The sequence below is a fragment of the Chitinophaga pinensis DSM 2588 genome, from assembly GCF_000024005.1.
GTDB lineage: Bacteria > Bacteroidota > Bacteroidia > Chitinophagales > Chitinophagaceae > Chitinophaga > Chitinophaga pinensis.
In genome coordinates this window covers 1,612,939-1,700,000 of record NC_013132.1, presented here as the reverse complement: position 1 = coordinate 1,700,000, position 87,062 = coordinate 1,612,939, and the positions used below count along the sequence as shown (strand labels likewise).

The following is an 87,062-nucleotide window of genomic DNA, read 5'->3' as shown; positions in this document are numbered from 1 at the left end:
TTTTTCATTTCTACCAAATCTTTTTTGAAAATTTATTTTTAGCAATCGTTTTAGCAACGATTCTTTAAAACTCAACACCATCGCCACTTTGGGCGATCGGTATCTATTCAGAAAAGAGAGAAATTCAGTACTTGAGAAGAGCTTTTTCCGCGTCTCGTTCTATCGAAACGGGATGCAAAGGTAGGAGTTTTCTGTTCTCTACCAAATCTTTTTTAAAAGACAACTGTGACGATTATATTAATTATATAATTATCAATTGATTAGGTGCAATATTTTTTATTGCACCTTGTCCGCTAACATCCCCTCCGGATAAGCTACCTTCATCAAAAACAATCCCTGCGGCGGTACCGCGAAATCAGCATTCACACAATTACGGCTTTCTATCGCCTCTCTGAAACCATCCATCGTCAGCTTCCCCCGCCCTACTCTCAACATCGTACCTACCATTCCCCTCACCATACCTCTTAAAAAACGATTCGCCGTCACTCTATATACGATACGGTCCTCTCCCACTTCCCACTCCGACGACATGATATTACAGTTGTATGTCTTCACCTGTGTATTCCGCTTGGAAAACGTCATGAAGTTCTCGTACTCTCTCAACACACTAGCCGCTTCATGCAACAGCTCCGGATGCAACGTATACGGGAAGAAATAACCCCTGTCCCTCATAAACGGATCCTTCTCCATATATAAGGTATACTCATAAGAGCGACTCAATGCCGCAAACCTCGAATGCGCGTCATCCGCTACACGGTATATATTACGCATCACCACATCCGGTGGCAATATCGCATTCACCTTATAGAGAAACTGCGGATGCAATGGCTGCTCCATATCAAAATGCAGGAAGTTCTGCCTTGCATGTACACCCGCATCTGTACGACTGGAACCTGTCGTTACTATAGCTCCTCTCATTAATGTACTGATAGCATGATCAATAACCGACTGCACCGTCTCCACATTATCCTGAATCTGAAAACCACCAAAGCTGGTACCCTTGTATGCTACCTCTATAAAGTATCTCATATTTACTAATTGCGAACCGCGAAGGTAAGGCGCAAAAACAAAAAGGTCACAAAGTTGCTTTTATACAACCCTGTGACCTTCCTGTTGGTTAGTCAGTTTATTATCTGTGTAACATCGCTTTGAAACGTCCTCTGTAGTATTTATCAGACAGGAGATTTTCCATTCCGGGAAACTCGTCTGAATGATACGCTTTAGGGTAAGCCTGATCCAGTAAGCGATATTTAGAATCGTCATTGCTCATTAACTGTACCATAGTCCTGATCTGAGCCGACTCCAGGCAATAACCTTTTGTCTGCTTACGGAAAGATTCTATCATCGCGTCGTCATCCTTCGCGGCTGCAAATTTCTTCAGCACTTTCCTGAACGTCTCATCATCCATCACCTTCCCGCAATCAGAATTGATCATTTTCAGCCCAGCAGCAGATTTTGTGTCAGTCACCGGTTCTGTTACAGGAGCAGCTACAGCGGGTGTCACTTCTTCCACCTCTTTTTTCTTCTTTCTATCCTTTTTGCTTTCTTTAGGATGATCAATAGACAGATCACTTACTGCATAACCTGTCGGATCATTCACTACATTATTAGGACGCTCTGATGTATCTATTGTATCAATCTTCTCAGCAAGTTTACTACGCTTCTTCTTTTTAGTTCCTGCTGCCGGATCTTCTACCGGAATTGCCACAGGTGCTGGTGCAGGCGTTTCAGTCGTTGCTGCCGGCACCGGGGTTCCTGCTGGTGGCGCCTGATGACCACCTGTATCCATAAAGTCTATAAAAGCCGGATCATCTGCTTTCTTCTTACGCGACTTCTTATCTCTCTTTGATGATCCCTCTTCTTTAACGGGTTCAGCTGGCATTGTAGCACGGGCTGGTTCTGTTGCCGGAGCTACCGCCGGAGTATCCTGTACGGGCGCAGGCGCCGGTGTTGTCTCTGTCGTTGCCTGCGGAACACTTGCTGATTCAGTAACTGTTCCTTTATTCTCTTCAGCCAGTATTGCACTAGCCAGTTGCTGTTCTTCTTCTGTCAGCGGCTCACGTTCACGTCTTTTCCTCTTCTTCTTCGGCGCTTCAGTCGCCACTTCCGCTGGTACTACCTTCTTAGCACTGTCTACAGGCGCAGCTGCCGTTACCGGCGCTTTAGGCTGTTCCAGTTCTACCTCATCCGGACGATCATCACTCACTACTTTATCAAGCGCCTGAGAGAATTTATTCGTCTGTTTAGCCGGAGGTGGCGTGACCGGATTTACCGGACGGGTACCTGGTCCTACTGTTGCACCTGACTTTGCTGTGAAAGTAGAATCAAGGTCTTTCTTAAGAGAAGCCATCATCTGCTGGTTCTTCTGTTCATCAGAAACAACCGGTACTGGTGGTGCTGGTACCAATGTCGTATCCGCCGCTGTTGTCGCAGGCGACGTTGTCACCTCCGGTGCCGGCGTTGCTGCTGCCACTTCTGCCACCGGAACCGGGGCAGGTGTCTGTTCAGTAGCTACAGGCGCATCCTGGGCAGGTGCTTCCGCAGCTGCTACCGCTTCCTTAGACTTACCTGTTGATGGCCTGGTCACTGCAAACGTCTGCAGATTAAACAGGGCATATCCCCTGTCACCATCCTGCTTCAACAGAAATCCCTGATCGGCAGGACCGGTAATACGTAACTGGTACTCACGCTCAGGCGCATCACTCTTAGCCAGACCAATACGCAGAGAAGCTGTACCGGCAGGCATTTTGGAAAGTATGAGATACCCCTTGTCTGAAGACGGGAGCAACTTACCATCATATCTAACATAAAAAGGCTGGGATCTTTCACTTTGTATATACACAAAATACTGCTGATCCTGGGCCGACATATGTAATGCCATCCCAAGGAAGAACAAAGTGAAAAAAGATCTCTTTAAAAATTGCAGCATACACATTACTTAAATAACTACGAATGACGGACGAGTCCGTCATTCCTGATCGCTTTATATTGATTTAATAATTACAAAATCTATTCCAAGATAACCAGTACCTCTCCTTTCTCCACCGCCGTACGCTCTTTTACTTTTACCTCTTTTACTACTGCATCTGTCGCGGCCTTAAAGACATTCTCCATTTTCATCGCCTCCAGTATCAATACCGGATCACCTTTCTTTATCGATTGCCCTGGTTCTACCAGTACTTTCAGTACCAATCCCGGCATAGGCGCCTTCAGATCATTTACTTTCCGGCTCAACGCATCTTTCATCCCCATCTCCGCCAGCAACTGATCGATTGGTTCTTCTATGGCCACCTCGTATTCCTGCTGATCTATTATAATAGTGACCGTTTTTGTATCCCGGTCTATCTTGGCTACCTGCGCTATATAGCTCTTCCCATTCAATATAACACTATGATTACCACCTGGTAATGATATCCCCGACCAATTCACCGGCTGTTCATCACAGGAAACTGCATACTTATCTGTTGCGACTTTAAACGACAGATCGCCATTCACAATAGCTTTTATCATAACATGGTTTTAGCTGTATCGGAACAAAAATAACATTTTTAAACACTTACCGGGCGGGGGCTTTGCGAATGATCCCGAATAATAGCCAATTATCATGATTTGTTTAATATTAACAGCCCGAATAACAATTATTTGTGATAAATCCTGTTAATTCGTGGCAAAAAATAGTTAATAATCATGTTCAAACCTTTGAAGCACACGCTTAAAAGTGTACTGTTAGCAGGTCTTACCGGTATATTTTATTATACGCCAGCCGCTGCTCAACAGGCCCCTTCACAACAAGAAGATCCCGCCCTCAAAATCTACCGCGCCACCGCTACAAAAGTGCATGACCTGACGCACACTAAACTGGATGTTCGTTTCGATTATGCCAAAAGGTACTTATTCGGTAAAGCATGGCTCACGCTGAAGCCTCACTTTTATACCACCGACTCTCTTACCCTCGACGCTAAAGCAATGGATATCAAACAGGTAGCCATCGTAAAAGCAGGCAAGAACGTGCCGCTGAAATTCAGCTATGACAGCTTACAGCTGCATATTGCGCTGGATAAACCTTACCAGAGAACAGAATCATTTGTTATCTATATAGATTACGTAGCCCGTCCGGAAGAAGTAAAATCTGAAGGCAGCTCCGCTATCACCGACGCCAAAGGTCTGTATTTTATCAACCCTGACAGTGCTGTCGCCAACAAACCGGTACAGATCTGGACACAGGGTGAAACAGAATCCAGTTCTGCCTGGTTCCCTACGATAGATCGTACTTACCAGAAGACCACGGAAGAAATCAGTATCACCGTTGATAAGAAATATGCCACCCTTTCCAATGGTAAACTGGTTAATCAGAAAAATAACCCTGACGGCACCCGTACCGATAACTGGAAAATGGACCTCCCTCACTCTCCTTACCTGTTCATGATGGCTGTGGGCGACTTCGCCATCATCAAAGACCAGTGGAAAGGTAAAGAGGTGAACTACTATGTGGAAAAGGCATATGCACCTTATGCGAAAGCCATCTTCGGTAACACCCCTGAAATGATGACCTTCTACTCCAAGCTCCTGGGTTATGACTACCCATGGGTAAAATACTCTCAGGTTGTCGTAAGAGACTACGTTTCCGGCGCGATGGAAAATACCACCGCTACCATACATGGCGACTTCCTCCAGAAAACTGACAGGGAACTCCTGGATAACAACAACTATAACGAAGCGGTAGTGGCACACGAACTGTTCCACCACTGGTTTGGTGACCTGGTGACTGCTGAGTCCTGGAGCAACCTGACCCTGAACGAATCTTTTGCCGACTACAGCGAATACCTGTGGATGGCTTATAAATATGGTAAAGACGCTGCGGATGATCATGCCTACAAAGCCATGCAGAGCTATGAGAAATTTGCCCAGTACTCCGGCGACAGAGACCTGGTGCGTTTCCACTACCATGATAAAGAAGACATGTTCGACGCGATCAGCTACCAGAAAGGTGGCCGTATCCTGCACATGTTACGTAATGTAGTAGGTGACAGCGCCTTCTTTAAATCGCTGAACCTCTACCTGAAAACAAACGCTTTCAAATCTGCTGAAGCGCAGCAGCTCCGCCTGGCTTTTGAAGAAGTAAGCGGTCAGGACCTGAACTGGTTCTTCAACCAGTGGTATTATGGCCAGGGTTATCCTGTGCTGGATATCAAGTCCACCTTTAATGAGGCTAATAAAACTGTTACCGTTACCGTAGAACAGCAACAGGGAGGCAATAAGATCTTCCAGTTACCGGTAGCGATCGATATCTATGCTGGTGGTAAGAAGGTACGTCACCAGGTTACTATCTATGATAAAACAAGCACTTTCACCCTGCCTTGCGCTACCAAACCGGATCTGGTGAACTTTGACGGTGATAAAGTACTGCTGGCAGAAAGAAAAGAGCACAGAGATATCAACAGTTATATCTTCCAGTATGCACATGCTCCTGAATATCTGGACCGTCGCGAAGCGATCGAAGCTTGTCTGAAAGAGCAGAGCACAACCCCTGCTGCCCTGAAAGTAGTGGTGGCTGCCCTGAAAGATAAATTCTACGGTCTGCGTGCAATGGCAATCAGTGGGCTGAAACTGTCAGATCCAGTGGTGAAAGAAGCTTCTTTTGCTACCTTACAGGAACTGGCGAAGAAAGACGATAATTCAACAGTGCGTGCAGCGGCCCTGGGTCAACTGGGTTCCCTGAAAGATCCTGCACTGGCGCCTGTATTTGAAGCTGCAGTAAAAGATCGTTCTTATGCTGCTGCCGGCGCTGCCCTGGAAAGCCTGAGTGTATTGAACCTGGACAAGGCTTATACCCTGGCAAAACAGATGGAAGCTGATTCCAAAGGTGCACTGAGCAACGCGATCACTACCGTATATGCACAGAAAGGTAATGAAAGCGATGTAGCCTTCTTTGCGAAGACATTCAACGAAACCAGCGGACAGGATAAACTGGAAGCTGCGATCCAATACCTCTCTATCCTCAGCATTGTGGATAATACAGATCAGGTATTGCAGGGTGTGGAAGACATCAAAAAGATGGCCCTTATGTTCAACAACAAGATGGTCAATAACTACCTGGTTAATATGCTGCAACCTATCGCCAAAAACAAAGAAGAAAAAGCTGCGCTTGCTACGCCTGATAAAAAGACCGCTTTGCTGAAACAAAGTGAGTTTATGAAGAAAGTAGCCTCCGAGTTAAAGAACTAATTAATAAAAAAGCGTCTGCCATATAGCAGACGCTTTTTTATAATGCTTTCCGGAGATTATCCTAATCCCACCTCCGAATGCCGTTCCGGGATCTCAATATCCTGAAATCCTTTCTTCAGCAACCAGTTACGGAAAATAGTCTGTACCTCATATTCGCCATGTACCAGGAATAACTTCTTCACTTCTCTCGGATCCTGGCAGGACAACCACTGACTCAGATCTTCATAGTCACCGTGCGCACTCATGGAACGGATCACACCCACATCAGCTCTTACCTCGTAACGGGTACCATAGATAGATACCTCCTTCGCTCCCCGCATCAGACGGCCACCCAGTGATTGCGGCTCACAATAACCAACGATCAGGATCGTATTTCTGCTATCATTGATATTATTGGCAATATGGTGTTTCACCCTGCCCGCTTCCGCCATACCTGATGCGGAGATGATTACACAGGGCGCTTCCCGGAAGTTCAGCGCCTTGGATTCATCCACCGTACTGATATAATGCAGACCAGGGAAGTCAAACGGATCGTCGTCCCTTTCCAGTAATTTCTTTACCGTCTTGTTAAAGGTTTCCGGATGGTGTCTTACTACATCGGTTGCCTCCCTGGACAGCGGACTATCCACAAAGATGTCCACCTTTGGCAATTTACCATCCAGTTCTGCCCTGTTTAGGGCATATAATAGTTCCTGTGTACGGCCTACACTGAAAGCCGGTATGATCAGCTTTCCCTTTTTCACCTTACAGGTATCGTGTATATATTTTATCAGGAGATCGTCTGAAGGAGCCGCTTCTGCGTGCAGAGTACTGCCATAGGTCGATTCCATCAGGATATAATCCGCCTGTGGAAATACATCCGGAGAACGGAGTATGGCATCATTATAACGACCGATATCTCCACTGAAAGTAATCTGTGTGGTCTTGCCATTCTCTGTTATACGCAGGTGTACCGCTGCACTACCGATAATATGACCGGCGTCTGTAAAGTATACCTCCACATTATCATCCACCTGGAACCATGTATTGTAGTTCACCTTTTTCAGCGCATTGATACTTTTCTTTGCATCATCGATGGTATACAGAGGTGTTATCTCCGGTTTACCTTCCTTGCGTAATTTCTTATTGGTAAACTTTGTATCGTCTTCCTGGATCTTTGCAGAGTCTAGCAGCAGAATCTCCGTCAGATCTTTGGTAGCAGGTGTACAGTAAATAGTCCCTTTAAAGCCTCTTTTCACTAACAAAGGGATCAGTCCTGAGTGATCTATATGCGCATGAGAAAGAATCACATGAGTCACGCTGGCTGCGTCAAATCCGAATTCTTCATTCATCGCATCCGTCTCTCTTCCCATACCCTGGAACATACCGCAGTCCAGTAAGATCCTTTTACCATTTGTGAGAGAAATGAGGTGCTTTGATCCGGTAACCGTACGTGCGGCGCCGTGAAATGCAATTTTCATGTGGTGATATTGAAGAATGAACTGTAATGGTATATGTACTCAAGCCTTGCCCTTAAAGGACCAGGTAATAGCAAACGAGGCAATTACTGTGCCATCGTGGCTTCTGCCGATGCTGTTAACCGTAACTGTTTCCGGTTCGCCGCTGGCGGCCGTACGTGCGATTGCATCTCTGAGAATAGCTCCTTCCTCAAAGGTAAACCAGGTCTTAGCAGTCGCTTTTTTCATAAAGCTGGCCTGCATACCAGTCACCAGCATCGATACACGTTTGGGGGTTGCGCCTCTGACATACATCATGGCCGGTAAGCCGGTGCTCATTTCGGCGGCCATGCCCAGGCAGGCAAAATAGGTGGAGCGAAAGGGGTTCTGAGATAACCACCTGAAGGGTATAACTGTCACACACCCCGTTTCCGTCAGCTGTTTCAGGCGGACGCCTGATAGCCAGGCGATAGGCAGTTTCCAGAACAGATACAGGGAAAACCTGAAGGGCTGTCCGGCAAAACGCATAAACGCCAGGGCAGCTGGTGGAAAAGGGGTGTGCTCCATATCGGACTTATTGATTGGTATAAAAAGCAGGATTCAGTGCCTGTGGCGACCATTGTTTCAGCATATCTGCGACTTTCTTTTTATCATAACCATCTGCATCTTCCAGCAAGCCGGTATTCTGCGTATGCAGGCGATTGCCTTTTGCGTCCAGCACTAAAAGCACCGGAAAACCAAAACGCTGCGGATATCCCAGTTGCTGCAGGAGTCGCAGGTTTTTGTTTTCCTTGCTATAGTTCAGGTAGTAGATCACATAGTTATTTTCTGCCTGGGAGAGCAGGGTGGTATCTTCGTGCAACATCTTGTAAAAGCGTTTACACCAGATACACCAGTTACCGCCTACTTCAATCAGGATATGCTTATTCTGCGCCGCTGCCTGCTGTTGTGCCTTGGCCAGATCAGCCGCAGCATCGGCAGCAGGGTTATAAATATGTTCAAGGTCCAGGTGTTGCTTTTCCTGTGCATACGTCACGCCAGCACTCAACATTATCAGCAAAGCAGGGAGCCACAAATATTTTTTCATAAGCCGGATAGGATGTTTTACAGTGATTGTACATACTGGTAGATGGATGCCTGCGCATTAACGGGCGCGGCTCCTGCCACCGGTTCTATTTCAATATTATGGATGTTCGCATCAAGTCTGACCGCATTGGTATTATCAGCCAGCTGTAAACGGATAATTTCCTTCAGTTGCTGTTGTAATGCCGGATCATAGATCGGGAAGACCACTTCAATACGCCTGTGGAGGTTACGGTTCATCCAGTCGGCAGAACCCATATATACCTCTTCATTACCGTTATTATGGAAAATAAAGACCCTGGCATGTTCCAGGTAGCGGTCCACGATACGGCGTACCCTTATATTACTGCTTTCCGGCTGATCGGGCACCAGGCAGCAGATACTACGCACAATCATATCGATCTCCACTCCTTCCTGGCTGGCAGCATACAGGCTCGCAATCATTTCCTTTTCCTGGAGGTTATTCAGTTTGATGGTGATCTTAGCAGGCTTACCGGCACGGGCGTTTTCAATTTCCCGGTTGATCAGCTGTTTGAAACGGGCCATCATGTTAAACTGGGCTACCAGCAGGTGATTAAAGGTCAGGTAGCTGTATTTGACCGGTTGTTCCCTTGCCTGCAGGTACAGGAACAGCAGCTCCAGTTCCTGTGTCATACCCGGGTGAGCGGTCATGAGCACATGGTCAGTATAGAAACGGGCCGTACTTTCATTGAAGTTACCCGTAGCCATCAGACCTGCATAATCCCACTGGTATCCACGACGGCGTTTTACCAGGGCGATCTTCGCATGTACTTTCAGTCCGGGAATGCTGTAGATGATCTTTACGCCTGCCGCCTTCATCTTCTTTGCCCATCGGATATTGTTCGCCTCGTCAAAGCGGGCTTTCAACTCCACGAATACCGTTACCTGCTTCCCGTTATGCGCGGCACTGATCAGTGCATTGGCAATCTGGGAGCTGGAAGCGATACGATACAGTGTGATGTAAATTTCCTGTACCGAAGGATCTACTGCAGCTTCATTGAAGAAGCGCAGGATATAGTCATAACGCTGGTAGGGCGCGTGCAGGAGAATATCCCGCCTCATGACTTCTTCCAGCAAACGAGGTGTATTCTCCAGTGAGGATTCCGGCAGGGAAGACTGCTTAGGGTAAGCAAATGCGGGGGACTTTACCGGCATAGGCAGATCGGCCAGGTCCTTCAGGTTATGATACCTGCCGCCTTCTACCATCTCTTCCGGCAGTATATGGAAGTAAACGGCCAGCAGTTTCCGCAAGGCCAGTGGCATCGCGGCGTCAAACAGGAAACGGGTAGGGATACCCAGCTCACGTTTGACAATCATGGTTTCCACCTGCTCCAGGATATCGTTAGCCAGCTCATTCATATCCGTCTCTGCATCCCTGGTGATCTTGATACTATAACATCCGTTCACCGTATAACCCGGGAAAAGAAAGCCGATATTATCCCTGATCACGTCATCCAGCATCGCAATGTAATAGACATTGTCCAGGGCTGGCAGTTCTATAAAACGGGGCAGTACGGCACTCGGGATATTCACCAGTGCATACTGCTGCATATCAGGAGCGCTATCTTCCGTCACAGACACCACGAGGTATAACTGGTTATTCTCCAGGAATACTTCTTCCGGCTTCTTTCTACGCAACCAGAGTGGCTGCAGGAAGCTGAGCACACGGGTCAGGAAATATTCCCGCAGGTGCTCATGGTGTTGTGTATGGATAGGTTCGTTGTAGTAGAGATGTATGTTATAACTTCCAAGGGCTGGTAACAGCTGTCCGGTCAGGGTCTGTCCGAACACGCCCAGCTGCCGGTTGATCTCTTCCTGTATAGCGGGCAGGGTATCCGGAGAAATGATCTCCTCTCCGGCGGCAGCCGGATTATTATCCAGTACTTTATTCACAGCCAGCACTGCCGGCATACGTACTCTAAAGAATTCATCTAGGTTGGAGGAGAAGATAGAGAGGAACTTAATCCGTTCGTACAAAGGCACTTTCTCGTCTCTTGCCATACACAGTACGCGGTAGTTGAACGACAACCAGCTCAGGTCGCGGTCATATAACGGTACATTCATAGAAATCGTCTTGTTACTCATGCTTAGTTCTTCACCGGAAAAAATAATGCTGCTATCAGGAACGCTGCCACGGAGATGATCAGTCCGAACATAAAGATGTTATAAGCAATACGCAGCTGTTTATACTTCTTACCAAGCACCACACCCAGGTGATAGATATCCTGGATCATGCTGCCATATACATATTCGTTATCTTTCATCATCTCGGTCATCCCCCAGCTGTATTCTTCCAGGGACATCTTATGGAAGTTACCGAAGAACAGCAGGTTGGTCTTTTTACTGTCAATATCCGCTTTGGTGAATTTACCTACGTTGATATTAGGACGAGTAGCCAGTACGGAGAAGATGATGGTCAGTACACCGGTCATTAAAAAGATGAAGGCAGGTATAATCAGATTAGGGTAATCTTCCAGTCTTCTGAACAACACGCCTAATATCACGGAGATGATGATGGAATTCACCGATATCATGATATGTGCTTTGCTGTCGGCCATGGAGCTGAGGCGGATATGATTGGTGGACGTAGTACGGAACATGGTTTCCACTCCTCTTCCCGGCTTCGCTTCTTTCTCCTTATCCTTTTTCTTGTCTTTCTTCTTTTCTTCTGCGGTGGTCACGGTCGCATCAGGCACGACTACAGCTACTGCTGCTTCTACAGGCGCATCTTCAGCAGCATGTTTTGCTGCTTTTTCTTTTTTGTGTGCCTTTTCTTCCTGTTTTTCGAGTTTACTTTTCAATTTGGCGATGTTCTCGTCTTTCTGTTGTTGCAATAATGCCTTACAATAGGCGGTAAAGTAGTGATGTGATTCCTGGAGTCGCAGCGAGCCGGCATTCCATACGGCGCCCGGTATCTCTCTGCCGCTGTAGAGTTCCATTTCCTGTCTCAGCAGACGGGACCTGTCTCTGAACTCCTTGGTACCGAGGTGGAAAAGGTCTGCATCACATACAATTTCTTCCAGCAGGTTCTTCGGATGCTGTGGCATTTTGGTAGCCATGATACAGCCGGTCACCTGTTGTTGTACATCTTCTGGAATCTGTTGTACATTTAAGAACGCTCTTGCCATCTCTGCGCCCTTTTCCTCGTGCATTTTCGTTTCTCCCATCAGGTAGCCAAGGTCATGAAACCAGCAGGCCACACATACAATCAGCAGGTCGTTATCTGCGAGCCGGTAATGCGCTGCAATCTGCTGTGCTGCTGCAACTACCAGCTTTGTATGTTCTAAATTATGATAGACCAGGTTAGGGTGAGGATGTTCCTGGTATTGCTTTGCAACATATGTTTCTGCTGCTTCTATGATTAATCCTGTGTGCATAAGCCTTAGTTAAAAAAGCAAAACTGAGATCAGCAAGTTACTGCATTTTTAAGTTAATTTTATTCTGCAAATAAGCAATACGAAATACAGCGGATATCCAGTCCGTTGTGTTTTTGCATTGAATATTAACCACTCATCTATGCAAGTAAGATATATTGCGTTCTTTTTTCTGTTCTTGTCCTGTAATGCTTTCAATCAGGAAGATAAACAATATAGCTCTCCAAAGGGTTATAACCTTGCAGAACCTACCCGTTACCGTGTACGGCAGTCCATGCAGGAAATCTCCGGGATTGTACTGGCTCCGGACGAACACCATATCATGGCGATCAATGACGAGGAGGGCAAGATCTACTCTATCGACCTGGATACTGAAAAGCCCTACCCAACTTCCAAGTTTGACAAAAGCGGCGACTACGAAGATCTCGCGACTACAGGTAACGACTGGTTTGTATTAAAGAGTAACGGACACCTGTACCAGGTGCATGGCATGTTTACTGACACCGCCGACGCTACGCATTACAAACTATCTATCCCCGGCAAAAGGGAATTTGAAAGCCTCTATTTTGATGCAAGAAACAACAGCCTGGTAGCTATCTGCAAAGCCTGTGAAGAAGACAAGAGAGAGGGCTTTACTTCCGCTTACCGGTTCCAGCTGAACACCATGGAGTATGACACCGCACCTGCATTCCGTATCAATGTAGCTGAGATTGCAAGACTCACCGGTGGAGATGTAGGGCATTTCAAGCCTTCAGGAGCCGCCGTTCATCCCATTGAAAATCGCCTGTACATCGTATCTGCGGTCAATCGTATGCTGGTCATCACTGACCTCGACGGCAAAGTACAGGAGGCTTATAATCTACGACATCGCAGATTCGCGCAGCCTGAAGGGATCTCCTTCACTGCCAATGGCGACATGTACATATCTAACGAAGCGGTAGACGAGGCGCAGGCCAATATTCTGAAATTTAAGTACAACTCATCACGATGATTAGCATTTTACCAAAAGCAAGACACCTTTTACCCCTTCTATTCCTGCCATTGCTATCTCAGGCACAGATGACAGATGACAGTCTCGCACGCAGAATAATCCTGATCGGCGATGCCGGGGAACTGCATAAAGACGGTCATAACCCTGTTATCGATGCCGTGAAACAACGCATCAACCTCCAGGATGCCAGAAATACCGTATTGTTCCTGGGCGATAACGTATACCCGCTCGGCTTACCCGATGCAGGCGCCGCAAGATATGACGAGGCCAGACAAATACTTGACTACCAGGTAGGACTGGTGAAAAATACTGCCACACAAGCCATCTTTATCCCTGGTAACCATGACTGGAAACGGTCAAAACCAGATGGATGGCAGACGGTGATCAATCAGCAGCTGTATATAGATTCCTTACAACTGCCTAACGTCAACTTCCTGCCGAAGGATGGTTGTCCCGGACCGGAAGAAGTACATCTCGATAACAACACCACCCTCATCATTATGGATACTGAGTGGTGGCTGTTCCCTTACCAGAAACCCGGTTCCGAATCTTCCTGCGATACCAAAACCCGGGAAGAAGTACTGGCAGAAGTCAGCGACATCGTGAGCCGTAACAGAAATAAACTGATCATATTCGCGGCACACCATCCTTTCAGAAGTTATAGCGTACATGGTGGCTATTATACCATCAAGCAGCATATCTTCCCTTTCACTGATCTGAAAAAGAACCTGTACATCCCATTACCGCTGATCGGATCTATCTATCCGATCACGCGTGGCGTGTTCGGTACGCCGGAAGATATTCCCAATCCGGTCTATCAGTCAATGATCAGAGGTATTGAAGCAGCGATCAAACCACATGGACCGGCCATCTTCGTATCCGGCCATGATCATACCCTGCAGCTCATTAACGACGATCAGAACTTCTATGTCGTAAGTGGCTCAGGTGCGAAGGAAAACCGTGTAAAAAAAGGCAGCAAGTCTTTATACGCCAGCAATGAAAACGGTTATACGGTACTGGAGATCTCCAAAAGCGGTCATGTAGAAGTGAAGTACTACACTATCGATAAGACAGATGGTCCTTCCTACGCACAACAACTGTTTAGTTTACAGGACGTTCGTTCCAGCACCATTGCTAATACAAGTCCTTCCGCCAGTCAGTTACCGCCTACTGTCTCCATGGCAGCAGATTCACAGTATATCAACAAAACCGGTTTCCATTACTGGCTGATGGGCCGCAACTACCGGAATGTATGGGCAACGCCGATGGACTTACCGGTACTGGACCTGAATAAGGAACAAGGGGGTATGAAGATCCTGAAACGTGGCGGCGGGATGCAGACCATGTCCCTGCGACTGGAAGATAAAAAAGGGACTGAATGGGTACTCCGCTCCCTGAAGAAATATCCCGCGAAAGCGGTACCCGAAGCATTACGTGAAACGATCGCCAAAGATGTCGTACAGGACCAGATCTCAGCGGCCAATCCTTATGCTCCTATGGCTGTCGGTACATTAGCGGATGCGGCAGGTGTTCATCATACTAATCCTAGATTTGTATATCTGCCGAAAGATACCGTACTGGGTGTCTACGCTAACACATATGGAGATGACGTGTATCTCTTCGAGGAAAGAGAGCCGGATGTAAAAGGTAAAACCCTGAATACACCGAAGCTGCTTGAACAGATACAGGGCGACAATGATAACACCGTTAACCAGGCAGCCGTACTGAATGCACGTTTGCTGGACTGGCTGATGGCCGACTGGGACCGTCATGACGACCAGTGGAGATGGGGAGCGGAAAAGAGCAAAAAAGCAAAAACACAGGTATACTTCCCGATTCCACGTGACCGCGACCAGGCATTCTTTGTGAATGAAGGCTTTTTGCCGCGTGTCGCTTCCAGGAAATGGGCCTTGCCTAATATCCAGGGCTTCCGTCCGAAGATCAGATATATCGAAGGACAAAACCCTACGGCGCAACCATTTGACCGTTCTTTCATGAACGAACTGAGTGAGCAGGAATGGAAAGACATTTCCCATGCTTTCGTACTGCGTATGACAGATACTGTTATCAGGAATGCCGTTAACCAGTTCCCTGACAATATCAGATCACAGGTAGGTGAACGTGTATACACCACCCTGAAAGCACGTCGTGACATACTGGAAAAAGAAGCCCTTCAGTTCTACAGCTTCATTTCCAAACATGTAGAAATAGTAGGCACTAAAAAAGATGAGTTATTCACTATTGAGCGCCAGCCGGAAGGAAAAATAGACGTTGCTGTTACCAAGATCAATAAAAAAGGAGAACTGGAACAAACGATCTATCATCGCCTGTTTGATCCGAAAGACACCCGTGAGATCAGGATCTTTGGTCTGGGTGGCGAGGACAAATATGTTGTAAAAGGTGATAACGGCTCTCCTATCAGGATTCGCGTCATCGGTGGCAGGAATGTGGATACTTATGTGGACAGCACCGGCAGTCATGCAGGTAAACGTATCCGTATCTATGACCTGGCCAACAGGAAAGATAGTTTTGATATGCATGGCAATGACAGACGTATCCTGTCTTCCAATCCTGACAACATCCGTTACGAGCGCACCTTCTTCCGTTACCAGTATAATAAACTGATGCCATTGGCTTCTGCAGCCTTTAACCAGGATGATGGATTGTCACTGGGAGCAGGTTTCCAATATACCACACAGGGCTTCCGCAAACGTCCGTTTGCTACCAGACACACCTTACTGGCAGGACATTCCCTGGGTACCAATGCATGGCAATTCCGCTACTTTGGTGAATTCACCGATGCGATCGGCAACTCTGATCTTACCATTGCCGCGAATGTAAAAGCGCCTAACAATACAGTAAACTTCTTTGGTTTCGGCAACGAATCTGATTTTGATAAATCACTGGGTATCCGGTATTACCGTACCCGTTTCAGCCTGTATAATGTAGAGCCTTTACTGAATACCAAACTGTCGCAGAACGTAGAACTGTATTACGGTCCGTCCTTCACCTATTACACACTGGATAAGGATGAAACTGTAGGCCGTATCACTGCAGATTTCCCTAAAAACGGACTGGATTCTCTCTCTGTATTCCAGTCAAAAACATATGCTGGTTTACGTTTAGGTTTAAAGATTGATACCCGTGACAACAACCTGATCCCAACAAGGGGTATCAGCTGGAATACTTCTGTGTATGGTAGTCAGGGACTGAATGCACAGAACAAGAATTATCTGCAGTTACAGAGTGACCTGAGTATTTATACTAATTTCCATGTACCGACCAGCGTCGTATTGGTGACCCGTTTTGGTGCTAATAAGATCTGGGGAGATTATGAATATTTCCAGGCAACTACCCTGGGTGGTGTACAGAACCTGAGAGGTTACCGTAATGCCCGTTTCAGTGGTAATGCTTCCGTATACAATAACATCGAGTTACGTATCAAATTATTTGACTTCCGTTCTTATCTGTTCCCTGCCAGTGTGGGTCTGATCGCGTTCAATGACGTAGGTCGTGTATGGTACCAGAGCCAGAAATCAAGTGCATGGCACGATGGTTATGGCGGAGGTATCTATTTTACCCCTGCTAACCTGGTGGTATTGTCTGCGGTGGTAGGTCGTTCCGAAGAAGGTATATTACCTTATATTACTTTCGGATTCAGGTTCTGATATCCGGATTGATGTAAAGTCAGATGCCGTTTTGATATTTGTTATCCTTCGTTCATCTTTCGTTCACGCAACGAAGGATTAATGAAGGATAATAAATATCAAAACGGCATCTAAGCTTTATAGAAACTACATGCTCAATTAGTCCATATTCACTTTCACGCGTAATGCCCGCAGTCCGCTGACACCCTGTAAATCTTCCAGATCCAGCATTTCTACCTCAGGCGACAATACCCCTTTATTCTGGAGGAAGGTGATATACTTCAGGTATTCTTCCATTTCTTTCGCATAAGCATATACAATAGAAATAGTACCCGGTTGGGTCAGGCGTTTACCTGTCTGACGGATATGCACTTTATCTATCCGTTTCTTCATGATCTCGTAACGGATATTATAAGCGCCTTCCACATCAAAGCGGCGTTCGTCCTGACGGAAACTGATATCGATCGGATTACTGTGGGCCAATATCAGCTGAGTTGTCTGCAAAGGCACCTTCAGGGTATCTTTCAGTTTGTTCGTCATTTTCGCAATCTCTGCCATGGAAGAGATCTGCCAGAGGCGGAGGTTACGCAGATAGAGTAAGTCAAATTTACGGTTATGAGCGATAGACTGGCCAATATAGATATTGTATTCAACACCATCGGTACGATACTTTTCAAAGTAACATGGGAATGAGTGCTGAATATTTTCTTTCTCTTTATCCAGGTATTTATTGATCTCGGCGTTGATACCGGCAAGGCTGTCTTCATATTCCTGACGGTGGTGCAGGATATGCCCTTCTGTGGTATCTACGAGGGAGAAATAACGTTCCAGTACCGGCTGCAATTCAGCATGACTTTCATGCAGGTGACGGAATAATGGTCCGATCTCTTCGTCCAGGTAGTTGTTCGTCTTCAGTTCATCTTCTGAGAGCATGCCGCTGGTGATACCAGTGATCAGTTCATCGTTTTTGAATTTCAGTTCTTCCAGCAGTGGCAGATAGATGGCATTACCGATATGTTCCAGTGTTTCCTTGATCAGCAGCAGCTGTTCACGCAAGTCTTCATGAATCGCATTGCTACGTTCTGTAGAAGAGTTACGGATATCCACGGCGCCGTATAAAGGATAGACATTTTCAAAGGCGATGTTACCAATGTCTTTGCGTTCTTCTTTCGGTGTATGGAGATAGTGCCATGCCGCATCGGTGAACTTCCATTCTACCGCGGGTTGCAGGGCGGTGAACTGTTCTTTTATAACCTGTATGATGCGGTTGTTCAGTATATCGACACCTCTTGTCAGCAGCATGATCAGCAGCGGATAAGCAGGCATTGCTCTGCCCATTGTTTCGGCGGTGATCCTGTTTGGTTCTGAAGATGCTAATTCGACAATACCGAGCAACTGGCCTTCGTGCCATACGGGTGCCATTACATAACTTCTGATTCCTTTCAACGGCAGATAGCGCAGGAAAGGATAAGCCAGTAAGGTCGCTTCTGTCACATCAGGAATGAATAATGGTTCTTTCTGACGGGTAAGATGGTCCAGCAGTTGCTGAAATAACTGCTGCTGTTGTTTGCCGTTATTGATAACGCCCAGCATTACACCACTTTCGCAGAGATCGCATTCCAGTACATAACGGCCATTGATCTTAGGGATCGGCACGATATGTACGCTGGTATCTCTCTCCTGCATGAGTGATTCCACCTCTTCTTCCATCCGGCGGTAAGTCTGTTGTTCATTACCGTCATGCATATCGAGTATGAGGTTTTTCATACTGTTCTGCACTTCATCTTTGGTAACGTCCTGTATGGTCCAGATCACGAATCCTTCCAGGGCGAAGTTGCGCAGGGGCAACATTTCCTGGAGTGCGTCCAGCGAGAATTTGGTACGGCAGACGTTATCGTAGGAGAGTTTTGGTACTTCACCTTTCACGATGACGTCTACGAAGCGGGCATCGATCTGAAGTTTGATATACTTTTTCAGACCATTGCTATCTGGCAATGTTACATGATGGATAATCTCGTTGCGGTAATCTACCGGGAAATCATATACCTTTTCAAGTATCAGTTTGTATAACCATTCCAGTTTGTCTTTCTTCACTTTCTCTACGGACATTCCTTCCGGTACGGCAACGAGTTTGTCACCATTGGCGGCAAACAGTTTTCTGAACAGTTCGGAGTAGTAGAAGATGGCAAACTTGTTAGGTACGCCGATACCATAGATATCTTTATCCATGTCAACAGTGACAGGGAAAATAGTTGAAATAACAAGATCCACGTATTCCTGATAGGAGGAGAGGTCATCTGCGCCTGCTATGGGGCCGAGCAACGCGGGGTTACCTTCAAACTGACTGACTATCTGCTGATAGTAGGCAGCGCGCGCGTCCGATTTCCTGGCAGCCTTCTCTTTCAGAAACTTAACGTAAGGACCGAATGAGATATGGCTGTCTATCAATACTTCCTCTCCCTTGAACACCTCGGAGTTAGCTGATAAAACTTTCATAATCAAAATATGTAAAAAATACTCATCGTATACTTATACTATAACAGACGAATGGGATAATAAAATATTGTGTGTCTACTATCAGTATATACAGTGGCAGGTAAAAGCAGGAGGCATTGGTAAAATGATTTTGCAAATTTATGTTAAAACTGCTTACAACCCTTCAAAAAAAATGCAGATTTGCTTATACAAATCTGCATTAATATTTTAAGTATTAATTATTTAGATACTATAACTCGATCTGATTGCGTAGCAGATCTTCGAGGGTATCCCGCTTACGGATAAGCTGTGCTTTACCGTCTTTTACCAGCACTTCGGCAGGTTTCAGGCGGGAGTTAAAGTTGGAGGACATTTCGAAACCATAGGCGCCGGCATTGTAGAAGACCAGGAAATCTCCTTCTTTCACTTCATTCAGCTTACGGTCCCAACCGAAGGTATCTGTTTCGCAGATATTACCTACAATCGTATAGATCCGTTCGGTTCCTTTCGGATTAGAGATGTTTTTAATGAGGTGGAATGCGTCGTAGAACATAGGTCTGATCAGGTGGTTAAAGCCTGAGTTCACCCCTACGAATACGGTTGCGGTAGTCTGTTTGATCACATTGGCCTTTACAACAAAGTAACCGCTCTGGCTTACCAGGAACTTACCTGGTTCAAACCATACCTGTAAAGGACGTTTATAGGTAGCGGCGAACTTATTAAATGCCTCGGACAGTTTTCTACCCAGCAGGTTGATATCAGTTTCCGGATCGCCGGCCTGGTAAGCTACTTTGAAACCGCTGCCCAGATCGATGAATTCCAGGTCAGGGAAGTGTACGGCCTGTTCGAACATGATTTCTACCCCACGCAGGAATACGTCTACGTCTTTGATCTCGGAACCTGTGTGCATGTGCAGACCGGTTACTTTCAGTTTGGTACTTTTTACGATACGTTCGATGTGACGTAGCTGGTGAATAGAGATACCGAACTTGCTGTCAACGTGACCGGTAGATATTTTATAGTTTCCACCTGCCATGATATGCGGGTTCAGGCGGATACAGATCGGGTAAGAATCGCCGAAGCGGTTACCGAACTGTTCCAGGATGGAAATATTATCGATATTGATATTAACACCCAGTTCTTTCGCAGCAATGATCTCATCCAGGTCCACGCAGTTGGGGGTGAAGATGATATTGTTAGGAGCGAAACCGGCTTTCAGACCCAGATGTACTTCCTGGATGGATACGGTGTCGAGTCCACAGCCCAGGGAGTTGATATACTTCAGGATATTGATATTGGTAAGCGCTTTACAGGCATAGAAAAAGCGAGCATCCGTCTTCTGGAAAGCCGTTTGCAGCTTTTCGTACTGGATCTTTATTTTTTCAGCATGATAAATATATACCGGAGTTCCAAATTCCTCAGCCAATTTTACGAGGTATTCGGCAGGGAGAAGATCGCTTTGCTTAGACATCTATGGATAATGATTTACAAAATTTACATGCAGGCGGCTGATTTTTTGCAAAGGCCGCCAGAAAAGCATGCGAATTTACTACTGAAAAACGGATATTTTTAGAGATCTTCCTCGCCACCCATGAAATCGTCCAGTTCCCGGCGTTCCTTCTTAGTCGGACGACCGATCTTGCTGGGGCGTTTACCGGTCTGGAATACGGAAGCCTGACGTTCCTGTGCTTTATCTTCCTCGGGGGTGATATCGTTATAGAACTTAATTGCTTCTGTGTACTGTACACGGTTGGCCAGCAGGGCGGTCACCTGGATCACCCATTTACGGCCTTCTGTCCGGATCTCATATACATCGTTTAGGGCCACGTTTCTGGCCGCTTTGACTGTCACACCGTTCATTTTCACCCTACCAGCTTCACAACCGGCAGAGGCCAGGGAACGGGATTTGAAGATCCTGATGGACCAGAGATATTTATCGAGCCTTACTTTTTCTACTTCTTTCATCTTATTGACTATAATATATAAGGCCGGCATGTATGTCACACGCCGGCCTTCAAATTTATTAAAATAGTACGATAAGGCTATTTGCTCAGTTCCGCAAAGTATTTGTGGAAATAAGGGATGGTTTCGATACCCTTATAGAAATTAGCCAGACCGTATTTTTCATTTGGCGAGTGCAGGTTATCACTATCCAGACCGAAGCCCATGAGGATAGTTTTGAGGCCCAGTTCTTTTTCGAACAGCGCTACGATCGGAATACTTCCACCGCCACGCATCGGGATAGGCGCTTTACCAAAGGTAGCCTGGATGGCTTCGTTGGCGGCTTTGAAAGCGATATGATCTGTCGGCGTTACGTAAGGGCTGCCACCGTGGTGGGTTGTTACCTTTACTTTTACGCTCTTAGGCGCGATCTTTTCGAAGTGTGCCTGGAACAACTGGGAGATCTCGACCCAGTCCTGGTTAGGCACGAGGCGCATAGAGATCTTAGCGAATGCTTTGGATGGCAGCACGGTTTTAGAACCTTCGCCGGTATATCCACCCCAGATACCGTTTACCTCCAGGGTAGGACGGATACCGGTACGCTCGATGGTAGAATAACCTTTTTCCCCCCAGAGTTCGTCTACCCCCAGGTCGGCTTTATATTCCGCTTCATCGAAGGGAGCTGCATTCAGTGCGTCGCGTTCTGCCTGGCTGAGATCCTGTACTTTATCATAGAAGCCGGGAATGGTGATGTGGTTGTTTTCGTCGTGCATGGAAGCGATCATTTTGCACAGGATGGTAGCCGGGTTAGCTACAGCACCCCCATACACGCCGCTGTGCAGGTCACGGTTTGGACCGGTCACGGCTACTTCCATATAGGACAGACCGCGTAAGCCAGTATCCAGGGATGGGTTTTCGAGGCTGATCATAGCAGTATCGGAGATCAGTACTACGTCCGCTTTCAGTCTTTCTTTATTCTCTTTGATGAAAATACCCAGGTTGGCAGAACCTACTTCCTCTTCCCCTTCAATCATAAATTTGATGTTGCAGGGCAGAGTGTTGGTTTTGGACATGGTTTCGAACGCTTTGACATGCATGTAGAACTGACCTTTATCGTCAGCGCTGCCACGTGCATAGATCTTTTCGTCTTTGATCACAGGCTCAAACGGACCACTGTCCCACAGTTCCAGCGGATCGGCCGGTTGTACGTCATAGTGACCATATACCAGTACCGTAGGCAGTTTCGGATCGATGATTTTTTCACCGTATACGATAGGATGGCCAGCGGTAGGGCACACTTCCACTTTTTCAGCACCTGCTTCCTGCAAACGCAGTTTTACAGCTTCAGCGCAGTTTTTTACATCCGGGTTAAAGCGGGAATCCGCACTAACAGAGGGAATGCGCAGCAGTTCCAGCAGTTCTTCCAGGAAACGATCTTTATTCTGTACCTGATAATCTTTCCAAACTTGCATGTTCCAGTAAATTAAACTTTTAGAAAGGTGCAATTTAAGGGAAAGTCGGAAATATTGATTTGTCTGTTTCAGCTGGCCCTTTTTGCTCCATTAACAGCCTATTAACTAAATTCTTGTTCTTTTAGGCGAAATTACCAGCCGAAACCGGTACACACTACAACCAATTACCATTCGTATGCAAACCAGCGAGGACATCACCATGTTATCCGCGCTTAAGAAGGATAACAGACTTGAGGCTTATCAATACTTCTTTATGAGATACTACAAGCCCCTCTGTCTCAAAGCCTGCCAGATGTTGGGAAATGTAGAACGCGGAAAAGAGGTCGTGCAGCAGTTATTTATAGAAGTATGGCAGGAACGCACCTACAGGAAGATCGCGCATTCTCCCGGAGGATTTTTCTATCAGTTATTATATGAGCGATGCCTGCAATTGCAGCAGCCCGCAGCAACGGCAGCTGCCTGCCCGCCCTGTAAGACAGGACCGGCACTTGTACCCCAGGCGTTAACCAATCAACTGGCTGTTCTTTTAGATTCGTAAACCCTACTACATTAACACACAACTTTATCACCCTCAATCATCTTCTCATTACTACGATGAAATACGACCAAGAGTATATATACACATTACTTCTGCGTAAGCAACTTGGCGAATTAAGTGAAGTGGAAGATCAGTTGCTGCAAAAGGTCATGCAAACCGATGAGCAGGTTCGTAAATGCTGGCATGAACAGGAACAGGCGATACTCTATACTGACAGTGCATTTCTTGATGATCTGCGTGTAGAGCATGACTGGTGCCAGATTGCCGCTATCCTTTCACCCCAGCCATTACACATCAGAATATTTCGTTTTATCAAACGTAACAGCGCAGCAGCGGCCGTATTCCTGACACTTTCTGCCTGTGCAGGCAGCTGGTACGCGTTTGAACATTATTATAAAGTGCAGTCCCCCTCCGCAGTAAACCGCGCAGTGCTGGCACATCGTACACCAAAACAATCGCCGGTCCGCAAAACAGCAGATGTTAAATACACCCTGCCGGCAGATACGACTGTCAATATCAATACCAATAAAGCTACCGAACCCGTTCCCGTAGCAGGCGTAGTACATGGTGACAGTATAGCCTCCATTCCATTAAAACGAATTACGCACGACACCATTTACCAAAGCAGTACCATTGAATGGAATACCCTGACCGTACCGCCTAAAACGGATTACCGCATAGAGTTATCCGATGGCACGGAAGTACACCTGAATGCCAGTTCCACACTGCGATTTCCTTTCATCTTTCCTGGTAAGACCAGGGAAGTATACCTTGAAGGGGAGGCTTATTTCACCGTTGCACACAATCCAAAGCAACCTTTTATTGTGCACACAGGTACGACCTCCGTCATCGCATTGGGTACGGCATTCAATGTGAATTCTTATGATGGCAATACCATCACAACTTCACTGGTTACAGGCACTGTGGTAACTGATGTAGGCGATAGTCTGGACGTAACTTTGAAGCCGGGGTATGAGGCTATTTACAGACCAGGTGAGCGTTTTAAAGTAAAACGTTTTGACGAGAACGTTACCCTTGGCTGGCGGGATGGTATTTTCCGCTTTCACAACAAGCCGCTGGAAGAAGTCATTCCTGTGCTGAAGCGCTGGTTCGGACTGAAGGTTGCCTTTACTGCTGCCGGCATTGCCGACATCCACTTCTCCGGGGATCTTGACAAGGATAAACCTGTCTCCGACTTCCTGAATGAACTTTGTTGGGAAAAAGGGCTGGAGTATAAAATTTATGACGGCACTGTTCACTTTAGTAAACCCAAAGGATAACCGGGCTGAAAATTAAGAAATCAGCTTCTGCCGGAGCAGAAATTCAAGCTTCTCATTCACATCCAGCAATTTTGCTGTCAACTCCTTATTCTCTTTTCTGAGGGCATATACTTCATATGCCTTATCTATGTTCTGCCGTAATTCATCGTCATTCCAGGGTTTGGAGAAATATTTATACACCTGCCCCTTGTTAATGGCGTCGATAACGGCGTTGATGTCAGCGTAGCCTGTCAGCAACATCCGGATTGGCTCCGGATATTTGCCCAGGATTGATTCAAAAAATTCAATTCCTGTAATTTTAGGCATCCGCTGATCTGAAATGATGATCTGTATGTCTTCTCTGGCAAGTATCTCCTCCGCTTCTTCAGCCGAAGTAGCCGTAAATACTGTATAAAGTCTACGGAAAGATGCCTTAAAAGCATTTAAATTATGTACCTCGTCATCAATATACAGGATATGGATGTGTTGTGCACTCATTGACGCAACCTTAGATTCAAATAATTAAAAATAAAAGCGTTACAAACGAATGAAAGATAGACACTGAAAAACAAGCGTTTATACTAACCTATTTATGGATAAGATCTTAAAATACAAGCTGTTCCGTACCCTTGCTATCGTGAAATACCAGTAAAATTATAGAGAAAGGTACATACGGGGCCTGATTTTTTTGACAATGCTATTATCTTTTCTGTGAAAGTGAAATAATACCGTTTTATCGTATTTCTCAATACCCTTGCAGATTAAAAAAAAGCTCCTATGTTTGCTATTACTATCCAGACTGTTCATGGAGGTTCGATCGGATGCCCCTAAACTGCATTCCTAAGTTACGACAAACCAAAGTGATATGGTACTGTTGCATTTTAAAACTAAAAACAACCTGGTTTAAACTTAAATTTTTATAAGATGAAAAAAAGCACACTCGTAATCGTAATTATCATAGCCGTAGTAGTAATATTAGGCGGCTGTGGTGTATCCAAGTACAATAAGATCGTGAATCTCGACGAGTCTGTAAAAACGTCCTGGGGTACTGTACAAAGCCAGTATCAACGCAGAACTGACCTGATTCCGAACCTCGTTGCTACAGTAAAAGGTGCTGCAAATTTCGAGAAAGAAACACTGACACAGGTGATAGAAGCACGTGCAAAAGCTACGTCTATCCAGGTAAGAGCTGAAGACCTTACTCCTGAAAAAGTACAGCAGTTCCAGGCTGCACAGGGTCAGCTGAGCGCTGCGCTGGGCAGATTACTGGCGGTATCTGAAAGCTACCCGACCCTGCAGGCCAATCAGAATTTCAAAGATCTGCAGGCACAGATAGAAGGTACTGAAAACCGTATCGCTGTTGCCCGTAAAGACTTCAACGATCAGGCAAGAGTGTATAACAGCGCGATCCGTACTTTCCCTAACAACATCGTTGCCGGGTTTGGCGGCTTCCAGCAGAGACCATATTTCGAAGCACAACCAGGTGCTGAGAATGCTCCTAAAGTGCAATTCTAAAAACAACCGGCATGAGCATATTCCCATTCAGTAAGAAAGAATTACTAACAGAAGCTGAAAAGCAACAACTGGTGCAGGCTATACGTGATTCGGAAAGACTCACGAGTGGGGAGATCAGATTATATGTGGAAAGCCGTTGTAAATATGTCAGTCCCATGGAACGCGCGAAGGAAATATTCCGGCAGCTCGGCATGGAAAAAACCAAACGCAGAAATGGCGTTATCCTGTACATCGCTTTGAAAGACCGTCAGTTTGCCATCCTGGGCGACAGAGGTATACACGAAAAAGTAGGCTCCGCATTCTGGGTAAAAGAAGCAGAACTACTGGTCAGCTACTTCACCAGGAACGAATATGTTGCGGGTATTGATGCATGTATCAGGGAAATAGGCGAATCGCTTTGCCAACATTTTCCTTTTGAAGGGGATGATGAAAATGAATTACCAGACGATATAGTGATCGGCAGATAAGCAAAAGGCTTTCACCTGTCACACTGTAAAATTTAATATGATGAGGAAAATATGCTGGTTATGGCTGCTTATATTATTGATCGCCGGATGGAAGGTTCAGGCACAGAATATTCCGCCAAGGCCGAATCCTCCCCGGGCCGTCAATGATTTTGCAGGCGTATTGTTAGGCAATGAATCCGACATGCTGGAGCAGAAGCTCCGCGCCTATAATGACAGTACCTCTTCACAGATCGTAATCGTCACCATGAAAACCATCGGTGACTACGAAACCAGCGAAGTAGCCATTAAGATACTTCGGGAATGGGGTATTGGTGCGAAAGGGAAAAACAATGGTATCGTTATACTTGCCGCCATCGATGACAGAAAGGTCCGTATTGAGACCGGTTATGGAATGGAAGGCGTTATTCCGGATGCTATTGCCAATCGTATTATAGACGAAGCAATCGAGCCTAATTTCAAAAAGGAACAATACTACCGCGGTTTTGATGAAGCTACTGATAAACTGATCGCGGCAGCAGCAGGCGAGTACAAGGCAGATCCAAAAAAGCAGGGTAGCAGCAATAGTAAAAATGCCTTGTTCATGGGTATTTTTGTTATCATCATCATTCTGCTTGTCATGAGAAATCGTGGCGGTGGCGGTGGTAGCGGCACCACTATCAGCAGAAGAGGCTCAGGCGGATGGATCGGCCCTATAGGCGGATTAGGAGGCTTTGGTGGCGGCTTTGGCGGTGGTGGAGGCGACTCCGGCGGCTGGGGTGGCGGAGACAGTGGCGGTGGCTTTGACTTCGGTGGTGGCGACGGCGGTGGCGGCGGCGCCAGTGGAAACTGGTAACTCTTATTACAGACAATCATTCATATCAACTCCGTCAGGTGTACCTGACGGAGTTTTTTTATACTTCACTCAGCGGGAACCAGACATTGACACGTGTGCCGCTTGGTTGTCCTGCGTCGTCATACAAATCTTCTATATCAAAAGTAGCATCCAGGTTGAAACGTCTGTTGTATAAGGCCAGCCTGTCCCTCGTGATCTGCAATCCACGGGAATGATGCTCATTCCCCTGCTGACGTTGTGCCACTGCTCTTTCTCTTCCTACCCCGTTATCTTCTATCACACATAACAGACTTCCATTCTGCTGGTGAAAAGCAATGGACAGGTGACCGTCTTCTTTCTTATGCAGCAATCCATGCCAGATCGCATTCTCTACAAAAGGCTGTAAGATCATGGTAGGAATATCTGTAAAGTCGGGATCCAGTTCATCATCTACCGTAATCTTATAACTGAACTGATCTCCGAAACGCAGTTTCTCCAGTTCCAGATAGTTTTCCAGCATACGGAGTTCATTAGAAATCGGGATACTGTTCAACTGTGAATTGTCCAGTACATTCCTGATCAGCCTTGCAAAACGTCCCAGATAAGACAATGCCTGCTCCGTTTCGCGCTTCATCATAAATGTCTGAATGGAATTCAGCGCATTGAAAATAAAGTGAGGGTTCATCTGTGCACGGAGCGCCTTCATCTCCAGCTGCGCGATCTGCTGCTGAATAGCCGTACGTCTGCGGGCTTCCTTCTTTACCGCATTTACACGCAGTTTGAAGTAAACGTAGATTAATACTATAATCAGTAATACACAGCATATTCTAAACAACGACGTTTGCCAGAAGGCCGGTAAGATATTCACGGTAATGGTGGTCACGCCCGATGAAAAAGTACCCGCAGGATCCACACTGCGTACTTTGAACAGATAACTACCCGGTGGCAGGTTGGTATATCTTGCTACCAGCAGCCCCCCTGCTTTTACCCATTCTTCATCGACGCCTTCCAGCTGGTACAGATAACCTACAGGTTCATGGTGATACAGCAGACTTTTAAACTCTATACTGATAAAGTTCTGCCGGTGCGTCAATGTTACCGGCGCATACTTTCCTCTCTCCACTCCTATATGGATCACACTATCCATTGCCCGGAAACCAAGGATCGTCACATCAGGCGGCGGTGGCGCTACCTGTAATGCAGCCGGATCAAAGATGACAAAATGATCAGAAGCGCCGACCATTAAGCGGCCATCATGCAGCATACTGACTGTCCTGCGTACTTTCCTGTTATTGTCTATGATATCGCCACTCTGTACGAATGTCTCGATTGATCCCTGTTGTTTATTGAAATAATAGAATCCATACTGGGTGCTAAACCAGGTACCTACGGAGCCATTTACCTGCAGATTGAGTACCCATTCGTCAAACAAGGCACCATTGATCATCAGTGGACGGGCTACATTACTGAAGGTATTGTAAACCCAGAGTCCATGATCTGTTCCGGCAATCAGTGTGCTGTCATCCAGGAATTCTATACAGGTGATATTGCTGACGGTCAGTTTATCGTGCAGGAATAATTTTGAGGCACTCACGCTTCCTTTCTGGGTATTAAAGCGGATCAGTCCTGCATCGCTGGTGGAAATCCACAGCAGGGAGTCAGAACGCCGGGCGATGTCCATAATCGTTATAGGCCGGTTGACATATTCCAGTAAAGCGGGATAAGCAATAAAAGCGTCTGTACGGGTATCCCAGCGTACAAGTCCCCTTTTGTACAGACCGATCCAGACAGCCGTATCCCCTTCCGGTAGCATGGTCATCAGGGTCTGGTCACCAAAAACGTTGGGCTGGTAATGCTTCAGAAATTTCCCTTTGGTCGGGTCAAATATGGACAAGTTGCCATTTTCCTGTCCGATCAGTACCGTCCCATTCTTCATTTCCGCAAAACTCCAGACGAGACTTCGTTCCTCCGGCAATTGATAGGCAGGACTTTTCGCATCATGCAGGTATTGCCCTAATAATTCCAGCGAGGGATTCAGCCAGCAAAAGCCTCTCCCCCAGTAACCGGCATAAATATTCCCATGGCTATCCTGGAAAAGACCTGTTACTTCTGTTTTGGGCAGGCGGGCTTCTGAGCCTTTGAAGACGGTGCGATGGTCCATGATCCGGAAGGAATTGTCCGGTATACTCAGGATATTCACCCCCAGATCGGTGCCTACCCATAAGCGGCCGTTACGGTCACTCAGGAAGCAGTTCACCTCAAAATCGTAGTACAGGTCCTGGTCGTCTTCGTTATTCGCCCGGATATTGATGTCAAACTTACCGGCAGGCTCATTAAAGCGGTAGATACCGCCATTTTCCGTAGCTACCCATATGTTCAGATCACGGTCTGCAATGATATCCGTTACCATATTCCCATTCGAAAAGGGCATGGAAAAAGAGAAGGTATGCATTTCCCGGGTGTCCGGATAGTATTGATAGAGGGAGTCGCCTCCCCTGGCAGCCACCCATATGCGTTGCTGCCGATCGATATAAAAACGTTTCACACTGGTTCTGATGGCCAGCAGCGGATCATGTTCCGGGTTATTATCAGCGTAATAAAGATGTTTACGGGAGGGGTCGAACTTATACACACCACTGCGACCACTGATCCAGAGGTTGCCTTTCTTATCTTCTACAATGGTGCTATATAAGTCTCTTCTGATGGTTTCCGGAATATTAGCAGGCTTTACAAAGCGGTTTCGCACATCATCATATTGCAATAATCCTTCCTGGGTGGTAGCCCATATGGCGCCAGCGTGGTCTTGTATGATACGGCTGCAACTGAGGCTGCCGTGTATGGAGGGCGGGATATCGATCTTTAATACGGAGACGGTAGCAGTAGCCGGATCGTAATAGCGGATATTGTCAGGAGCGCCCATCCAGATACGGCCTTTATTATCTTCACAAAGGCAGATATCGTCATAATAGATAGAGCCGGGCACTTTATCGAAGCTGGCGATGGTGACGAGATTGATCCCGTCATAGCGTTGCAGGGCGGTACTGGCGATCCAGATAAAGCCTTTACTATCCTGCATGATCGCTGATACGTGATTGCTGGCCAGTCCGTCGGTTCTGTCAAGGTGAGAGAATGTATAAGAAGATCCCTGTGCGCGGCCTTGTGCACAAGGCCATATCATCAGCCAGATCAATACGGCTGAAACATACAGATATTTCGATAAGTACAGCTTCGTCAAGTGGTGAAGGCGTTAAATGGTTGTTTGCTTCTTACCGGTAGCTGCCATATATTTTTCCATGTCAAATGCATCTTCGCTTTTTGCCATAACAATCGTCGCAACGCCATTTCCGATAAGGTTTGTGATAGCACGGGCTTCAGACATAAAGCGGTCCACTCCTATCAGGATACCGAGCCCTTCGAGGGGTATCACTTTTATAGCTGTCAGGGTGGATGTCAGTACGATGAATCCGCTGCCGGTAATGCCGGCGGCTCCTTTTGAGGTGATCATCAATATGCCGATGATCGTCAGCTGCTGCCAGATATCTAAAGGTACTTTAGAAACCTGAGCCAGAAATATCATTGCCATAGAAAGATAGATGCTGGTGCCATCAAGGTTGAAGGAATAGCCGGCAGGTACGACGAGTCCGACTACCTGTCTGGCGCATCCGAGGCGTTCCAATTTTTCCATTAAACCTGGCAGGGCGGATTCTGAGGAAGAGGTACCCAGTACGATCAGGAGTTCATTCCGGATAAACACCAGGTATTTCCAGAGACTGAATTCATATTTATAGGCGATTAGTCCCAGTATTACAAAGATGAACAGGAACATAGTCAGGTAGACGCATCCCATTAGCTTCAGCATAGGGTATAAGGCGCTCAGTCCGAAGCTACCAACGGTGAAGACCATTCCCCCAAAGGCGCCTATCGGCGCCAGTTTCATGATAAATTTGAGTATGTTGAAGAAGACTTCTGACAATTTTTCGAAAGTCAGCAGCAGGGAGTCTCCTACGCTTTTCATTTTCGTCAGTCCGTAACCGAAGAGGATTGCGAATACCAGTACCTGAATGATATCTCCTTTAGCAAAGGAATCGACCACGTTAGAGGGTACGATATGCATGAGAAACTCCGACCAGCTGAAATGAGTTGCCTGTTCCTGGTATTTCGCCACCTGTTCCGCGTTCACGTTCCTGGGTTTCATGCCGGTACCTGGTTGCAGGAGATTCGCCACGATCAGTCCGATAACAATGGCGAGCGTGGTCACCAGTTCGAAATACAGCAGGGCTTTCCCGCCTACACGGCCGACTTTCTTCATATCACCCATGCGGGCGATACCGAGGACGATAGTCAGGAAGATGATCGGGGCGATGAGCATTTTGATCAGATTAATGAAAATCTCGCTCATCATTTTACCGGTAGCAGCGGCAGAAGGGAATAGGGCGCCAGTGATAATACCAAGGAAGATAGCTACAATCACCTGGAAATAGAGATGGCGAAACAATTTACTCATACAGTCAAGATACAAAAAAACGCTTAACGCTGCATACGGCAGGTATGCAACGCCAAGCGTCTTTTAATATAGTGTACGGAATCGCTTAGCCTTTGATAGCAGCGATACCAGGAAGGGTTTTACCTTCGAAGAATTCGAGCAGTGCACCACCACCGGTAGATACGTAGCTTACTTTTTCAGCCAGACCGAACTGGTTTACAGCAGCTACGGAGTCACCACCACCTACCAGGGAGAATGCACCCTGTGCGGTAGCCAGTACGATAGCGTCGGCAACCGCTTTGGTACCGTTCTGGAAAGCTTTCATTTCGAATACGCCCATTGGACCATTCCAGAGGATAGTTTTGGACTGCTGGATTGTTTCGCTGAACAGCGCAACGGATTTCTCTCCTATATCCAGCCCCATCCAACCGGCTGGGATATTGTCATTACTAACGATCTGGGTGTTGGCATCAGCGGCAAACTTATCAGCAGCTACTGAGTCAACAGGCAGGATCAGCTGCACACCTTTTGCTTTGGCTTTAGCCAGCAGTTCGAGTGCCAGGTCCAGTTTATCATTTTCGCAGAGGGAGCTACCGATCTCTTTACCCAGTGCTTTCAGGAAGGTGTAAGCCATACCACCACCGATGATGATGTTATTTGCTTTTTCCATCAGGTTTTCGATGATCAGGATCTTGTCGCTCACTTTAGCACCACCCAGGATAGCGGTAAATGGAGTACCGGAACCGCTCAGTACTTTCTCGCCATTGCTAACTTCAGCTTCCATCAGCAGACCGAACATACGTTTGTCAGCAGCATAGAATTCAGCGATTACCGCTGTAGAAGCATGTGCACGGTGAGCGGTACCGAAGGCATCATTCACATATACATCACCCAGTTTGGATAATTTTTCAGCGAAGGCTTTGTCACCTTTTTCTTCTTCTTTATGGAAGCGCAGGTTTTCGAGCAGGAGTACTTCTCCGGACTGCAGTTTTGCAGCTGCTTCTTCTGCTACGGGACCGATGCAATCTTCCGCGAATTTCACGGTGGCGCCATCCAGTAATTTTACCAGGTGATATACCAGGTGTTTCAGGGAGTATTTGTCAGTAGGACCATCTTTCGGGCGGCCCAGGTGAGACATCAGGATTACGCTACCACCATCTTTCAGGATTTTCCTGATAGTTGGTACAGCGGCGGTCATACGGGTATCATCCGTGATCTCAAATTTATCATTAAGGGGCACGTTGAAATCTACGCGCACCACTGCTTTATGGCCACTAAAGTTAAAGTCGGAGAATTGACTCATTATGCAATTATTTAAAAGTGGGAGAAGTATACCGAGAGTAAAAGGTAAATGGTGAACAGTGAATGGTCTCTGTGAGTCCATTTACCATTCACCATTTACAGATATAGCGTTTATAGCTTATTTGTTGATCAGACCAGCGAAGTATTTCACTGTACGAACGAGCTGAGAAACGTAGCTCATTTCGTTATCGTACCAGGATACAGTTTTCACCAGTTGTTTATCGCCAACAGTGATAACTTTCGTCTGAGTAGCATCATACAGTGAACCGTAGTTGATACCAACGATGTCAGTGCTTACGATTTCATCTTCAGTATAACCGAAAGATTCGTTAGCGGCAGCTTTCATTGCAGCGTTTATTTCTTCAGCGGTTACTTTCTTCTTCAGAACGGAAACCAGTTCAGTCAGGGAGCCAGTGATAGTTGGAACACGCTGTGCGTTACCATCCAGTTTACCTTTCAGGGAAGGCAGTACCAGGCCGATTGCTTTAGCAGCACCGGTGCTGTTTGGAACGATGTTAGCTGCAGCGGCACGAGCACGGCGCAGGTCACCTTTTGGATGCGGAGCGTCCAGGGTGTTCTGGTCATTGGTGTAAGCGTGGATGGTGGTCATAGTACCCAGTTCGATACCGAAGGAATCATCCAGTACTTTCGCCATTGGCGCCAGACAGTTCGTAGTACATGAAGCGCAGGAGATGATAGTTTCGCTACCATCGAGGATATCATGGTTTACGTTGAAAACTACTGTTTTCAGGTCGCCGGTAGCAGGAGCAGAGATTACTACTCTTTTAGCGCCTGCGGTCAGGTGAGCTGCTGCTTTATCTTTATCTGCAAAGAAACCTGTAGATTCAATCACCACATCAATACCATGCTCTTTCCAGGGAATTTGTGAAGGATCTCTCTGTGCGTATATTTTTACCTCATTACCGTCAACGGTGATGGCGTTATCAGAATGCTTAACTTCTGAATCGAAACGACCCTGTGCAGAATCGTACTTCAACAGATGAGCTAATACAGCGGGACTTGTAAGGTCATTAATAGCTACCACGTCTATGCCTGGCATCTTGTAGATCTGACGGTATACTAAGCGGCCAATACGACCGAAACCATTAATACCGATTTTAAGAGTAGTTCCCATTTTACACTGAGTTTGTTGAGATTGAAAAAAATTGAGTAGCGAATTTACAAGCTATAGCGGGATAAAGCAATATAAATTTAAGTTAAGCAACTTTTTTTTGGAAATATGAAAATACCGCTTACCTTTGCAGTCCTCTAAACATGGTGATCATGTCTGAGGCGAAAAGATCAGCCGCGTTGGTCAATCGGCTAAGACGCCTCCCTTTCACGGAGGAATGACGGGTTCGACTCCCGTACGCGGTACCAACACGGACGGAGATAGTACGAAAGTATTATCTCCGTTTTTATTTTGTGGTAATTCGTGGGCCTGACGGGCGATAGACAGGAAGACTTCATTTACGCGCGTGGTTCGACACTCGTCGTTTTTCCGGTTGTAGGACATTCCTTCCATTTCCTTAAAAAAGACCAATGCTACGGTCCGACCGCACAGGATAAACTTTTTCCTGAAATGATCGACATAAATTTCCCTTCTACTCAATGAGCACTAAGTGCCTGGTATCAATACGGAGCCTTATAGAAGTTAAACACTAATAACCAATTATGTGCCTAATTGATTGAAATTACTTTGCCGAAATAGTAAAGGGACTGTCATATGACAGTCCCTTTACTATTTCGGCAAAGTGATTTGAGGAATATACTTGCAAATTATCCTCTAAGATTGCCCAGGATGTTTGTTAAACATTTCTAGACTACTGACGTTTCCTAAACACCATTCTTAACACTATGTATGCCAATACTGCCACGAAGATGGCAAAGAAATACTTATCTAAATATGCAAGCATTTCAGCGATTCTGTGTTGTTCTGTATCCATAAAATTATTCTTCGATGTCTTCCGGTGCCAGAAATGATCCACTTAACGTTATTTGCCCTTTATAAATATTACCATAAATAACCACGTGATGTGTTTCTCCACTTGTTTGTTTAGTCTCCGTCCCAATTTTCGCTCCAAAAGATCCACCTTCTTTTGTCATTTCAGCCGATACAGATTCTTCTACTCCTAATGTCGCTTCGAAATACAACTTATAGGTGACCACCCCCTGGAAAATTTGTTGGTCGAAGTCTCCGATAGATTTAATTTCTCCATGCTTACCTCCTATTGAAAAATCAAATTTTTCAATTTTATTTGTCTTTTCATTAAACATTATCTTAACAAGGACCGTATTATTAGTTAGCGCAACCCGTGCTCTTTTAACGAGAGAAATAATCTGAGGTTCAGGTGCGGGGTCAGCTTTGTTCTCCTTCTTACTACCAGTCTTTTTTGCTCCTTTTCCTGGCCCTTGTTCCCCCAAGATCATATCGAGAAAAGATCCGTTCTCATCCATTTTTTTTGCCATCTGTTTACGTTCTATTAGAGCATCCTCATTAAGGACATTCTCTAATGCTTTTTTAGACTCAGACGTCACTGCGTTGTCAGAACTCATTTTTTTAGATTGCTTTGACATCATCCCAACACTATTTTTGTCTAAGTTATCTTCTGGTAACATCCCATCTGGATCTATAAAACGTAAAGGATTATTATATGCATAAACATATGGCGACCACCTTCTGCTGAGATTTGCCAAAGGATCGATATTATGCCACAATCCTAATTGGGCGTCATAGTTTCTAGCTCCATAATCATATTGCTCCAAACCACTACCATCCATAAATTCATCAATCTGGGCCTCTTTTCCATTAAACCTCATTCTATTGCCTAGAGATCCAGCGGCCTTTGTGCTGATTCCTTTCATTACTAACCCAAACGGATAATAATGTGTTTCCTCCAGCAAAGGTCCACTATTTAATCCTAAAATCACATTGTCAAAATAAACATCCTGCTGACTTTCATTACTTGTATAAACGTATAAATACCCGCTCTTTGCCACACTCATCTTCTCTACCGCCAATTCCTGTAACTCATCCGGACTAGCCTTTACCTGTCGTACACCACTATTCTGTTCTACCAATTTAAAATCATCATCAAATAGTACAAAATTTAAATATGCCTTGGGACGATTTGATTGCCCATTGTCATTATTTTTTTCCTTTAATCGCTGATATGTGTTACCATAAAAATCACTATTAAACGGTGTTGTATTTGAAACCATTACAACATTATGCTCTCCGTTTCTCACAGAATTCCCTCCAAATGCCTGTAGAAGTCCAGCCAACATATCTTCGACCGGAGCCTGTTTATCATCATCCTTAGGCCCCTGGGACTTGTAAAACGCTCGCGCATTGACCCGTACAGTATCACCTGCCATTACCCGTAACACAAGTGATGGACCAATTTTTTTCCCACCTGTCTTACCATTTAACCGGGCAACTGATTTGTTTTTTTCTGTTGTATTATCCTGTGGATAACCGGTGGGAGTTTCTACCCTTGTTTCTTCTATATTACTGAATAAAGCGGCTTCTTTCGCCCCTGCATCCACTTCCATTGAAGCTGCGTACATAGTAAAGTCAGTCTGGTCTGTGAGCACAGTCCTGATGTTACCGAGATGATCTTTTTCAAAATAATCATAAGCATACCGAACCGACTCTCCTGTTTTATAAACAGGTCTTATTCTGCCCTCTTCGTGACTTATGAATTCAAGACTATCTTGTTTATATACAAATGCTCCAACATAGTCTGTGACAGTAGTCTTAGGAGAGTTACCTGTATTATCAATCACTGTTTTCGACAATTTACGACCTGCGGCATCATATGTATAGGTAATCGTTCCTTTTCCCACCATCGTAATTACAGTCGGTAAATTCAGATGATTATAAGTAATTGAAGTTATTCTTTTGTTCTGGTCGGCAACCATGTTTCCATTGTTATCATAGTAATAGTCCTGAACACCAGTATTAAGATCTATGAAGTCACCCAGCTTTGCAGACTTTGTAATTGATGAATCTACATCCTTTACACCTAGCAGCCTGTTACTGTTAGCGGAGTAGGTATATACGAGGCTATCTATTGTTTTGCTAGTTGTACCTACCAATCCTTTCTGTAACATGGTTTTAATGTTTCCATTGGCATCGTAACTCAAATTACTGACAGAAAAATCTTTCGTTCCCTGAGACCAATTCACGCCATTTCTTTGCGTAAAAAAGGCACTCAGCAGGCGATTTGCTCTATCATAGCTATAACCATAAGCATAGGTGCTATCTGCCCTTGTTTTCCACTTTACACCTGCAATATTGCCATTATATTGGTTGTTTGTAAAACCGTAATCATAACTTATCTCCTGACCAAACCAGTTAGATGTAAGATTTCCACTGTTAACAAAATTCCGATTAATTCCTAGTGGCCATCCCTGTATATTATAAGTATAGTTCAAAGTATCAAGCAAGGCTCCTGATGATGAAACACCTAAGCGTTTAAGACGCATACGTCCCAACTCATCGTAACTGTTAGAGACAATTATTTTCTCCTTACTGACATCATCATTCAATCTCTTTGTAATATTTAATAGACGCCCTCCATTATCATAAGTCATACTTGTCAGAACCGTCGTCTGAGGAACTACACTTTTCGGATTCTGATGACGTAGATAGCTGGCGAGAATAACACCCTTGAAGCTGTAACGAGTTGAAATGACATCTTTACCTCCAAGATTATTTTCACTAATAAGCTGCAGCACCCTTCCCTTATCATCGTAATAATTTGTCGTCGTAAGCCAATTATCCGTTCCCAACACTCTCACTCTACCACCTGTAACCAGACCATCTGTAAGATTGGTTACAGGTCTTCTATCCGGGAATAATGTATCTGCGACCTGCAATTGAGCAGTATCCAGACCAACAAAAGCGAGCTTCCCTGGATAGTTATAGTTATCATAAAAAGTATAAGCCAATGGCGTTAATAAAGAAGGAGATATATTGGGAAGTGGATTGTTTGCCAGTAAAGAAATTGTATCACCTGTAGATGGTTTAGTTTCCATAACCATTTCACCGTTACCTGAGTCAAAGTCTTCAAATACTGTAATACTATTTGTTGCCGTGTATAAAGACCTCCCGTCATGTTCATAAACAGCTAAATCTGCTTTTGCCGGAGCTACATAAGAAATCGTTGCTGAAGCAACTGCGGCATCGACACTCTTCTGTAAATCCTCAAGCGAGATGGTATTTTTATAAATAGCAGTCATCGTCGGACGATTCAGATCATCATAAAACGTTGCTATCCACTCCATTGGCACCTTGGACCGCTGTATTGAATCTTGCGCAAATACAACTCTGTCACGGCTATCGTAAACCAATAAAGTACGACCAGCTCCTGGCGCTCGCTTAACGATCATCCTCTGACGAGCGTCATACTGATAGTGATAGCATAAGCCAGTATCTACAGCCGCTGTTATGGTCCAGTTACCTTTGATTGCTTCTACCCCAGAAGGAGGAATTACATATCGCAGATTTCCCATATCATCATATACATAGTAAGTACAAAGCCAACCAAATGCACCTGTAGAGGGAACGTCACTGATCTGTATTTTTTTTAGAATAATCCTGCTATCTTTATCCTTATATTCAACCGTCTGATTTCCGTGCTCATTTATTGAAACAATTTTGCTCAATTGCCCATTCGCATAACTACTAGTACTGACAGGAAATGTGGATCCCATCGTCCAGATTCTTACGGAATCACCTATTCCATTTACCAGATAACGTGTCTCCACGGGTCTATTTATCCAACTATTCCCCGGAGCATACATTTTTAATTCCCGATCCAAGGGAGATAATTCAATTTCCTTCTTAGTATAAAAAATATTCTCTCCTGAAAGTCCTGGATTTAAAATACCATTTTTATAAAAAGAGTTTTGCGCAGAAAAAGGATCCCGCTTAAATTTACCATCTCCTGATGCCTGATGAGTATATTGAAGATAACTATACTGTTCGCGACCATATGGATCGTATATAAACATTTGTACCAGGTCTCTTCCATTGGGACTTACTCCCTTCGCGACCCTCTGTATAGCACGTCCTAAACCGTCGAGATATTCAGTAGTTTGTTTAACCTCCCTGACTAACCTCGTTGGAGAGGTAATTGCATTCGTATCCTTCAGCGGCGCCTCCGGCTCCCAGGTTCTTACATAATTAATGGTGGTATGTGTATATGGAGAAGGAGTAGTTACAGGCGTTGCGGCTCCCAGGCTTCCACCTGGCTTCTGCGCGAATAAACTTGCCGGCAGAATAATGGCGACAGCCAATAGTTTAATATTTATGATATACTGATTAATACTCATAATACTTTACAATGTATCTTAATTGCTTAAATCGGGTTTGTTCAATCATTGAGTTATTGAAGCGCCATATTTATATTCATACAGTTTAAGGATTGCACCATCACCATCCTTCACCGCCCTCAACCTACCTAAACCATCATATTCATAATAACTTGTGTATCTTCTGATATCTGTCATACTTGTCATTCCAACAAGTGGAGAATATGTATAAGTAATGATTTTAGCGGTTTTTAATCTTGCATCACTCCTTAAAGGCGCAAGGAATAAGTTTACCTCTTCATCAGTAGGAGATTTGGTCTCGAATGCTGCAATATTTGCACTTCCCAATATTGCTGAAATAGTTGCACTGCTGGCATTTTTTATCTCTGCAATAGGAAATTGACGCGAATAGCTCCACAAATAAATTGTATTAAACGTACTTTCATCTATTATTTCCCGCACATTTTGCGTTGTAGAATTGTAAACCAGTGACTGCATTTTTTTATAAAGCGGAGGTAATACTGTGTAGGAAGTATATGCAACAGGAGCTACCGGGGCAGATGAGTAAAATATTGCCCGGCCTTCAACATTTCCTGCTTCATTGTAGGTTAATATATTACCAAATGTCACGTTCCCATTTACCCTCCGTTCCTGTTGTATCGGTAAAGCAAGGATGTTTTTTGATATGAGGTTATTGTAATTGATATCACCTGTATACTTTGTTATAGTTTCTGTAGATTCCTGTTTACTATTTACCGATAATACCCGGTTAATATCATGATATTTATTATACTCATAGCTTGTTTCAACAACTATTGAGTCTGTTCCAACATACTCCTTGGATATTTCCTTCTTCCTCAATATTTTCCCACATGATACATAATAGTTATAGTAATAGAATCGACTGGGATTATTAATAAAAAGTACCCCATTGAATGCATGATATAAATCGGGTTCATATTCTATTAATTTTAAGATTTTAACCTTCCTTACCGGTAATTCATTATACTCATATTCCACAGCACTAACAGGTACAAAATTATTATTCTCATACTTGTAATTCTTCACCTTCAAAAGGTCATTGCTACGCCAGCTCGGATAAATAATAGTATTGTAAGGATATTTCCAGCTTGATTTAGGCTCATAATCTCCTACGGCGCGATTATAATAGTACTCTGTTTTGCCATTGGGGGTGCCATCCGGTGCAATAAGTTTCTCTTGTACCATTGTATAGTTTACCGGACAACCTTTATTATATCCAAGTTCAACCTGGCTTTCTGAAGAAAACCACATCATTTTCACCAAATCAGAACTAGCATTGATACCAGTATACAATTTGGGATAACGATAAAAATTATTTCCTGGCGTCGTAATAAGTTCCCCAACTCCTACATTATATTTTGTATCACCATATTCGTACATCTTTCTTGTAATAATTGAATCGTTAGATTCGTAGTTCGAGATCCTTTTTACTCTTAAACCACCCGCCTGTATCGGCTGTACATTTTCTATTGTTGAGACCTCCCAATATTTGTATGTCAACAAAGATTCAATATATGGGCTGTTGCATATACTAAAGTCTGATTCTGTAACGCCGTTAGTCCGGGCCTCTAATCTGAATCTATCTCCCGGATGAATTGTAATTTGCTGATTTACTGTTTTTCGTTGTCCCTTTTCACTTGGCGACTGCTCAAAGTTGTAGACTGAATTATTGGACAGATTTGTCAGCTTGAAGGTCATGGATTGTGCGTTCTGTGTATATTTATATCCACTGAAACTTACAGTCAGATTAGCACTTGTTGATGATGATCCAATATCCTCAGTGATCGTAAATTCTAAGCTATTATTAGCAGGTACGCCATTAAGAAAATCAACCAGGTCACAACTTGGTAAACGGTTTATTGCATACAAACTGACAGATTTCAAACGTTCAACCTTGTTCTCCTGCTGTTGCTTATTAAGGTAATAATTAGGCTCGAAATCGTAGACTGTATATCCTCCGGTCGGGTATGTAATTTTTTTCAAACTACCTGCCTTCATATAGTTGAAATCAGCGTCACGATTTGAACCAACATAAACCGGGGATCCGTCATATAGTTTAGTATAAAATGTACGAGGAATTAAGGTTTCATTGGTCTTTCCATTATAATACCCCCAGAAGTCCTGTGGGGTTGTATTCCTAGGAGGCAATGGTGTAGCATCATATTCAAACTTGAAATCATTAATGAACATTCCTTTTTTATCATAAAAAGCGACTCCATTTAATTTCAGACTCTTTTTCTTAACCTCAGGGATATCTATGTTAATTAATGGCTTCCCCCATGCGGTTCTTTCAAAATAACTATTATTCAGAAACGCTACCGTCTGTATCAAATTCCTTTTGCTATCAAAAACATTAAATCCGGTTATTCTAAAACGGGAACCGGGATTACCAGGATAGTCCAATCTGTCATCAGCGCTGGTAAACTCTAGTGAACCATTCCTAAAAAGAACTTTATCCAGAACCTGGACATCTGGAATTGTCGTGGTCATAGATGTTATGCTTGTCGCATCAAAGTTTTGTCCATTGGCATCAATTGTAGAAAGCTGACCTCCATCATCCAAAATATAACGGGTGGTATTTACTACCTTCGTTTCTAAATAATGGCCTTTTTTGTACTTAAAAAATATAGTATCCGAATTATCTGCAGAAATAATTTCCGATAAATAGTAGCCAGATATATATCTCCCGCTTTCAACTGTTCCGTTAGCAACACCATCGTCAACAGAGGAATAATTTGTAATACTGGTTTCAACAGTAGCCGTCCCATCCAGCGCCTTGCCAAATCTGTAGGTATTACCAACTTTATCCTTTGCAATAATTATATTATTTACAAAATCGGCGGTATACTTATTTGAATCTAGATTCATACTTATAAGCCTTCCTGTACTATCCAAGCAGAACTCATCACGAAATAAATTGGTGTTTACTGAAAAATTATCCGGTTCCTTATCCAGATTTACAGCGGAAGCCAAATACGCATTATTACCAATTTTTCCCGCGGCGTCCAGTTCATCAATTGAATTATAATTGGGAATAGATTTACCGGTTATTAAAAATCCCCAGCTTCCCTCATCGGCCTTATCTCTGACAACTCTTGCAATAGCTCCTCCTGCGTTCAGTGTCCATCCAAGTCCCACAAACGAGGATTCCTGATCTAACTTTATCCCACTGGCATGATAAGATAAAGATATTGGCAGTTCCAATTTCCCTCCCTTTATTGTATATAACGGTATTGATATAGAGGGTACACCCGTTGATTGCTCTACCTTATATTCTCCATACTGACCGAGCGCCGCCACATTGGGAGAGTGCGCCGTATAATTGGGTATTTCCAGCCCTCCTTGCGCCTGCGCCATAACACGTATGAATGGCGATACAAGTGCAAATAATAATATTGTTATTTTAGTCTTCATAGCCTATTGTATTAGAGAACTCCTGTCATCAGACATTAGCTCGGCATCCAGTTTAATGTTATTGAAAGATTGTTTTTTTAGTGGCACGTTAAACAATTTAAGAGACACGTCTCTTTCTATAATTATCATTTGAGGTGAATAATATTTAGATAAGGATCTCGGGGATTACCCAACAGCTACTGTAAGTACCCCTTAACGGCAGACAGTTTAAAATTAGATAAAAGTGTTAATTTTAAACTAATCTGTTCATCATGAAAAAAACAAGATTTACAGAATCCCAGATTGTTTCTATCCTTAAACAACAAGAATCCGGGATACCGACCAAAGAGATCTGCCGACAACACGGCATTTCAGAAGCGACTTTCTATAATTGGAAGAGTCGTTATGGAGGTATGGAAGCCTCAGATGTAAGGCGTTTGAAAGATCTAGAAGAAGAAAATGCGCGTCTGAAAAGGATGTATGCTGATGTATCCCTGGATAATCAACTTCTTAAAGATCTCTTCACAAAAAAAGGCTGGGCCCTGCCACCCAAAGACAAATAGCGCATGAGCTGGTTAGTGAAGAAGGTATTTCTGTGAGTAGGGCCTGTAGACTTGTATCCTTTCCACGATCTCAATTCTATTACAATAGCCGTAAGAATGATAATGCAGTTATTATTGCATTGCAGGAATTGGCTTTTAAGCATCCTAATTACGGCTTCAGGAAGCTATCCTCTTATTTGCGGAGGGCAGGCCATAAATGGAATCATAAACGGATTTACCGTGTTTATAGGCTATTAAAACTCAACAAACGTAGGAAAGGGAAAAGACGATTACCCGCCCGGATAAAGCAACCACTGATCAGGCAACAAATGATTAACGTTAGTTGGAGTATGGATTTTATGAGTGATAGTATGACTGGTAATAGACGCTTCCGGACTTTTAATGTAATGGATGACTGTTCAAGAGAAGCATTGGCTATTGAGATCGATACATCCCTATCTGCCAAGAGGGTTACGCGGGTACTGGACCGAATATTGACAACACGTGGTAAGCCGAATAGTATACGAGTAGATAATGGACCGGAGTTCACTTCTACAAAGTTTTGCCTATGGTGCAAAACGAATAATATCATCGTTCAATACATCCAGCCAGGTAAGCCAATGCAAAACGGATATATAGAAAGGTTTAACCGTCTATATCGTGAGGCTGTTCTTGATGCATACTTATTTTTTGACCTTAACCAGGTACGAGAGTTAACAGAGGAGTGGCTGGAAGAATACAATCAGCGTAGACCACATGAAGCATTAAATAATCTTACCCCAGAAGAGTGGAAAAACATGGTTCTTGAAGAAACGATTCTCCAGAAGAATACTGTTTGCTAAACGGGGTACTTACACTACAATGGCTATTATATTAATAGCAAGATATAGGATAACATTTTCATACAACTTGTTGATTAATTACATGTAGTTTAATCTTCTTATGCGAAGAGCCCTGACACTTATAACAACACTAGCAAAAGCTAAGGGGTAGATTATAAGTATTTTGAGAACATAACAGGTTTGAACGATCAGTATACCCAGGGATGACCCCAATATTTAGATGGACAATTTATAGCTACGAACAATTTTTGACAATATCTCATTTGTATAGGTTGAACAATTCTAATAGTCATTCAAAATATTGGCAGTAAATAATTCAAATGAAACGTGAAGTTTCGTAAAGCTACTGATAGTCACTATACCACATTAGTTGTATATGAATACACGAAACACTGTAAGTCGAAATAATGCAAAATAATTCATCACTACGCAAGTAATCTGCGTACTATTCTACACCAAAGTGTAGCAGAGAAAAAAATAAATCTACTGACGTTTGCAAAAACCTTTTACAGATATAAGAAGACATCCAAGCCATAAACTACACCCTCTATGCATAACAATATAGCGATCTGCAAACACTGCAATATTACAATTGACAATAAATTTTGTGGCAATTGTGGTCAACCGATGCAGCTTAAAAGAGTTGATAAAGACTATATTTTACATGAAATATGGCACATCCTGCATTTTGAAAAAGGCATATTTTATACTATCAAAGAAATGCTCGTCAGACCCGGAAAAAATGTAAAGGAGTTTATTGTAGAAAACAGGAGCAGACTGGTAAAACCAATCATCTTCATCATCGTCACCTCACTCATTTATACAATTATCATTAACCTATTCCACATCGAAAAAGAATATATATCCTATCATGGAACGGAGCAAACAGAACACGCTGCAATGAATTTAATTTTCGCATGGGTACAACATCACTATGGTTATGCTAATATCTTAATGGGATTAGGTATTGCCTTTTGGACCAAACTCTTTTTCAGAAAGTATGATTACAATTTTTTCGAGATACTGATCCTGATATGTTTCGTCATGGGAATAGCGATGCTGATCTATGCTGTCTTTGCGTTTTTCGAAGGATTAACAAAGTTATCGCTGATGCAGATTTCAGGGATATTATCCATACTATATTGTACATGGGCAATCGGGCAATTCTTTGACCAAAAGAAAGTGACCAGTTACCTAAAAGCCTTCGCCGCCTATCTGCTGGGGATGCTTACATTTTTGCTTTCACTGGGACTTTTAGGGATCCTGGTGGAACTTATCAAACACTGAGACCTGCACACGATTCAGGTCATCATTTTAACTTAAGTGAAAAATGGATTGACCGGTACTGCGGACCTTTGACATGAGAAACAACAAATACAACATCATGTCAACGTCATACTATCATACAACAACATACAGTCAGGATGATCATTAGCGGTGGTCAATCAGTAATTGGCGGTATTCCCTTTATTGTGATGGCCAACGTACCTACCATGGGTATAAACAGCCTGGCCGGGATATGCCGCATTTGGCGTCTTTTATTACCTGCTTGCCGCATTTCACCTGTCCAGAACGGCTGATATGAAAAGCGCCATATAAGTGTATGAAAAATCGCCGGTTCAGGGCAGTTTATCCTATTAGCGTTTCACCCGTTTTCTGATCCTGCTTAATGAAGGATTCGTGATTCCCAGAAAAGATGAAATATGATAAGCAGGAATCCTTTCGATGATATTCGGATGTTCATCTAACAAGCGCAGGTATCGTTCTTCATGGGAGAAAAACATGAATTCTTCTGCACGTGTCTGTGCATAAGCAAAGAACAATTCCGCCAGCAGTTTTCCGAAATGCAGCCAGTTGGTATTCTTCGCATAAAGGCTATGGAGATCCCTGTAGGATATAAAGATAATTTCCGCATCTTCCATCGCCTCTATATAGTACCAACAAGGGTTTTGAGAGATAAAACTTCTGAAAGAAACGACGAACTGATTCTCAGAAAAAAAGAAGATATTTTTATCCGTCTCCGTTTTAGGATCATGATAGTAAATACGGAAAATACCTTTTACGACTAGTCCGAGATCGTTGCAGACCATACTCTGCATATTAAAAAAGTCGCCTTTATTGATCTTCCGTGTTTTCCAGAATGTCTCGCTCTCTGCGATGTCTTTTTCTGTCAAAGCCGCGAAATTCTTTAGATGCTGCGCGAGGATCTCGTTGTTTTCAGTCATGATCGTCATATTAAAGGATATAAATTCCTCCTGATACATTCACAGGTATCAGGCAAAGTATCCAAATTTCCGCAACTGGATATCTCTGCATTTTAACTTAAGTGAAAAGTTGACCTGAATTTAACGAATCCTTAGCAGTTTCATTTGCGGCAGAGGAAAGATTTGACCAACATACCACCCTTGGGTATATAATATGACAATTCATAAAAATCGGGAGTTAAATTTCTTTGAATTGTATAAATTTGAAGAATGGCGACGATAATGATGAAAAAGGCTAAAGGGCAATTCAGGGTAGCCGGTATTAATGAAGGCAAGTGCACCCTGGATTCCTATAATCGCAGGGACTTTTATAAAATCAGTCTCGTTACAGAGGGATCTCCATGCAGCCTACGTTATGGGTCATTACCAGACATTTACGTTGACAAACCGGCCCTGATGCTGGTCAATCCGATTGTGCCTTATAATTGGACGGTTCCGGAAAGGCTCATTCCTGCTGATGGGTATTTTTGTGTATTTAACGACGAATTTATCCGCGCCAGCGCACAACTTTCCGGTCTTATGGATCGCCTGTTCACCACCCAGGAGTCTCCCGTTTACTTCCCGGACGCCGTTACGCAACAGTTCTTAACAGGGTTATTTATCCGGATGCGTTCCGACGCTGACATGGATTACACAGATAAGGACGAGTTATACCGTAGCCATCTCAGCCTGATATTCCATGAGGCCATCAAAATGCGACGTACAACAGATACAGCGGAGAACGGGATTCCCCGTGTTGCTGCCGAATTCATCCGCCTGTTAAACCATCAGTTCCCCATAGACATGCCTTTACAGCCGATCTCCCTTAAAAAGGCATCCGATTATGCGGACCGTATCGCTGTACACGTAAACCATTTAAATATGGCGGTACAGAAAGCAACAGGGAAGTCCACCACTATGCACATCAGCGAGCGCTTATTTGCTGAAGCAAAATCATTACTGAGCTATACAGAATACACCCTGGCGGACATTGCAGCTGGCCTCGGCTTCGAATACCAGAGCTATTTCAACCGGTTTTTTAAGAAGTATGCAGGCGTCACACCCTCCGACTATCGCAAAAACTTTGAAAAGTATAAATAGTACTTTGAAAAGTCTTCGGTAGGAAAGGCTGGTCGCCATAGCTTTGCTTTCATAAAATTTCTGGTATGGAGACATCATCAAGTTTTAAACCGACCTTTTTATTAGGTGGCGATATAGAGATCAATCGTATGGGCTATGGAGCTATGCGTATTACCGGCCCAAAGATCTGGGGGATGCCTGAAAATCCGCAGAACTCAATAGATGTTCTACAACGAGCTGTTGAATTAGGCGTAAACTTTATTGATACAGCCGATCAGTACGGCCCATTTACCTCCGAGCAATTAATTGCAGATGCGTTATATCCTTATAAGGATAATGTCATTGTAGGCACCAAAGGCGGCCTTGTACGCTTTGGCCCCTGGGCAGATATTAATAACGACGCCAGTCCACAGCACTTACAGGATGCACTTGACGGCAGTCTGCGCAGACTTAAACTGGAACAGATAGCACTTTATCAATTACACCGCATCGATCCTAAAGTTCCGGCAGAAATCAGCTTTGATTTCCTGGCGAAAGCACAGCAACAAGGCAAAATAAGACACCTGGGCTTATCTGAGGTATCTGTAGAGGATATTAAACTCGCGCAAAAACACTTTAAGGTCGTTTCAGTGCAGAACCGCTATAGCGTACTGGATCGTCAATGGGAGTCCGTACTGGAATATTGCAAATCTGAAAACATCGCCTTCATTCCCTGGTTCCCGATAGGCGGCGGCATGGTGCAGTTAGAAGAAAAGCTCCAGGAAATAGCTACCCGTAAGCAAGTGACCATGCATCAGCTGGCATTGGCCTGGTTATTACATCGTGCAGATAATATTCTGTTGATACCTGGTACTTCCAGCGTGGCTCACCTGGAGGAGAATATAAAGGCGGCGACTATTGAACTGACTGCCGATGATATAAAGGAGCTGAATGGACTGGTGCAGTAACAATATCACAAACGAATTCAACCTTTTACCTTCAAAAAATAACCTGTCATTACTGACAGCTTATTTTTTGAAGGTTGATATGGGCTTTAATAATAGAATGTCTTTAAAAACTTATTCACCCAAGTCGTTTTTCAGCAGAATGGTCTTATTGTTCAAGCCATACGCTGCTAACCTATGATTCAGATTTGATAAGATATAGTCCTTTTCTTCAGGGAATTTTTCTGCGATTCTTTTATAATGTTGTAATAGCCTTATATCGTACACATCAGAAAGTGCCTGCAATGCGCTATGAATAACCCTGTTAGAAGAGGCATTTAGTCCTTTTATAAAGGTCTCTAAAAAGTCGCTTTTATTTTTCAATTTCCCCAATGTATAAAATGCTGTCACTTGCATTTCTTCATGTTCTCTTTCTGCAAATGGAACAATCAGGTCACCAAAGTCAGCTGTTGCATCAGCCAGTAAATATGTGCAAAACCTGAATTTCTCCGCATCATCAACATCGGCTATGTATTTGCGAATAAGCGGTACCCATTCAACACTGGTGCTTTTTGCATACCAACGAATCATACTGCAAACACTTCCTATATCCGTTCGGGCCAGGTCAACCAGATAAGGTTTTGCTCTTCCATAATCAAATTTGGTAAGTATGTGAAGCAGATCTTGTTTAAACTCCTTGCTGCCGTTTAACAATTGTTCTTCAACAATTTCTATTGTCTCCGCTTCTAATTTGTGTTTACATAAAATGCCCTTTAAACATTCTTCTTTTTCCTTGATACTACCCGTTTCTAAGAACAGGTGGATCATTGTCGTGTCTGGGCCTCCCATTGCATAACCAAACCAATTTACACCATCCTGTAATAGTTGACCAGAAATGACTTCATCCAGCCAGCGTTCATACCAATCCAGGAAATTGACTTCAAAAGTGAATTGTGGTTTTGGGCCATCCATAGAGATATTCACAACACGTCCCTTATATGCACCATTTATAATAAGCCCATGAATATACGCACAACCCTGGGATCCGATAGGAATAACACCTCCCCATATTTTACCCAGTTCTCTATAAAGCTCCTCATCCGAAAGCTCTTCATCGTCATCAATCTTTGCATTTAATGATTGCCAATATTCCGCTGACATGTCCGGATAAATGACACAATCATTCTTCAGATATTCTTCTGCTTTATCACCAATGAGCTCTTTTATATTTCTCCCCAATGGATAAATACCATAATAAGGGCCGGCTGCCGAATCTTCATACCCGGTACCACCATTCCCAACCTGTAATAAGAAAGACCTGTAACAATCAGGGAAGCTAACCCCGTATTGTTCTTCCAGTTTAAGGATATCCTCCGCAGCAACAGGCTCATTCACCTGGTATTTATGATTTTTTGCGCCTAATACCGTTAAGTATTTATCAACATTCCGGGCCTGGGAAAGTTTATCTTTTATTCTTCGTATCTGTTCATCAAACAATACCATATCTGTTGCAATTATTACACTATCGCAATGATATAATAAAGCCACTTATAAAACAAAAAGCAGCCCTCAGGCTGCCTTTTTCCTATTCACAGATAAATGCTATTATAACGTCTCAATAAACCCAATACTGATTCCTCTGAAACAATCATCCGCGCATCCATCTTCCACATACCCACAACTGGAGATCATCCCATGATTATTTGCTTCAAAATACGTCTTCGCATTATCTCGCTTTTTCAACCAATCATTCTTTGCACTACTATAGATATCATCCAGTGTGAACAATCCGGCGCCTGCTGTATGCGAGCCCAGACTGGCCGCATCTTCTTCCCACTGTGTGCGTGTTACAAAATCGGGACTGCCAGGTATTCGCTCTTTCTGTACATATGAACGTGCTATGACATGCCCATCCTTCACAGTCATAATAGTTTCAGATGCAGTACCCGCCCAGCTGGCCGTAGCCACCATATAACGATAGGAATTACCGGAATAAGCCTTAAAGCCGTTCCAGGCTTTTTCACTTTTGGAATAATCATCTCCAAACTCCATGTCCTTCTTACACGATATCAACAGCGAGGCGATTAACACGAGGATAACAGGGTAAACATTGAGCTTCATAAACAATATAGGTTTTCAGATAGAACGGGGGAATAATTGTAAAAGTTACATTCCCTATCCAGGAAATGTCTCTTCCGGCTGATCCAGGCACTTCTAGTTGTGTCTACACGGCATAAGCATCAGGCCACCCCTGTTTTACAATCGTGGCATTCTTTGATACATTCACTAAAAGATCAGGGGCTTGTTCGCAGGGCATTGACTATGCAGATTCCTCCTTTTTATTATTTTTACAGATAGTTATTACAAATTCAATGAAGAGAGTCCCTTATATTCTTTTGTATATCATACTGGTTGCCGCGTGGTGTATATTGTTCTATCAATTCATGACTCCGGTAAAAGACGGTCAGGCCATATTATCATTATTTACCAGCTGCGCGTTTTATAGCCTGATCTGGGGCGTTATGGTCTCTCTCTTTCAACGTCTGTTCGGCTGGAGAGGATACGGCATGTTATTGCTGCCTGTGGCAATTATGATCGTGTTCCTCCTGGGCATGGATAAATCGACTTTTCTGTTTATGATCGGGCTGATGCTTATCAGTGTCCTGGTCTCGCTCACTAAGATATTTGCATACAGAAGGAAGAATCCGCGTTGATAGAGATTCCTTCCTGCACACAAAGAGGTCGACCTGTTCCTGTCGACCTCTTTGCGTTTAAAGCGATCAAAGGCATTTACAAACTAAATGCTTATCCAACTACCACCACAGCAGCACCTGTTTTATTGGCGCCGTTCTTTCTATCCTTCCGAATATCGATGAATCCATAATTGCCGCCACCTTCAATAAATACACTCCCCTTCGCTACGCCCACATGACCACTGATATCTGCATTAAAACCACGCAAAAGAACGGGGAAACCGGACAGTACAATAAAGCCTGCAGCGATCAATGGTCTTAAAAATTCCTTATAATTTTCATGATCTGGCCGGGGGAATCGGGTTTTATGTACTTTTCACTTTAGTAATCCAGTATTATGACACACGGCAGTAAATCACCACACATCCTCAATACGTCCACTAACCTCCTGGGCTTTTGTTTAATTGTGCTGACCTCTATCAAAGTCATGCACTTTAATCATAGTACATTGATCGATGACAGTACCGGCATTGCAGCATTACTCTTAATGGCCAGTTGTTTTCTTTCTTTCCTGTCTATGCGCGCAGAAGGTAGCCGTAGCAGCGAACGGATGGAGAAAATGGCTGATTATGTATTCCTGATTGCGTTGATCTGCGTAAGTGTGACCATCGTATTGGTCTCCTTTAATATCATTTCATAGGTCGTAACACCAGCTTATTTATAAGTCTTAAACAAGCGGTCCCATATACTCGTGTAGAAACCAAAATTGTGAGTTATGTCCTGGTGATGATTATGGTGAAAAGTAGACGTCCCCAGGTATTTAATCAGCGGTAAGCGCAGGATCTTTTCCGGTATAGGCTCTATCCCCAGATGCCCTGCTAATCCGAAGATGACATTGATCATCAGATAGATCACAATGGCGTAGACGTTGAATGGATATACAACCAGCAGCAACAGCCACAAACTACCAAAACCAAATGCTTCAACAGGATGCAGGACGAACAGATCTATCGGCTTCGGATCGACGGCTTCGTGATGCAGCCGATGTACCGCTTTATACAGGAAGGTTTTATGGATAGCAATATGAAAAACGTACATCAGCAGGTCCATCGCCAGGAACAGGAGCAGAAAATCCAGCAGGAGATTCCATGAAACACCCATCGTAATCTTAACAATTCCATGTTTCCAAAGCCAGAAACCGGCATAAGTAACAATAGTATTGATGATATTAGTAATGATGCAAATGGTCCATTCTTTTGGCGTATAAGGGCCTTTATAGTAAAAACGGCCTATTAATAAGACGACACAGGTAATCAGCACGTTTTCCAGCAGGAAAATGAGCCAGACGTACCCTACGGGTAGCTGCAACAGATAGTTGAGGAGTGTTTCGATATTCAAAGCAGTGTAAATCTAAACAATTCTCCTTATCGCTGCTATTGGCTGAATACATACTAAATGAAAAAGGATACTATCTTTATACATCGCATTCCTATAACCTGTATTTCTACATGATGAGTGACGTTTTATTATATTTCTCTAACCATATGTGGGCACTGTTTCCCGGCTATGCATTTACTATTCTCCTGCTAATGGTATTATCACCAATTTTCACGTTCATTCATCTACATAAGAAAAATCTGCTTGTTTCAGCCAATATAACAGCTGCTGCTGTCGCCTGCTTTTTGTTATTCTTATGGCTGCTTGAACTACTTATTGCCTATCATTACGAGGACGATGCAGGACATGGCTTTTTCTTATTCCGGTTGCGGGCATTATCAATTCCGATATTATTACTGGTTATCAATATCCTCTTATCGCTATCACCAGGAAGGCGCTATAGTATTATCTGGACCATTACAATGGTTATACTCTGTAATCTTTCCTTTTATATAGAAAATATCTGGCTATTCATCACTAGTTTTCTCCCCGACTACCTGCATACTAACTGGTCTACCAAACCATTGCCCTGCTACCAATATGGCCTGTGGTATGCATCATATACATTCGCGTTTATCGTACTTACACTTTTATTAACTGGCATACGTCACAAATATAGAAAGCATTAATCCGGAATGCGCTATGCATCCCGGATCATACTTTTATTTTGCGGATAAAGCCACCAGTAATTTCTGTGCCGTTGGTGCTGCAGAAGCAGGATTCTGTCCTGTGATCAGCAAACCGTCCTGTACTGCAAATGGCCCCCATGGCGTTTCACTTTTTTCATATTTAGCGCCACGCTCTTTCAACATATCCTCCAGGGAGAAAGGTATCAGGTGTGTCGTCTGACCGGTCTGTTCTTCATTATTAGAGTAGCCGGTAACTGTCTTACCACTGGTGAAGTAAGCCCCGCTTTTTGTCTTAATATTCTTTAAAGCAGCAGGACCATGACAAACGAAGGCAACAGGCTTTTGCTGTTCGATGAATGCCTGGATCAGGGCAACTGATTTTGCATTTTCAGGCAGGTCCCACATAGGTGCATGTCCACCGGGGTAGAATACTGCGTCATAATCTTTTGCCTTAACCGTACTCAGTTTTACGGTATTATTCAGCACCTTCTGTGCCTGCCCATCCCCCAGAAATTGTTTTGCAGACGGCGTCAGGAAATCAGGTAATATACTTCTCGGATCAACAGGTGCTTTACCGCCTTCAGGAGAAGCGATCGTCAGTTCGATATTGTTTTCTTTTAACAGGTAGTAAGGAGTGGTGAACTCTTCCAGCCAGAGGCCCATTTTAGTACCATCTTTCAATGCGGAAAAGGAAGTCACTACAATGAGTACCTTCTTTTTCTGCTGCGCGGATACGCTTGTTGTATGCAATGCCAGTACGGAGATCAGGGCCATTAATGCTGAGACATATTTTATCTTCGTCTTCATATATTTATTTTTTCACAAAGCTACCTTTAGGTGCTACCTTGCGACAAGGACCTGTATCACAGATTTGATGTGATGTAGGTCACATCAAATCATTCACCTTTGCGTTCAACTGAACTTATGTACCCGGCGCTGAGAAAACATTTTGCGGAATTAGCTGATCTGACTGATGCCGAATATGAGCGCATAGTTTCCTGCTTTAAAGAGAAACGGTTTAAAAAACATGCCATCATTCTTCATCAGGGCGATCCCGTCAATCATGAATATTTTGTGCTGAAAGGCTTATTGAAAACCTTCCTGGTAGACAATAACGGCAAAGAGCATATTCTGCAATTCTCTATGGAGAACTGGTGGGTATCAGATTATCAGGCCATGCATACCGGTGCTCCCTCTTCCTTTATTATTCAATGCCTGGAAGATGTCGAGCTGTTATACATGTCTTATGATGACCGTAAAAGGCTGTGTGACGAAATACATCAATATGAACGTTTCTGCCGGTTGAAAGTCACCTCCGGCTTTATCAGTATGCAGAACAGGGTTATGGCATTGCTGAAGAATGATGCGCAGTCCAGATATCAGCAGTTATTACACCAGTATCCTACTTTATTTCAGCGGGTACCCAAAGCGATGATCGCCGCATATCTGGGCGTCAGCAGGGAGACCCTGAGCAGATTACAGGTCTGATCACTGACTATTCTGCCAGCTGATCAATCGCGTCTTCCGGGATGTCAAAATACAGGTAGGTAATATTGATGTTCAGCACTTCTTTCATCGGGATGATCAGGTAATCCCCCTTTACAGGCATGGAGTCGCCCGTATGCTGATCGTAAAAGCTGGCCTTACCTGCTTCCACATGCGGTTTATCTGATCTGAACTCCTTTCGCAGATCCCTTTTTACAGCACGTTGCAGCACGATATAATCCAGCTCGGTCGACTTAGGTTTATAGTAATATTTCACCAGGATACCCGAATACAGGATACTGGCTTCCTTGGTATTGGCCAGCACGTCCAGGTAGACCAGGTCTATGTTAGACACATTGCTTTGTTCTCCTGATATATTCAGGATATCGCCTTCAAATGCTTCGTACCATTCATTTCCCAGACCAAATAAACGGGATACCAGCTTCCAGCCCATTTCCAGCTTATTAATCACAAACCCCAGTACGCCACCCAGAAAAATAGCCAGCAGGTTATACCCCAGAAATTTAATGATGTCCGGACCTAATACAGCATTGTTCAGGGTAAATCTTGCGTTGGAATAAATAATATTCAGGATAAGGTCAAACTTTACTGTCACATTGAACAGGCAGAAGCAGAGCAGGATAATGATATGGATAAAAATAGGGACCACTGTAAATACCCATATAGAGTCAGTGATCGATAAAGTAGACAACAGCCCTTTCAGATTTTCCAGGCGGTTAACAGCCAGTCTGAAGGATATTGCAGGAAGAAATAACAGCGTGAGGATAAAAGCACCTAATGCTAAATTCATCTTTGAGGCAGATATGGCTAAATATGGATACCGGGTTACATAGAAGTCACTTTACGGACCCTGACTTCCAGGTCACGCAAAGATCTTCCGTCATTGATGGCTACATGAAAAGGAATAGCAACCCCATTGGATAATTGTTTGAAATTATTCACAACAGCTGCAATTAATGCATTAGAAGCCTGTGTACTCTTTAAGAAGGCAGTACCCTTTTTGCTAATTTTTGCTTTCATGATACCCAAATATAAGGGTTTTTCCTGCAAAGGAGCAAACACCCACTTAAAGCACTGTTCCACAATTAAATACAATAATTTTCCCTGTCCACTATAACCTGATAAAGCCCCTTTTCTGACTCCCCTTTACAAAAATAATTTCCCGTTTTATTCCAAACAAAACTATATTTGCGACAACATGTATCCGAATTATCTAAATTAACTCTTTATGAAACATCTCATCATTATAGGCGGCGGTTTCTCCGGGTTCTGGAGTGCTGTGAGCGCTGTAAGACAGAGCCGGGAAATGGGAAAAACGGCTGAACTGAAGATCACCGTGATCAATAAAGACAACTACTTAACCAACCGTCCAAGGCTGTATGAAGCACACCTTGATACCGTGCGGACCAATATCCAGCCATTACTGGAACCGCTGGGCGTATCCCTGTTGACCGGTCTGGTCACAGACATTCAGCCAGCGGAACATCGCCTGATCATGGACCAGGATGGCCAGCAAACAACCTTAACATATGATTATCTGATTGTTGCAGCAGGCAGCAGATTAAAACGTCCTGATATTCCCGGGGCAGAAAAGATCCATCATATCGACGATTTCCAGGGCGCTACGCAGTTGCACGCACATATTGCCCAGCTGGCAGCCGGCGGTTTTAAAGAAAATGGCGCTGATACGGTAGTGGTAGTCGGCGGTGGATTGACAGGACTGGAGATCGTGACGGGTGTACAGGAGATTGTTAATAAATATGCGGACCGGCAGATAAAGGTAGTATTGATCGACCGGCAGGGTAATGTAGGCGGCGCCTATTCCCCTGAAGCCCGTACCTATATTAATGAAGTGTTGCTGAACCAGCATATTGAATTACGTCTGGGCACCCTTCCGGTAAAAATTGAAGAAAACCTGGTCTACCTGGCTAACGGAGAACAGATCCCTGCCGGCACCGTTGTATGGACGGCCGGTCTGGAGGCTAATCCGCTACATGCTTTCTTCACCGGCGACAAAGACAATATGAACAGACTGGCCGTTGACGAGTATTTCAAATTACCTGGTTATAGCAATATTATGGTCACCGGAGATGCGGCCCTCTCCAAACCAGATGGCGTAAACCATGCGCTGATGTCCTGTCAGTATTCCCTGTTCCAGGGTAAGTGGTCAGGTCACAATGCTGTGGCCGATCTCTTTGGCGGAGAGAAACTACCGTATGTGCAATCCACTTATGTTACCTGCGTCGACCTTGGGCCTGAAAAGGCATTATTCACCAGAGGATTTGAGCGGAAAATGGAAGCGAATGAAGCAGTGGGCAAACAGATCAAGACAGAAATTAACACTGTATGGATCGTACCATCTCCAGACCCAGAGGCAAACGTTGCGGCTGCAATCCCGGCAGATCCTGCTTTTTAGCTATCTTTGGGGGATAACCAGCTTAAAATTGTATGCCATTACTGGGAAAAGGTGTTGAATACGCGATTCACTCAATGTATTATCTGGTGGACGTGTCCAGGGATAGTGCCATGACGATTGCGGATATGGCTACATTTCAGAATATCTCAGAAAGCTATCTCGCAAAGATCTTTACCCGTTTGCAAAAGGGCGGACTTGTACGTTCGGCCCTGGGAGTGAAAGGAGGATATGTCCTGGCCAGACCGGCCGAGGAAATCTCATTCTGGGATATAGCCGTGGCAGTGGAAGGCAGGGTCTCTCTCTTCGAATGTCATGATGTACGCTCCGGTTGCGTAATCGGTATGACAAATGGAGGGCAGACAGGCGTATGTACTGTACATGCCGTTTTCCTGGAAGCCAGTCAGAAACTGGAAGCTTTCCTGAAAACAAGAAACCTCCGCTGGCTGCATACAACACTCCTGGATATCATCCCAGATGAAACAAGAGCCGAAGCAGAAAACTGGTTTAATCTCCAGAAACTCAGAAAGTAAGTTTACTTATTATAGAAGGTCCTCCCGTTGGAGGGCCTTTTTTATTGCCCTTCCTATCTATTTAAAAAATTTCTTGCGGTCACATCAAAGTATACCTCCACCCCAATTGTCATAATAGCAAAACCCTCATTTTCCCTAAAGTAAACCATTAACTATGCAAAAGTTCACAATGCTGATTGCTATCCTGGCTATATTCAGCAGCTGCGCCAAAGACGCGGCATCCACGACTGGTACAGATCAGGCCAACGGAGGCCGTAAGCCTGCTGCAGAAGCTACTTATGTCAGTTTCAGCGGATATACCTGGGAGGTAAGAAATGAAGCAGGCACTTCCGGTCCAGGTCCCAACTATTGGAGCAACTCATCCAGCAATGTATGGGTGGATGGCGCTGGTCACCTGCACCTGAAAATAAGGAAAGACGCTGCCACCGGCAGATGGTATTGCCCTGAAGTAACCACTACGCAGTCTTTCGGCTATGGCACTTATGTATGGAAAGTAGAAGGCGCTGTAGATAAACTGGATAGAAACATTGTACTGGGTCTGTTCAATTACAAATCCGGCGATAATGGTCATCATGAAGTAGACATCGAATTTGCTCGCTGGGGCAATAACGCATGGCCTAATTATAACTATACTGTGTATCCTGCCACCGGTTCAGGCAACGTATCCCAGACTTATGAGCTGGCCCTGAATGGCACCTACTCTTCGTATAAGTTCACCAGGACTGCGACGTCCGTAGCCTACAAAGGTTACCATGGACACAACCTTACTGAAGCAAATTCCTTCTTCCCATGGACGACTCCTGCAGGATATAATGTGAGCACATTAGCCCTGCCGGTGCACATGAACCTCTGGTTGTTTGAGGGTAGTGCGCCTTCCAATAACCAGGAAGTAGAAATCATTATACACTCATTCACATTTACGGCAGCGTAAGTGTTTTAAGTTTTGTAATGGAGAGGGTTACGCCTGGAAGGTTTCCACCTTCTGGTTAACCCTTTTCTTATTAAATTAAGTTAGATTTACGGCCAGCAAAGTTTACCCCCAAAACACCACATTATGGCCGCCCACACTATTAATGAAGTCATTCAGCAACTGGAAGACATTATTACTACCTCCGCAGATACCAACAGCAGACTTGGCTTCTTTGCCGCCCTCTATCACAAAGTAACCGTCAGGGTACAGGAAGGCATTCTCAATCATGAATTTGAAGATGGCCCCAGGATGGAAAAACTGGACGTCACATTTGCCAACAGGTATATAGAAGCCGTTCGCCAGTATAAAAATGGTCAGCCGCCTACCGGCTCCTGGCTGGTCGCATTTGAAGGCGCCGAAAAATCATCCGTATTGGTTTTACAGCATCTGTTGCTGGGCATGAATGCCCATATTAACCTGGACCTGGGTATTGCTGCTGTGGAAACATCCGGTGATCAGGACATCCGCTTTATTCGAAGAGATTTCAATACCATTAATGATATTCTGGGTTCTCTGACAGGAGAAGTCCTTACAGAAATCAACCGCATCTCCCCTTTTCTGTCCCTGCTTGGCCTGAACGCCGGCAATAATGAATCTATTCTGATACAATTCAGTCTTACCAATGCCCGGGACGGCGCCTGGCGTTTTGCCGAAGAACTATCGGAGAAAAAGGGAGCTGATTACACGGCCTGTATTGCAGCCAGAGATGCCGGTATCGGGAAACTTGCAGTGGGATTATTACAACCAGCCGGAAAGCTGATCAAATTTACCGTCTGGATCATCCGTCTTTTTGAATGGAGAAGCCCCCGCCGGATCATACAGGCACTTTATGCGGCCAAAAGAGCTTATATCCGTGTGTCTGCTCAGCCCGCACTACAGCCATAATATAGTTAGTACTACTATCCCGGCCTGGCAACACATGCTATTGAAATTTTCGAAAGATTGTATAATTTAAGCCCTCAATACGGAAGTTTACAAATTTATATCTTACTTATGGATGGCAAGGCTAAAATTATTTTTTTAGCAGATGATGACCCGGAAGACCAGGAAATCCTGAAAGACGCAATTTTAAAACAGGATCCGGCTGCAAATATCTATTCTGTCATGAATGGGCAACAGGCGATTGACTATCTGGTCAACTGTCCAGAGAACTGTTTGCCCTCATTGCTTATACTCGATTATAAAATGCCGATTTTCAATGCAGTAGAAATATTGGAAAAGATAGCCGGCGTCCCGCAGCTACAGGCGATCCCTAAAGTTGTATGGAGCACATCCAGCCAGGCCGACCATGTAAGACATTGCCTGGACAATGGTGCGGATCTCTATTTTGTAAAACCCACCAAAACGGAAGACCTGAATAACATGGCCCGCCAGATGCTGGATATCAGCAAAGACTAGTTGCTATTCAATCGGAATGAAGATATCGAAGGTAGCGCCGATACCCGGTATGCCATATGCCTTAATTTGCCCGCGATGATTCAGCACGATCTTTTTACAGATGGCCAGTCCGATACCCGTACCGGCAATATCCGGCAGGGTATGCAAACGCTGGAATACATCGAATATCTTTTCTGCATGGTCAGATTCAAAACCGATCCCATTATCGGATACAGATAATTTATATCCATTCAGCTCCGCATTGTTAAGAAGGATATCCTCTGCAGGCAACTGCGTTTTTGTAATAGTAATGTTGATATGGGGATGGCGTTCAGGGTGATGGTATTTGAGTGCATTACTGATCAGGTTATCAAATAGTTGACTAAACTGGAACGGAATGACACGCATCACCGGCAAGGGGTCCAGATGGACGACCGCCTTCAATTTGTCTATTGTAGGCTGGTGAGCCTCCAATACCTCATTTACAATGGTAGTCAGATCTACGTCTTCGGGTTCTTTAGAAAAGGCTGATGCCTGCGAATACATCAGCAGATCGTCAATGAGTCCCTGCATCCGGGAGGCTGCATTAATGGAACGGTGCAGGTATTCCCGCGCCTTTTCCGGTAATGCATCTGCTGCATTGTCATTGATATAGTTATTGTAGAACTGTACTTTCCGAAGTGGTTCTTTCATATCATGAGCCGCTGCATAAGCGAATTGTTCCAGCTCCCTGTTCTGAAATTCCAGGTCGCTTGCATACTGTCGGATCCTGTCTTCCGCCAGCTTTCTTTCTGTAAGGTCGCGGGTGACTTTTGAAAAGCCGATCACCTGCCGGTCTGCGTCATGTAAAGCTGTAATAACAATACTGCCCCAGAAACGGGTCCCGTCTTTACGCATCCGCCAGCCTTCATGTGCCGCTTTTCCGGTCTTCATCGCTTCCGAAATCAATTGTTCCGGTAATTGTCGTTTACGGTCTTCCGGTAGATAAAACACACTAAAGTGCCGGCCGACAATTTCAGATTCATGGTATCCCTTAATCTTTTCAGCGCCTTTGTTCCAGTTCTGAATAATCCCTGATCTATCCATGGAGAGTATGGCGTAATCTTCCACCTCTTCGATCATCTTATAATATCTCTCCTCACTCTGTTGAAGCTGCTCATTCAGTTCTGCGAGATGACCGGCCCGTATTTCTGTACCCGGAACAATGGTTACGGCCACTTTCTCAAAACAATGTATCAGTCCGATCACGCTCCCATCCCCGTCTTTTAGCGGCGTAATACTCCCCCTGACGATCACTGAAGTATCATCAGCATGACTAATCGTTGATTGCCAATCTTCTAAGGGTAATCCCTCCTCTAATACAGCAGCGATCACCGTACTGTCATGAAATATGGTTTCCCCCGCAGAGGGTGTTCTTCCCCACAATTTTACAGCGCGCGCATTGCAACATATGATGCCGCCATTCACATCACATATATAAGCTGCCACCGGCAATTGCTCCAGTAGTCCGGCAGACGAGATGCCCGCTTCACCTAGCAGTGTATTTGCCATTGCAGTGTTAAATCCTTGTTCCATGTCTTGAAATTATACAATCCTATGCTAATTTTAGCTGTGTCAGGTAGAACAGTACCTATTTAAATAAACAGCAAGCAGCCCTATCAGTATTAATCTTTAACTTTGCGCCGTTTTTTCCATATAAAACACAAATACTCAAATACTATCACATGAGATTCAACATTGCAACAATGATCGCTCCCGCAGCACTTGCATTCTGCATGGCTGCATGTAACAATCAGCAGGCAGGTGCAGAACATACTGCTGACAGCACCGTTACCAAACCAACAATTACAGAAGAAGCTGTTACTATCCAGGCTGACAGCGTTACCCTTAACAGCATTGTCGCTTTCAGCAGCGATACTACCGTTAAAAAACCAATTGTACTGATCGTACCTGAGTGGTGGGGATTGGATGATTACGTAAAAGGCCGTGCTAAACAACTGGCTGAGCTGGGCTACCTAGCAATCGGTATTGATTTTTATGGTGGTGGAAAACATGCAGAAAACCCTGACCAGGCTAAAGCATACGCTACCCCATTTTATATGAACCCACAGCTGGGTTTCAGCAGATTACAGGCAGCGCTGGCAAAGGCAAAAACCTTCCCACAGGCTGATACTACCCGTATTGCTGCGATCGGTTATTGCTTCGGTGGTTCTATGGTTCTGAATGGCGCGAAACTGGGTCTTCCGGTAAATGGCGTAGTGAGCTTCCATGGTGGTCTGCAGACCGTTCCTCCACAGCAGGGACTGACAAAAGCGCAGATCCTGGTATGTCATGGCGCAGCTGATCCATTTGTACCAGCTCAGGACGTAGCTACTTTCAAAAAACAACTGGATTCCCTGAGCATCCCTTATACATTTAAGGAATATGCAGGTGCTACCCATGCATTTACCAACCCTGCGTCTACTGCTAACGGCAAGAAATTCAATATGCCTATTGAATACAATGCTGCTGCTGATACCGCTTCCTGGAATGACATGCGTACCTTCTTTGGAGTAATCTTTAAATAAGCGTATTTAAGCACATTTTAATGGAGCGTCTACAAAATAGACGCTCCATTTGTTTTTCATGCCCTAACTTTGCAGCGTCAAAAACAAGGGAATGCTATGCGTAAGAAGATTATTCAGTTCAATTATATAAAACTTTTTGTTGCTTCTGTTATGGCGGGTTTATTATCAGCCCTCCTCGCAAGCGTACTGAAGCATATTACTGAACATTACGAAGAGCATTTTTTTAAGACTATCTCCGCTTCCTCCTACCTTTTCCTCATATTCCCGCTGATCGGTCTGGTACTGATACATGTACTCCGTAAATATGCTTTCCGGAAGAAACCCAACAAGGGTATTAAAGAGATCTATCTGACCCTGGACACCCGCCGCAATGAATTACCCAGCTATAAAATACCTTCTCACTTTATCAATGGTTTTCTGACAGTTATCTTCGGTGGCTCGACCGGCGTAGAGGTTTCTACAGTTGTGTCTACTGCTACTATCGGGGCTATGACCAGGCAAAAGGCATCCATCGCCAACAGCTATAAAACGGAACTGATCTGTGCTGGTGTAGCTGGTGGTCTGACAACGCTGTTTGGCAGTCCACTGGTAGGTTTACTATTCGCCGTTGAAGTCATTGCCCGCAAAGTGACTAAAACCATCCTGCTCAGCAGTATCTCTGCTGTACTGGCCGCATGGGGTTTGCTGCAACTGCTTCATGAAGAGCCCTTCTTAAAGCTCAGCATTACGCATTGGCAAGTAAGTGCGATCCCTTACATTATCGGATTGAGTGTGATAGCTGGTATCATCTCTGTATTCTTTACCAAAACAGTCATTGGTATAAAACACCGGTTTGGGACGATAAAAAAAGATTCTACACGTATTATTGCCGGGGCAGCTATTATCGGTACAGGTATATTCATCCTGCCAGCATTATTTGGAGATAGCTATAGCGCAGTTACTGAAATGGTTGGACGTTCCCAGCATGAGGCATTTACCATTCCTTTCGGTATTACCCTGCTGGCAATCGTGTTACTGAAACCAATCATTTCTTCTGTGACCCTGGGTGCAGGAGGTGATGGAGGTGTATTTGCGCCAAGCATTGTAATGGGCGCTCTGTTGGGGTTATTACTGGCAACAGTCTGCAATCATTACTTCGATAGTCAGCTGATTGTAGCCAATTTCATCATCATGGGTATTGCTGCGGTATTGAGTGGCAGTATACATGCACCACTGACATCAACTTCACTGGCCTGCCGTTTATCCGGCGGCTTCATTCTTGCCGTGCCGGTACTGATCGCCAGTACAGTGGCCAGGTATACTGCCAAAAAGATCTATCCTTATACAGTGTACAGTTATAAAGACCAGCCGGCTCAGTAACCGTATCCGAGATCATCGGAACGTCTGGTACCGAGTATTTTATAATTCATATCATCGAGCGCTTTCACCACTTTTGCCCTGTCTTTGTACAGGGACCTGTGCTGGTAGTTAAATACGCCCAGTCCTACGTGAAATAACACGCCACTGATGACGATGATCTTCAGCAATTTCAATACAAATCCTTTCCTGGCGATCAGCCATTCATAGCAATAGAACGAGTATATCATCGGCAACGGCAGCAGCATACAGAAGGTATGCGATGACGGACCTTTGATAGAAAAGAAGAAACTCGCGAATACCAGCAGATAGGTAAAGAGATTCAGCCATCTCATTTTTTTCCATTCTTCGTTGTCGGTTTTAACGAAATAAGACAGGATAAACACGCCTACCTGTACAAATCCTACCAGCAGGAGGAACAGGAAAAACGGCGCAATCCACATCTGTTCTTTCAGCAGCTGCCATTTCTCTTCTGAATTACCTACTACATAAGGTATTTCGAATGCTGCAAACGACCAGTACCTCGTCAGGATGGTCACTGCATTGCCTATATTTTTCCAGTTAAATACAATATTAGCGCCCACATTGCCTGCCTGCGGATCCGGATGTAACCAGGTAGGTATCAACGTGAGGGTACCTATGAGCAGTCCGCCGATATAGGGAAAAAGACATAACGCAGTTTTCTTAAATCCTTCTGTGCGCAGATAAAACAGGAAACCTATCCCTGCATATGGCAGCAGGAGGATCCAGGACATATGTAACTGCATGATCAGGGTAGTGACCAGTCCCATTACGCCAAAAGAGACCCATGGAGCGATGAATTTATCCTTTGTGATAGGTAATACCTCCAAAAGACAAATAAAGAAAGGAATGGCCAGCGCAATCGCATAAGATGGATTTACCACCCTGGTACTGTAGTACAGTGTCCAGGGAGTAGTCATACAGAGTACCCAGATAATCCAGGCAGGTACGCCCTTGATACGGCGGGTAATATAGTAAGCCAGCAGAGAAAGGCTGGCAAAAGAGAAAACGTTCAGGACGATGGCCGGCATTTCCGGCAGTTTAGCGATATAGAAGCCGATACTTACCAGCAGTCCCTGAAGCGCCCCCGGAATCTGGGTATTGGTATACACCACATCCGGACCGTAGGTTGGCCAGGTACCGGTGGTATAAGATTTCAGGCCGATCAGATAGATCTGTAGTTCGTCGGCGAACCAGAATTCTGAGCATAATCCATAAATCACGCGAAAGACAAATAGTGCAAGCAGGAGCAGAAACAGCTGTTTCCTATTCATAATTAGTTGTTTGTTGTAGTTGCGGAGGGGCCAAATTACACAACTTTCTCAATTGTTGCCGTGAGAGAAGTCAGGAGATCGGTGAAAACGGCAATGAATCAGGAAGGTAATTCATAGATAAGTCGTATATAATCCATTCTTATAGATACGGGTTATCTATGGCTTATCTATGGGTTATCTACGGGAAACATATGGATTACCGTGCCTTTTCAACAATTGTAAAGACATAAAAAAGGCATGACCGATGGCCATGCCTTTCTAATATCATGCGTTGGACGGATTTTATTCTCCAAGCAGGAGATCGTACAGTTCTTTTGCCATTTTCTGATAGCCAGGAGCGCTATCAGGTTTAATGAAGTGTTTCAGTGCTCCCATTTGTGCGCACTTCTTCTCGTCATTCCCGGTTGCAGAGGCGGAAAAGGTCACGACAGGGATTTCCCTGAACGCGTCACTCGTTTTCAGATAGTACAGGATATCATACCCATGTCCTGCCGCAGACAGAATTACATCCGGGAACAGGATATCTGATTCTTCCATGATCGTTTTAAGGATCTGGCCGTCTTCTGCGATGGCTAATACGTTGAACAAACCGGTATCTGCAAAGGATTCCTGGATCAGTACCTTACCATCTGCATCGTTTTCTGCTATAAGTATGTTTAATTTTCCCATAGTTGTACAAAGGTGATATTTTCTGACCTTTTTGAAAATATTTTAAAAAAGATTTTGTGGATTGAAGTTTTTGTCTACCTTTGCAATCCCAAACGCGACACGCCGCGTTGGTCAATCGGCTAAGACGCCTCCCTTTCACGGAGGAATGACGGGTTCGACTCCCGTACGCGGTACGAAGATAACGGCAACAATACTAAAGTATTGTTGCCGTTTTTCTTTTGTGGTAATTCGTGTGGTGATCGGGCGATGTCGAGGAAGACTTCATTTATGCGTGTGGTTCACACCTCAGAATTTGAGATAAGCTATCCTCGGATCGGCTTCCCGGTATTCTATCCCATAACTATCACCTTTCTTCACATTCAATTTCTTTCCTTTAGGCAATCGCTGGAAACGTTTTATCTCACCATCACCGGTACGGAGATTGTATTTGAATCCGATAAGGTCTGATTCCACATGGATGATGGTAGCATCGGTTTCTCTTGTCAATTCTCCTTTCAGAAAGACAGGTGCGGCAAACATTATCACACATTCTGACGGGTCGTCTTTACTGTAAATGACCTCATAATGCTCTCCCAGGTACATATAACTGGAAGGAGTGCCAGTCCTTTCCTTATATGTCTTACCATCGACAACATATGTAAAGTAAGCATAACTCCCTTTCATAGATCCCACCTTGACAATAGTGCCGATCGTTTTAGTATTACTTGCCGCAATCCTTTCAGTCCTGCGATCGTCTTGCCACCCAATTACTTTTACAATACCCCAGATACATAAGAGAACAATGATCGAATAAAGAACATTCATGAAAAAAGTCGTCCAGCCGCTTACTGGCGTCAGTATCACTTTAGGTATAAGTGGATATCTACGATTGATATCTGGCTTCTTTTTCATTTTTCTATTCCTGGCCTGGTGAAGTTATCCCAAAAAATATATCTTTCTGATCATTGATTTATTATGCCCGCTTTAGCCGGTTATTTGCCCGCTTCCCCCTATTTTCATCATCAAACCTTGATCACTGCAGCTTTATTTGCATCACAAATAGCAATTATTTTTCCAGCCATCCTAAAATAGCTGAATAAACCAGTATACATATGTTGTTAGAAGAAAAAGTGGAGACAGCAGAAAAGACAGTATCAATTCAAGCACCAACAGCAAATGAAAATCCCGATAAACAACTTTTTAATAAAAGAATGATCCTTAAAGGGGCTATGTGGCTTGGTTTGTTAACCATCGCATCAGTCGCTGTCGTGTTTTTTTATTCACATACTGGTGATACCATCATAGCGCTAAGCAGCATTAAACTTAAATATATACTGATATGCTTCGGTATGGTTTTTATCGACCTGATGCTGGGCAGCTGGCGTAACCATATTTTTATACAAAAATTTAAACCGGGCGTGTCACACTGGGTAAGTTTTAAGGCCAATGTTGCTAATATGTTTATGGGAGCAATAACGCCATTCCATAGTGGTGCAGGCCCAGCTCAGTTATATGTATACAACCGCCATGGCGTAAAAGTACTGGACGGATTTATTGTCAGCCTGATTAACATGGGTGCAACGCTGCTCTTTATGCCATTGGCCGGCTTATTAGCTATATGGGTAATGAATAACCAACTGGAAAGCGGCCTTATAAAGATTTTACTCAAATATGGCTTCTCGGTATTTTTCACTTTTGGGGTTGTTTTCATGCTTGCTTTCTGGAAGCCGCTATGGATCGGAGCTGCTTTGATCAAAATCGCTGCGCTGTGTAGCCGGATCTGGCCTGCGAAGAAAGAGCGGATAACGAAATGGGCTAACACGTCTTATGCTAACATTCTTCATTACCAGCAAATTTGTAAAAAATTATTACAACATCATCCCTTGCTGTTTCCTCTGAGTCTGCTGATGACGACGCTGCTTTACCTGAATAAATATTGTATGCAGTATGTGATATTATTGGGCCTGGGCATTCATGCCGATATGTTACAGGTGATAAGCATTCAGATCCTCATCCAGTTTATGATCTATTTCGCACCAAGCCCTGGTGGGAGTGGATTTGCCGAAGCCAGCATTGCTGTCTTGTTTTCAAGGATTGTCCCTACATCCATATTGCCGGTCTTTACATTATTACAGCGATCTTTTCTGCTCTTTTTTCCGGCGCTGATAGGCGCATTTGTAATATTAAATCTACTTAAAACCCATACCATATCGGTGCAAGACGACAATCATGGATAAAATAATACTTATCTGCAATTGTGTGTTAATAATATGCCGCTCGTTTGGTAAGCCTGCTCAATTAACTCAATATCGTGCCTGGCCATTTGCAGATTAAAGGCGGCATCTTCACCAGTACGCAAGGCATTTACAAAATCGGCCAGCATGCCTTTTGTTCCGCCGATGTCTCTGATACCAGGGAATATCAGCCGCCATTTTTCACCGCGGACAAATATGTATAAACCGTTCGATTCAAATTTTATAGATCCTTTACTACCGAAAATACGGGAATTGCGTAAGCCTCTGAACAAGGCGTTCACTTCCCAGGAATAAAGCAATGTGCCAACAGGCCCCTCTGCATATTTCGCTACCACCTGCATACTGCGTTCAGGCTTGCCGGTATTTGACGCCAGAAACCCCGTTACAGATTGTACGGTTAAGCCCAGGTTTGATATATAGTTGATCCAGTGGATCCCCCCTTCGAATAATGCGCCGCCTGCTATCCCCCCATCGGCACGCCAATCGCTTACTTGTTGACTTTTGGTGGCGTTAAAAAATAAGAACCTGATATCACCTATCAGGTTCATAGCCAACACTTCACGCAGCTTTTTTAACGCCGGTTTATAAAAGTAATTTTCAGCCACCAACAGCTGAACGCCTTTTTCCTGGCGAAGCTTATCAATGATATCAAAATCTGTTGAATGGAAAAACGACGGTTTTTCACATATAACATGTTTACCTGCGGTCATTGCTTCCATCGATAATGCCAGGTGGCTATCCGGTGGAGTGCAGATAAACACTACGGATACATCCGGCGATTGGATGGCCGCGGTATATGAAGAAAAGAAACCTTTGCCCTTGTATTGATCAGCATATTTCCTGGCCTTGCTTTCGGCACGGCTGGCAAAGTACAGCTCTACACCTGCAAAACCCTTGAGCCTTTTCGCATGTTTACCGGCTATTGCTCCGCAGCCTAAAAAGGCTATGCGTACCTGGCCTTCTACCCTTTTGTAGGTCGACATAAACTGTCAATTTAATCTGGTAATAAATTCGCCTACCCGTAGTGCATTTGCGGCAATGGTTAGGCTTGGGTTTAACGCTGCCGATGTTGGCATTACGCTACCATCGGTAACATATAAATTATCTATTCCCCTGAAATGGCAATGCTCGTCAAGGGCTGATGTCTTCTCGTTCAAACCCATACGTACTGTACCCACCGCGTGTGAAAACGTACGAATATTATGTATATAATGGGTGAGCGCCCCCGCCCCTTTCATGATCTTTTTACCCTCTTCGGTTAAAATTTTCATTGCGGCGTTATCCCTGTCGCTATAGCTGTGGTTGATAACAACTCGGGGCAAACCAAATTCATCGGAAAAAGCGGCATCAATCGTTAGCGCATTATTGTATTGCGGTTGGTCTTCAACAATGGCCAGCAAGCCACTTAATAACTTTACCGCCGGACTAAGTACCTTCCCTAATACGCCCTTTAATTCATTTTCAACTACACTTGCGGGAGGGGTTGGCATTTGCTGTAAACTACCCAGTTTATTAAATCCGGGGGCTTGGGGGTGACCAAAATAATAATCCAGTATAGCCAGCTGTTTATGAAAACGGCCTTCCTTATCGGCAACGCCGGGGAAAATACCAAATATGATAGCATTTAAATGCCGCATCAGGTAGCGGCCCACTACATCGCCGCCGGGGTTGTAGTGTTGCAGACCCGATGATAACAGGATATGCGGTGTACCTAATGCACCGGCAGCCAGTATAAATTTATCGGCCTTAAATGTATACGACTGTTTGGATGTTTTCGATACGCACTCGATGCTTACAATACGACGATTTAGTACGTTTAATCTTGTCACTACCATATTGTGCTGTAGCTCCATACCGTTTGCCGTCAGCTGAGGGATCAGGATGGTAGCCAGGTCGTTCTTCGCGCTTACGGCACAGGCAAAAGTATCGCAGGTCTTGCAGCTAAGACAGGTTTGGCGGCTTGTATCTTCGTAATTAATCGCCAAAGGCAGCTGAAAAGGATGCAGCCCTAATTTTTGCGCGCTGGATTTCACCTTTTGGGATATATTGGCCAAAGCAGGTGCATGTTGCGGCAATGGCGCACTGCGGCGTGGTTCGGTTGGATCAATATCCGTTTCGCCCGATATGTTTAATATGCCCTCGGCTTGTGTGTAATAGCTTTCCAGGTCGTCATATGTAATGGGCCAGCCTTGCGCATCCTTACCCTCGATTTGCTCATTCTTTTCAAAGTCGGCCTCGCGAAAACGAAAAGATACACCGCCATAAAAAGCCGATGGTCCGCCTACGCAGGAATACAAGCCCATGGTTGGTTTATTACCGCCAACGGGCACATGCAACAGGGAAGATTTATCATAAAAAGGAGAAAGATCAATAGAACCCTTTGGCCCCCAGTTTTCTTCAACACTGCGCTTTACCCAGTCACCGCGCTCCAGCATGAGCACTTTCATCCCGGCATCAACGAGTGGTTTAGCAGCCATCGAGCCTCCAAAACCACTGCCAATGATAATAACATCGTAGCTATTCATATACCAGTGTTTGGTAAGCGTGCAGCGCCAGCATTACATGGGCGAGAAAGATCTTCGGCGGAGGTAGTAAAGTGTTTCAGGTAAGACTTCATTTATCAGGTTTATGTTGCAAATGAAGCCGCAATCATCAGGGGTTAATGTAAAAATCAGCGGGAAGCGGGCAAATAACCGGCTAAAGCGGGCATCCCTTTAAAAGCATACCCACAAAGGATCCGGAACAATAAATATTAGATAAGTGCTTTAATCAGCAGGCTGGAAAACGAACTTGGGTTAGTTCGGCAAAATGGAGATTGCCCTGATGATGGGCGACGGAATGCCAATGTTTGAGGTCAAAAGTTCAGTATCAGGAGTTCAATTAAATGAGTCGCCCATGTTCTTAAAAATAAGCATGTATTGATAAATTGAATGCGCTACCGTCTTTCAACGATAGGATATACATGCCCGAATTACTATCGCCAGCCCTTTCGGCGCTCGAGGTAATACGACCAAAGCTAAATGGTTGCAAAGAAAAAAAGGCGCTTCAATATTCAACTGAAGCGCCTTTGATATTCAAAACGGTTTACATGCCCTAGAAATGATACAGGAATACTACATCGCCTGTATAAGCTGGTTTTGTCTTCCCTTTAATATTAAGGGTCGCAGCAATCACCACTTTTGTAACGCCTCTCAAATCAACGATAGATTTCAGCTTAGCACTCAGCTGTACCTCGTCGTTCACCAACACCGCCTGACCAAACTTAAATTGTTCTATACCGTAATTAATTTCCATCTTAACATTGCGGATATCTGCAATTTGCTTCCACAGATAAGGAATTAATGACAAGGTCAGATAACCATGCGCAATGGTTGATTTGAAAGGGCCTTCATTTTTTGCCTTTTCCTCATCACAATGGATCCATTGATGGTCCAGGGTTGCATCTGCAAATTTATTGATCTGTGCCTGATCAATTGTATGCCATTGAGAAACCCCAATTTCTTTGCCCTCGAATGCTTGATATTCTGCGAAACTATTGACGATTACCACAACTTTTTCGTTTATAATTTAATAATTACAGCTACCTGACGATACTTATAATGTCGCCAGGACAAGCGAATTTATAACCTATTTTTACATGTATCCCAAATATTTTGCATTTTCATTTAATTAAGATTCGCTATAATACCGTTTGAGGAAAGCATTCTCCACTCCGTACAGCCCCTTCAAACATAGCTACAACTAACTGTAATTCAATATATTTTACAATCTCACATAGGAAGCTCAGCCTTACATGATAAAATATCATTCTGTTTTTTTTGCAACTGAGATGCATTTCAATTTTACCAATGGAAAAAATGCAGCGATAATACTCCATTATCTTCTTTCTACTTGGATAAGGTGCGGCAGGGTTTGGTACTATTGCCGGCAGACTTAAATTTGCCCTGCAATACAATCCCTACCCAATATGAAAAAAGTAATCCCTTTACTACTGCTTTTGCTGTTTGCCATTACCACTCATGCACAAACTGCAACATGGATAGACCAGCTAAAAGAATTCAGAAGCGCTGTATACCAGCGGGACAAAGAAAAAGCAAAACAATTCTTTAAATTCCCTGTGGCCAATCCGGGAGCTAGTTTCTGGAGCGCCTGCAGCGGGTACAATGATGAAGAAACTGGTAAAAAACTGACTGCACTAGCCCAAAAAGAAGCACCGCTGACAGAGAAGCTGTTTGTGCTTTATTTTGATCAGATCTTTCATAAGCAATTCGTTACCTCCTTCCTGAAATTGAAGACAAGCGAACTATATGAGAAAGGGCAAACGCAAACACCTGATATAGAAGACGATAGTGAACATTTCTACCTTATGATAGCAAAATACGATGCTGCCACAGGCGATTTATCACTCACCATAAGAGGACGCTCGACAGTAGAAGGTGAAGATGGCGGCGAATATAGTTACCAGTATAAGTTCAGGGTCATCAATGGTCAACTGACCTTTATTACCACCTTCATCGCCGGATAGCTTATCATCTACACTTCTTAATTCAATAACCTGTTAATAGCCGTCGCCAGCTCCTTTGTGTTAGTTGGCCTCGGCGCATTGACATGCGTAATGGTTCCGTTCTTATCTATCAACAGATACCTGGGGAAGCTCGCTGTTGCAGGATGTCAGCACTCGTATCGGCACCGGCAGCCAGCAGTGTTGCTTTATCCGGCATAGCATTACTCATGGAACGGGTCAGATTACTATTGAGTGCAGATAAGCGTTTCGCCAACGGAGCATTGCCAGACAACTCACCGAGATAACGTAAGGTAGCCGGATGCAATGGCAGTCCGCGACGTATGCTATCCTGTGAGGCATTGTCCAGTAAGAAGTTCTCCGCATTACCTTGTAAGACTGACGCACCTTTACCTTATTTTTTTGTAGATTTATAACCGATGAACACTTATGGTAATATGTCGGATGCAGCATTGGCGGACCTTCTCAGGTCTGGCGACAGATCCGCATTTGAAGAAATCTACCATCGTTTTAAGTTCATTCTACATAACCATGCCTGGCAGAAAACCAGGGATGAAGAAGAAGCCAAAGATGCTATCCAGGAGGTTTTTACCTCCTTATGGGCGAAGAGAGACACGATCAACGTCGGCAGTAATCTGGCGGGATACCTGTACGCCAGCGTCCGTAATCACATCCTGAACAACATTGCACATAAAGAAGTACAGGACAAATATCTTACCTCCATCAGGCGGTTCACGGAAGAACAAACAGTTATTACAGACCACCGGGTACGGGAAAACCTTTTTACAGCGCTCATAGAAAAGGAAATAGCGGCTTTACCTCCGCGGATGCGGGAGGTATTTGAACTGAGCCGCAAACACCACCTGAGCCACAAAGAGATCGCTCAGATCATGGGAACAACAGAGCAGACTGTCAAAAAGCAAATGACCGTCGCCCTAAAGGCACTACGCAGGAAATTCGGGGTAATGACCTGGGTGTTGCTCTATTTCTTCTACCGGTAAGCATTACGTATCACCACTTTATCTCCCTTAAAAAAATATTTTCATCACCTATACCTCCTTCGCAGGTAGCTCCCTGTCTTACTGTTATCAACCACAAATCAGACATTGGGACAATACATCGTAAGAACAGCTCATTTATATCACAGATATAACAGGCAATGGGCTATACAGGATATTAATATTTCTATCGGTCATACCGGCGTACTGGGACTGTTAGGTTCAAATGGTGCGGGAAAATCCACCACCATGAACATCTTATGCGGCGTACTGAACCAGACAACGGGGAAAGTCTATATAGATGATACCGATCTGCAGGAGTACCCGGAAAAGGCTAAAAGATTGCTGGGGTTCCTCCCTCAACACGCACCACTACATCTGGACCTGACAGTGGACGAATACCTTACCTATTGCGCACATATCAGGGATATTCCTGCAAAAGCAGTTAAATCGGCCGTGGCAGCTGTAAAAGATAAATGCGGCGTCACAGCTTTCGGTAAACGTCTGCTGAGTAATCTTTCCGGTGGTTACCGGCAGCGGGTAGGCATCGCTCAGGCCATCATTCACAAGCCCAAACTTGTTGTACTCGATGAACCTACCAACGGACTTGATCCTATTCAGATCAAGGAAGTACGTCATCTGATAAGAGAGATTGCAGAAGAACGGGCAGTCATTTTCTCCTCTCATATTCTGTCTGAAGTGCAGGCTACCTGTAATGAAATCCGCATGATAGAAGGCGGGCAGATCGTATTTTCCGATACTATGGAGGCATTTAATAATTACATTCTACCTAACTCCATGATCGTTGCGATGGACAATCCCCCTGCAATGGAAGAACTGGCCATCATACCAGGCGTCAATAAGGTGGAACTACTGCACGACCAGCGGATCCGTATACATTTCAGCGGTTCCTCCACTATCTCTCAGCAGATCGTACATATGAGTGTCGCACACGACTGGCAGCTCAATGAAGTAACACCCGAAAAAAGCTCACTGGACGAAATATTTGCTCAGCTCTCTAACCGGAATTTTAAATGAAGAAGATATTAAAAATAGCAAAACTGGAGTTGAGTATCCTCTTTTATGCGCCTGTAGCCTGGCTGGTACTCGTTATTTTCATGGTACAGTGCAGTATGCACTTTTTCAATCTGTACCAGGGCATACGGGAAGGTCTATCCGCCGGTATCAATATCAATAATATTACCTACGCCGTTTTTCCGGATCAACCCGGATTATTCACAGAAGTACTGCAGCACCTTTATCTCTATATTCCGCTGCTCACCATGGGCCTCATGAGCCGTGAAACCAGCAGTGGCTCTATAAAACTATTACTCTCCTCTCCGGTGAAAATACGGGAGATCATACTGGGAAAATATCTGGCTATCGCCGTTTACAGTCTGCTACTGATGCTCATTCTTTGCATCTATGCTGTCATCGCTGTGCTGACTATCAAAGATGCAGACACCGGCCTGATTATCTCCGGATTAACCGGATTATTTCTGCTGACGGCCACCTATGCGGCGATCGGACTTTTTATGTCCAGTCTGACGTCTTATCAGGTGGTAGCTGCTATCAGCACCCTGGCTGTATTTGCCGGACTCAGATTTATCGGATCTGTGGGTCAGGAAACTGACTTTCTCCGCGACCTCACCTATTTCCTCTCTATCTCAGGACGAGCCGACGAGATGCTGAAAGGACTAATCAGTACAAAAGATGTCATTTATTTTCTGCTGATCATCCTTTTATTCCTGTCCCTCTGTATCATGCGCCTGCAAAATGACAGGAAACATGATTCTCTGCCAGTACAATCAGGTAAATATCTAGCCCTGTGCGCAGTCATACTTTTCGCTGGCTATCTCAGTGCAAGACCTTCTCTTACCGCATACCTCGATATGACAGCTACCAAAAAACGTACGCTTACGCTGGAAAGCCAGGCCATCGTCAAACAGGTACAGGGGCCACTGAAAATAACGACCTACGTAAATCTTCTGGATGATAACGTATATTTCGGATTACCGGCAGCCAGGAACACTGACCTCCAGCGATTTGAACAATTCAGGAGATTTATTCCCGGCATGACATTCGACTATGTGTATTACTATGATGATCCGGTAAAAGAAGATTATGAAGCAGGAATGACCAGCTATCAGCTCGATCTGAATGGCTTGAATACACAGCAGAAAGCAGAGAAAGTGGCAGAAAATATGGGATTGGATATGGGGATGTTCCTGCCTCCTGCTGAGATCCGGAAACGAACCAACCTGGCGCCAGAGAACAATAACATTATACGAACCGTTGAATATAAAGGCCGGACAAGCATACTCAGACTATACAATGGATTCGACCAGTTTCCCTCTGAAAGGGAAATCAGCACGGCCATCAAACAACTACTGATACCCGCACAAAAAGTAGTATTTGTAAGCGGAGACAATGAAAGAAGCATCAAGAAAAAGGGGGATAGGAATTATCATATGATGGCTACGATGAAACGGAACAGAATTGCACTGGTCAACCAGGGATTTGATGTCATGGAAACAGATCTTCACACACAGGAAATACCTGACAGTCTGAGCGTACTGGTCATAGGAGATCCTGCCATCCAACCGGATAGTACTGAAATGCGTAAGCTCACTGCTTATATTAACCAGGGCGGGAATCTGCTGATCACCGGTGAACCAGGCAGACAATCACTACTGAATCCGCTACTGGCACAATTGGATATCAGTATGAAAGAAGGTATACTGGTGAGACCGAGCAAAGATGACGCTCCGGACCTGATCTATGGTCAGCTGGATGCACGAACAGCTGTTGCCATGGAAAGCGCTGCCGCCATTACGTATACTGACCGCGGCAGGTTTAAAACGGATACGGTTGTCATGAGTGGCCCAACCGGATGGAATACACTTACAAACGTAGACCCGTCTGGCACACTGATCTATCAGGCCGGCGATGAGAAGGGGCGCTTCCCTATCGTATTGGCGCTGACGAGAACAATAAATAATAAAGAACAGCGAATTATGGTATCGGGCGATGCTGATTTCATGAGCAATGCAGCACTGGATCATCCTAAAGGAGCGAACCAGCTGCTTGTGAATAATATCTTTCAATGGTTCAGTAACGGCGCATTTCCACTTGAAATAGGCAGACCTGTTATGACAGATGATCAGCTTTCGGTGAACAGAAAACAGATCTCCAAACTGAAACTGGTCTTCCTCGGTATCATACCTGCCCTGCTGATCGCAATCGCCGCCATTATTCTCATCAGAAGAAAAAGAAACTGATCCCATATGGATGAACAGGCAATAAAAGCACTCCTGGAGAAATACAAAGCAGGAGCCGCATCCGAAGAAGAACTGGCCCTGCTGGAAAGCTGGTATTCAGACTATGAGGAAGAAGGACCGTCAACACTCTCTATGGAGAAACGTTTGGCTGCTGTAGACGAAGTATGGCAAAAGCTAGGCGGACAGCCTGCCCGCACCCGCAGGTTATGGCCCCGGATAGCAGTAGCGGCTGCCGCTGTATTGGTCATACTTTTTGTGAGTCTATATTATACGGGCCGTCAACAACCTAAAATAGTACATCAGGATATTGTGCCGGGATCCAACAAAGCTATATTGACCCTCACAAATGGTAAGACGATCGATCTGAGCAGTCAGAAGACAGGGGTTGTGATCAATACAACTGCATTGGCTTATGACGATGGGACGCCTATAGCCGGTGATAATGATACCCGCTCCCCACAGCTGATGGTATTGCATACGCCGAGAGGGGGTACTTATCAAATCGTTTTACCTGACGGAACAAAGGTATGGCTGAATGCAGCCTCTACCTTGAAGTTCCCTGCCAGCTTCGCTAATCAGCAGGAAAGAAAGATCGCGCTGACCGGAGAAGCCTATTTTGAAGTGGCTCCTGCAGCCAGACAACCATTCCTGGTAGATGCAGGCACTCAACAGATACAGGTATTAGGTACACATTTTAATATCAATGCCTACGAAGAAGAAGAGACGCCCAGAACGACGCTACTGGAAGGTAGTATCCGAGTAGGACAGATATTACTAAAACCGGGGGAACAGGCTGCAGGCGCCTTGAAAATAACAGCTGTCAATGTGGATGAAATCATGGGCTGGAAAAACGGATACTTTGTTTTTGAGAACGAACAACTGCCTTCCGTTATGCGCAAAATTGCCAGATGGTATGATGTGGATGTCCGGTTTAACGGAGAGATCCCTACAGATGAATTCGGGGGAAGAGTCAGCCGGTCCAGTAATTTGTCACAGGTATTGAGAAAGCTTGAGCTAACTAATAAAGTTCATTTTAACATAAACGGGAGGACAATTACAGTAACAAAGTAAAAGCAAGCGACCATTCAGCAGAAAGCCAGCCGTGCTCGCGACACAACTGGCCAGATGCCTGGCGCTCAGTAGTAGAATCGGGGATTATATCAACCAAAAACCAGACAAGCAAATGTATCGAAATTATGCCATCAAAATTGGCGTGCCGGTGAGGCATGTCCAGCAACTATTGCGAATAATGAAATTATCAACCATCCTCTTGCTGGTAGGTTTCATGCAGGTAAGTGCAGCTGTATATGCACAAAAGATCACCTTATCGGAGCGCAATGCCGAGCTGAAACAACTGTTCACAAAAATACAGGAGCAGAGTGACTACGATTTTGTTTATACCCGGCAACAGCTGCAAACGGCAAAGCCGGTCAATATCCATGTCGCCGGCATGGAGCTCAGCGATGTATTACGCCTTATTTTCAAAGATCAGCCTTTAACGTATATTATCGACGATAAGACAATTGTTGTCAAAGACAGGGATATCGTCTTCCCCCCTGAAGCGCCCGATCCTTTTGATATACAGGGACAGGTACTGAATGAAAAAGGATTGCCTTTGCAGTCTGCCACCGTAAGGATAATTGGTACCCGGCAACAGCAGTTGACCGACATTGACGGAAAGTTTTTCTTTACAGATGTACTTAAGCAGGGAAAGTTCATTGTCTCATATATTGGTTACCGGACAGATACCATTGCCATCAGGGGGAAAACAACATTCATTATCCAACTTGATCCACAGGCGAAAGCTATACAGGAGATCAGCATTGTATCAACCGGTTACCAGGAGCTACCCAGAGAACGCGCTACCGGCTCATTCGAAGTCGTATCTAAAGAACAGCTGCAGCATAGTACGGATATCAATCTTGTCAGACGGCTGGAAGGGATCACTAACTCAATGGATTTCAGGAATGATCTACGTCCGGTCAATTCCAGCAACCCCAATGCACAACGCTCTCCACTGGCGAATCTGACCATCAGGGGAAAGAATACATTAAATGAATCTGTCAATGCCGATCTGAATGGCAACTATAGTGGTCAGCCGCTGGTAGTGATAGACGGTATCGCCAGCCCCTATTCCATTGATAAGATCAATCCGAATGATGTAGAAAGCATTACCATTCTCAAAGACGCAGCAGCAGCTTCTATATGGGGATCACGGGCCGCAAACGGGGTAATCGTTGTAAAGACCAAGCGCGGTGCATACAACCGGGCACTCCGGGTATCATTCAACAGCAATGTTGCTACTTCCGGTAAAGTAGATCTGTTCTATAACAAGACCATGTCTGTTTCTGATCTGATAGACGCACAGATGTTACAGTTCATCAATGCCGACAGGTCTTTACCTTCTATCAGTATCAGCAGCCTTTATGGTCAGGAGCCTGTTTCACCGGTTGCGGAGATCATGGATGCCTGGAAAAATAAAGGCACACTCACTGAGGCAGCAGCCATGGCACAACTGGATGTGCTCAGACAAAACGATATCAGAAGAGATTATACAAAATACTTCCTGCGCAACCCTATCACTCAAAGCTATTCACTTGCCGTAGATGGAGGTACCGAACACTCCAACTACCGGCTATCTGCCGGTTATGACAGAGGCATCAACAATACACGCAATTCAAGCCAGGATCATGTGGCACTGACGCTCAACGCTGCTTTCCGTCCGCTGAAACACCTGGAACTACAGGGTAACATCGCTTATAATGTGCAACAGAATAACGAACAGGCTCCAGATAACAGGATCACCGGTGTATCCAGTGCCCCTTTTTATCCATACAGCCGCCTGGCCGACGATGAAGGTCGTCCGCTGGAACTGACGAAGATGTACAGACCTGGTTTCGTAGAGATGTTTGAGAAAACATACCCCACACAGTTCCTGAGCTGGCGCTATACACCCCTTGAAGATATCAATGAGGGGTATAACAAATTAAAAGCACAAAGCCTTAATATGAATTTCAGCGCTAATTACAGGATCGTGGAAGGACTGTCCCTTCAGGCTACCTACAACTACAACACCGGCCGTAGTAATGATAACACCCTGTACAGACAGCAGTCTTTTTTCATGCGCAACCTGATCAATTATTTCACTACTTCGCTCGCCTCTGCTAACCCCATGACGGGCGATCCCGTCACTCCGTTTGTAAGACAGCTGCCATTGGGAGGACAGTACAATACCAGTCTGACCCGGTCCAGCAATCAGACGATGAGAGGACAGCTGAACTTTGACAGGACATGGAAGGCTAAACACCAGATTTCTGCTATTGCCGGTCTGGACGTGGCACAGAACTACAGTATCGTTACCAGCAATGGTTTCTACGGATACGACGAAAATACACTGCAAAGCAATAACCGCCTCGATTATAAGACCATGCTTCCTATTGTCTTCTCTGAAGACTTCAGCGGCTACAATGGCGAATATATTCCCAATCTTGACGCAGGGTTTATCGACAATAAAGTGAGAACTTTCAGCTGGTATACCAATATGGCATATACCTTCGACAGTCGTTATACCTTATCTGCCAGCTTCCGGTCAGATCTTTCCAGTGAATTCGGACGCGGCACAAACCGTAAAGGAGCGCCTTATTACTCTGTTGGCGGCGCATGGAATATCCACCATGAGAAATTCTATCATTCAACACTATTCCCAACACTTACGTTCAGAACGACGTTTGGCTACAACGGTAACGTAAACCCTTCTGTACTGGCCCGCCCGCTTGTTACATATTCTATTTTCGATGGCGTCAACGGCCTGCCATATGCATATACCAGCTTTGGTACCGGTATCACCAACAGTAAACTGCGTCCGGAGAAGACAGGTATTCTGAATATAGGTGTTGATTTCGCGATGAAAGGCAACCGTCTTTCGGGTAGCGTACAATACTTTATCAAGAAAACATCCGATCTGATTGCAGGTGGGGCATTAGATCCGAGTACAGGCTATACAAACATCACTTACAATACAGGCAACTTACTGGGCCATGGTATTGACATATCCCTCAACTCGCTGAATATTCAGCGGGGGAAATTCAGATGGAACACCAATTTCCTCTTCAGCTATAACCGTGTAAAAGTGACAAAACTGTATGCGACGGCAGCAAGTGCCGCCGGCCAGGTAGTATCCAACAGCTCCGGCTCTTACAATGAAGGCTACGATCTTTCCCGCTTATTCGGATACAGATGGGCAGGACTGGACCCGGCAACCGGCGATCCACGTGGATATGCAGATGGGCATATTGTCACTATCTCCAATACTCCTGACGGCAACAGCGCCTATAACAGTTTGCAGACCGCTCCTATTTCTTCATTAAGATATTTCGGTTCAGCAGTACCGGTATGGTATGGTTCCCTGCGTAATACCTTTAATTATGGCCCCTTCTCTGCAACGGCAGGCATCCTGTACAAAATGGGTTATTATGTAAGAAGACCTCAATCGCAGGTATTAAACTACAGTCAGCTGTATAGTACCAACGCCACAATACAGGGTATAGAGTACCAGGACAGGTGGAAACAAGCCGGAGATGAATCACATACGAATGTGCCATCTGCTGTTTATACCGCCACTAATCAGAACCGCGATAACTTCTATTATTACTCGGAGATAAATGTCCTGAAGGGCGATCATATCCGCTTACAGGAGATTAATCTCTCCTACCTGATACCCGCTGCCAAAAGCAAGTTTATCAGGAATCCAAGGATATATGCCAACATCAGTAATCTGGGGATTATCTGGCGGGCCAATAACAAAGGGATCGATCCGGAAGTATTCGACTATCCCAATCCAAAGTCCTACAGCCTTGGCTTTTCTGCAAACTTTTAAATCTTACGACGATGAAAACATTTCCGATAATATTGCTGGTTTGTATGGGGTTTGCCTCCTGCAGAAAATTTGTGGATATTAAAAAGAGCAGTGCCCAATCTTTTGTAGAAACTGCGAATGATTGCCAGTTACTGATGGACAATTATGAGCTTTTCAATACCAATTATCCCGCTGATGGAGAATTATCAGCCAATGACTATTATCTTGACGATGCAGGCTATCATCTTGACCGGGTCACCATTGAAGCCAGAACCCTTTATACCTGGCAGCCCAATGCCATCCGCGCTTCTGCTGATGCCTGGGTGAAACAGTACAACAAGATCTACCATGCCAATCTTGTGCTGGAAACACTGGCTACATTATCCGGTACGGAGATCGGTCATCTGAAAGGCAGTGCCCTTTTTCTGCGGGCATATGCCTTATGGGCACTAGCGCAATTGTACATTCAACCTTACAGCAGCGCTACCTTGCAGGCGCCAGGGCTTCCCATTCACCTGAAATCAGATATCAATGATGTACCGGGCAGGGGTACGGTAAAGGAAACATACGATCATATTGTAAACACTTTACAGGAAGCGGCAGACCTTTTAAACACCACCTCTTCCATTGCTTCCAGACCCAATAAAGCGGCCGCTTATGCGATGCTGGCCCGGGTATATCTCTCTATGCAGGATTATCCCAATGCAAGGATTAATGCGGATAAGGCACTGGCACTACGCCATGAATTGCTGGATTATAACACGGCAGACCCGAATACCTTAACTCCTTTCGTACGGTTTAACAAAGAGGTGATCTTCCAGTCAGTAAAAACCAGGGAAGATGCACTGGATCCTGGATATGGAGAAGGCAACAGTGCGATCATTGTTCCGGAACTGATCAATAGTTATGCAGCAAACGACCTGCGGAAGTCCATTTTCTTTAAAGAGAATCTGAGCGATGTGGATTATACAACGCCGCTGGGTACCTTTCGTTTTACGGGCAACTATGATCCTGCGGTATCATCGGCCCAGTTCAACGGCCTGTCTGTAGATGAAATGTATCTGATCAGGGCAGAAGGATATGCCAGAGCCAATAACGCAGCCGCAGCCATGGAAGATATCAATACCTTATTACGTAGCAGATGGAAGGCAGGGACCTATACAAACCAGATGGCAGCCAATGGCGCTCAGGCGTTGCAGATAGTGCTAAAAGAGCGAAGAAAGGAGCTGGTCATGCGAGGTTTACGTTGGACAGATCTCCGCAGGTTACAGGATGAAACCCTGACCCGCATGGTAGATGGTACAACTTTTACGTTAGCCCCAGGGGATAGCAGGTTTACGCTGCTGATCCCCCAGGAGGTCATCACAAATTCACAATTACCCCAAAATCCAAGATAGGGAATCAAAAACCACCCAAGCCCGCCCCGGTCAGCACTAGCGAACCGGGGCTTTTTCTTTCAGAATGACACTCCCCTTCCTTTCATCAAAAAATGCCCCGCTCCCATTTAAATTTTTATACATTAGATCACCTATCATAAAATCCATTTTAAACAGAAAACAGGTTCAACGTTATGGAAAGAAGAGACTTTATTAAAACAGGCGGTTTGGCCGGCCTGGGAGCTGGTCTGACGATACTCAATTTCCCCGTATTCGGTAAAAATGCGCCCAGTAACAAACTGGTATTAGGTGTTATGGGCATCAATTCCAGGGGTAACTGGCTGGCACAATGCGCGGCGAAGCTGCCTGGTGCAGAAATCGGTTATGTATGTGATGTGGAAGACGGTGCTATCGCCAGGGGATTGAAGGCCATTTCCGGTGCGCAGGAGAAGAAACCAACCGTCATCAAAGATATCCGGCAGTTGCTGGAAAAGAAAGACCTGGATGCCCTGTTCGTGGCTACACCAGATCACTGGCACGCACCTGCGGCGATTATGGCCACCGCTGCAGGTAAACATGTCTATGTAGAAAAACCCTGTGCCCACAATCCGGCGGAAGGGGAAATGCTCGTAGCTGCCGCAAAGAAATTCAACCGCCTGGTACAGATGGGTAGTCAGCGCCGCTCCTGGCCCAATATGCAACAGGCTGTCCTGGAAATAAAAGAACAACAGGTATTAGGTAAGATCTATTATGGCAAAAGCTGGTATCTGAATAACCGTAAGCCGATTGGTATCGGTAAAAAAATACCTGTGCCGGATACCCTCAACTGGGACCTCTGGCAGGGACCTGCTCCCCGTCGCGACTACCTGAACAATATCGTACACTATGACTGGCACTGGCGCTGGCATTGGGGTACTTCTGAAACCTGTAATAACGCCACACACGAACTGGATTGCCTCCGTTGGTTCATGGACCTGGAATTCCCAACGAAAGTCACCTCCGCCGGCGGCCGCTACGCCTATCCAAAAGATGACTGGGAAACACCAGATACCCAGACACTGAATTTTGAATTTGAGGGAGGTAAAGCCATTTCCTGGGAAGGCAGAAGCTGCAGTAACTATAAAGTAGAAGGCAGTGACCGAGGTTTCGCCATATTCGGAGAAAACGGCACCCTGTACGTTCCCGGCAATGACAGCTATAAAATCATCGATAACCAGGGTAAAACGGTCAAAGAGGTAAAACAGGCTGCTCCTACCGAACAAAAAGCGACCAATGTGGTAAGTCCGGCAGGTGAATACTATGATGCTATCCATATCAATAACTTCCTGGAAAGCATCCGTGGAAACGCTACCCTCAATGCAGAGATCAATATTGGTTATCGTAGTACCTTATTGCCGCTGCTGGGCAATATCGCACAACGTACCGGCACTATCCTGCACACAGACCCGTCCAACGGACATATTCTCAATAATCCGGAAGCCACGAAACTCTGGAAAAGAGAATATGAAAAAGGCTGGGCGCCAAAAATCTAAGCGTTCACAAATATTTTTTAAACCACATAAGTGTATAAGGTGACCATCATACCAGCTATGAAGGATTGCACCGTTATGCCTATACCTTACTAAGGCAGCGAGGAGGCCAATGACGTTGTGCAGTCCAGACAGTCATTTTATCTCACTGACAGGGCATTTGAGCAATATGCCTCTATTTATTGGAAACCGGCACCGAACATTTGTTACCATATGCTGTTAAGATAAGAATACGTCCCCATTGCCAGCTTAGCACTGTTCCATATTAACGACTACAACATTCATGACCATACAGAGAGTTCGGGTAGAAGAATTACGCCCCTATAGACATGTCTTCTGGAACCATTAAATACTATTTTATGACCAACGACGCTTTTTTGACATCCTTGACTATCACAAAATTTGAACAAACCACAACTGTTGTCAGCCATCCTGTCCAGGCTGCCGGTCAAACAAACGGTTTTGAGATCATCTGGGTGGAAAAAGGTGCAGGATATTGCCAGATTGACCAGAAAAGATACGCTATCAGCAACAATGCGCTTATCTGCGTACAGCCCGGACAGCAATGGAAACTACATCCTACAAGTCCCTGCCAGGGGCTACTGATCTTCCTGGCGGACGTGGACCCCAGAAACAACATGAATGGCTGGGAAATGACCTGGGTAGGCAACCTGGTACACCTGCTGGCTGTTTGTCCGGTAATGGAGGCAGAAGAGCCCTTTGCCCACAACTTTCGCACCGTCATGGCGCAGATCTCCAGGGAGTACGACCATCAGCAGGAGTCCAGTATGCCTATTATTCAGCGTTACCTTGACATTATCCTGCTGTACGTATCCCGGCAACTGGGTTCTTTCAGAACCACTCATTTATCAGGAAAATCAAAACTGGTAAGGGAATTCAGTATGCTGGTAGATAGTAAGTTCCGGGACCTGAAACTGGTAACCCAGTATGCCTCACGCCTCCGGATCTCACCCAATTACCTGAATGAGGCCGTCAAAAGTATTCTGGGATATCCTGCCAGCCATTACATCCGTAACAGGATCATCCTGGAGGCCAAGCGAAAGGCCATCTATTCTAATGAGAGCATGAAGGAAATCGCTTATTCACTGGGGTTTGACAATACGGCGCACTTCAGTAAATACTTCAAGAATTCAAGTGGTATGTGTTTCTCTACATTCAAGAAAGAGGGGAATAACATTTTTGAACCGGCGTAAAACAGCGGTAGCCGTCCACAAAAGGCGGGACGGCTACCGCCTCACCAGTTTTGCAGATTAGCTTCTGTTGTAATCATAATATTCAATGCCATACTCACCGGACAGTTCCTTTTAGCTTCCCGGACACATACGTCAAAATCGTCCGGACTTATCCCCCACACCTTTCCTGTCACGACCAACCGGGATGCTGTGATGACGCCATTTTCAAAGTTTACGTAGGCGGTGGTTTCCAACGCTTCAGGAAAGTAGCCCGCTTCATCGAGTACAAAGCTCAGCTTCATGGTAAAACAGCCTGCATGTGCAGCTGCCAGCAATTCTTCAGGATTGGTGCCTTCTTCGCTGGTAAATCTGCTGCTAAAAGAATAGACCTGCTTATCAAGTGCTTCACTTTCTGTCGTCATATGTCCTCTGCCATCTTTCCCGGCACCATGCCATATGGCTTTCGCATATCGTTTCATGGATCGGGTCACTTTAAGTATCTATCAATGCTGTGTTATCCATTGCAGGATCTCGTCCGCATCTTCTTTCCAGGTGGGCAGCCCCAATACATAGTGGTTACGCTTTTTCAGCTTAAAATCGACTACAGACGAGTTATTGTAACGTGCATATACCCGCTCGCATAAGCCTGGCGGGATACACTGGTCTTCCGACCCTGCCAGTATCAGTAAAGGTCCCTGTGGCTTTTTAAAGTCCACCTTCGCTTCATTGCTCAAAGCGCCCCTGATTGCCCTTCTGGATTCAGGAATAGTCAGCTGCTCGTAGCTGGTTTGCTGCTCAGCCAGTGACATACCATTGGTGAAAGCGAACTGCCATGTTTTGAACGGCATCAGGTAAGTGGTATTGACCGTAGAAAAGAAACCTAAAGCAGCCGTATTGGATTTGAGGAAATTGATTTCGTAAGGGAAAACTCCTTTAGGCGGCACGGCGTGTATAGCCACTCCGGCAACGCCGTATCCTTTGTTCAGGAGCACCTGGGTTATCATTCCGCCAAATGAATGTCCGATCAGGATAGGCTTTTCCGGCAACTTTTTGATAGCGCTGATATAGCTGTCCAGTACCTGCGGCAGATCGACTGCTGCCAGTGCCATATTGGGCTGACGACCACGAAGAGCAGCGGGATCTCCTTCTTTCTGTGGCCAGGAGGGAGCGACTGTAGTATAGCCCTGACGCTGAAAATAGCGG

General features: G+C 44.7%; 70 protein-coding genes and 2 tRNA genes (1 of these 72 running past the window's edge). 35 read left to right on the top strand and 37 right to left on the bottom strand.

Annotated elements, in window-relative coordinates; translation table 11 throughout:
* Positions 1-276 precede the first annotated feature (276 nt).
* The 3 genes from truA to CPIN_RS07030 form a co-directional block, all read right to left on the bottom strand.
* Entirely contained in the window at positions 277-1,029 is a 753-nt protein-coding gene (gene truA / locus CPIN_RS07040) for a tRNA pseudouridine(38-40) synthase TruA (RefSeq protein ID WP_012789094.1), read from the bottom strand.
* Between the two features lie 100 nt (positions 1,030-1,129).
* A complete protein-coding gene (locus CPIN_RS07035; RefSeq protein WP_012789093.1) occupies positions 1,130-2,929 on the bottom strand; it encodes a hypothetical protein in 1,800 nt (599 codons plus the stop codon).
* Between the two features lie 80 nt (positions 2,930-3,009).
* Positions 3,010-3,510 (bottom strand): biotin/lipoyl-containing protein, encoded by a 501-nt coding sequence (locus CPIN_RS07030; RefSeq protein WP_012789092.1) that lies wholly within the window; start codon positions 3,508-3,510, stop codon positions 3,010-3,012.
* Between the two features lie 177 nt (positions 3,511-3,687).
* Between CPIN_RS07030 and CPIN_RS07025 the strand changes: the two genes are divergently transcribed.
* Entirely contained in the window at positions 3,688-6,225 is a 2,538-nt protein-coding gene (locus tag CPIN_RS07025) for a M1 family aminopeptidase (RefSeq protein ID WP_012789091.1), read from the top strand.
* Between the two features lie 56 nt (positions 6,226-6,281).
* Here CPIN_RS07025 and CPIN_RS07020 read toward each other — a convergent pair whose 3' ends face one another.
* The 5 genes from CPIN_RS07020 to CPIN_RS07000 are packed head-to-tail and all read right to left on the bottom strand — an operon-like array spanning position 6,282 to position 12,142.
* Complete coding sequence (locus CPIN_RS07020; RefSeq protein ID WP_012789090.1) at positions 6,282-7,685, bottom strand: MBL fold metallo-hydrolase; 1,404 nt, start codon at positions 7,683-7,685, stop codon at positions 6,282-6,284.
* Positions 7,686-7,724: 39 nt separating this feature from the next.
* Entirely contained in the window at positions 7,725-8,228 is a 504-nt protein-coding gene (locus CPIN_RS07015; protein WP_012789089.1) for a DUF4442 domain-containing protein, read from the bottom strand.
* 7 nt (positions 8,229-8,235) lie between these two features.
* Complete coding sequence (locus CPIN_RS07010; protein ID WP_012789088.1) at positions 8,236-8,748, bottom strand: thioredoxin family protein; 513 nt, start codon at positions 8,746-8,748, stop codon at positions 8,236-8,238.
* A gap of 17 nt (positions 8,749-8,765) precedes the next feature.
* A complete protein-coding gene (gene ppk1 / locus CPIN_RS07005; RefSeq protein ID WP_012789087.1) occupies positions 8,766-10,829 on the bottom strand; it encodes a polyphosphate kinase 1 in 2,064 nt (687 codons plus the stop codon).
* 23 nt (positions 10,830-10,852) lie between these two features.
* On the bottom strand, positions 10,853-12,142 hold the full coding sequence (locus CPIN_RS07000; RefSeq protein WP_012789086.1) for a Pycsar system effector family protein: 1,290 nt from the start codon (positions 12,140-12,142) through the stop codon (positions 10,853-10,855).
* A 139-nt stretch (positions 12,143-12,281) separates the two neighbouring features.
* Between CPIN_RS07000 and CPIN_RS06995 the strand changes: the two genes are divergently transcribed.
* Entirely contained in the window at positions 12,282-13,130 is an 849-nt protein-coding gene (locus CPIN_RS06995; RefSeq protein ID WP_012789085.1) for an SdiA-regulated domain-containing protein, read from the top strand.
* Positions 13,127-16,798, top strand: a complete 3,672-nt coding sequence (locus CPIN_RS06990; RefSeq protein ID WP_012789084.1) for a BamA/TamA family outer membrane protein — start codon at positions 13,127-13,129, stop codon at positions 16,796-16,798. The genes CPIN_RS06995 and CPIN_RS06990 overlap by 4 nt, the downstream gene beginning before the upstream one ends.
* Before the next feature lie 138 nt (positions 16,799-16,936).
* Here the strand turns inward: CPIN_RS06990 and CPIN_RS06985 are convergent, their stop codons facing one another.
* The 4 genes from CPIN_RS06985 to CPIN_RS06970 all read right to left on the bottom strand — a co-directional run bounded on the left by CPIN_RS06985 (position 16,937) and on the right by CPIN_RS06970 (position 22,665).
* Positions 16,937-19,273, bottom strand: a complete 2,337-nt coding sequence (locus CPIN_RS06985; protein ID WP_012789083.1) for a GAF domain-containing protein — start codon at positions 19,271-19,273, stop codon at positions 16,937-16,939.
* A 229-nt stretch (positions 19,274-19,502) separates the two neighbouring features.
* The gene (gene lysA / locus CPIN_RS06980) at positions 19,503-20,723 is read right to left on the bottom strand and encodes a diaminopimelate decarboxylase (protein WP_012789082.1); all 1,221 of its coding nucleotides are present in this window, start codon (positions 20,721-20,723) and stop codon (positions 19,503-19,505) included.
* 98 nt (positions 20,724-20,821) lie between these two features.
* Positions 20,822-21,217, bottom strand: a complete 396-nt coding sequence (locus tag CPIN_RS06975; protein ID WP_148230518.1) for an Hsp15 family ribosome-associated heat shock protein — start codon at positions 21,215-21,217, stop codon at positions 20,822-20,824.
* Positions 21,218-21,294: 77 nt separating this feature from the next.
* Positions 21,295-22,665 (bottom strand): dipeptidase, encoded by a 1,371-nt coding sequence (locus CPIN_RS06970; RefSeq protein ID WP_012789080.1) that lies wholly within the window; start codon positions 22,663-22,665, stop codon positions 21,295-21,297.
* Between the two features lie 175 nt (positions 22,666-22,840).
* Here CPIN_RS06970 and CPIN_RS06965 point away from each other — a divergent pair, with 175 nt between their 5' ends.
* Both CPIN_RS06965 and CPIN_RS06960 read left to right on the top strand, forming a co-directional pair.
* Complete coding sequence (locus tag CPIN_RS06965) at positions 22,841-23,203, top strand: sigma-70 family RNA polymerase sigma factor (protein ID WP_012789079.1); 363 nt, start codon at positions 22,841-22,843, stop codon at positions 23,201-23,203.
* A 56-nt stretch (positions 23,204-23,259) separates the two neighbouring features.
* Complete coding sequence (locus tag CPIN_RS06960) at positions 23,260-24,483, top strand: FecR family protein (RefSeq protein ID WP_012789078.1); 1,224 nt, start codon at positions 23,260-23,262, stop codon at positions 24,481-24,483.
* 12 nt (positions 24,484-24,495) lie between these two features.
* Here CPIN_RS06960 and CPIN_RS06955 read toward each other — a convergent pair whose 3' ends face one another.
* Positions 24,496-24,960, bottom strand: a complete 465-nt coding sequence (locus tag CPIN_RS06955) for a response regulator (RefSeq protein ID WP_012789077.1) — start codon at positions 24,958-24,960, stop codon at positions 24,496-24,498.
* A gap of 426 nt (positions 24,961-25,386) precedes the next feature.
* Between CPIN_RS06955 and CPIN_RS06950 the strand changes: the two genes are divergently transcribed.
* The 3 genes from CPIN_RS06950 to CPIN_RS06940 are packed head-to-tail and all read left to right on the top strand — an operon-like array spanning position 25,387 to position 27,276.
* Positions 25,387-25,977, top strand: coding sequence for a LemA family protein (locus CPIN_RS06950; RefSeq protein ID WP_012789076.1), 591 nt, complete (start codon positions 25,387-25,389; stop codon positions 25,975-25,977).
* A gap of 11 nt (positions 25,978-25,988) precedes the next feature.
* Complete coding sequence (locus tag CPIN_RS06945) at positions 25,989-26,444, top strand: TPM domain-containing protein (protein WP_012789075.1); 456 nt, start codon at positions 25,989-25,991, stop codon at positions 26,442-26,444.
* Between the two features lie 37 nt (positions 26,445-26,481).
* Complete coding sequence (locus CPIN_RS06940) at positions 26,482-27,276, top strand: TPM domain-containing protein (protein WP_012789074.1); 795 nt, start codon at positions 26,482-26,484, stop codon at positions 27,274-27,276.
* 58 nt (positions 27,277-27,334) lie between these two features.
* On the opposite strand, the gene CPIN_RS06935 is transcribed toward CPIN_RS06940, so the two are convergent.
* The 4 genes from CPIN_RS06935 to gap all read right to left on the bottom strand — a co-directional run bounded on the left by CPIN_RS06935 (position 27,335) and on the right by gap (position 34,175).
* Positions 27,335-30,490 carry a two-component regulator propeller domain-containing protein gene (locus CPIN_RS06935; RefSeq protein WP_012789073.1) on the bottom strand — a complete coding sequence of 1,052 codons (3,156 nt, stop codon included), beginning with the start codon at positions 30,488-30,490 and terminating at the stop codon, positions 27,335-27,337.
* 12 nt (positions 30,491-30,502) lie between these two features.
* Positions 30,503-31,759, bottom strand: a complete 1,257-nt coding sequence (gene dctA / locus CPIN_RS06930) for a C4-dicarboxylate transporter DctA (RefSeq protein WP_012789072.1) — start codon at positions 31,757-31,759, stop codon at positions 30,503-30,505.
* Between the two features lie 85 nt (positions 31,760-31,844).
* Entirely contained in the window at positions 31,845-33,041 is a 1,197-nt protein-coding gene (locus tag CPIN_RS06925; RefSeq protein WP_012789071.1) for a phosphoglycerate kinase, read from the bottom strand.
* A 117-nt stretch (positions 33,042-33,158) separates the two neighbouring features.
* Positions 33,159-34,175 (bottom strand): type I glyceraldehyde-3-phosphate dehydrogenase, encoded by a 1,017-nt coding sequence (gap, locus tag CPIN_RS06920; protein WP_012789070.1) that lies wholly within the window; start codon positions 34,173-34,175, stop codon positions 33,159-33,161.
* Between the two features lie 170 nt (positions 34,176-34,345).
* Here gap and CPIN_RS06915 point away from each other — a divergent pair.
* A tRNA-Glu gene (locus tag CPIN_RS06915) sits at positions 34,346-34,420 on the top strand.
* Between the two features lie 570 nt (positions 34,421-34,990).
* Here the strand turns inward: CPIN_RS06915 and CPIN_RS06910 are convergent.
* Positions 34,991-39,382, bottom strand: a complete 4,392-nt coding sequence (locus tag CPIN_RS06910) for a DUF6443 domain-containing protein (RefSeq protein ID WP_012789068.1) — start codon at positions 39,380-39,382, stop codon at positions 34,991-34,993.
* A 45-nt stretch (positions 39,383-39,427) separates the two neighbouring features.
* The gene (locus tag CPIN_RS06905; protein WP_012789067.1) at positions 39,428-42,817 is read right to left on the bottom strand and encodes a hypothetical protein; all 3,390 of its coding nucleotides are present in this window, start codon (positions 42,815-42,817) and stop codon (positions 39,428-39,430) included.
* 251 nt (positions 42,818-43,068) lie between these two features.
* Between CPIN_RS06905 and CPIN_RS06895 the strand changes: the two genes are divergently transcribed.
* Together CPIN_RS06895 and CPIN_RS06890 are read left to right on the top strand one after the other, a co-directional pair.
* A protein-coding gene (locus CPIN_RS06895; RefSeq protein WP_148230517.1) for an IS3 family transposase occupies positions 43,069-44,180 on the top strand; the annotation gives its coding sequence in 2 pieces (ribosomal slippage) (positions 43,069-43,321 and positions 43,321-44,180; 1,113 coding nt in all).
* Between the two features lie 627 nt (positions 44,181-44,807).
* Positions 44,808-45,467 (top strand): DUF3667 domain-containing protein, encoded by a 660-nt coding sequence (locus CPIN_RS06890; RefSeq protein ID WP_222838187.1) that lies wholly within the window; start codon positions 44,808-44,810, stop codon positions 45,465-45,467.
* Positions 45,468-45,817: 350 nt separating this feature from the next.
* On the opposite strand, the gene CPIN_RS06885 is transcribed toward CPIN_RS06890, so the two are convergent.
* Entirely contained in the window at positions 45,818-46,405 is a 588-nt protein-coding gene (locus CPIN_RS06885; protein ID WP_044221029.1) for a Crp/Fnr family transcriptional regulator, read from the bottom strand.
* Between the two features lie 249 nt (positions 46,406-46,654).
* On the opposite strand from CPIN_RS06885, the gene CPIN_RS06880 reads away from it, so the two are divergent.
* Both CPIN_RS06880 and CPIN_RS06875 read left to right on the top strand, forming a co-directional pair.
* A complete protein-coding gene (locus CPIN_RS06880; RefSeq protein WP_012789062.1) occupies positions 46,655-47,524 on the top strand; it encodes a helix-turn-helix domain-containing protein in 870 nt (289 codons plus the stop codon).
* 65 nt (positions 47,525-47,589) lie between these two features.
* A complete protein-coding gene (locus CPIN_RS06875; protein ID WP_012789061.1) occupies positions 47,590-48,450 on the top strand; it encodes an aldo/keto reductase in 861 nt (286 codons plus the stop codon).
* A 111-nt stretch (positions 48,451-48,561) separates the two neighbouring features.
* Here CPIN_RS06875 and CPIN_RS06870 read toward each other — a convergent pair whose 3' ends face one another.
* On the bottom strand, positions 48,562-49,929 hold the full coding sequence (locus tag CPIN_RS06870) for an SMI1/KNR4 family protein (RefSeq protein WP_012789060.1): 1,368 nt from the start codon (positions 49,927-49,929) through the stop codon (positions 48,562-48,564).
* Positions 49,930-50,031: 102 nt separating this feature from the next.
* Positions 50,032-50,547, bottom strand: coding sequence for a hypothetical protein (locus CPIN_RS06865; protein ID WP_012789059.1), 516 nt, complete (start codon positions 50,545-50,547; stop codon positions 50,032-50,034).
* 251 nt (positions 50,548-50,798) lie between these two features.
* On the opposite strand from CPIN_RS06865, the gene CPIN_RS06860 reads away from it, so the two are divergent.
* Entirely contained in the window at positions 50,799-51,140 is a 342-nt protein-coding gene (locus CPIN_RS06860) for a hypothetical protein (RefSeq protein ID WP_148230516.1), read from the top strand.
* Between the two features lie 91 nt (positions 51,141-51,231).
* On the opposite strand, the gene CPIN_RS06855 is transcribed toward CPIN_RS06860, so the two are convergent.
* Complete coding sequence (locus CPIN_RS06855; protein ID WP_012789057.1) at positions 51,232-51,432, bottom strand: hypothetical protein; 201 nt, start codon at positions 51,430-51,432, stop codon at positions 51,232-51,234.
* 84 nt (positions 51,433-51,516) lie between these two features.
* Between CPIN_RS06855 and CPIN_RS06850 the strand changes: the two genes are divergently transcribed.
* The gene (locus CPIN_RS06850) at positions 51,517-51,819 is read left to right on the top strand and encodes a hypothetical protein (protein WP_012789056.1); all 303 of its coding nucleotides are present in this window, start codon (positions 51,517-51,519) and stop codon (positions 51,817-51,819) included.
* 14 nt (positions 51,820-51,833) lie between these two features.
* Here CPIN_RS06850 and CPIN_RS06845 read toward each other — a convergent pair whose 3' ends face one another.
* Entirely contained in the window at positions 51,834-52,517 is a 684-nt protein-coding gene (locus CPIN_RS06845) for a sterol desaturase family protein (RefSeq protein ID WP_012789055.1), read from the bottom strand.
* A 110-nt stretch (positions 52,518-52,627) separates the two neighbouring features.
* On the opposite strand from CPIN_RS06845, the gene CPIN_RS06840 reads away from it, so the two are divergent.
* Positions 52,628-53,185 (top strand): hypothetical protein, encoded by a 558-nt coding sequence (locus CPIN_RS06840; RefSeq protein ID WP_012789054.1) that lies wholly within the window; start codon positions 52,628-52,630, stop codon positions 53,183-53,185.
* A gap of 33 nt (positions 53,186-53,218) precedes the next feature.
* Here the strand turns inward: CPIN_RS06840 and CPIN_RS06835 are convergent, their stop codons facing one another.
* Positions 53,219-53,992, bottom strand: coding sequence for a type 1 glutamine amidotransferase domain-containing protein (locus CPIN_RS06835; RefSeq protein WP_012789053.1), 774 nt, complete (start codon positions 53,990-53,992; stop codon positions 53,219-53,221).
* Between the two features lie 99 nt (positions 53,993-54,091).
* Between CPIN_RS06835 and CPIN_RS06830 the strand changes: the two genes are divergently transcribed.
* The gene (locus CPIN_RS06830) at positions 54,092-54,673 is read left to right on the top strand and encodes a Crp/Fnr family transcriptional regulator (RefSeq protein ID WP_222838186.1); all 582 of its coding nucleotides are present in this window, start codon (positions 54,092-54,094) and stop codon (positions 54,671-54,673) included.
* A gap of 7 nt (positions 54,674-54,680) precedes the next feature.
* Here the strand turns inward: CPIN_RS06830 and CPIN_RS06825 are convergent, their stop codons facing one another.
* Positions 54,681-55,481, bottom strand: a complete 801-nt coding sequence (locus CPIN_RS06825; RefSeq protein WP_012789051.1) for a hypothetical protein — start codon at positions 55,479-55,481, stop codon at positions 54,681-54,683.
* A 35-nt stretch (positions 55,482-55,516) separates the two neighbouring features.
* Positions 55,517-55,711 (bottom strand): hypothetical protein, encoded by a 195-nt coding sequence (locus CPIN_RS06820; RefSeq protein ID WP_012789050.1) that lies wholly within the window; start codon positions 55,709-55,711, stop codon positions 55,517-55,519.
* Positions 55,712-55,919: 208 nt separating this feature from the next.
* On the opposite strand from CPIN_RS06820, the gene CPIN_RS06815 reads away from it, so the two are divergent.
* From CPIN_RS06815 to CPIN_RS06795, 5 genes are all read left to right on the top strand, one after another.
* Entirely contained in the window at positions 55,920-57,107 is a 1,188-nt protein-coding gene (locus tag CPIN_RS06815) for an NAD(P)/FAD-dependent oxidoreductase (protein WP_012789049.1), read from the top strand.
* Between the two features lie 32 nt (positions 57,108-57,139).
* Positions 57,140-57,637, top strand: a complete 498-nt coding sequence (locus CPIN_RS06810; protein WP_012789048.1) for an RrF2 family transcriptional regulator — start codon at positions 57,140-57,142, stop codon at positions 57,635-57,637.
* 154 nt (positions 57,638-57,791) lie between these two features.
* Positions 57,792-58,568, top strand: a complete 777-nt coding sequence (locus CPIN_RS06805) for a glycoside hydrolase family 16 protein (RefSeq protein ID WP_012789047.1) — start codon at positions 57,792-57,794, stop codon at positions 58,566-58,568.
* Positions 58,569-58,691: 123 nt separating this feature from the next.
* Positions 58,692-59,492 (top strand): DUF5995 family protein, encoded by an 801-nt coding sequence (locus tag CPIN_RS06800; RefSeq protein WP_012789046.1) that lies wholly within the window; start codon positions 58,692-58,694, stop codon positions 59,490-59,492.
* A gap of 108 nt (positions 59,493-59,600) precedes the next feature.
* Positions 59,601-60,005, top strand: coding sequence for a response regulator (locus CPIN_RS06795; protein WP_012789045.1), 405 nt, complete (start codon positions 59,601-59,603; stop codon positions 60,003-60,005).
* A gap of 3 nt (positions 60,006-60,008) precedes the next feature.
* Here CPIN_RS06795 and CPIN_RS06790 read toward each other — a convergent pair whose 3' ends face one another.
* Positions 60,009-61,559 (bottom strand): PAS domain-containing sensor histidine kinase, encoded by a 1,551-nt coding sequence (locus CPIN_RS06790; protein WP_012789044.1) that lies wholly within the window; start codon positions 61,557-61,559, stop codon positions 60,009-60,011.
* A gap of 149 nt (positions 61,560-61,708) precedes the next feature.
* On the opposite strand from CPIN_RS06790, the gene CPIN_RS06785 reads away from it, so the two are divergent.
* Together CPIN_RS06785 and CPIN_RS06780 are read left to right on the top strand one after the other, a co-directional pair.
* Positions 61,709-62,551 (top strand): dienelactone hydrolase family protein, encoded by an 843-nt coding sequence (locus CPIN_RS06785; protein WP_012789043.1) that lies wholly within the window; start codon positions 61,709-61,711, stop codon positions 62,549-62,551.
* A 96-nt stretch (positions 62,552-62,647) separates the two neighbouring features.
* A complete protein-coding gene (locus CPIN_RS06780) occupies positions 62,648-63,910 on the top strand; it encodes a chloride channel protein (protein ID WP_012789042.1) in 1,263 nt (420 codons plus the stop codon).
* On the opposite strand, the gene CPIN_RS06775 is transcribed toward CPIN_RS06780, so the two are convergent.
* Positions 63,904-65,202: a hypothetical protein gene (locus tag CPIN_RS06775; RefSeq protein WP_012789041.1), complete on the bottom strand. Its 1,299-nt coding sequence runs from the start codon at positions 65,200-65,202 to the stop codon at positions 63,904-63,906. The genes CPIN_RS06780 and CPIN_RS06775 overlap by 7 nt on opposite strands.
* Positions 65,203-65,484: 282 nt before the next feature.
* A complete protein-coding gene (locus CPIN_RS06770; RefSeq protein ID WP_012789040.1) occupies positions 65,485-65,871 on the bottom strand; it encodes a response regulator in 387 nt (128 codons plus the stop codon).
* Positions 65,872-65,972: 101 nt separating this feature from the next.
* Between CPIN_RS06770 and CPIN_RS06765 the strand changes: the two genes are divergently transcribed.
* Positions 65,973-66,044: transfer RNA gene (locus CPIN_RS06765), tRNA-Glu, on the top strand.
* 112 nt (positions 66,045-66,156) lie between these two features.
* On the opposite strand, the gene CPIN_RS06760 is transcribed toward CPIN_RS06765, so the two are convergent.
* Positions 66,157-66,762 carry a hypothetical protein gene (locus CPIN_RS06760; protein WP_012789039.1) on the bottom strand — a complete coding sequence of 202 codons (606 nt, stop codon included), beginning with the start codon at positions 66,760-66,762 and terminating at the stop codon, positions 66,157-66,159.
* A gap of 200 nt (positions 66,763-66,962) precedes the next feature.
* On the opposite strand from CPIN_RS06760, the gene CPIN_RS06755 reads away from it, so the two are divergent.
* Entirely contained in the window at positions 66,963-68,087 is a 1,125-nt protein-coding gene (locus CPIN_RS06755; protein WP_012789038.1) for a lysylphosphatidylglycerol synthase transmembrane domain-containing protein, read from the top strand.
* A gap of 8 nt (positions 68,088-68,095) precedes the next feature.
* Here CPIN_RS06755 and CPIN_RS06750 read toward each other — a convergent pair whose 3' ends face one another.
* The 3 genes from CPIN_RS06750 to CPIN_RS06740 all read right to left on the bottom strand — a co-directional run bounded on the left by CPIN_RS06750 (position 68,096) and on the right by CPIN_RS06740 (position 71,654).
* Entirely contained in the window at positions 68,096-69,088 is a 993-nt protein-coding gene (locus CPIN_RS06750; RefSeq protein WP_012789037.1) for a Gfo/Idh/MocA family protein, read from the bottom strand.
* Positions 69,089-69,094: 6 nt separating this feature from the next.
* Positions 69,095-70,630: a GMC family oxidoreductase gene (locus CPIN_RS06745; RefSeq protein WP_012789036.1), complete on the bottom strand. Its 1,536-nt coding sequence runs from the start codon at positions 70,628-70,630 to the stop codon at positions 69,095-69,097.
* Positions 70,631-71,198: 568 nt separating this feature from the next.
* Positions 71,199-71,654, bottom strand: a complete 456-nt coding sequence (locus CPIN_RS06740) for a MaoC family dehydratase (RefSeq protein ID WP_012789035.1) — start codon at positions 71,652-71,654, stop codon at positions 71,199-71,201.
* 418 nt (positions 71,655-72,072) lie between these two features.
* On the opposite strand from CPIN_RS06740, the gene CPIN_RS06735 reads away from it, so the two are divergent.
* Entirely contained in the window at positions 72,073-72,630 is a 558-nt protein-coding gene (locus CPIN_RS06735) for a hypothetical protein (RefSeq protein ID WP_012789033.1), read from the top strand.
* A 109-nt stretch (positions 72,631-72,739) separates the two neighbouring features.
* Here CPIN_RS06735 and CPIN_RS38915 read toward each other — a convergent pair whose 3' ends face one another.
* On the bottom strand, positions 72,740-72,901 hold the full coding sequence (locus CPIN_RS38915; RefSeq protein WP_187294745.1) for a hypothetical protein: 162 nt from the start codon (positions 72,899-72,901) through the stop codon (positions 72,740-72,742).
* A 145-nt stretch (positions 72,902-73,046) separates the two neighbouring features.
* On the opposite strand from CPIN_RS38915, the gene CPIN_RS06730 reads away from it, so the two are divergent.
* The 8 genes from CPIN_RS06730 (at position 73,047) to CPIN_RS36420 (ending at position 85,880) form a co-directional block, all read left to right on the top strand.
* The gene (locus tag CPIN_RS06730) at positions 73,047-73,628 is read left to right on the top strand and encodes an RNA polymerase sigma factor (protein WP_012789032.1); all 582 of its coding nucleotides are present in this window, start codon (positions 73,047-73,049) and stop codon (positions 73,626-73,628) included.
* Between the two features lie 105 nt (positions 73,629-73,733).
* Complete coding sequence (locus CPIN_RS06725) at positions 73,734-74,663, top strand: ABC transporter ATP-binding protein (RefSeq protein WP_012789031.1); 930 nt, start codon at positions 73,734-73,736, stop codon at positions 74,661-74,663.
* Entirely contained in the window at positions 74,660-76,906 is a 2,247-nt protein-coding gene (locus CPIN_RS06720) for a Gldg family protein (protein WP_012789030.1), read from the top strand. The genes CPIN_RS06725 and CPIN_RS06720 overlap by 4 nt, the downstream gene beginning before the upstream one ends.
* 6 nt (positions 76,907-76,912) lie before the next feature.
* Entirely contained in the window at positions 76,913-77,977 is a 1,065-nt protein-coding gene (locus CPIN_RS06715) for a FecR family protein (protein ID WP_012789029.1), read from the top strand.
* 178 nt (positions 77,978-78,155) lie between these two features.
* Positions 78,156-81,782, top strand: coding sequence for a SusC/RagA family TonB-linked outer membrane protein (locus tag CPIN_RS06710; RefSeq protein ID WP_222838185.1), 3,627 nt, complete (start codon positions 78,156-78,158; stop codon positions 81,780-81,782).
* 11 nt (positions 81,783-81,793) lie between these two features.
* Complete coding sequence (locus CPIN_RS06705) at positions 81,794-83,158, top strand: RagB/SusD family nutrient uptake outer membrane protein (RefSeq protein ID WP_012789027.1); 1,365 nt, start codon at positions 81,794-81,796, stop codon at positions 83,156-83,158.
* 173 nt (positions 83,159-83,331) lie between these two features.
* Complete coding sequence (locus CPIN_RS06700; RefSeq protein WP_012789026.1) at positions 83,332-84,669, top strand: Gfo/Idh/MocA family protein; 1,338 nt, start codon at positions 83,332-83,334, stop codon at positions 84,667-84,669.
* A 356-nt stretch (positions 84,670-85,025) separates the two neighbouring features.
* Positions 85,026-85,880 (top strand): AraC family transcriptional regulator, encoded by an 855-nt coding sequence (locus CPIN_RS36420; protein WP_012789025.1) that lies wholly within the window; start codon positions 85,026-85,028, stop codon positions 85,878-85,880.
* 41 nt (positions 85,881-85,921) lie between these two features.
* Here the strand turns inward: CPIN_RS36420 and CPIN_RS06690 are convergent, their stop codons facing one another.
* Together CPIN_RS06690 and CPIN_RS06685 are read right to left on the bottom strand one after the other, a co-directional pair.
* On the bottom strand, positions 85,922-86,338 hold the full coding sequence (locus CPIN_RS06690) for an OsmC family peroxiredoxin (RefSeq protein WP_012789024.1): 417 nt from the start codon (positions 86,336-86,338) through the stop codon (positions 85,922-85,924).
* 24 nt (positions 86,339-86,362) lie between these two features.
* Positions 86,363-87,062: the 3' portion of an alpha/beta hydrolase gene (locus tag CPIN_RS06685; protein ID WP_012789023.1), read on the bottom strand. 77 nt of this gene lie beyond the right edge of the window; 700 of the gene's 777 nt are visible here — the last part of the coding sequence; its start codon lies off the right edge, out of view; its stop codon occupies positions 86,363-86,365.

Excerpts from the sequence above, each read along its gene's own strand:
- truA (WP_012789094.1), bottom strand. The coding sequence starts at position 1,029 with ATGAGATACTTTATAGAGGTAGCATACAAGGGTACCAGCTTTGGTGGT.
- CPIN_RS07035 (WP_012789093.1), bottom strand. The coding sequence starts at position 2,929 with ATGCTGCAATTTTTAAAGAGATCTTTTTTCACTTTGTTCTTCCTTGGG.
- CPIN_RS07030 (WP_012789092.1), bottom strand. The coding sequence starts at position 3,510 with ATGATAAAAGCTATTGTGAATGGCGATCTGTCGTTTAAAGTCGCAACA.
- CPIN_RS07025 (WP_012789091.1), top strand. The coding sequence starts at position 3,688 with ATGTTCAAACCTTTGAAGCACACGCTTAAAAGTGTACTGTTAGCAGGT.
- CPIN_RS07020 (WP_012789090.1), bottom strand. The coding sequence starts at position 7,685 with ATGAAAATTGCATTTCACGGCGCCGCACGTACGGTTACCGGATCAAAG.
- CPIN_RS07015 (WP_012789089.1), bottom strand. The coding sequence starts at position 8,228 with ATGGAGCACACCCCTTTTCCACCAGCTGCCCTGGCGTTTATGCGTTTT.
- CPIN_RS07010 (WP_012789088.1), bottom strand. The coding sequence starts at position 8,748 with ATGAAAAAATATTTGTGGCTCCCTGCTTTGCTGATAATGTTGAGTGCT.
- ppk1 (WP_012789087.1), bottom strand. The coding sequence starts at position 10,829 with ATGAATGTACCGTTATATGACCGCGACCTGAGCTGGTTGTCGTTCAAC.
- CPIN_RS07000 (WP_012789086.1), bottom strand. The coding sequence starts at position 12,142 with ATGCACACAGGATTAATCATAGAAGCAGCAGAAACATATGTTGCAAAG.
- CPIN_RS06995 (WP_012789085.1), top strand. The coding sequence starts at position 12,282 with ATGCAAGTAAGATATATTGCGTTCTTTTTTCTGTTCTTGTCCTGTAAT.
- CPIN_RS06990 (WP_012789084.1), top strand. The coding sequence starts at position 13,127 with ATGATTAGCATTTTACCAAAAGCAAGACACCTTTTACCCCTTCTATTC.
- CPIN_RS06985 (WP_012789083.1), bottom strand. The coding sequence starts at position 19,273 with ATGAAAGTTTTATCAGCTAACTCCGAGGTGTTCAAGGGAGAGGAAGTA.
- lysA (WP_012789082.1), bottom strand. The coding sequence starts at position 20,723 with ATGTCTAAGCAAAGCGATCTTCTCCCTGCCGAATACCTCGTAAAATTG.
- CPIN_RS06975 (WP_148230518.1), bottom strand. The coding sequence starts at position 21,217 with ATGAAAGAAGTAGAAAAAGTAAGGCTCGATAAATATCTCTGGTCCATC.
- CPIN_RS06970 (WP_012789080.1), bottom strand. The coding sequence starts at position 22,665 with ATGCAAGTTTGGAAAGATTATCAGGTACAGAATAAAGATCGTTTCCTG.
- CPIN_RS06965 (WP_012789079.1), top strand. The coding sequence starts at position 22,841 with ATGCAAACCAGCGAGGACATCACCATGTTATCCGCGCTTAAGAAGGAT.
- CPIN_RS06960 (WP_012789078.1), top strand. The coding sequence starts at position 23,260 with ATGAAATACGACCAAGAGTATATATACACATTACTTCTGCGTAAGCAA.
- CPIN_RS06955 (WP_012789077.1), bottom strand. The coding sequence starts at position 24,960 with ATGAGTGCACAACACATCCATATCCTGTATATTGATGACGAGGTACAT.
- CPIN_RS06950 (WP_012789076.1), top strand. The coding sequence starts at position 25,387 with ATGAAAAAAAGCACACTCGTAATCGTAATTATCATAGCCGTAGTAGTA.
- CPIN_RS06945 (WP_012789075.1), top strand. The coding sequence starts at position 25,989 with ATGAGCATATTCCCATTCAGTAAGAAAGAATTACTAACAGAAGCTGAA.
- CPIN_RS06940 (WP_012789074.1), top strand. The coding sequence starts at position 26,482 with ATGATGAGGAAAATATGCTGGTTATGGCTGCTTATATTATTGATCGCC.
- dctA (WP_012789072.1), bottom strand. The coding sequence starts at position 31,759 with ATGAGTAAATTGTTTCGCCATCTCTATTTCCAGGTGATTGTAGCTATC.
- CPIN_RS06925 (WP_012789071.1), bottom strand. The coding sequence starts at position 33,041 with ATGAGTCAATTCTCCGACTTTAACTTTAGTGGCCATAAAGCAGTGGTG.
- gap (WP_012789070.1), bottom strand. The coding sequence starts at position 34,175 with ATGGGAACTACTCTTAAAATCGGTATTAATGGTTTCGGTCGTATTGGC.
- CPIN_RS06910 (WP_012789068.1), bottom strand. The coding sequence starts at position 39,382 with ATGAGTATTAATCAGTATATCATAAATATTAAACTATTGGCTGTCGCC.
- CPIN_RS06905 (WP_012789067.1), bottom strand. The coding sequence starts at position 42,817 with ATGAAGACTAAAATAACAATATTATTATTTGCACTTGTATCGCCATTC.
- CPIN_RS06890 (WP_222838187.1), top strand. The coding sequence starts at position 44,808 with ATGCAGCTTAAAAGAGTTGATAAAGACTATATTTTACATGAAATATGG.
- CPIN_RS06885 (WP_044221029.1), bottom strand. The coding sequence starts at position 46,405 with ATGACTGAAAACAACGAGATCCTCGCGCAGCATCTAAAGAATTTCGCG.
- CPIN_RS06880 (WP_012789062.1), top strand. The coding sequence starts at position 46,655 with ATGGCGACGATAATGATGAAAAAGGCTAAAGGGCAATTCAGGGTAGCC.
- CPIN_RS06875 (WP_012789061.1), top strand. The coding sequence starts at position 47,590 with ATGGAGACATCATCAAGTTTTAAACCGACCTTTTTATTAGGTGGCGAT.
- CPIN_RS06870 (WP_012789060.1), bottom strand. The coding sequence starts at position 49,929 with ATGGTATTGTTTGATGAACAGATACGAAGAATAAAAGATAAACTTTCC.
- CPIN_RS06865 (WP_012789059.1), bottom strand. The coding sequence starts at position 50,547 with ATGAAGCTCAATGTTTACCCTGTTATCCTCGTGTTAATCGCCTCGCTG.
- CPIN_RS06860 (WP_148230516.1), top strand. The coding sequence starts at position 50,799 with ATGAAGAGAGTCCCTTATATTCTTTTGTATATCATACTGGTTGCCGCG.
- CPIN_RS06850 (WP_012789056.1), top strand. The coding sequence starts at position 51,517 with ATGACACACGGCAGTAAATCACCACACATCCTCAATACGTCCACTAAC.
- CPIN_RS06840 (WP_012789054.1), top strand. The coding sequence starts at position 52,628 with ATGATGAGTGACGTTTTATTATATTTCTCTAACCATATGTGGGCACTG.
- CPIN_RS06835 (WP_012789053.1), bottom strand. The coding sequence starts at position 53,992 with ATGAAGACGAAGATAAAATATGTCTCAGCATTAATGGCCCTGATCTCC.
- CPIN_RS06825 (WP_012789051.1), bottom strand. The coding sequence starts at position 55,481 with ATGAATTTAGCATTAGGTGCTTTTATCCTCACGCTGTTATTTCTTCCT.
- CPIN_RS06820 (WP_012789050.1), bottom strand. The coding sequence starts at position 55,711 with ATGAAAGCAAAAATTAGCAAAAAGGGTACTGCCTTCTTAAAGAGTACA.
- CPIN_RS06815 (WP_012789049.1), top strand. The coding sequence starts at position 55,920 with ATGAAACATCTCATCATTATAGGCGGCGGTTTCTCCGGGTTCTGGAGT.
- CPIN_RS06810 (WP_012789048.1), top strand. The coding sequence starts at position 57,140 with ATGCCATTACTGGGAAAAGGTGTTGAATACGCGATTCACTCAATGTAT.
- CPIN_RS06805 (WP_012789047.1), top strand. The coding sequence starts at position 57,792 with ATGCAAAAGTTCACAATGCTGATTGCTATCCTGGCTATATTCAGCAGC.
- CPIN_RS06800 (WP_012789046.1), top strand. The coding sequence starts at position 58,692 with ATGGCCGCCCACACTATTAATGAAGTCATTCAGCAACTGGAAGACATT.
- CPIN_RS06795 (WP_012789045.1), top strand. The coding sequence starts at position 59,601 with ATGGATGGCAAGGCTAAAATTATTTTTTTAGCAGATGATGACCCGGAA.
- CPIN_RS06790 (WP_012789044.1), bottom strand. The coding sequence starts at position 61,559 with ATGGAACAAGGATTTAACACTGCAATGGCAAATACACTGCTAGGTGAA.
- CPIN_RS06785 (WP_012789043.1), top strand. The coding sequence starts at position 61,709 with ATGAGATTCAACATTGCAACAATGATCGCTCCCGCAGCACTTGCATTC.
- CPIN_RS06780 (WP_012789042.1), top strand. The coding sequence starts at position 62,648 with ATGCGTAAGAAGATTATTCAGTTCAATTATATAAAACTTTTTGTTGCT.
- CPIN_RS06775 (WP_012789041.1), bottom strand. The coding sequence starts at position 65,202 with ATGAATAGGAAACAGCTGTTTCTGCTCCTGCTTGCACTATTTGTCTTT.
- CPIN_RS06770 (WP_012789040.1), bottom strand. The coding sequence starts at position 65,871 with ATGGGAAAATTAAACATACTTATAGCAGAAAACGATGCAGATGGTAAG.
- CPIN_RS06760 (WP_012789039.1), bottom strand. The coding sequence starts at position 66,762 with ATGAAAAAGAAGCCAGATATCAATCGTAGATATCCACTTATACCTAAA.
- CPIN_RS06755 (WP_012789038.1), top strand. The coding sequence starts at position 66,963 with ATGTTGTTAGAAGAAAAAGTGGAGACAGCAGAAAAGACAGTATCAATT.
- CPIN_RS06750 (WP_012789037.1), bottom strand. The coding sequence starts at position 69,088 with ATGTCGACCTACAAAAGGGTAGAAGGCCAGGTACGCATAGCCTTTTTA.
- CPIN_RS06745 (WP_012789036.1), bottom strand. The coding sequence starts at position 70,630 with ATGAATAGCTACGATGTTATTATCATTGGCAGTGGTTTTGGAGGCTCG.
- CPIN_RS06735 (WP_012789033.1), top strand. The coding sequence starts at position 72,073 with ATGAAAAAAGTAATCCCTTTACTACTGCTTTTGCTGTTTGCCATTACC.
- CPIN_RS06730 (WP_012789032.1), top strand. The coding sequence starts at position 73,047 with ATGAACACTTATGGTAATATGTCGGATGCAGCATTGGCGGACCTTCTC.
- CPIN_RS06720 (WP_012789030.1), top strand. The coding sequence starts at position 74,660 with ATGAAGAAGATATTAAAAATAGCAAAACTGGAGTTGAGTATCCTCTTT.
- CPIN_RS06715 (WP_012789029.1), top strand. The coding sequence starts at position 76,913 with ATGGATGAACAGGCAATAAAAGCACTCCTGGAGAAATACAAAGCAGGA.
- CPIN_RS06710 (WP_222838185.1), top strand. The coding sequence starts at position 78,156 with ATGAAATTATCAACCATCCTCTTGCTGGTAGGTTTCATGCAGGTAAGT.
- CPIN_RS06705 (WP_012789027.1), top strand. The coding sequence starts at position 81,794 with ATGAAAACATTTCCGATAATATTGCTGGTTTGTATGGGGTTTGCCTCC.
- CPIN_RS06700 (WP_012789026.1), top strand. The coding sequence starts at position 83,332 with ATGGAAAGAAGAGACTTTATTAAAACAGGCGGTTTGGCCGGCCTGGGA.
- CPIN_RS36420 (WP_012789025.1), top strand. The coding sequence starts at position 85,026 with ATGACCAACGACGCTTTTTTGACATCCTTGACTATCACAAAATTTGAA.
- CPIN_RS06690 (WP_012789024.1), bottom strand. The coding sequence starts at position 86,338 with ATGAAACGATATGCGAAAGCCATATGGCATGGTGCCGGGAAAGATGGC.